Consider the following 113,407-nt stretch of genomic DNA (forward strand, 5'->3'; position numbering starts at 1 on the left):
CCGCAGACACGACGCGCCGCCACTACGCGGCGGAAAAGCAGGCACCGCGCTCCGCGCGGTATCGGGCCTGCGGCCCGGGATGCCGGGCCACTCCGTGGCCCTTGGTTACGGTCGGAGCTCCGCACCGACCGTGTGAGCATCCACTTCGTGGCTGCTCAGAGCCCGCTACGCGGGCGGCTGGCTAGGCGGAGGGGTGGCCTCGGTCGGAACGAAATGTGACGGACCGTGAGGAACGGGCCGGGCACCGGAACTACGCCCACCCAGACAGTGCGTCAAAACCTGACCCCAGATGAGATCTGGAATCAGCACGCACCCCTAAGGCACCTCACGAGCCCTCAAAAACCCCACTCCCCCGAATTAACCCACCATCAAAAATCGCGACCCTTGAGCACCGGAAGGGAACTGGATTCGGGATCCGTGAACCCGTGAATCCCGAATCCGAAAGTGCGTCAAAAACCAACTCCGCTCTTTTCGGGAATCAGCACGGATCCCCTCTCGGTCTCGCCCGATAAACACGAAAGCCCCTCCGCGCGGAGGGTTGGGATGCGGGACGTCGTGCCCCGGCCGCTGCGCCGCGAACTCAGCCGCCTGTCTTGAGCGAGGTTCATTGGCCCCACAGGGACGAAGCCAGTGGCCCCACCCTATCGAACGGTCAGACGACCGAAGCGTTGTGAAGATGATCTCGGCTGGACAGACCCGGAGCCCCGAACGGGGCCGGTTCAGGAGAAGGACGGCGCCAGAGGAGAATGACTCAAGAGGCGGACGGCTCGATCTCCCCCGCGAAGACGATGACCTGGTCGATGAGGCTCCGCCGCAGATGCACGACGTCCGTTCCCGCCAGGCGGGGGCCTCCATCCGGCGTCGTGAAGACCCACTGGTACCGGGCCCACTCGCCCGGCATGTCCACCGCCGAACAGCGCACCATCGTGCCGGTCCCCGCCGGGTGGCGCCGGATGTCCAGCACGAACCGCTCGACCGCCTCGATCCCCTCACTGCGGCCCAACGGCCCCCAGAAGACCACGTCCGAGGTTAGGGCCTGGGAGAGCAGCGCAGTCACATAGCTGTCGTCCGAGGCGTTGAACGCGGAGATGAACGTGTCGATCGCGGACCGCGCGGTCTCTTCCTGCATGCACCATTAATACCAGTTGCCTCGCGGACCGCGCTCGTCCCGTGAGCCGTCTCCCGACCACGGTGAACCATCCCGGTCACAGCACTAGCTACCGTCACAGGCGCTCCGGACGCCGCACAGGGGCGCTTCTACGCGGCCCCACTGCGTCTGACGCCCAGAGCCGCTGTACACCTCCACCGCTTCGGCCCCCACCCCAGAAACGGCCGGGCACCAGGCCCGGCCCGCGCGCGGCCCCGCCGACGCGCGAGAGGGACTTGCCGGCCGCCGATCCCCGAGGCGCTCCGCCCGCCCCGCCTCCACCCCTTTCTCTTTCGGTAGTCGGGCGGCAGGGGGGTGCGCAGAGGGGATGTCAACACCCCGACCACGCCTCTACAGGCATGGTGACCTGCACGAACACCCGACGCATGCGGGACGGATCGGTGCCGATCACCAGCTGAACCGCTGCCCCACATGGCTGCGGCGCCTCCCAGTGGGAGGCGCCGCAGTCGTTCTATCCAGGTGCTCCGGGCAGGTGTTGCGTCACATCACGCTGCGCGCTGTCCCTCCTGGTCGCGCAACAGGGTCACCGATGCGAACTCTTTCTCCTCGGCCCGCCGGGCCATTTCCTGGTGGGCCTTTACCCATTTGCCGATGTCCTTCGACCGGGTCGGGTCGTCGCGCAGGGCCCGGACGGCGGCGGAGAGCCACCGTTCGAGTTCCGTTTCTCCCTGTACGTAGCAGGCCTGCAGGAAGGCGAGGGCCTGCGGGGGATCCACGGGCAGTGCGTCCCCGGCGATGATGCGGCGGGCGGTGGTCTTGGGGAGCATCCCGGTCCCGGCCATCGACTCCATCTCGCCGGGAGTCGGGTAGCCGGCCCACACATGCTGGTGGCGCAGCGCGCGGAGGAAGCCCGCGGTGTCCGAGAGCAGGGTGGGGTCGGGTGCCTTGTGGACGTAGTACGGCGCTCGGGTGGCCCGGCGGGCCCTGACCCACAGCTCGTGGCCGCGCGTCAGGAGCACCTCGGGTCCGAAGACGTCCTTCTCGGTGAGGGTCACGGTGATGAACTGCTCGACGGTGTCCCAGGCGGGCACGGTCGAGCCGGAGGCGGCCCGCTCGAAGGTGGCCTTCGAGAGCCAGCCGCCCTCGGACATCTGGCTGTAGGTCAGGTCGGCTGCACGTCGGCGTTCGCGGAGGTACTCCGCGAGCTCCGCGCGTGCGGGAACGGTCTGGTCCACGTTGTTCTCGGGGCGTCCCACGCGGCCGCCTCAGTTGTCCGAGCTGAAGTACGCGCGGGCGAACCGGCCGATCCGGCTGCCGTTGCGGCCTCCGGTCACGACCACGAGGACGACTCCGGCGCCGATGCCGCCAGCGCCCGCCAGGAGCAGCAGGACGTCCTGGACGGTCATCGCGTCGGGGGCGAGGAACGCGGCGGTGGCGATGGACGCGATGATCACCAGTGCGTGTGGCATGGCGAACCGGCCGCTCATCGTGATGGTGGTGGTGTCGGCCGACGCCGACTCGATGGTCGCGGTGCTCGCCGCGACGATGGGCTTTTTGCCCATGACAGGGTCTCCCTAACTACCGCCCGGCGACCGTGAGATCGCCGGACGGTGCTACTTGGCTCCAACCGGAAAGCCCGTGTTGTGCGGTCTTCGGGAGTTGGCGCTCCCTGCGCACACGTGGACTGCTGGGGCAAGTTTCCCAGGCTCGTAAGGGGTCCTGAGGGGAGGTCAGCCACTTGTCTCACCAACGTGCCAATGCTCATCTCGATGCCGAACTTCTCCATCAAGGACGTGATGTAGCGGGCCGGCGGGGCATCACGAGGCCGTGGCATGGCTCTGCAGCGCAGGTCAGAGCACCGCGCGACGCCTACCACGACAGAATGACAACCCCCCAATGCGAACAAAAGGGATGCCTGGGGAGGGGAGGCGCAGGCCACGGGGCCTGGCTGTGCAGGCTGCGGGCCGTAGCGGGGCGAGCTGTACCGCTTGTGTTCGCCCTACCACGCAGTACAGGACGGACCGGCCTGGCGCCACGGAGCTGACCTGCGTTGATTCAATTTCGCGCCCGCCCATTTCTGCGTGATCGCCACTCTCCAGGCACACTCGTCTCCAGAAAGGCGCGCGTTCCCAGTAGGGGCCGCCCTTGCCCTGATTGCTACTGGCTCCAACCGGCGCACCAGGGATTACGGGTCCGGATGTTGGCGCATCCGCCCGAGTGAAGCCGATGGCCATGCCCTTTCCGGGCAGGCATCGGCTTCACCTGCACCAACGGACATTTCACAGCGACCGCCCCCAACGGCCCTCTCCCCGGACCCCGGGCAGGACGCGAGCACCACGGCGGCCGGCAGACCGCGCGCTGCCGCCAGCTGCTCACCAGTCCCCAACTCAAGCGCCGCAAACACTCCCGATTCGCCGTGCGGCGATCTGACGGCCAAACTCGACCGCCCTGGCCCCCCCCAGAGACACGGGGTAGTTGACAGGCGCTCAAATCGACGTACAGGGGCGTTCTAGGCGGCGAATCCGATGTTGGTGACGTACTCGTACTGGCCCCACTGGGATCCGAGGTCGACGATGACGTCTTCCCAGGAGTCGTCGAGGGCCTGGTGGGCGCCGGCCGACCAGGCTTCGACGATGCGGTCCCATCGGCGGACGTTCATCGCGCGGTACTCCACCAGCCGTTGGAGCGGCCGCGGTACCTGCGACTGGTTCAGCGGGTGGATCTCGACCCGTGTCCCGCCGTTGGCATTCAGGCGTCGCAGGAGGTGCCGGGCGACATTCTGGCGGCGGACCTGGCGGTAGGCGGCCTCGATGCGTTCCAGGTTGGCGTTCGACGGCCGGCGCTTCTCGTCCAGCCACGCCTTCAGCGTGCGGTCGGTCACCGTGAGTCCGGCGTCCCGGGCCGCCTTGCGGCTGTGGTCGGTCCGGGTCAGGTAGTGCAGACGGGCCATAAGGCCGCGCTTCACGGTCACCGGGGTGACGATGCCGTCCGCCAGCTCGTCGAGTTTGCGTGCGACGGCGTCGCTGCCCTTGATGCCCCGGGCGCCGAACTTCCCGAAGTCGATGGTCCGCTCCGGCATGAGTCTCTCCTCCTCGTCGTGCGAACTGGTCACTCGTCAGCGAACGGATCCCCCGTGCGCCCGCCTGTGCCGCGATCGCGGGCCGCTCAGGGCTGGGAGGCCCGGAGCGGCTGACAGTCGCTCAGAGGGGCGCACAGGCGGCCTAGAACGGTGCGTGTGCCTCTGCGGCCTCTGCTGCCGCTGCGGTTGCGGTTGCCTCTGCTACGGCCGCTTGCCACTCAGCTTCCACGCGGTCGCGCTCCTCCTGGGCCCGCATCCGGCACCGGCCGCACAGACCGAGGACGAGCACCGGACGCCCGCACGGGACTCCGGCGTGGCCGGGGCACGTGCCGTCGTCGGTGGGCTCGGCCTCGATCGCCTCGGCGCTGAGCAGCTGCATCTGCTCGACGCATGTAGCGCACATGGCGCCGTCGGGGGTCCGCCGGGTGCAGCCGCCGGGGCAGAGCGGCCACCCCAGGTGCTCGGGACACAGGGTCTCGCCGACCACGGCGAGTACCGAGCACATGTGGTCGTCGCCGTCACACCCGCGCTGCGCGTCCGCGCCGCGCCGCAGCTGGGCATCCTGCTCCTGGCGCTCCGACCACGTCGGGGGCGTCGGCGTGGCCGGAGCGGGCGGCTGGTCCGTCCACGGCAGGTCGGGGGCAGGGGCCTGGTGCGGCACGGTGCCCACGGTCAGGTGCGGGACCGGCATCGAGGCCGCGGCCCGGAGTCGAGCCGAGACCACAGCCCCGACCGTGCGGTGCAGCGGGTCCGGCAGCGGACGCCCGGCAATGACCTGCCGCAGGTGCTCACGGGGCCACCCCGCTTCCAGGAGCCCGGTCACCATCAGCCCCTGGTCCCTCAGCGCCGGACCGGTCAGCAAAAACTCCGGCTTCCAGGCCCCGATGGACAGCAGCAGCTCGACCCCAGGGGCCGGACGCCGCCTGACGGGCGCTCTGCCGCCCTGCGGCCGGGCGGTGGTCCACCGGGGACCCGTCCCGGCCGCAGCGGCGTCATGGGGCGGCGCAGCGCCTGGCGGCGGTCGGTGATCCGGGCGTGCGGCCCGCCGTCCGCGAGATGGTGTGTCAGCACCGCGCGGACGGCGCACTGTCAGGGCATGCACCGGCGCCTAGGCCCGGTCATACCCACACCCTCGGTCAGCGTTACCGCGGTGCAGAGGCTCCCGATCCGTGAGCGGCTACCACGCCAACTCCTTGTCGAGGGTGAAGATCAGGTGGTTGCTCCCCTCGACGAGTTCGAACGACATGTTGGGCGGCCAGCTCTCGGTCTTCCTGTACCCGAGGTGGGGAAGCGGGAGAAGCGGGTGCTCGCTCCAGCTCCAGTTCGTGTAGATGGCACCGTTGGCCACGTACCCGCCGGTCACCCGCTGCACGCTGACCTGGTTCACCACTTCCGAGTCACGCGGCGTCAGTGCGGGGAGGGTCATGGCAGCAGCGGCGGCACCGGACGTCACCTTCACCTCGTGGCACTGGAACGGGATGAGCGTGAGCTCGAAGGCATCCGCGGGCTGGCCTTCGATCTTGTGCTTCAGCTCGAACGTGTAGGTGGGCGATTCAGGTTCGGCGGACACTTCGTCTCCTTCGTACTGCTGGGTATGAAAACACCGGTGACGCTACGTCCGTGCATGGGACAGAAGGATGAGAAGCAACCTTGATCACCCATGCGGGGCAAGGCCGCGCGTACGCGCTCGGCATCAGGCGGCCCGGCTCAGGCACGGGCAGCCGCACACCGCGCCGCCCGGACCCTGATCCCACCTCTGCCACGGCTATCGCGTGAAAGAGGTGTCCGCGTCCGGGACCGGCTTGCCCGCACGGTCTGACCTGCGTAAGCGGGCCGTCCGCAGCTGCTCGGCGTCAGCAGTGCCCAGGAGTGCACCGTGCTCGATCCGCTCGGCGGACAGCAGCCGCGGGCGCGGTGCTGGCTCCGTGCTCCTGGTCGTGCTCGTCGTCGGTCCGGTGCCCGTCGGGCGTTCAGGGGTGCCCCGGGCCGGGCCGTGGTCCTGGCCTGGGTCATGGTCGGGCCTGTGGTCGGGCCGGATGGTCTGGGCCGACCACGGTCCGCTGGTCGGCCCGACCACGGATCAAATAGCCCGGACGGGTGAACCCGGGGGCTCGCGTACGCGGGTGCGGATCTAGGCGAGTGTGCGCAAGTACGCCTGAAATCAGGGTAGTTGACATACTTTCTGCCGGTCTGTCACGGTGCTTCGCATGGGCCGGACCGACTGATGTCCGGGGACCACGAGGAGATCGTCATGGAGACCTTGTGGGAGCTCTCACTTCCCTGACCAGGTAATCCTCACCCAGTGACCAGCCAATCCTCATTGCTTGTCCAGCAACAGCGCCCGGCCACCACTCCTCAACGCCCCATAGAAACACCCGAATCGGCCCGCCCCACAGCGCCCAAGGTCGGACATCGAACTGAGAACCATCCCGGACACGAAAGCGAGAACTCCCAGAAAGGGCGAACAGCTCAGAGGGCGGTGCCATGAAGGGCGCGGCGGTCGGACGTGATCGCGTAACGGCGGGCGGCGAGGCCGTGGTCGAGTTCCTCACCGATCTCCTCGCACAACAGGGCGAGGACGTCGGCCGCGTCGGTGTCGGACAGGTAGGCCGGCGCGACTTCGAGCATCAGCTCGCCGATCGCGTGCGTGCTGGCGGCGAGGTCGTCGACGGCGGCGCGCAGCGCGGCGAGCGCAGGTTCCGCCGGCGGATCGGCGGGCGGCGGAGGCGGGGCGGTGCGGACGTCACGGACGGCCTGGCGGACCACCGCGGTGGAACGTCACACACCGGCGGCCCGCTTGATCGGCCCGAGGTACTTCCGCACCGTGCCCTCCTGGTAGCCGCAGCGCTCCGCCAAGACCGAAGCAAGAGCCTTCGCCGAAAGCTGCTGCTCCTCCGGTGACAACTGTCGGTAGTGGAATTCCACCCGTGCCGGGCCCGTCAGGTGAGAGCCGTCCTGCTGCTCGGCCTCCTGCTCGACCTCGCTCTCACGGATGTCCGGGGCCGACTCCTCGGTGTCGGGCTCGCCCTCATCACGGGGCTTCGGGACTCTCACCTGGACGACGCTGCGGCCGCTACTCTCCCGCCCGGACGCGTGTACGGCATGCCGATCCGTCGGCAGCGTTTGATCCTGCTGGTCGGCGGCGAACCATGGTGGCGTGCCGGGCTGCTCCTCTGGGTCATCGTCGGTGCCGCTCGGGAGGAAGTCCTCGTCGGGGCTCTCGTCGCCCTCGTGGTTGGGGGCCGCCTCGGCGGTCTGGTCCGCTGCCGCCGGTGCCGGATCGGCCTCGGAGTCGACGTCGCCGTTGTACTGAGCCTGGCGTTGCGGAGCAGACTCACTCCCGTCGTCGTCCTGGTCCTGCGCCTGGAACCAGGCGACGTAGTCACGCAATTCGTCTGCGGTGATGGGCTGCCCGGTGGCTCCCAGAATGCCGTCGCGCTGGTACACGTACTCAGCGAGGGCGTCGGCGTCGGGGTACGAGCCTCGTTCCGCCGCGTACGTGAGCCCGGCGTTGTAGAAGTAGTCGGCCCATGTCTCTTCGTCAGCTGCGTCCTGGGGAGCATCCAGGCTGGACGCGCCATCGGATGCGGGCGCGCCGTGCTGTTTGAGCACCTGCAGCAGGGGCTGGACTTGCTCGCGGGACAGCGGGTCGCCGGCTGCGGTGGCGATGCCGTACCGGTCCTGGAGCCAGATAGCGAAATGCTCACTCGTCGGCTCGGAGTTATAGGCGGCGAGCCAGGCCTGGTAGGCGTCGGCAAGACGCCCGTCGGCGCTGGCATCGTCCGGTGCCGGTTCGGGCGGCCGTACGGCAGCCGCTGAACGCACCTGGGATGACGGCTTCGGTTCTCCGGCACGCAGCTGTGCAAATTCCAGCTCTTGCGCGGCAGGGGCCTCAAGGGCGGGACTCTGCCTCTGCTTCGGGACCTGAGCGGCCTGGGCCGGGGCGGGGGCCGGGGGGAGCAGGGCGGGTTCGATGCCCGCGGCGGCGAGGCCGGCCGGGGCGGTCTCGGCCAGCGGGACGCCGTACTTCGCCAGGCGCAGCGGCATCAGGGACTCGACGGGGGCTTTGCGGCGCCAGTTGCGGCCGAAGCGGGCCTGGAGGCGGGCCTGGTAGATCAGCCGGTCCTGTTCGAGCTTGATGACCTGCTCGTAACTGCGGAGCTCCCAGAGCTTCATGCGGCGCCACAGCTTGAACGTGGGGACGGGGGAGAGCAGCCAGCGGGTGAGGCGGACGCCCTCCATGTGCTTGTCGGCCGTGATGTCGGCGATCCGGCCCACCGCGTGGCGGGCGGCCTCGACGGAGACCACGAACAGCACCGGGATGACGGCGTGCATGCCGACGCCGAGCGGGTCGGGCCAGGCCGCGGCGCCGTTGAAGGCGATCGTCGCGGCGGTCAGAAGCCAGGCGGTCTGGCGCAGCAGCGGGAACGGGATGCGCAGCCAGGTCAGCAGCAGGTCCAGGGCGAGCAGGACACAGATGCCCGCGTCGATGCCGATCGGGAAGACCAGCGAGAAGTCCCCGAAGCCCTTCTGGAGGGCGAGCTCGCGCACCGCCGCGTACGAACCCGCGAACCCGATCGCGGCGATGAGCACCGCTCCGGCGACCACAAGACCGATGAGTATCCGGTGGGTGCGTGTCAGCTGAAGCGGTGCGCTCCTATGCATGACCGTCCTCCCCCTCCTGAATCTGCAGCATCCGGCCACACTCTCACGAAGGGTGACCCGAGCCTGTCTGCGGCGTACGTCGGGGGATCGTCGGCGAATAGTGATCGCGAAGCGCGGCGGACCGGAACAAGCCTGTCTTCTACCGGCGCCGCCCCGGGAGCGGCGGCCGACCCGAAGGATCAGCGCGGTGTGCTCCATCCCACCTCCGCGCAGTACCCGTCCGCAACGGCGTCCAGATCGACGAACGGTGACACGAGGGAGCCGGCTGTGGTGTCGGCGTGTGCCACAGGGCCGTTCCAGTCGGTTTCATTGCTCTCCCGACCAGCCGCGATGCCGATGGACATGCGGTGATCCTTCCCGTGTTTCATCCAGCTCAGGGCTCGGGTGGAAGAGGGGGAATAGGGATGTCGTTGCGTGACCTGGTCCGCGACGAGGCGATGGCGCGGATGTCTCCGGCGGAACGGTTGGCTCAACTGCGTGCCGCACGACTGTACTTCCAGCGGCCGGAGAGCCCCGGTTTTTTTTCGTGTCCGAGACGGTGGATGGTCCGGTAGTGCCGGTTTTCACCTCCTGGGAGGGGCTGGCTCTGTTCGCGGGAGCATGCGACTGGGCGTCGACCACGGCCGAGGACCTGGTAGAGCTGTTGCCTGAAGGGGTGCGGGCGCTGGTGGACCTGTTGGGGCCGAACCCGTTCTTGTTGGAGGCCGCGATGCTGGAGGAATTGACAGAGGCGGAGGGGGAGTAGACATGGCAGGGGGCGGAGCGGATGGGCCTGAGCCGGGGGATGGTTACAGGATCGAGATCGCCGAGGTGCGCAAGATCATGAAGCCGATGGAGGAGTCCGTCGTCGCGGCGCACAAGATCAAGCAGGACTGGAAGTCCATGGCCCAGGGCATCCAGAACGCGGCCACCGTCGACATCGAGAAGCCGGCCAAGGACGTGCTGTCCGAGTGGGGTTTCGGCATGGGGCGGCTCGCCGAGCACGCCGACTCCATCGTCGAAGGCCTGCGGCAGGCCATAGCGGCCTACATGATGGCGGACCTGCTGCAACTCGAGAACTTTGCGCCGACTGGTCGTCAAGCTCCGTGTCTATGCGGGCGCGTTCAAGGACGGCTACGACAAGCTGACCGACTTGTCCCTGCTGCCGTGGACCGGTGCCGCGGCCGATAGCTTCCAGGACGCGAGCAAGCGTCTGCCCAGGGAGTTGGAGTCGGCACGCAAGTACTTCACCTCCGCGGCGGGCGCTCTGGACGCCTACGCCGACAAGCTGCGTTCCGTGCAGAAGCGGGTCAAGCCGATCATCGAAGATGCGGACGAGGTAAGGGCTGCGTCGAAGAAGTACTGGGAAAACGTCAGGGCCTACAACGCCGCTGTCGACCGCGGGGACGATACGCTGCCCGTGCGGCCGCCGGACGACGATCCCATCACCGGGCTGGACTCTTGCTATAGCCGGCTCGACAAGCTGGAGAGCGAGCTGCAGGGCGTCGTCGATGACTCCAAGGCCAAGCTCGCCAAGGCGGCCGAGAAGGCCCCCAACGCGCCCGAGGGCTGGAACCGCTTCAAGAAGGGCGTCGGGGACTTCTTCGGCGGCATGGGCGACAGCGCCAAGGGCATGTGGAAGCAGTTCGAGTACATGGCCGAGGACGGCCCCGATGGCGCCAGCCTGCAACTGGCGGGCATGATCGACGGGGCCGCGTACGCCGCGAACCACCCCACGGAGTTCGCCAAGGCCGTCACCAACTGGGATGAGTGGCAGCGGAACCCCAGCCGTGCCGCCGGCCAGCTCACCCCGGATCTACTGCTCGCCCTCGCCACCGGCGGCGGGGGCGCCCTGCGGAAGGGCGCCTCGACCGCCAAGACTGCCGCTCAGCGGCTGGCGAGCCGCGAGCGGGCGCTGCGTCGCGACGGCAGCGCCGCTGAGCGTGCCGACGGCGAGCCGAACAAGCACGACAAGTGCACCAAGGAGAAGTGCGGAGAGGGCGAGCCGGTCGACGTTGCAACCGGCGAGATGTTCATGTCCGCCACGGACGCCAGTCTGCCCGGCGCCCTGCCGCTGGTACTTGAGCGGCACTACGTCTCCGGACACTCGTGCGGCGGTTGGTTCCCCGATCCGGCTGACCGACCCGCTCGGACTGGCTCCCTACGACCTCGAACCCGAGTCGGAGAAGATCGCGGACCACGCCAACGGTGAAGCGCTCCGCCCCGACGGCAACGGAACGCACTACGTGCGAGGAGTCGACCCCAAGGCCCTGAAGTTCTACGTCGACGGAGTGATCAACCAGCGCATACCCAACATCGACCCGAAATACGGACTGCGAAATGATCGAGAGGCCTTCTGGGACCCGGACAAGGAGGCCGTGGTCATCGTGGACGGTGACGGGGGCACCGTGTTCACCCCCAAGGAGGGATACTCCTACTTCGAGGACCTGGAGTAAGAGGAACGGTATGTCCGAGCAAACCAGCCGCAGCGTCAGCCTCTCCCACTCGGAGTTCACGAGGCTTTACTTCCTGACACGCGAACTCAATGAGTTCCCCGCCGAGAAACTGCAGGGCTTCGGATGCGATGCCGAAGAACTGGAAGATCTGTTGTCACGGCTCAGGAGCGCTCGTCGCCAGTCCAAAGAGCATGGGGAAGCTCTCCGTTTGACACTCGTTTTCTCAACGACGCTCCCCGAATCGGACGCCGCACCAGCTCTTGCCCACGACGGAGACAATCACACTCGGGCGGCGCCCGCCCACATGACCGTCACCGTTCCCGCGAGCGTCGCGCAGTGGTGGGCCCCCGCTGCGCACTGGGTCCTCCATGCTCACAGTCCTCGGGAGATTTCCCTACGCACTGGGTACTCAACCGATGAGCTGCGCGAAGCACTGGCAGCCCTGCCGGACTGAGACCGATTCGTGCCTCGCCTCCTCAAGGAGCGGTATTGGCGGCGGGCGAGGCGGTCATAGAGGGTGATCAGCACGGCGGGCGAGGCCGACATCAAGCCCGCCATGGTGGCTGCCACTCTGAAGCAGCTTCGCCAGGACGTGCGGGAAGCCTTCGATGTGGCCTGGGACAAGCGCGGTGCGGTCTTCGCCGAGCGGAGGATCAGGGCCCTCCTGCCCCGGCAGGGTATGAGTCGCCAAGAGGAACAGATCGTCCAGACAGCGATCGCCTATAACCCCGTGGTTCTCTTCGGCAAGCACCCCACGAAGACGGTTATGGAGCGCATCGGAGGCTCCGACGCCGCGATGGCCTCGGTGGTGAGGGGGACCTTCTCAAGAAAGTGATTCCAGAGTGAGGCGGTCGTGGAAGTGGTGGGCGGCCGCGTACCGGTCCAGGCCGTCCAGGAGGAGTTCCGCGCGGACCACGGGCGCGATGGAGTACGGGTCAGGAATGCCCGCGCGGTGCGCGGCGTCCTCGATCAGGTAGCTGATCTTCAGCCGGGCATATCCGTGGCGGGTGCGCAGGTACTCCCCCGCGGTGCTCTTGCCGCTCTCGGACATCCCGCCGAGCGCGAGGATGCGGACTCCGGGCAGGCATCCGGCCGGTACGAGGGCGGTGTGCGGGTGCATGCGTCGGCGCAGGTCGTCCTGCACGGCGGCCACCGGGCGGCCGTCGACGACGATGACGTCGGCGAAGCGGTTCTCGGCGACCAGGCGGTGGATCTGCAGGTGCAGGTGGTGCTGGTAGTCAGCGTAGGTGGGGGTGACGGACTTTTCGTGGGAGAGGGCGCGGGCCGTTCCGGTCGCCGGGTCCTCGTGGTGCAGCAGCAGGATGGCCCGCTCCCGGGTTTCGGCTGTCTTGAGGTCTTCTGCGTACGGTTCCAGCAGGGCCTGGGCCCTGTAGGCGGCCTGCTCCGGTGTCAGTTGCTCGCGCACCGCGATGGTCGCGGCCAGCGAGACTTCCCTACTCGGGTTCTGGCTCAGGTTGTGTGACGCGTGCACTGTGAGTGACCACTGAACTTGCTTTGTTGTTGTTCCCGTCGATCGCGGACGTCGCGGTGCTGTCGGTGGACGTGAACATCGCGATAGTGCGTGTTGATGCGCGGTGCACCGCCGCGGGTGCCTCGTGTCCGGGGTGCGGGGCGTGGTCGGCCCAGGTTCACGGCTCATACCTGCGGTTTCCCGCTGATGTTCCGAGTGCGGGGCGATGCGTTGTACTCCAGCTGCGGGTCCGCCGGTTCACCTGCCAGAACGCGGAGTGTGGACGCCACACGTTCGTCGAACAGATACGTGGCCTGACTCGAAGGCACGGCCAGCGGACCGAGCGCCTGCGCTCGACCCTGGCCGCGATCGGCCTCGCCCTCGCTGGCCGGGCCGGCGCCCGCCTGGCCGACATCATGGGTGCACCGGTCGGCCGCAGCACGGTCCTGCGGCTGGTCGACGCGCTTCCCGAGCCGGAGGTGCCCGCTCCGCGGGTGGTTGGCGTGGACGAGTACGCCACCCGCAAGGGCCGCCACTACGGCACCGTCCTCGTCGACGTCGAAACCCGCCGACCCATCGACCTGCTGCCTGACCGGGAGTCATCTAGCCTGGCCGCGTGGCTGGCTCAGCGGCCCGGAATCGAGGTCGTGCGCCGCGACCGCGCCCCGTTCTTCGCCGAGGGCGCCAGCGTCGGCGCCCCGCAGGCTGTGCAGGTCGCGGACCGGTGGCATCTCTGGCACAACCTCAGCGAGGCAGCCGAGCGGAGCATCGCCCAGCACCGTCGATGCCTGCGAGTCCTGGTACCCGAGACGTCTGAAACGCCGGAGACGGAGGCCGCCCCGGCGGAGGAGTCGTCCGGCTCGCCGTGGCCGACCGGTCACCGGTTCGCCGAACGGACCCGGACCATGCATGCCACGATTCACGCCTTGGTGGAGGCAGGGCACAGCCGTCGCGCGATCCAGCGACAGCTCGGCATGACCAGCCGAACCGTCAAACGGTACGCGGACGCCGCCAGGCCGGAAGACCTCTTCACTGGGCAGTGGCGGACCCGAACCTCCGTCCTCGACGAGTACAAGCCCTAGCTCGACGACCGCTGGAACGAGGGCCGCACCAATGCCTGGAAACTATGGGAAGAGATCGTCCCACTCGGTTATCAGGGCAGCTACCAGCGCGTTCGCGCCTACCTCCGTCAGAAGCGCACCTCGCCGCGGCCCGTGACAGCGCGTCCGCCCTCGCCTCGGACCGTCGCCGGATGGGTCCTCCGCCGCCCGGAAACCCTCTCCGAGACCGAACACCTCCACCTGAAGAACGTACGGGCCAGCTGCCCCGAGATCGACGCTCTCACCAGGCACGTCCGGTCCTTCGCAACCATGCTCACCGAGCGCCAGGGCGAGCGCCTGCCGGACTGGCTCGACGCCGTCAGACAGGACGACCTCTCCAGCCTCCATACTCTCGCTGCGGGCATCGACCGCGACCGCGAAGCAGTCATCGCCGGCCTCACCCTCCCCTGGAATTCAGGTGTCGTCGAAGGGCATGTCAACCGGATCAAGATGCTCAAGCGCCAAATGTTCGGCCGGGCAGGCCTCCAACTACTCAGAAAGAGAGTCCTGTTGTCGTAACAGCGGTGACGGTGTCACGACACTACTGGCAAATAGAGCCAGCCGAACAAAATGCCGCTAACCGCATTTCACGCCCCGGCGACACCGTCGATGCGCTCTCGGATCAGGTCGGCATGGCCGTTGTGACGTGCGTACTCCTCAATCATGTGGACCATGATCCAGCGCAGCGAAACCCCTCCGTCACCTACGTGGCTGGCTTCCTGCTCAGACAGCCGACCGGAGTCGTCCAGCGAGGCGGCAGCGATGAGCTCACGCCCTCGAACGATCTCTGCCTGCCAGACCGCTGTGACCTCGTCGAGTCCTCGGCCACCCTCAAGTGCAAAGCCGTCGACGTTGCTCTCCCCGAAGACTGCGCGCACGTCCTGGCCTGCGAACACACGCTGGAACCAGTTGCGTTCCACCTCGGCCATGTGCTGGACGAGGCCCAGCAGTGTCATCGACGACGGCCCAACCGAGGCCAGCCGTAATTGATCGTCTTTGAGGCCCGAGCATTTCAGGGCGAGAGTGGCACGGTGAAAATCGAGCCACGATTCCAGCATGGCGCGCTCGCCAGCATGTGCGGGTGGGATAGGACGTCCGTCCGGTGTCGAAGTCATGCCAGGAACCCTGGCACACGCCGCCATGAACTTCGCGGGCCTTCGCTGGCGACGAACACGCGCGACCCCTCTCGCCCAGGCAGCTCAGTGGCAACATCTTGCCGAGCAATGCGAGGTAACTCCCGGAAGGGAATCGAAATGACATTCACAGAAGGTGGCACAACCATACGTACCACCTGGACTTCGAACGCGAGGCGGACCACTGAGAGTGGTCGCGTCACAGAAGTGGTCGCGTACGCAGCGTGAGTGCCGATCTTCGTGTGATGGCGGTCGAGGTCGCCCGAAAATCGCCCGGCCGGAAGGCGGTGTGGTCGACAGTGCTGCACTGTGAACGAAGTACAGCCGCAGCTGGATGAGCTGTTCAAACAGACTCTCGGCTGGGCCTGCCCAAAGATCCGCGCCCCGGAAGCGGCCGACCGGTGGACCTGGCTCATCCTCGCCGCCTACACCCAACTCGTCTCGCCCGCCCGTTGGCAGCCGATCTCCGAAGGCCATGGGAGAAACCGAGCGTGAGGCCGGCGCGGGAGCACGCGCCAGGGTGCGCTCGGCGCCGGCCGTGTGTCATCTGAGGAAGTGGGGCGGATTGCGCGCCCGAGCCCTGTTCAGGGCTGGTTGCGGAGTTTCTTCTTGTCGATCTTGCCAAGGGCGGTGAGGGGCAGCGAATCGGCGAGATGGAGCAGTTTCGGGGCCCAGAGTGCGCCCTTGCGGGCGCGGACGTGGTCCGTCAGATCGGCTGGGGTGGCCTGCTGTCCGGGGCGCAGGACCACGGTGGCGGTGACGGCTTCGCCCCAGTGCGGGTCGGGGGTGCCGTAGACGGCGCTGGCGGCGACGGCCGGGTGTGTGGCGAGGGCGTCCTCGACCTCGCGCGGGTAGACGTTGAATCCGCCGGTGATGATGGTGTCCTTGATCCGGTCGATGATTGTGATCAGGCCGGTGTCGTCCTGGCGGGCGACATCGCCGGTGTGCAGCCAGCCTCCGTCGAGCGCGATTGCGGTCTGTTCGGGCTTGTTCCAGTAGCCGTCCATCACGAGCGGTCCTCGGACGCACAGCTCGCCGGGCTCGCCTGCTGGTACGTGCCGGCCGTGCAGGTCGAGCAGGGCGATCTCCACGCCGGGCATCGGCCGGCCGCAGCTGCCCAGGACGTGCGGGTCGTCGCGGTGCTGGGCCGGGTCCAGGACGGTCAGGGCATTGGGGGCCTCGGCCTGGCCGTAGTGCTGGCTGAGCACGGGGCCGAGGAGCCGGTGTGCCTGGGCGAGCCGGGTGGGGTCGGCGGGTGCGGCGCCGTAGAGGACCCAGTTCAGCCCCGACATGTCGGCTGCGAGGAGGCGGGGGTGGTCGAGCAGGGCGTACAGCATCGTGGGAACGACGAACGTGGCGCTCACGCCGTCGCGTTCGATCGCGTCGATGACGTGGTCCGGGTCGAAGGAGGGGTGGAGCTCGAAGCCGGCGCCGTGGAGCAGGCCGGGGGCGACGAGGAGCCCGGCGGCGTGCGACATGGGGGTGGTGATCAGGAAGTGGGTGTCCGGTGGCCAGGCCCAGGTGGAGCAGGCCCAGGCGTTGGCGAGCAGTGAGCGGTCGTGCAGCATCACGCCCTTGGGTTCACCGGTCGTGCCGCCGGTGTAGAAGAGGTAGAGCGCGGGGCCGCGTGGGTCATTCGGACCAGGGGGTGTGTCTGCGGCGATGCGGTCGAGTTCGGCGAGGGAGATCGCCTTGGTGCCGTCGGGGCGGGCGCGGGCGGCGAAGCGGGTGTCGTCCACGACCAGGCAGTCGGACACACTGTCGCGCAGGACGGTCCGGTCCGTGTCCGCGGTGGCCAGCGGATGCAGGGCGGTGTAGCGCAGTCCGGCCAGGCAGGCGGCGGCCATGACGGTGAACGCCTGCGGGTTCGGGCCGCACAGCAGGGCGAGCCCGTTGCCGGGCATGAGGCCCAGTCGTCCGAACGCGGCCGCGGTGCGTTCGATCCGTTCCGCGGTCTCACTGTAGGTCCAGGTGTGCTTCGTCCCGTCGTCGCCGGTGAAGCGGAAGGCGGTGCGCTCGGGCCGCCGGCGCAGCGCCGACAGGATCAGGTCCGCGTAGCCGGGCGTCATCGGGTCCTCCCCAGGATGGTCACGGCGGCCACCGCCTCCTCGATTCCGTAGAGGCCGCCGCCGTTCTCGGCGATGGCGATGCGCGCGTCGGGGACCTGGCGCTCGCCCGCCCGGCCGCGCAGCTGCGTGACCAGTTCGAAGACCTGCGCCAGTCCGGTGGCGGAAACCGGGTGGCCGCGCGATTCGAGTCCTCCGGACGGGTTCACCGGAACGGTGCCACCGAGCGCGCCGGCGCCCGATGCCGACCACGGGCCGCCGTCGCCGATCGGACAGAATCCCAGGTTCTCCACCTGCTGAATCTCGCCGAAGGCAGTGGCGTCATGGACCTCCGCCACGTCGACGTCCTGCGGACCGATGCCGGCCTTCTCGTAGGCAGCGAGCGCGGCCCGGCGGCCGATGTGCCGCCCGGCGTCGTCCGCAGCCCGGTCGGTACCCGACAACAGGACACTACTCAGTACCGCCACGGCCGACTCGTCACGGGTGAAGTCGGCGCGCGTCACGACGACGGCGGCGGCCCCGTCGCTGACCGGTGAGCACATCGGCACCGTCAGCGGCCACGCCACCCGCCGCGCCGCCAGGATCTCCTGCGCGGTGAACGCTCGACGGAAGTGGGCCCGGGGGTTGTGGACGGAGTGGGCGTGGTTCTTCGCCGAGACCGCGGCCAGGTGGGCTTCGGTGGTTCCGAAGCGCTGCATGTGGGCGCGGGCCAGGGAGGCATAGATCTCCGTGAACACCGACCGGTCGCCATCCACGGACAATTCGGGCGGCAGAGGTTCGGTCAGGGCGGCGAGCGCGGCCAGGGTCTCCTCGCGGTGGGCGATGTCCATGGCCCCGTCGAACACCGCCAGCCCCTGGGCGGGATCGGCGCAGACGAGTTTGTCCACGCCGACGGCCAGGGCGACGTCCGACAGGCCCGCCCGTACGTGGGCGATCGCCAGCCACAGGGCCGTGGCGCCGCCCGCGCAGGCGTTCTCCACATTCACTACGGGTACCCCGGCGAACCCGTGCGGGCGCAGGGCGACCTGGCCGGGGATCATGTGCTGGCCGTCGATCGCCTTCTGGCTGACCGTGGCGTGGAAGACTGCGCCGACGTCGGCCGGGGTGAGTCCGGCGTCGCGCAGTGCCTCGTGTGCGGCCTGGCCGACGAGGTCGCCGGCACTGCGGTCGAGGTGGCGGCCGAAGGGGGTGGCGCCGACGCCGAGGATGAGTGCTTCGCGGTTCATGACACCACCCGGTTGCGCAGCACGCCCAGGTCGGAGACTTCGAGTTCCACGGTGTCGCCCGGTTCCAGGTAGCGGCCGTGCTCCAGCCCGCAGCCGGTGGGCACGGTGCCCGAGCACAGGACCTCTCCGGCATGCAGCCGGGTCGACTGGGAGGCGAAGGCGATCATGTCGGCGAAGGTGTGGTGCATGTCGGCGGACGTGCCCCGGCTGACCTCCTCGCCGTTGATGCGGGCGGTCATCGTGAGCCGGTACGGGTCGCCGAGCTCATCGGCGGTGACGATCCACGGGCCCAGGACGTTCGAGTCGGTGAAGTCCTTGCTCTTGCTCAGGCCCAGCCCGGTGGCGATCTCCTCCAGCTGGGTGTCGCGGGCGCTGAAGTCGTTGAAGATCGTGTAGCCGAAGATGTACGACGGAGCGTCCGCTGCGGGGATGTCCGTGCCGTCGCGGCCCAGCACGCAGGCGAATTCCAGCTCGTAGTCCCGCACGGAGGAGTACGCGGGCCAGTGGATGTCGCTGTCGTGGCCGGTCACGGAGAGCCGGTTGGTCACGTAGTACAGAGGGCGTTCGAGCATGATGGCGGGCAGTTCGACCTGGTCGGCCGGGATGCCCTGGATCCGGGAGCGGGCGTTGCGGAAGTGATCCATGAAACTGCCGAAGTCCCGGATCTGTACGGGCCTGGGCAGCGGGGAGAGCCAGCGCAACTCGGATGCGGCGACGACCGCTTCGGGCGGGGCCTGTGCGGCGAGCCGCTCCAGGGTCTGCCGCACGGGTTCGCCGCCGTCGATGATCGTCTGCATGGTGGTCAGCGCTGGGGCGTGCTCGCCGGTCACCAGGCGGTGGGCGCGGTTGAGCAGCAGCAGGCGCTCGCCCTGGTCGAGTACGAGCGCGGTCCGCTCGGCGCGGTCGTGCTCCACGGTTGCGAGTTTCATGGTCGGTTCCTCTCCTCAGCAGGGTGCAGGGGTCGGTCTGCGGGGATCGGGGGTCAGACGAAGGCCACGACGCGGGCGGGGGCGGCGCTCGCGCGGGCGATCTTGATCGGGAAGAACGCCACCCGGAACCCCGACGGGGGCAGTGCGGCGAGGTTCGTCAGCTGCTGGACGATGAAGACCTCCCGCTCGCGGCCGGCCCGGTGGCCATCCCACAGCACGGAGTTGTCGCCGCTGTCGCGGAACTTGCGCGCCATCACGGGGAAGCTCAGGTCCCAGCCCGCGGCGTCGGTGCCCAGGACCTTGGCCCCGAGGTCGGCCAGGAGCAGCGTCGACTCGCGGCTCATGCCCGGGTAGCGGAAGAACTCAGGGTCGGACAGCCCGTAGCGCTCCTGGCCGGTGCGCAGCAGGACCGCTCCGCCGGCCGGGACCGGGGCGCCGTTGTCGGCGAGGGCGGACTCCAGCGCCTCGACTGTGATCGGGGCGTCCGGTTCGCACCGGTCGCGCAGGTCCAGCACGAGCGCCTCGCACCACAGCTCGTCCAGGGCGATGTCGGTGATGGTGCGGGCGGGCCTGCCTTCGCAGGTCGAGCCGTAGTGCAGCGGGGCGTCGACGTGGGTGCCGAGGTGGGAGTTGAAGTCGGTGAGCAGTTCCGCGCCCCAGCCCTCGCCGTCGGGCAGGTCCTCGACGCTGCAGTGCATGGCGGCGGCGAACTGCTCTCGGCCCTCGCCCGTCGGGTGCGCGTAGGCCACGGCCGGCGCGATCACCGGGGCGAGCGGGCGCAGCTGCTCGGGGAGCCGCTCGCGGTCGGCGGGGTCCAGCGTCCTGGTGAGGTCGATCAGTTCCATGACGAACCCTCCTTAGTTGTTGGACGCTCAGCATAAAATTGGACCGATAGCATAGGCAAGAGCTCGCCGGCCCGGCGCTGCTCGGCCGGCGTGACAGAATCGGCCGTGTCAGGCCGCCGCAACGTTGGGAAGGACACCGCGTGGGTGCGACCCGCAAGCAGGAAATCTCCGCCGAGACCCAGCGCCGGCTGGTGGCCGCCGCGTGGGAACTCGCCGCCGAGGGCGGGTCCGCCGCGGCGTCCGTCCAGGCCGTGGCGGAGCGCTCCGGCATCAGCCGGGGCTCCGTGGCCTGGCACTTCGGCTCGAAGGACGGGCTGCTGAAGGCGGTGATCGAGGAAGCGTTCCGATGGGGCACGGACTTCATGCGCGAGCGCCTGGCCGTCGCCGGGCCGGACGCCGGAATCGAGGCGCTGATCGAGGCGAACTTCGCCCTGATGTCCCGGCCCGAGGCGCACATCTTCTCGACACTCCTGATCGAGGCGGTGAGCCGCGAGTCGGCCCTGCGCACGACGTACGCCGAGGAGTACGCCAAGATCCGCGGCCTGTACGCCGACCACCTGCGCTCGACCGGTGCGCACGTCACCGACCCGGAGGCCGTCGCGGCGGCGCTGCTCGGCGGCACCCTGGGAATCAACATCCAGCACCGCCTGGACCCGGCCCTGGACCGCCGACGGGCTGTGACCGCGATGACGGGCATCTACACCGACGCGCTGTCCGGAACCAGACCTGACACTCCGTCCGGTGCCTGACCCACACCTGCCTCCGGGACGCGCCGGGCGAGGTCGGGGACCAGGCCCGCGCGGCGAGCGCCCGAGGCTCCAGGCGCAACCGCGCGGCTGCATGGGCGTCTCGCCCCCGGATACCGGTACGGCCGGGGGCTCGGCCGCCGCCGTGTCAGCCCGGCCCGGCTTCGGCCGGCCCCAGCGGCGACGCCGCCGTAGTGCACACCCCTGGCCGGCCAGGACCTTGCCCGCGGAGCATGGCCGGTGACCACCTGCCAGGGCTGGCAGCACTTCGCCACCACGCCTTCCCCGGTACCCCCCGCACGCGCGCGAACGTCCCGAGCATGTTCACGCCCCCTTGTCCACCGAACTTTGGTGGCGCCTGCAGCGGCGACGAAGCTGCAAACAGGGCCGCAAGAGGCAGCTTGACGCGTTCGCGGTGCGCACTTCCAGATCCCAGGCCGCGCGCGGCCGGTGAAACGGACGCAGGACGATAGGTGGGCCCTCAACCTGGCAGCCGCACGGCAGTTCCACGCTCGTGAGGGGCATCTTCGGGTGCCCCGGAAGCACGTTGAGGAGCTGGAGGCGGTGGAGGTCCCGACAGGCCGTCAGGACGGTGCTGGCGGGCCCGTGGTGGTCAAGCTCGGCACATGGCTGGACAACGTGCGTAAACGGGCGGACAGGCTCAGTGCGGAACGGCGGGCCGAACTCGGCGCCCTCAGCATGCGCTGGTAGCCGTTGTGCCTCACTGTCTGCCAAGGGCCGAACGCCTCGCGGGGCAGATCTCTCCATGGGAGCCCGGTGCGGTACTGGTAGATGATCCCGTCGATGATGCGACGGTGGTCGGCGAACGGGCGCCCTGTCTTCCCGGCGTTGCGGGGAAGACAGGGCGCCAGGCGTGCTCACTGCTCGTCGGTCAGCAGGCGCAGGCGCCCACTCGTGGTCGCCGGGGCTGGTAGGCGGTGGCCAGCACAGAGACAGCGACCTGGTCGGGCAGGAGGCCGTCATCGCTCAGGTCTGCATGGTTCACGTGGCGTGCGCTCGGTGTCATCCCCACCAAGTCCAGGGCCTCCAGTCCGACCAGGGCCATGGGGTACTCCACCTGTTCGGTGACAGTGACTGTGAAGTAGGGGTCCAGCGCCCGGTGCAGGCGCTGTTCCTTGGCAGGGTCGATGGTGACCATTGCAGGCACTCGGCCGCGCAGCTCGACCAGGTGTCGATCGGTAGGACGGACCACGATCAGCCGGCCGGCCGGGCGGAGTACCCGGTGAAACTCGGCTGGATTGCGCGGGGCGAACACGTCCAACACCACGTCGGCCACCTCGTCGGCGAGAGGAAAACATCCCAGGTCGCCGCAGCGGCTCGTTCATGGGCTCGGGCTGCCGAGCGCAGCGCGCGCCGACGTGTCCATGCCCAGACCTCGGGCGCCGGGCAGATGGTCGAGAACGCCGGCCAGGTAGTAGCCCGTGCCGCACCCGACGTCCACCACGGTGCCCCAACGTCGCCGCCGCACTCCGGGCCAACTCCCGCGACCCGAAACGCCCGCTCGCCCTACTCGGCCTCACATGATCACAAACCGGATATCACGCGACTACGCCGAAGCCCTGGGTGTAGCCGTACCCGTAACCCGGCGGGACAAGGGGAAGGTGAGGGCCCGAAGATCGCATGGAGGTATGGGAGTTAACCCTCACGCCGCCTCCACACATACTGAGGTCCAGTGCAATGTCACATTGCAACTGCATCCTGAGTGCATCAGTGATGCCTATGAACGACGCCTCTGAACAGGGAGAACTACCTCATGTCTCGTATCGCTCTGCTCGCCACCGCGGTCGTGGGCCTGGCCTTATTCGGCGCGGCCCCGGCCACCGCCGCACACGCCCCCACCACCACTGCCCCCACCGTGACGTGCGGTCCGTCCGCCCTCCGGGTGGGCTTGTCGACCAAGGTGTGCGCCGAAGTCACCGGCAACAGCGTGCAGCTGTACGGCCAGATAAACCTGGCGGGCCCGCCCAGCCCGGGCTCCACGCTCCCGGTCAAGGACCTGACCATGACCCTCACCGGCAACGCCGTCGGCGGCACCTCCCTCGGCCACCTGGTGCAGCGGGTCCGTTTCCAAGCCGCGACCACCCAGGTCCGTGGCGTCGGCGGCACCGCCCCCTGCGGCTCGACCGTCCACGCCGAGTTCACCTCATCCGCCCTCGGCTATCCCTCCAGCCCGGTGACCCTGAACGTTCCGGTCACCTGCTGACGAACGTCCGACACAATGAGCAGGCTGCGCGGCCGGAACCGGACGCGGAGCCTTCCTGCGGCAGCGAGGGCGGTTACTTCGGGCAGCCCTTGAATTCCCCGGTCTCCCACGCTGTGCGGCAGATGGCCCGCAGGGGGCGGCCCGGAGATGAGGTGACCCCGGCAAGGGGTTTCTCCCTGGCGGGCGGGTGGTCGACGGGCGTGGTCAAGGGGGCCCACGGCGCTGACTACTTCCCTACGACCCCTCCGCAACGCCCGGCCCGAGGAACCGCCGGCCTCTCACGCGGGCGCAGTGTCGACCCCGTGCTCCTGGTCGTGCTCGTCGTCGGTCCGGTGCCCAGCGGGCAGCGCCCTGATTCAGGGCCGGGTCAGGCCGTGGTCCCGGCCCTGCTCATGGTCGGGTCTGTGGTCGGGCCGCCCCGGTCGCGACGGCGCCTTCAAGGTGGGCACCACCGTGCTCGCGACGAAAGGGCTGACCTCGGGCGAGTTCCTGGCCTGGATGGACAAGGCGTTCGCCGGTGACGAGCGCGTGCTCCTCGCGGCGCATCCCGAGCACTACGTGATGGGCACCGATGAGATCGGCGCGCGGGTGGTGGAGAACATCGGCCCGCACGTCGCCGACTTCTACATGGGTGGCTGGGGCACCGACGCGCTGGCCTGGGCCAAGGACGCGGATGAGCTCCTCCCTGAGTCGGAGTTTCCGCGCAAGATGTCCTCGAACCTCTTCCTGGCCGACGGCACCGTCGTCGGGCGGGCTCTGATCCAGTTCGGCGACACAGCCGACGGCTTCACCGCGAACCTGACGGTCTACTTCCCCGTCACGTGCCCGGACGAGGTCCTGGACCACCACCTGCGGCACTACGCCGTCGAGTTCCGGAACTGGATCGTCGCCGCCGCGGCCGCCCGCGCCTGAAACCCCCGGCCGGACGCCGGACCTGGGCGGCGAGCACCGCCATGGAGCGCCGGACGTCGTCCATCGCCTCCCGCAGCCCGGCCGTCACCTCTCAGGTCTGCGTGGTCGTCAGTGGCGGCCGTGCCGGTTGTCGTCCTGGTCCTGGTCGCGGGTGCCCATGGCCCCATCGCACTCCGGGCCGACGGGCGGGACCAGGGCGTACGGGTGTCCTCTGACAGATGATCTTGACCGTTTGCCATGAGATCTTGGCGATACGACGGGGTCGGCGGAGGCGGGTCAGCTGCGAGAGGGTGACCTTGCCCAGCACCGGGGAGTCCGCGCTGTACTCCTCGCCGATGATCTCCAGCTTCACGCCGCCCATACCGGTGCCGAGGTTCGCCTCGACGCGGAACTTGATGCCGCCCTTGAAGCCCAGGTTGACGACGCCGAGCACGGCCACCTGCAGCGGCACGTCGATCGCATAGCCGGAGCAGGGGATCTCCAGCCCGATCGGGGGAAGCTGACCATAAGGGGAAGACACCGAAAGTATCTGCGGGGATGGGCATCCCGCGCCGGGCGACGCGGACATGCTGTCCGAGCAACGATGCGCCGCACGCTACTGACCAGGACGGCCACGGGCGGCCGGCCCACGCTGCCCTCCAAGGGGCGGGAAGAACTCGCCGGGGCAGCTGCGGTTGGCTGCGCGGGGGAGTCGACCGGAAGGGTTCAGGGAGTGTCGCCGGGTCAAGTGAAGCGGACCGGGTGGCCGGGTCGCGGGTTGTACATCGCCTGGCCGCCGGGGCTGATCTGCCCGAGCTCGGTCATCAGCGCGGCGCCGGTCTGGATCTCGTTCCGCCGTCCAGCCGGTGATGTCGAGCAGCAGGCCGTCCAGCGTGCCGCCGACCAGTTCGGTGTAGTCCCGGTCCGGTCGCGTCCCGCGGAAGCGGGAGAGCCAGCTTCCGCCGGCCTCGGGCAGGACCTGACCCTGCTCTTGATGCCGGTTCTCATCCGGCCAGGCTTGGTGTACGTCGGTGACGAACCGCTGGTCGCAGTCCTCGCACGGAGACGGGCGGGGCTCTTGGGGAACACCATGGCCGGCGCGCTCGATCGCCTTCTTGATGCAGACAGGACGTTGGGCCTCGCGCCCGGCTTGGTGCTGCTCTGTCCCACGATGCACCAGCTCACGATCCTGGTACTCGCCGACCCCTTGGCCTTCGGCGACGACCTTCGCTTACCGTCGTTGCACAGGTGCGGGTGGGTGTCCTGCGGGGCTCCCCAGTCCGTCGTGTGAGCCGCCTCCCACCGTTCGTTGGTGAACCTCGCCCCGCAGCCGGTGCAGACGGGACGACGGGCCTCGTGCTCGCTTTCCTTCTTCGAAGCCTGCTCCTGGGCAGCCCGCCGCACTCGTCCTGCCAGACCTTGGCCTCTTCCCGGGCAGCGGCATCGGCCGCCCAACGACGGGGATTGCCGATCGCTGCTGGCGAATAGGGCGGGAGGGCAGACGCGGTGCCTGCCGCCGTGCGAAAGCCGGTGTACTGACTGATAGTCCGATGGTGGAGGGCCCGTCCGTGCGGACGGACCCTCCAGGGGGCCGGGTCAGGTCAGAGCACGGCGACGTAGAACGCGGTGGCTGCGCCGCCGGCGTCGGCGTTGTAGGTGGCCACCTGGACGCCCTTCCCGTTCGCGCAGCCGCCTGCGATGGCGCGGAGGGTGTAGCCGATGCCGTCGCGGGGGGTGGCCGTCACGATGGCGCGGGACAGGTCGACGTCGTCGTTGCTGATCTTCACGCAGAAGACGTGGCCCGACCTGGTGACTTCCGAGACGCCCTTGGAGTGCACGATCGAGCCGTCGGCCTTGACCAGTGCTCCGGCCTGGGCGTACGGGGCCTGGGAGCTTGAGGTGGCGGCGATCGCCATCCCGCCGGCCACGGCCAGGCCCGTCACGCACAGCCCAGCGACCGTGAGCCCGGCCGCCCGCATCTTCTTCGTACGCATGGTTGTGTCCTTCTCCGGAGTTTGCCGTATGGAACGATGCGAACGTAGCAACAGATGCCATATATAACGCTCATGACGCAGAATCAGGGAATAACTCTCATATTGCGTACATCGCACCGGAAGCCCCGGCCGTGGACACTTCCGGGATCCGGGACGGTACGAGGCGGAGCGCCTGGTGTGCCAGTGATCCGAGAGCAGTGGGCGGCTCGTGTTCAGCTGGACCATGTCGATACCCAGGTGGGTGAGCACACCGATCCGCGTCAGCCAACAGCACTTCCTGGGCCAGGATCAGTCGGTCTGTGCGGAACGTCCTGGCTGGGCAAGCCGGAAGGTGGAGGGTCCCGGTGTCTGTGTCTTCGTGACCCTGCGTCCGTCCGCTCGTTCCCTGGATGAAGTCCGCAGGTTTCCGGCGTCCGTTCGGCGGTGGTTTGGACATGAAAGCCGGAAGGACATCGGGCGGCCTCGGGCGGCTCGCTGGCTTCTGAACCCCGCACTCCCGCTCCTTCAGCAGAGGTGAACCGATGTCGGTCGCACTGGGATCCCTTCCGTTACAGGTGACGGTGCACCGGTTGCGTGGCCACCTCGCTGGGCTCGTGGATGCCCAGGGCCGGCTGCACTGCCCATGCCGCAGCCGTGTGCTGGAGTCCTCCCTCACACTGCGCCTGCTCGCCGCCACAGGCGGCCATCACCAAGCCCGCGCCCGCCTGCACGCCTTCCTCGAATCGGCATCGGCCCAGCCCGGCGGGAGCGCTCCGGACCGGACCCTGGCCCGTGCGGCCATGACCCGAACTCCCCTGCCCAGAGCCGAGGACGGTGACGCCCTGGCCGGGTTCCGGCATCACACCGCCGTGCGCAAGCGGATGCTGATGGACACCGTCCTCTACCTGACCGGCGCCCTGGGCACGCTGCCCCGCCGGGCCCCGGAGGCATTCGCCGCCGAAGGGCTGCACAGCTGGAAGCGCCCGGAGATGCTGGCCTGCCGCCTCATCCACGCCCACCACGACACCGCCCCCGTCGCGGTCGCCGATCTGGAGCCGCTGGCCGCCGTACTGCGCGGGGAGCGTATCCACGAACGGAATCATCTGTCCCACCTGCTGTATCTGTTCGCTCTGCGCCCCTACCGAGCTCACCAGCGCCTGGTCGATGCGGGCGTCGAACAACTGCTGGCCACCCAGGGCGCGGACGGCGGGTTCTCCCTCAGCCAGGACATCGACACCTGGGTCACCTCGGTCGCGGGCCTCGCCCTGTCCGAGGCCGGTGCCGACCGTGCCCTCCTGGACCGGATCTGTGCCTGGCTCGCCGCCCGCCAGGCCGACGACGGCGGCTGGTCCTTCACCGAAGGCGTCGCCCAGACCGACACCGACACCGCCTACACCGTCCTCACACTCCTTCACCGTCACTCCCCCGCCCTGCACGCTCACACGCTGGAGCGTGGTCACGCCTATCTGCGACGGATCCAGAACCCCGATGGTGGCTGGCCCGTCTACCTGCGCACCAACCCCTCCGAGGCGGCCATGACCGGTGGCGCGATGACGGCGCTGGCCGACCGGCCCCGCGCCAACGCCTCCGCCATCGCCTCCGGCGCCCGCTGGCTGATCCGCAACCAGCAGAGCGACGGCACCTTCGAGCGCGGCTGGAGTCTGTCGGAAGGCAACGCGCTGTTCCGTGCCGCCCATGGCCTGCATGCCGCCCTCGAGCACCGACTTCTCGACCCCGAGACCGCCGGCCATGCCCGCAAGGCCGTTCACCGGGCCACCAGCTATCTCAGCACCACCCAGAACAGCGACGGCGGATGGGGGCATCGTCACGGCTCACCCAGCGACCCGATTTCCACCGGGTACGCGCTCGCCGCCCTCGGCCCCACCACCCGGCCGACGGTACTGCACGCCGCCGGCGCCTACCTGAGTACCCTCCAGCAGCCCGACGGGGGCTTCGACTCCGTCCCGGACACAGCCTCACCCCGGCCCATTCCGCTCGACCTGCCCGCACTCGCACCGGCGTATGTCCTGCGCGGCCTCACCCATGCCTTTCCCACCCCTGCAAAGGCCCGGCCCGGGCAGCAACAATGAGGCCCTTCCGGTCGCCCGCACACGCCGACGGGCCCACCCCCCGCGCCGGCCGCTACACCGCACGGATCTTCGACTTCGACGGCACCCTCGTCGACACGGGCGAGATCAACCTGCACGCCGTCCACGCCGCACTGGCCACCCACGGTACGAACGTCCCGCTGCAGTGGCTGCGCGGAGTGCCACTCGCCGACCTCGGCGAACTGCGCCGGCACCTGCTCGCCGACCAGGGAATCGCGCCAACATGCACCGACTCCGACATCGTGCGCGCCGCCCGCAGCTACTGGCTGGCCAACGCCCACCAGGTCCGTCCGGTTACAGCGGTAGTCGCAGCCGCCCACGCCGCCGCCGCGAAAGGTCCCGTCGCGGTGGCATCCGCCAACGACGGCCGCATCGTCCGAGCCGGACTCACCGCCGTCGGACTGGCCCACCTCTTCCCCGTCATCGTTGCCCGAGAGGACGTCGCAGGCCTCAAACCCGCCCCGGACGCCTACCTCACCGCAGCATCCCGTCTCGGCCTGGACCCCACCAGCTGCCTGGCCTACGAGAACACCGACGAAGGCACCAGCGCCGCCCACGCCGCCCGGATGGACACCATCGACATCCGCACCACCCCCTGGACCATCCACCGCCCGCCACACCCGTAAGGCGCCCCCCAGCTCCCGCACACCTGCCGCCACCACTCCAGAGCCACCCCTCCGGAACCATTCCGCCACACGCGCCACCACTGACTCGCCCACCACCGACCCCGAGGGACCGCAGACACGGTTGCCCTCCGAACCGTGCCCGCGTGGAAGACCGACGCCCTGTGGCACATCCGCATCGCCCCGAAGCGGGCGCAGGACGGGGACCTCGATGCTGCCGGGCTCGCTGAGCTTCTCCGGGCAGCAGGCGAGGGCTGCCACCCGCTCCAGTCAGCGCCAGCATCCTGGCGCAGCGTGATGCCATCCTCGTAGCACTCCATGGTCTGCCGCGCCCGGTCCACGACGGCCGGCCACCGAATCCGTTCACGGGCCATGTGGGTACATGTGCATGTACCCCTTGCTGTGCTGCTGGCTGCGGGGCCGTGTCGTACGTCGTCACGTCTGGACCAACAAGCGCCAGGCCGGCCGGGCCGGTCCTGCGGGGTGGCGGGCGGCTCCGTTTCGCAGAAACCTCGCATGGCCTGCGTCGTTGGGCAGCGCATGGTGAAGAAACTGATGGTGTGTATGGCAGTGGGCGGATCGCTGCTCACTCCCCTGTCGGCCGCATCGGCCGTTGCCCCTGTGGCGCCCGCCGCCGCGCAGGCCGGCCAGGAGGTTGACGTCCAAGTCGGCATGGACGGCAGGGACCGCTTTTCCCCCGAAATGATCACTGCCAGTCCCGGTGACACGGTCACCTTCCACTTCCACCGCTCGGCCGACGGCGTTGCCGAGAGCACGTCCCGCCTGAGTGACCCGTGCCACTCCCTCGGTGGCTTCGACTCCGGCACCCGCGGCGAAGGAGATAATTTCAGCATCATCGTCTCCACCCATAATGCGGTGTACATCCACAACCCCTCCGCGTGCGGCAAGGGCATGGTGGCCATCATCAATCCGGGGCCCAACGACTCCGTCGAAACCTTCCGCCAGGCTGCCGTCGCTCAAGAGGGCTGATCTCCTTACCCACACCAACCCAGCACCCCGACTGAACAGCTGCTGGCCTACCGCGACGCGGCCTGCCGTCTGAGCGCACGGCGACCCACCGGCGGCGGATCATCGACCCGCAAGGCACCTACTGGCGGCGCGGGATCGAAGCGGCCGGACGGTGCTGCGGGAGCCGCACGCGGCCGTCACACCGGAAGGCTGGGGCGGCGTCGGCGGGTATCCGCTCGGGCAGTGGATCGCCGAGCAGCGCCGCGCCTACGGGGCCGGGAGCCCTTAGCAGAAGGCATCCAGGGGGATGCAGTCGAGCATGAGGCAGATACCGAATCAGAGGCCCGCGACGGTGCTGCCGGGGCGCAGAACGACGGCTTCGCACACCCGTGAGAGCCTAGGACGGTGAAAGCGAAGTGTGCTCCCCTGGGCGATGAGCGGCGCGACCGCGGCCCCGAGCTGCCGCCGACCCGCAGCGTCCTGATCACTGGCGGCCTGGTGCGCGTGTCGGGCGCAGCGGCCGTGGGCTGCGGGGCGCTGTTCGGTCTGCTTCCCGTCCTCGCGCTCATCGGCAGACTCGGTCTCCCCGACGACCCGCCAGGTTTCGTGCCGGTGTTCGGCGGCCCGCTCATCGCTGCGGCGCTGGGCATCGCCGTCTTCCTGATCGTGCTCGGCTATGCCCTGACCTTCCATCAGCTGGCGCTCGCGGGCATGTACGCACCGGCTGAGGACTCGTCGGCGCTGAGGAATGCGGTCGAGGTGCGTGGCCGCGTCACACGCACGCCGTTCTTCCCGGCGGTCGTGACGAGCATCGTCATCGGCTTCCTGCTCCTGGCAACGGCCGGCATCCTGCTCGCCGCGTCCGCCTGGCCGATGGTGGCGATCACCCTGCTCCTCTCAGGCGTGCTCTGCGTCCCGGCCGTACTCGCTCTCATCGCCGCCGACCGACGGTGGAGCCGTACCGCGTCTGAGCGCCTTCCCGCACGGGCCCTGGGCGAACAGGGCTCCGCTCAGCTCCTCCTCGGCGACGCCGACACGGAACTGCGGCAGCAGGTCAAGGCCCGAGAGCGCGCCGAGGCCACCGAACTCGACCATGCGACCACCCCCGTGCTCGTGACCCTCGCCATCGCGAGCCTCGCCATGATGAGCCCCTCACTCTCACCCACGGCTGCCATCTGGAGACAGGTGCAGCTGGTCGGCGTCGGGCTCGGCGTCCTGTGCCTGCTCGTACTTCTCGGCATCAGGGTGCTCCGGATCCGGCAACTGCGACGCACTCTTGTACGGGTGCGCCGCGGGGGCGCGGACGTGTCCGACATCGACCGCGCGCACGCGATCACCGCGACGACGACCCAGGCGTCCGAACTGCACGCGGCGACAACCGTCTGGGCGCTGCTCGGCGCCGCAGCGCTCGGCACTGTGGTCCACCGGACCGCGGATGTCGCGCCGGTACTGATCGTCGCCGGCATCTGGGCGCTCGGCTTCGCCGTGCTCATCGCGCTGTCGATGCGTTCGGACGCTGCCGCCCCAAAGCTCCGGGAGGAGTTCGGCTACCGGCTCCCGACCAAGACCTCCGGAAACGACAACACCTGGCACTGAGATGCCGTCGCCAGCCGACGAACAGCCAGAACAGCCCTCAATTCACGCTCGTGACTCGGCATCGGACCGTGGTCCTGCAGCATCCCGAAGCCACCCTTGTTCAGTGGGGTACGCGGGGCGCAACTCACGGGGCGGGCTTCCCTCGTGGAATGCGGGGCGTTCCCGGCACGGCACACGCGAACCCTTCAGAGAACTGATCGCGGGAGTAGAGGCCGCACTCGATCTCCGGGCACACCGGGCCGGGACGCTTTCCCGTCACGCCGCCTATCTCCACCAGCGGACCGCGGGAAGAATCGGGAGCCTGACCCGACTCATCCGGCAAGCCGCGATCACCGCGATCCTCGACGGCACCGAACGCATCACCAAGGCGTCACTGGACCAGGTCCGCCTGGACCACCTCGCTGAAACCCACCACCACACCACACGCGGCCGCGAACCCAACCCACGCTGACCAGGCAAAACACAGGCACTGCCATTAGACGCAGAAACCATCTGCAACAACACCAGTAATTCTCAATAGAATTGAGATAACACCAGGTCAGAGCGCCTACCACCCCGGCCGAAAGCACCTCGACCAGTTCTCACCCAACCTGCAACACCCCAGCCCAGACCCGTTCCCACACCCCAAACCACACCGGGAATCGATAGCTCAGCTCGGTGAAGGTACTGGGCGAGGGCGTCGATACCGCGAATTGTGATTCCGTCGCATTCTGTGATGCTCGGGGGTCGATGATCGATATCGTGCAAATGGTCGGACGAGCCCTGAGAATCAAGCCGGGGGAAGGGAAGATTGCTTCTCTGATTGTTCCCGTATTTCTCGCTCCGGGTGAAAGTCCGGACGAAATGCTGACCTCGGATGCCTACGGAACCCTCGCGAAGGTCCTCGGGGCGCTGCGGGCGCACGACACCGAAACGATCGAGCACCTCGCCGATCCCCGTATCCGAAGCGGGAGTTGGTTCCGGGATGAAGCCGAGGAAGGCGAGGCGGAAGCTGAGCGGGAAGAGCCGGAGGGCGTGCGGGCGCCGAGTGCGCCCGCGCGGGAGCTGCTGAAGTTCAGCACACCCCGTGACCCGGCGCTGCTGGCCCAGTTCGTGAAGCTGCGGGTCATCGAGCCGGAGAACACGTTCTGGCGGCGCGGTATCCAGGCGTGCGTGCGGTATGTGAAGGAGACCGGGGCGCAGCAGTTGCGGGTGCCGTACGACTACATCACCCCGGACACCTGGGTGCCGGCCGGGTTCCCGCTCGGGACATGGCTCGCCGACCAGCGTAAATCCCACAAGGCCGGGCGTCTGGATGCGGGGCGGGTGGAGCAGTTGGCCGGGTTGGGGATGGTGTGGTCGCACCAGGACGTCGCGTTCGAGGAAGGCCTCGCAGCCGCCCGCGCCTGGGCCACCGTGCACGGACACCTCCTGCCGCCCGCGGCCGCGGTCTGGGACGGGTACCCGGTCGGGACCTGGACCAAGAACCAGCGATACGCCGCCCGAGCTGCGGACACGAACGCGGAACGCCGTGAGGCCGGCCTGGCTGTCGAGACCAGTACGGGCGCGTTGGCCGAGGCGCGGCGGGCGGCGTTGGAGGAGATCGACCCGGGGTGGTGCCCTGTATGGAATACGGGGTGGCAACGGTGCTTCCGGCTCGTCCAGAACCTCCTCCAGGACGGCGGGGTCCTGCCGGTGCTGGCCGGCAAAGTGATCGTGCAGGGCGAAGACCTCGGACGCTGGGTCACGGCGCAGCGGCACGGCTGGGAGCAGTTGCTGCCCGCACAGCAATGGCTCCTGGAGAACGTCCTCGGGATCGAACCCGCTGAGGGAGTAGAGCGCCCGGTGAAGCGGACCCAGGACGACATGTGGGCGGTCAATCTGGCGGCTGCACAGCAGTTCCATGCCCGGGAAGGACACCTGAGGGTGCCTCGGAAGTACGTCGAACACCTGGAAGGAGGTGTCGCAGTAGGCCGCCAGAACGGCGCTGAGGAGCCTGTGAGCGTACGGCTGGGCACCTGGCTCGACAACGTACGGAAGCGTGCTGACAGGCTTACCGGGCAGCGCCGTGCGGACCTGGATGTACTCGGCATGCGCTGGTGAGGTCGCTCCCCTGGCCGGGACAGTGCCTGGGCCTGGTGATCCATTACAGGGGCCTGGTGAGCTTCGGGGAGGGCCGGTAGTGGGCGACTCCTGCGTAGGACATGCCCAAGGAGACAGTGAGGATCTTGGCATCGAGTTCGTCTGCGAGAGCGAGCAGACGTGTGGAGCGCAGGATGCGCGGCAGGAGGCCGACGGGAGCGAGGCTGTCGCGGATGTGGGCGGCGCCAGCCGGTCCGTGGTCTGTTCGGGTGAGCCGGGTGACAAGCAGGTGGGGGTTGTCCGTACCGAGTCGGCTCCGGTGCTCCTGGCAGCGTTGCAGCGCCGTCCAGGTCGCACTGTCCAATGGGAGGTGCACTGATCTGCCGGGGAACCGGACGCTATGGCGGTCGGGGGCGATGTCGGCGTCGGTGAGCTGGCGCAGCTCGGTGATGGTTGCTGCGTGCAGGAGGGCGGCGAGGCCGATGAAGGCTTCGTGCGGGTGGATGTCGTAGTTGGTGGTCCAGCGTTCGTACAGGGTGCGCTGTCTGCCTGCGGTGAGGGTGGGTCCGTGAAATCCCCTCTGCTGTACGGCAGTTATTGGCTCGGTGGGGTTGTGGAGGATGCTCTTGGAGCGGTGGGCGTAGGCGAAGAACTGACGCAGCCCTGCGAGGTGGGAGGCGCGGCGGTCCGGGGCCAGGGTGAGGAAGGATTCCAGGTCGGTGGTGGTGATGCTCGCCCAGCTCGTATGCTCCTTGGGGTGGAGGTGGAGGGCCAGGTCACGGATGGTGTCCAGGCGGATCTCGATGGTCTTCAGTTGATTGGGATGTAGTCCGAGTTGGCGGGCTTGCTCGCGCTGGAGCAGCAGGAAGTCGGCGAAGGCGTCGGCCTGAGGACGCAGTGGGGCGGGGATGGCCTCGATGCGGCAGGCGCGGCGGGTTGCTGCGCGCTGGTCGGCGAGGTCTGGTGGCGGGGCGAGGTGGCCGCGGGTGCGGAAGAAGTCGGTGAGTGCCCCCACGAGTTCGGGGGCGTTGCTGTGGGCGTGGGCGAGCAGCGTGCCGGGATCACCGGTCGTGGTCGCGATGATCAGGCGTGCGGTGGTGGCGACGACGTCTGCCGCGTAGATGGGGTGGCGGTGATCGGCGAGGTGTGCGGCGAAGTCGCTCCACCAGGGTGGTGCGGCGGGCATGCGCTCGGCCCAGCCGGTCGCGCGGGTGATGACGGTGTGTGGTGAGTGCTCGTAGCAGCGTTTGCACAGGCCCTTGGCCCACTGGCCGCTGGTGCCACAGCGTTCGCAGCATGCCGGGGGCGGTGCGGTGATGGGATCGGTACAGGCCCGGCACCGCCGAGTCCCCGCGTCGAGGGTGCGTCGACGCCCGCAGTGCTGGCACGGGCCCCGTGCCGGTCGGCCTGCCGAGCGGTGTCGGCATACCGCGCACAGGTCCTGGGAGGATCGTCGTGGAGCGCCGCACAGGGCGCAGGTTCGTGAGCACCAGGCGCAGCGGCCGGTGTCGAGGCACAGCCGGCGCAGGCGGTGGCAGACCGAGCAGGTGTCCTTGGCCGTCCGGGGCACTGCAGTGGCGGGCGCGGGTGGGATCGCGGTCGTCTTGGGGGCGGTCACAGCGGCGGGAGAGATCGGTGGCGGGGCACGGGCTGTTGCTGCGAAGGCTGCCGGGCCGGATCGGGGGCGGGGCGCGGCGGAGGGGTTGAGGGTGCGGTGGATTCTTGCAGGGTCAGCAGGTCGCCGGGGGTACAGTCGAGGGCGGCGCACAGGGCGGCCAGGGTGGAGAGCTTCACCTGGGAAGGCTGCTTGGTGAACAGCGCGGAGACCGAGGCGGCGGACAGCTCGAGACCGGCCCGCTCGGCCAGGAGGCGGCGCAGCTGCGTGCCTGTCCAGATGCCGCGCTGTGCAGCGGCGATGCGCAGCTTCCATTCCACCTCGGGTGGCGGGGCGGGGGTTTCCACGGCGTGGAGAGGGGGTGTGGTCACGGGGGCTCCCGGGGGGTCAGCCGGCCAGGCCGGTGATGGCGGTGAGCGTGGCGCGGCGCCAGGCTTCCTCGACGAAGGTGAGGCAGGGCCGGACGTAGGCCATGGTGGAGGCGATGTGGTGGTGTCCGAGCAGTTGCTGGACGGTGAGCAGGTCCATGCCCTGTTCGTAGTGATGGGTTGCGCAGGCGCGGCGCAGGTCGTGCGGGGTGAACCGATCGCCCTCGAGCCTTGCTTCGGTGTCCAGGTGGCGGGAGAGGCGGTCGCGTACGGTCTCCGGCTTCAGCGGCTGGCCGTGGGCGTCGCAGAACAGGGCGGTGGTATCGGGGAACAGGGGGCGGATGTCGCTCTGGTACCAGGCAAGGATCTGGTCCAGGCCGTCCAGCATCGGGGCCCATCTCGGGCGTGGTCCCGAGGCGTTGGCCGCCTTGCCGAACCGCACATGGAGCTTGCCGGACGGACCCAGTTCGGGGTGGACGTCGTACAGCTCGAGGTGGAGTGCTTCACTCAGCCGCGGCGCGGAGTGGTACAGGGTGCGCCACAGCGCGTAGTCCCGTGCCGCGGCCGGGTAGTCGGATGTGACGGTCAGGCGGGCTCGTGCGTGAGCGAAGAAGGCCGCCAGGCGCTCGGCCGTGGGCGGCAGCCGGCGGGAAGGCTCGTCCCAGACATGGCGCAGCCGGTTGAAGCGGTCCAGCGGATCACCCACGGTGGTGCCGTACAGGGCGCGGATCTCGGCGGCGTAGCGCAGGCGCACGAACGTGTGAAACGCGCGCAGCATGTCCAGGTAACGGCGTCTGGTTCCCGCAGTCCGGCCCGCGAGCAGCAGAGTGTGGAGCATCGCGTCCACATGGGCCGGCTCGATCTGCCACACCGGGCGGTCGAAGTGGGCCAGCACCCGTGGAAGCAGGGAGGTGTAGGCGCCGATCGTCGTCGGGGCGAACCCCCGCACCACCCACGTCGCGGCGAACGCCTGGACGCAGCCGGCCTGGAACACCCACACGTCCGGTGCCCGATCGGCATCAGGGACGAGGCCTGTCAGCCCGCCCTGAACCAGCCGAAGAAGAGGCTTCTCCCCCACACTCCACCGCCATCACGTCAACGACTCTTCGATTAAGGCAACGCCTGAACAACAGGCGTGCCACCGAAGACATCAACGAGGCGGCTGGAGAAAGGCAACTCCCGCCTTACGAACAACCCCGCGCCCCACATCAGGCGCGGTTGTACTGCTGAGCCTCGTCACACACAATCACGTACGGGCGCCGCGGCAGCGCGGTCATCAGCTGCCGGTACAAGGGGGTGGCAGTTCCCGGCATCTTTCCGGGCAGGCGCAGTTGGTGGAAGAGTTCCTCGCGCAGGTCCTTCGGCCCCGGGCGCGAGCGGGCGAACTGCAGGGACAGCAGCAGATCCGGTGCGATGCGCTTGAGCGCGGCACGGGTCGCGAACGTCTTAGCCTCAATACCGTTCAGTTAGTGGCTTGGATGGTGATGTGGGGGCTGTGTTTGGGCTGGGGCCAGTGTGTGTGGTGGGAGCGTTTCGCGGCCCATTTCAGGACTTTGCGTTTGACGACTCGGGGGTGTGAGCGTTTTCGGCGTGTTGGGTTGAGGTGTTGGGTGAGCCATCGGATGGCGTGATGCCAGATCGCGTCGGCTGCGTCAGCGCCCGGAGGGGGGAAATGCGCTCTGCGCGACTGAACGGCGAGCGATGCGGAGGGCTTTGACGAAGGAAACTCTGTCGGGGTCGTGGCCGGAGAGTGCGGCAGTGTCGGCCATCAGGGTGCGGATGGCGTAGTGGCAGCACAGGTGTCCCCAGATTTCTTGCTGGACAAGGTCGGGGGCTTTCGAGCGCAGTACCGCGCGGGGCCCGCGCTGGTGGGTTTTCAGCTCGTCGAAGGTGGTCTCGATCTCCCACCGTTGGGCGTAGGCGGCTGCGAGGTCCTCGGCGCCGGCCTCGGCAGGGTCGAGGATCGTGGTCAACAGCCGGTACTCCTCGGCGTTGTCCCGGCCGTCATCGACCGTGTAGTCGATCACTCTGACCGTGAGCGGCTCCGTCGTGGCCCGGTTCGTGCCCGACGTCGGGACGATCCGGGCCAGCCAGGACCCATCGGCCAGGGTTTCCAGATACCGGGGCCGCAGGTTCGTCTTCACTCGCCAGAGCAGATCCGCACCCGTGGCCGCGGCCTGCTGCCAGAGGCGGAACCCGTAGAAGCCCCGGTCTGCCAGGACCAGCTGGCCCGGCTCCAGCCGCCCGACGAGCTGCCGGGACAACTCGATCTCCGACACGCTGCACGGGCCGGTGGCAGCGTCGAAGACCACATGGGTGCCGCATTCCGCCAATGCCACCAGGCGGGCCTGCGGAAACGCGGCCCGCTCCCCCCGGCTGGAAGCGGGCCGCCCGAAGAACTCCGCGTTGGCTGCCGTGTCTGCCACATCCAGGCACGTCCCGTCGATCGCCACCAGGCGACGCCCGGCCAGCCACGACCCCGGCGTGCCAGGCCCCGCCAGCGGACGCGCAACCCGAGCGAAGAGATCCCGCACCGGCTCGAACCCCAGACGAGACCTGGCCTGGAAGATCGCCGACTTCGAGGGCGGCGTGAACGACTCCGACCACCCCGACGCCCACGACAGCCCGTCCGCGAGCTGCGCGAACACATCCTCGTAGGAGCCATCCGAATACAGCGCCATCCCGATCGAGAAGTACGCCATCACCCGTGCGGGCAACGACCGGTGACGCCGCTCGGTACGCCCCGCCTCCTCGATCACCGCGTCAACCACATCCGCGGGAAACACCCGCGTCAGCAACCCCACAGACACCAAATCCGACAACCGGACATCAGACGACGGCTTCACCCAACCAGAACGCGGCATCCCCCACGATAACCCAGAAGCACTTAACTGAACGGTATTGGGCTTAGACCGACCGGCAGTAGGTGGTGGAGCACGGTCGCGATGAGGGGTGGCAGCAGAACGGGCACAGGCCCGCGTGATCATGGAGTTCTCTACGCTCTGTGACCGCGAAGGACGACTGTGCCCGCGCTGCCATCATGCCTGCTTGAACCCGCCTGGGACCAGTTCAGGGCCCTGCTGCCCGATCGGGCCGAGTTTGACCCCGACCATCCGCTCGGCTGCCATCGGCGGCGTATACCGGACCGCGTCGTGTTCGACCACGTCGTCCAAGCGCTGGTCCACGGCTCCGGATACGAGCGCATCTCCTCGCCCGGATGCTCCGACCGCACGATCCGACGCCGCGTCAAGCTGTGGGCTCAGATGGGGATCTCACAAGCGCTGCACCGGATCGCCCTGGAGGCGTACGACCGCATGATCGGCCTTGACCTCGATGAAATCTCGGTCGACGGCTGCATCACCAAGGCGCCGTGCGGCGGAGAGAAAGCGGGGCGCTCGCCTGTCGACCGGGGCAAGCAAGGACTGAAGCGCTCGGTCGCCTCCGACGCGTGCGGGGTTCCACTCGGGATCGTATCCGCCGGGGCGAACCGGCACGACTCGCCGCTGCTCGGCCCCACCCTGGCAGCGGCCAAAGAGCAGGCTGGTGCGATGCCGGAGGCTGTCAACGTTAACCTCGACCGCGGGTACGACAGCACCAAGTCACGTGTGTTGATCGGCGAGTTGGGATTCTCGGCCGAGATCGCCCGCAAAGGCGTGCCCGCCCCGATCCAGGCCGGCAAGCGCTGGGTGGTGGAGCGCACACACTCGTGGATGAACGACTACGGCAAGCTGCGGCGCTGCACCGAGAGGAGCGGCGATGTCGTGGACTTCTACCTCTACCTCGCCGCCGCACTCGTCACGCTCCGCATGCTCATTCGACGCTCGACGAGCCGCTACCGCTGGGACGGCCGCCCCACCACCCGACGCCTCAAATGATCCATTTGCCGGTGGGTCTTAGTTCAGAGAAGGCGCTTTCCACCTGGACTCCGCCTGGCACCACGGCTGGGAGACCCTCGCCGCCCTGATCGCCACCACCAAGGCGACGCCCCGGTGACCGGCCGACCCGCACCCGCCTGTACCGGGTGCGGGTTCGGCCGGCATCGCCCAGTTCGCCGTCCAGCAGATCGAGGACGGCCTGACTGCCGACGACGTCGACGCCCGCGAGCTCGCCGCGATTCTGCGCGAGATCCACCGCCAGGACGGAGTTCTCGGCGCCCTCGCGCAGCTGCTCACCGTCGCCGCGCGGGCCGCCGGACGGATCGAGCCGGACCGCGACGGCGAGATGTCGTGCCCGCTGTACGAGGCCGCCGCGCTCATCTCCGAGAACGCCGGCCTGCAGACCTGCTACGCCACCCGTGCTCTTGACCCGCAGGGAGAATTCGCATGAAGCCGTTCCGCCTGGAAAATGCGCTGCCCGTCGACACGACAATCCCCGACCCGTCGCTCGTGGTCCTGATCGGCGCGGCCGGGTCGGGCAAGTCGACGTGGGCCTCCACCTGGCCCGACACGCAGGTCCTGGAACTCGACAGGTTCCGGGCCCTGGTCAGTGACGACGCAGGCTGTCAGGAGGCGACCGGCGACGCCGTGTTCGCGCTCCAGGCCGTTCTGGAAGCCCGCCTCGCCCGCCGGAAGATGACGGTCGTCGACGCGACGAACTGCGAGAAGTCCGTGCGCGCCAACCTGATCGCGACCGCCCGCCGCCATGGCGTGCCCACTTCCCTGATGCTTGAGCGTGTTCAAGCATCAGGAGGGGTGTGGGTTGAGTACGTGGCAAGTAGTGCGGGTGCCGGATCCCGATCGGTGGGGGCCGCTGGTGGGGGCGTTCACGGCGCGGGTCAGGTAGTGAGAGTGGGCCACGGGACGTCGGTTTCGACGGGGGCGGTGTAGTCGATGCCGGGGACGGAGAAGCCGTAGAGGCGGCGGACTTCGTCGCTGAACCAGTCGAGGTCGGCGAGTTCGGTGATGGTGTCGCTGGTGGCGGTGGACCAGCGTTCGGCGACGGCGTTCTGCACGGTGGGGTCGAGTTCCCAGGTGTCGAGGCGGACCCGGCCCTCGTCGTCGAGGTCGAGGGGGCGGGCGCCGGTCAGCTGGTCCCACAGGTCGACCAGTTGGTCGATGGGGGCGACCATGGCGTCGCCGAGGACGCCGCGCAGCAGCCCGACGTACAGGGCGATGCCGGGGATGGCGGTGGAGGACTGGGTGACGGCAGCGGCGTTGACCGAGGTCACGGCCCGGCCGCCCAGGGTCTTGGAAAGGCGCGCGTCCAACATGCGTGCGGTGGCTTCGAGATGGGCCTTCGCGGCGCCGATGGTGCCTTGCCGGTAGATCGCCGCGGTCAGCGGCGATCCGATGTAGGACAGGGCGGCCGTGCTGAAGCCGTCGGCGAGCAGCGACCGGTCGGCCAGGAACGTGATCCACCGTTCCCAGTCGGTGCCGCCCATCACCGCCACGGTCTGCTCGATGTCGTCACCTTCGGCCGGCGCGGTGGTGACCTCCTTCACCTCCGGTGCACCGTACTCGTCGAAGACGAGGGTCTTGGTGGTGTACGGCGAGCCGACCGGCTTGAGGACCGAGGCATACACGTCGCCGGTGTCCGGGTCGGTGCGGCGAGGCGCTGCCACCGAGTAGACCAGGTAGTCGAGTCGCCCCCCGAACCGCTCGGTCAGGAGGTCGGCAACCTGCTCCTTCACCGTGTCGCTGAACGCGTCGCCGTTGAGGAAGACCATGTCCCGCCCGTGCTCCTTGGCGAGCCGGGCGGTGGCGGCGGTGCGATACCAGCCGGCTGTGCCGGTGCGGCGCGCGGGCGCCTTCTCGAAGCACACGCCGATGCCACGGACACCGACACGGGCCAGGCCAGCGATCGTGGCGGCCAGGCCGTACCCAGCGGACGAGCCGATGACCAGCGCCACCGGCCCTTCGCCCCCGGCGGTGGCCGGGGCGGGGACGGCCTGCCACATCACGTCCACCAGCTGTCGGCAACCGCCGGGATGGGAGTCGAGGAACAGGAAGCCCCGGCTCTTGGGCGCAATGACGCGTTCGCTCACGGTGTGGTGCCCCAGGTGTCGTCACAGAAGTGGACGTGGCGGCCGTCTCGGCCACCCGTCCTGCCAGTCTGCGGCCGTGCGAATGAGCACGGCGATCTTGAACCGGCACAACGATGTCCAACCGGGCTTGGAGGGTTTCCCACTATCTCCAGCGGGGGCAGCTGGTGGCAGACCTCTCGCCGGAGCCGACGGGACTGAAAACAGCACTGGCCAACCTGAACACATTGACTTGACAGGGAAGCTCCCCCATCGCGGTCGTGGTCGCCACCCCCGTCAGCGTCTGCATCGAGCGGCAGGGACCGAGGCCGGCGAACCGCACCGTGCCGGAGGACACGGTCATCAAGCAGGGCAAGGACATGGCCGACTCGTGCCGACGCCTGAAGTCCGAGGGCTTCCCCGAGATCGTCTTCTCCGACAGCCTCTGCCGGCTCCTGCCCTACCTGGAGCGCCTGAGCCAGAAGCGCACCGCCGACCTCGGACTGGACGACGGCGACGGCCTGGGCGACCTGAACCTCGTACGCCGGACCTTCGGCGAGGAGATCCTGCCGCTGTGGCGCTGGAGGGACGGCTCCGACCTTGCCGACGGCGACCGCGTCGCTGAGAGCCGCCTCGGGCAGCAGCAGCTCACCCTCGCCCTGCGCACCGACGTGGACGGCGAGGGCGACATCGGGTTCGACGTGCTGGTGCCCTGCCCGCACGACGACCAGTGCACCGCTCACGCCTGGGTGCCCGCCTACAGCGTCACCTGCCTCTTCCGCGGGCTCAACGGCGACCTGGACGACAGCGAGGACATTGTACGCGTGGCCGTCCGCCGGGCAGATCCCGGTTCGGACGCGGCGGGATGAGGCGGGCGTCTCGCCGCAGTGCCGGGTCTGCTGGGCGGCCGTTACTGACTCGGAACGGTGATGCCGGCCGCACGCAGGTTCGCCTCGACCAGCGTGTTCAACCGGGCGATGGACGGTGACTGGTCTTCCCGGTGGTGGTTGACCATTGCGTACCGGGAGGCAGCGTCGGACTGGTCTTGAAACCCGGTCGGCATCGCCAGCAGCGCCCGTTGGGTCAGCAGTTTGTCGGCCAGCGTGGACGCCAACTCCTCGATCCGCGGGTCGTCCGGATCCCAGGCCCTCGCATCCCAACCACGCTTGGTCAGCTCGACGGACTCGGGGTCGTCCAGGGAGTGTTCGAGCCGGGCCAGGAAGCTGTCGAAGATCTCCGGGACCAGTGCCCGGGCCAGCACCAGAGCCTCCCGTTGACCGGCCACGTAGTCGGGACCGAAGCCGAGTTCGGCGAGCCGCTCCAAGACCGCGCAGGCCCGGTCGGGCAGCAGGGCGCGGTCACCATGGTCGAGACGGTGCAGCCTGTCGCGGCGCGCGATCAGGTCTTCGATCCGTTCGGTGAGTTGGTGGTGGACGTCGTCCAGGGTGGCGGCGAACGTCGTGGGATCGGCGTCGAGCAGGTCACCGATCTCGGCCAGCGGCACGCCTGCCGCGGCCAGGGTCCGGACCTGGACCAGCCGGTACAGCTCGTCCGATCGATAACGGCGGTAGCCGGAGCCATCGCGTTCCGGCTCGGCGACCAGGCCGAGCCGGTGATAGTGCCGCACGGTTTTGATCGTGACACCGACGAACGCCGCCGCCTGACCGATCGTGAGCCCGTCTGTCATCGGCTCGGCGCACCTCCGGATCGTGGGCGGCTGCGGTCTCGCGCACCGCGTCGGTGACGGCCGGGAAGTCCGGATGATCACCGGGGTGAGGATAGCGCGCACCAGCTCCAGCCCACCCCCTGCTGCCAAGAGGGACCGGGACGCCTGCGATCGGTGCCGGTCACCCCTTGATCGGTACAGGGGGTTGACCTTGACCTTGGGTCAAGGCTGCAGGCTCTGCACATGGCTGTTCGAAGGGCCAGGCAGCGACCAGGGCCGCCGTGAGAACCACATCGTGAACAGGAGATTCATCATGGGAACAAGCAACAGCGGCTTTTCCGACGCAGGGCTGCGCCGGCTGCGCGAGGTGCTGGCACAGCACGTCGCGTCCAAGCGGATTCCCGGCCTTGTCGCCCTCGTCAGCCGCGGCGGCCGGACGCACGTCGAAGCGATCGGGACGATGCGTCATGACGGTGGCGCCCCGATGCGCCGGGACACGATCTTCCGGATGGCGTCCACGTCCAAGCCGGTCACGATGGCGGCGGCGATGATCCTGCTCGACGAGTGTCGGCTGCGGCTGGACGACCCCGTGGACCAGTGGCTGCCCGAACTCGCCGACCGGCAGGTGCTGAAGCGGCCCGACGGACCCCTGGACGACACCGTGCTGGCACACCGGCCGATCACCGTACGGGACCTGCTGACCTCCACGTTCGGGCTCGGGGTGGACTTCGAGTCGATGGCTTCCCCGATCAGGGCCGCGACCTTCGAGCGTCTCGACTACAGCGTGGCATCCGGGCCGGCCCCGGAGCCGGACGAGTGGATGCGCCGCCTCGGCGAACTGCCGCTGCAGTACCAGCCCGGAGTGCGGTGGCAGTACGACCTCAGCAACGAGGTGGTCGGTGTGCTCGTCTCCAGGGTCACGGGACAGTCGTTGGAGACGTTCCTGCGGACACGCATCCTCGATCCGCTGGGGATGAAGGACACCGCCTTCCACGTGCCCGCCGACAAGATCGACCGACTGCCGCCGCTGTACGGGCCCGACCCGCAGACCGGCGAGTTCCTCGTATGGGACGAGGCGGCAGGGGGAAGGTCCAGCGTGCCTCCCGCGTTCCAGGGCGCCGGCGGCGGGTTGGTCTCCACCGCCGATGACTACCACGCCTACTTCCAGATGCTGCTGAACCACGGGATGCACGGGAGCGAACGGATCTTGTCCCGGGCCGCCGTCGAGTTGATGACCACCAACCGTCTCTCGCCCGAGCAACTAGCCGCCCGGGAGGCCATGTTCAGCAACGTCGCCCACCTGTCGTCCGGCCAGGGGGCGAACGGCGGCTGGGGCCTCGGGATGGCGGTGCGCACCTATCGCGGTGACTACGCGCCCATCGGCCAGTTCGGCTGGTTCGGCGGTACCGGCACCACCGCCTACGCAGACAGGACCAACCAGCTCACCGGAGTCCTGCTCACTCAGGTCGGACTGTCCACCCCGGATTCGCCGCGTGCCATGCACGACTTCTGGACCACGCTCTACCAGGCCATCGACTGACAACGAGCTCGACCGATACTTTGCGGCTGGGGTCAGAGACGAGAGCCCGGGACCGGCGCCGGGCGTCATTCCTCGTCGGTGGCGTCCGGCTCACGCAACGGACGCAGGTCCCCGGGCAGGTCGGGGAGCTGGAAGGAGTACCGGCCGAGCATGTTGATGTGATGGCGGACGAACGGGGAGAGACGGGCCACGTCCTCGTCGCGGACGTCGAACCCTTCCTCGCGGAGCTGCTGTACGGCGGCGTCCATGTAGCGGGTGTTGAACAGCACCAGGGCGTTGAGGACGAGGCCGAGGGCGCCGATCTGGTCCTCCATGCCGTCCTGGTAGCGCTGGTAGAGCTGCCCGGCCTCCCGTGGAAGATCTTCCGGGCGAGCGCATGGCGGCCCTCCTGGAGGTTGGCACCTTGATCTTCCGCCGGTAGGCCGGCTCGTCCGCCAGACGCAGGATGTGCAGGGTCTTGGAGCTGCGCCCGTAGTGTGCGATCGCGTCGCCCAGCGGGGTGGGCCGGCCGTCGCGCGACAGCATGCGGATCACGTCGTAGGCCCGCACGGCCCCGGTGTGGATTGAGCCGATGATCCGCAGGATGTCCTCCCAGTGCCGCTCGATCCGGACCAGGTCGACCCGGCCGCGGGCCGCGTCCTGGAACGCGCCGTAGTTGGCCGTGCGGTCGATGCGCCACATCTTCTGGTCCGGCAGGTCAGCCAACTGCGGTGCGTAGGTGAACCCCGCCAAGGTCAGGAGCCCGAAGACAATGTCGGAGTACGAGACGGTATCCGTAACGATCATGTCGGGGCGTTTGCCGCCGTCGCGGTCGTAGAGGACGTCCAGCACGTACAGCGAGTCACGCAGGGTGCCGGCCACCACCTTCCCGCCGAGTCCGGCCGCCTGGTCATTGATCATGTTGAGCCAGGTGGCACCGCCCCGGCGCCCGAAGTACTTCGGGTTCGGCCGTGCGTAGACCGAGGGCACCGGCACCACGAACCGCATCCCGTCCACGGAGGCGACCAACCCGCCGCCCCACGCACCGGCGAGCGGGATCGCCGCCTGGGCGTCGATCAGTGTGGCGTTCGCGGCCCGGTAGGTCGCCAGCCGCAGATACGTCTGGTCGACGTGGGACAACCGCCCGTACTTCAGCGCGTCAACCCCGCTGATGACGGGGGTGTAGCCAACGTTGCAGCCATGGGCCACCAGCAGCGCCGCGATGGTGACGGGGAGGTCCTTGAGCCGGGCCTCGCCGCCGGTGACCGAGGTGAACCCCTGGTCGGCGCCGGTCCAGGAGAACACCTCCAGCAGCACCTCCGGAAGGTCGACGCGGGGCAGCATCGCGTTCACAGCAGCCCGCAGACCGAGCAGGGAGGCCGGTTCGGGCTCCGGCTCCAGCGCGGCGAAGTGCAGGCGGCCGTCATCGTCGAAAGAGATCTGCGCGTTCTCCGGCAGGCGGCCCGAGACCTCCCGGTAGGTACCGTCCAGCAGCGCGGCCCGCGCCGCCAGGTGTTCGCCCGCGCCCTCGGGCAGGCCCAGGGACGCAAGGACGGTGGACTTGGCCTGCTCCCATGCCTCACCCGCCAGCAGCTTCGCCCTCGGGTCGCCCCACTTGGAGGAGTTCTTCGCGAAGATCTCCCGCCGGCGCAGCATGCGGTGGAACTGCTCCAGCACGCAGAACACGTACGCCTTCCAGTCCACCGTCCCCGGCTCCAGGTTCGGCGCGGCCAGCACCAGTCGCCGCCAGGACCCGGCCAGCAGCTCGGTGTCGATCTCGGCAGGTCCCACCTTCTTGCGGCCCATCAGCTCCGGCAAGGTCTTCAGCGCGGCCAGAATCGGGGCGCCCTCCGGAGTCGCTCCGAAGTCCACGACCTTGACCAGGAGCTTCAGGAACGGCCGCACCGTCCCGAACCGGGTGGCCAGCATCGCCCGCCATGCCTGATCCGCATCGGAGTCCAGCGGCGGGGTCAGCTCGAACAGCGCCGCGATCGCGGCGGCCAGCTCGTTGCGCGGCACCACCGCCTCGATCTGCTCCCACATCGCCGCCAGAGTCTGCACCTTGGGGGCGCTGATCTCCCCGGTGTCGGTATCGACCTGCTCGGCAGTGGTATCGAAGACGACCTGGAACGCGGTCGCCAGCTTCGCCCCGGCCCGCTCGACTTTCGGCAGGGTCTTCATCTTCCCCTTGGCCGTCTCCCGCTCGGCCTTGGCCAGCAGTTTCGTGGCGATCAGCACCTCCAGCAGGTCCAAGGCATCATCGACCGCCCGTGTCGTCAGGTGCACCGCGGTGGCCAGCAGCGTCGCCAGGCGCCGCGCGTCATTGTGCCGCTTGAGCAGCGTCGCCTTGCCGTCCACCCCGTACCGCGACAGCTCCGCGAGCCGGCGCGGCGGTATCTCCGACACGTCCAGCTCACCCATGCCTAGATCAGCGATCCCCTCTGCCCGGGCCAGGGACCACTTCATCTGCGGGCCCGACACCCGCACCGGCCCGCGCCGCAGCCGGTCCAGCTCCGAGACCCGCGCACCGGCCGGCACCCTCAGCAGCGAGTCCAGCACCGCTCGCTGGCCGGTGTTCAGCAGTCCGTAGAGGGTGTCCCACAGCCGCTGGTTCGCCGCTTCCCGGACATTGCCCACCAGCCGTGACAAGCGGCTCGCCCCGGGCAGAAGCACCCTGCGCTCGCGCAGCCATCCCGCCGCTGCATCGAACAACGCCTTCGGACCGTCCCCAGTCGTCCAGGCCCGCGCGTCCAGCCACTCACTCAGCTCGGCCGAGACCTCGGCGAAGTCCCGCCAGCCCCCGGCCTCCTGAATCTCCCCGGCGTGGGTGCGGGCCGTCCCGTCCCGTCCGCCGTACTCCTTCAGGCACGACGGATCCGCAATCTCCAGCTGCTCGGCCAGATACTCGGCCACCTCCGCCGGCACCTGCCGCGGGTCCGGCAGGAACCGGCCCAAGTAGCGCACGCTCGTGAGCTGGACCGCGTACCCGAGCCGGTTGTGCGCACGACGCTTGGCTTGCACCGCCTCCCTGTCCGCATCGTCCAGGAAGAAGTACCGCTCCAACTCGGTACGAGACGGCACCCCGACATACGCCCCGTACCCAGCCTGCTCGCCCGACAGAAACTCGACCGCCACAACAACTCTCCGAAGATCGACAACAGCGACCCACGAAGGCTCTGACAGGCGATCACCCCAGGTCAAAGCGCCAATCAACACCGCGAAGGCTTAGCGCACGATCTGACATGAATGTTCCTCAAGCCCCTTCCCGGCGCGGTAGCGCTCCACTGTCCGACGCGAGACGCCCAGGCGCTCCGCCAGGGCCTTGGTGGAACCCTTCGCCCGCGTGAGAAGGAATTTCACCTGTGCCGTTGCGGATTTCGGCGCGGGACGGGTGAAGACCTTCCGCTCTGCCCGCGCGAGGGCCCCCAGGACCTTGTCGCGGCGCGGGGCCGACTGCTGCTGCTCGTGATCGCTCATACCTCCAGGAACCACGGATCGCCTGTGGACAGTCGGCGGGCTCCCGCGCCCAAGTTGCCTGCCACCGACAGGTGTTAGGAGAGTGCCGGCTGGGGGAGGTTTGCGGTGACAAGGGGAGGAACATCGTGGGGAAGCGGAACGGGGCGCGCAAGGGTGCCCGGCGGTCGGGGAATCCGGCGCGCCGCGAGGCGGAGCGTCTGTACTCGGGGAGCGTGCTGGGTGAGCGCATGTACGCCGCCCCCACCACGGCCGAACGGTCCGGGATTCAGCCGGGAGACATCATCCCGGTGAGCGTCCCGGCGCTGCCGGACGGCATTGTGATCCGGGACGCGACCCGCGCCGACACGGCCCCACTGGAGCCGGTGATCCGGCTGGCCGACCCGGACAACCCCGACGGCTCCTGGCGGGTGCTTCCCACAGTGATCGACCAGAGCCTCGACCCGAAGAAGCCCTCGTACGTACGGGTGGTGGAGGAGACGTCGTCCGCCACCCTGGTCGGCGGCATGACGGCGCTCCCGGCAACGTGGGCCTTCACCCACCCCATGCTCATCGGATCGCCCAACGCGCACATCATCGCCGGTCTGGTCGCCTGCCTGGACTCCCTCGCGGTGGTCGACCAGTGGCGCGGCAAGGGCATCGCGCGCGCCCTGGTCGCCGAAGCGGAGAAGGCGGCGGGCTCAAACCCGGACGGGAAGCTGAGTGCGGCCGTCCTGTACGCCACGCACGAGCCGGAGCTGACGGACTTCTACGCCGGGCTCGGCTTCACCCTCTCCCCCGACGGCATCGGCATTCCCACCCCGGCCGGGTTGATCTGCCACGGCCCGACCAAGGGCTTCCGCTTCTCGGTGAAGCCGCTGCGCACCGGTGTCCAGCTGGAGCCCATGCCCACCCCGTACGGACGGCAGTTGGTCATCCGTGGCGTCCTGCCCGTCCCTGCGCGCTGACTTCAGCAGCGGGTGACGGCGTAGCCCGCGTCGTTGACGGCACGGGTCCACACGTCGCGGTGGTCTCCACCGGGCGGTGCTCGGTGATGTCCGGGAGCGAGCCCCTGGTGGTCACGGGGTGGCTGAGAGGGATCTCTTGGGGCAGCAGCGTGGTGTGCCTGGCCGTGCGGGTGCCCAATGGCACCCGCGGCTGGGGCGTGAGGAGGTAGCGGCGGGGTGTTCTGATGGGCAGGCCGGAGCGGGTGGTGCCTGCTGGGGGGCACGGGGGCTGGGGTCCTTGCAGTACGCCGGGTCCGGCAGGGAGGACGGTCTCCAGGAGGATCTGGCCGCGGAGGAAGTCGAGGTCTGCGGCACTGATGCCGAGTGGGGTGGGTGGTCCGTGGGGTTCTTCGGCCGGCGGGGCGTCCACCACTTTGATCGTGAGCGCCACGGACGGTCTTCGGGGAGTGCTGTCCGCGAGGCGGTCCCACACCTGCTGCCAGCGCCGTACGTTGTTCGGGGAGACGGTCAGCGCTTCCATGAACGCCGTGAGGTGGGCGCGGGAGGGGACGGCCTCACCTCTGAGGATGACGCTGAGGCTGCTCTTGGGCAGACGGTGCCGCTTGCCGTCGGGGGCTCGTCCTGCCGCTGTCTGCAGGTCACTCAGGGAGGGCTGGCCCTCTCTGGCCCGCATTTCCACCATGACGTCGTGCAGCTTGGCGAAGCTGTCGATGAGGTCGGGGTGGGTCATCACCGAACGGAGCGAGACGGCCAGGTCCCGGAACTCCGGGGAGATTCCCGCGCGGCGTCGACGTTCTTCTTCAGCCCTGCGCGCGGCCTTCCATAACCGTATCGCTTCCCTGGTGTCCGCCTCGCACGCGGTCGCGTACGCGAGCACCAGGCGGCGGGATGGCACCTTGCCGCTGGCGCCGCGCGACAGCGCCGACGCGGTGAACTCGTGGTTGGTCAGTTTGGCCATTGCCGCGTAGGTGACGCCTCGGCGCTCGCGCTGGGCACGTAGCCACAGCGCGAGCGCTTCGGACTGCCGGGTGCCGGCGGCAACGGCGTTCTCACGCCGTCCCATGGAACTGCTCAGACGGCCTCGAGCGGCGGCACGTCCGTCGCGCGCATGGCCCTGACGGACCGGACCGCGACGCAGAGGGCCCCGGCGATGAACTCGAGGGCGCCGAACACCGGCATCCCGAAGGCCGCGAGGACCCCCGCCACCACAACGACCACGACCACGACGGGCGCTGTCACGTTGGCGGGTGGCGTGGGAGGATCCTCGGGTTGATCGTGGTGGAGGGGGATCGTCCGTGGGGAGCGTGTCGCCGTCGTACAGGGGGCACCGGTACCCGGTCGAGATCATCGCGCACTGTGTGTGGCTGTACTTCCGGTTCCCGCTCAGTTTCCGTGAAGTCGAGGAGCTGATGCTCGAGCGCGGTGTCATCGTGTCCCACGAGACCGTGCGCCGCTGGTGTCTGAAGTTCGGGCAGGCGTACGCCAACGCGCTGCGCCGCCGACAGCCACGGCCGGGGGACAAGTGGCATCTGGACGAGGTCTTCATCAAGATCAACGGTGAGCAGAAGTATCTGTGGCGGGCTGTCGACCAGGACGGCAATGTCCTGGACATCCTGGTGCAGAACCGGCGGGACACGGCCGCGGCCAGGCGCTTCTTCCGCAGGCTGATGACGACGACGGGCGGGGTGCCGCGAGTGGTCGTCACCGACAGGCTGCGTTCCTACGGCGCCGCCCACCGCGAGGTCATGCCCTCGGTGGAGCACCGCTCCCACAAGGGATTGAACAACCGGGCCGAGAACAGCCACCAGCCGACGAGGCAACGCGAACGGGCCATGAAGGGCTTCCGCAGCGTGGGCGGGGCCCAGCGGTTCCTGTCCGCGTTCAGCGGCATCTCACCCCACTTCCGGCCCCGACGCCACCTGATGACCGCATCCGAACACCGAGCCGAAATGACCATCCGCTTCACCACCTGGGAGCAGATCACCGGCGTCACCGGCCGACCTACCGCGGCCTGAGCCCAGGCCGGCACCCGGCCCCACCACACCTCGACGCACAGTCAGACACCCACACACCCAACAACGTGACAACGCCCCTCTGGCCACTGGGCCCGATCTGCAGCCCCTGCTACCGACGGCACCGGCGGGATGCGGCACCATGCTCCCGATGCCAACAGCCCCAGGTTCTCGTTGGCCGCGACGATGACGGTGCCGGCCTCTGCGGACCCTGCTGCGGCACGGACATCACCTTCGCCTGCAACCGCTGCGGCACCGTCGGCGACGTCTACACCGACGGGGCCTGCGGCCGTTGCATCGCCGACGACCGAGTCCGAGATCTGCTCAGCCAGGAGGACGGGTCCCTCACCCCGCAACTTCAGCCTCTCGCGGACGCACTCATCGCCGCAGACCACCCGATCTCGGTGATCAACTGGTTGAGGAGGCCTAACTCCGGCGCGCGGATCCTCGCCGAGCTCGTGGACCAGAACGCAACGATCACCCACGCCTCTCTGGATGCTCTGCCCCAGGACGGAACGACCCGCTACCTGCGCGGGCTTCTGCGGGCCACCGGCGTCCTGCCGGCGCGGCCGGAGAACCTCGCTCGCCTGGAGGTCTGGTTCGCCCAGACACTGCAGCACCTGCCGCCGCACCAAGCCCGAATCATTCGCCCCTTCGCTGAATGGGGCGTGATCCGCGACGCGCGACGCCGATCAGCTCGAGGCCGCTACACGATCGGCGCCGCAGGAACTGACCGAGCGGACATCCGTGCCGGCATCAAGTTCCTGACCTGGCTCGACGACTACCAACTCGAACTCGACACCATCGACCAGGCGGTGTTCGACCTCTGGCTGACTACTCGACCGACACTCCACAGGCAGATAGGCGCCTTCATCCGCTGGGCCACCGCCCGGCGGCTCATCAGCGGCATGACCCTCGCCACCAGGAAGTTCGCCCCGCCGTCCCAATTCATGGGTGAGCACGAATACCAAGCACAGCTGAAGCGGTGTCTGAACGACGAGACGATCCCGCTCGAAGTTCGGATCACGGGCGTGCTGGTCGGGCTCTACGCCCTCACGATCCCCCGCGCCGCCGAGCTGACATGCGACCGGTTCCACCGCGACGGCGAAAGCTCATACCTCACCATCGACCGCAACCCCGTCCTCCTCCCACCCAAGTTGGCCCGTCTCATCGAGCGGCAGATAGAGGCACGCCCGGTGGGCCGCTTCATGCTCAAGCCCCCGCAGACGAGCGGCCCGACCTACCTGTTCCCCGGGCACTTCCCTGGCAGGCCGATCAGTGAGAGCCATCTCCACGGATTGTTGAGGCAACACGACGTCTCAGTGATCACCGCCCGGAACACCGCCATGTTGGAAGCCGTGGCAGACATGCCGCCCATCGTGATCAGCGACCTCTTCGGCATCCACCCCGGCACCGCCCACAGTTGGGCCCGACTCGCCCAAAACAGCTGGACCGACTATCTGGCCGCCCGCGAGATGACCGAATAGCGCAGCCTTCAAACACTGCCTCTTCACCAGTACCTCTACCCCGGCGACGACCCCTCGGTACTCATCCCCCGCATCCCGCGCGCCGTCCACACCCACGGCGTCTTCTTACGGCACCCGCACCCGGGCCACGGCTGCGGGTGCGAGTGGGACGACACCTGGCGCATGGTCTGGGCGCAAACAGGATGAATTGCATTGGCTGCAACAGTTCATAGAGCCCTACCTCGAACGTTCCTGCTGATCAGAGCCCCTGCCTCGGGCATCAGACATCCGCCCTGCTCAGGCAGCTGAACACCGCCTGCGAGAACGCTTCGAAGAAGCCGTCACGCAAGCTTTCGCAGAGCATCACGATGCCCCGATCATCCGCAGCTTTCCCGGACTCGCCTCACTGACCGGCGCCCGGATTTTGGCAGAGATCGGCGATGACCGGACCCGCTTTGCCAACGCCGGATCACTCAAGGCCTACGCAGGAAGCGCCCCGGTCACCAGGTCCAGCGGCAAGAGCTGCATGGTCATGAGTCGGAAGATCAAGAATCAGAGATTGGCTGCCGTCGGCTATGTCTGGGCCTTCGTCCCCCTTACCCGCTCACCAGGCGCCAGAGCCCACTACGACCGCCGCCGACAGGCCGGCGACCGCCACGTCGCCGCACAGAGGAACCTCTTCAACCGCTTCATGGGAATGCTGTTCTACTGCCTCCAGAACGGTCACATCTACGACGAAGCAATCGCCTTCCCGCAGCCGTCACCCGAACTTGCTGCAGCGGCGGCTTGACGCTTATCGGCGTGGGACGTCTTGTCCGCCAGGACCACGTCCGGTCTGGTGCGGGGCCGTCCTCGTGGGCGAGGAACGCGCAGGCCGGCCATCACGTCGGGGAAGGCCGGGGCGTCGCCGGCCTGTCCGGCGGTGAGCACGAAGACCAGCTGCCTGCACCGGTCGTCGGCGGCGAGGTGAACCTTGGTGGTCAGGCCTCCGCGGGATCGGCCGATGGCATGGTTCTTCTTCCGCCCTCGTCGGAACGGTCGGGCCGTGCTGGTCCTGATCGCCGACGCCACCTGTGCGTTATTGCCTGCGCAGTTCGATGACTGTGATGTCGGGTGGTGCTCCGACTCTGATGGGCGGCAGGGATGCTCCGACTCCGCGGGAGACGTAGAGCTGTGTGTGGTCGACGGTGGCCAGTCCTGCTGTGAGGGGCTGGGTCAGTGGCACGAGCAGGTTGCCGGGGAAGAAGGCTCCGCCGTGTGTGTGCCCGGACAATTGGAGATCGACTTCGTGCCGGGCGGCTTCGTGCACCTGCACGGGTTGATGAGCGAGCAGGACGACGGGGTGGGAGGCGTCGCGATCGCCGAGGGCCCTGTCGTAGTCGGGTGCGTCGCGGTTCTGCTTGCCTGTGACGTCGGTGACGCCCGCGAGGTCGATGGCTCCGCCCCGATGTTCGATCAGTGTCCGGGCGTTGCGCAGCGTGGTGACGCGGAAGTCGGCGAGTGTGGCGATCCAGGCGTCGATGTCGTGGCGGTAGTCGTGGTTGCCCGTGACGAAGAAGGCGCCGTGGGTCGAGGACAGCCGGGTGAGCGGCGCGGCGTGGGTGGCCAGGTCTTCGGCGCTGCCGTCGGAGAGGTCTCCCACGATGGCGACGATGTCGGGCGAGGTGTCGTTGATCATGCGGACCATGCGTGCGGTGTGGGAGCGGCCGAAGAACGGCCCGAGGTGGAGGTCGCTGGCCATGGTGATGCGCATGCCGTCGAGTGAGGGGTGCAGTCGGCGCAGGGCCACGGGTACGACTTTCACGTCGGGTGCTCCCAGGCCGCGGTGGAAGCCGTAGCCGGTGGTGGCTACGGCGGTACCGGTGGCGAGCAGCGCGACCGAGCGGGCCAGGACGAGACGGCGGTCCATCATCTGCGATGCGTCCTGGGCCGGTTGGGGATCCGGGTCGCCCGTGACCGGAGCCGCGACGGATTGGCCTTGCTGGGCGACCGGTACTCGGGGGGCCTGCGCGGGAACTACGGGGCCGGATTCTGTGCGACGCCGCAGTGCACGCGCGGTGAGGCGTACGGGGATCTCCAGGACGACGAGCGTCATCAGCAGGTAGGCGGCCAGGGCGACCCAGACGAAGGCCGGCCATGCCAGCCAGGCGATGCGTGTGGGGTTCGCGTACTGGGCGGCGAGGACACCGGTGGGGACCAGGATCGTGAGGGCGACCGCCGTGGCCCTGCCCGCGCGGCGCAACCGGGCGGACGCTGTGACGTCTTTGACGAGCCTCAGGTAGAGGTAGCGGTGTGCGGCGGCCGAGGTGACGATGCTCGCTGCGGCGACGGTGGCTTCCTGCAGGAGGGTGCTCACGCCGCTGCCTGAGCCGGTGGGAACGGACTGGAGACGGATCGCCCGTCGTGGGTGCTGGGGTCGAGGTGTCGGTGCATGGCGGCGGGGTGCTCCGGGAGGGTTGTCGAACGGTCGGGGGCGGCGGCGCCGGGGCGGCGGGACGGCCGCGTTGGACGACGGCATCTGGGGTCCAGGTGCCTGCTCGTGCGGGTTCAGTGGGGGTGGGCCAGGCCCACGTCGTAGGCGAAGATGACGGCCTGTACGCGGTCGCGGACATCGATCTTTGCCAGGATGCGGCTGACGTGAGATTTGACCGTCGACTCGGCCAGGTGGAGGTGGGCGGCTATCTCGGTGTTGGACCATCCCGTGGCGATGGCGCCGAGGACTTCGCGTTCGCGTTCGGTCAGGGCGGCCAGTTGTCGTCGCTGTTCGGGGCTGAGGACAGGAGCGCCGGGCGTCCGCTGTGGGTGCGAGGTGGTGAAGGCGTCGATGAGTCTGCGTGTCAGGCTCGGGGAGATGACGCTGTCGCCGGCCGCCACGGTTCGGATGCCGACGACGAGTTCCTCGGGGCGTGCGTCTTTGAGGAAGAAGCCGGCCGCGCCGGCCCGCAGGGCCTCGTAGGCATACTCGTCGAGGTCGAAGGTGGTCAGGACCAGGACCCGCGAACGGCCGCCGGATTCGACGATGCGCCGGGTGGCTTCGATGCCGTTGACGCCGGGCATCCGGACGTCCATCAGGACCACGTCCGGGCGGAGTTCCGCGGTCAGGCGCACGGCCTCCTGGCCCTGGGAGGCTTCGCCGACGACCGAGATGTCCGGCTGTGCTTCAAGGAGCATGCGAAAGCCCAGTCGTTGCAGGGTCTGATCGTCGACGATGAGGACGGTGGTCATATGCGGGGCTTCTCCGTGACGGCGCTGGGCATGGTGCGGGAGGTGCTGAGGACGGTGTGGACGCGCCAGCCGCCGGCGCGGGTCGGGCCTGCGCTGATGCGGCCCTGGTACAGGGCGGCGCGGTGGCGCATACCGACCAGGCCCTGCCCGCTGTGCCTGCCGTGCCGTTCGCTGTCCGCCGCCCTCGACGGGCCTATGTCCTCCACCGTGACGTGTATGGACTCCTCGTTCCTGTGCAGGTCGACGGACACGGTGGTGTCGGCCGCGGCATGTTTGAGGGTGTTGGTGAGGGCTTCCTGCACGATGCGGTAGACGGTGAGCTGGAGGCCGGGACTGAGCGGTGTCAGGTCCCCGTCGGTGTGCAGGTCGGCGGTGGGGCCGGCTGCGCGGACGCGGTGGAGCAGCGCGGGCAGGTCCTGAAGGGTCGGCTGCGGGGCGAGCGAGGCGGTGTCCCGCTGTGTCGCGGGGTTGTCGACCACGATGAGCAGGCGGCGTAGTTCCGCGAGGGCCTCGCGGCCGCTGTCACCGATGAGGTCGAGGGTGTCGGCGGATCTCTCCGAGCGGGACCTGGCCAGGGCGGCGGCTCCGTCGGCGAGGCCGATGATCACGGCCAGGGTGTGGCCGAGGATGTCGTGCATCTCGTGGGAGACGCGGGTGCGTTCCCAGGCCGCGGCCAGTCGGGTCTGCTGGTCCCTCTCGGTCTCCAGAGCCACGATGTAGGCCTTCGCCAGACGTCCGGTGAGGGCCAGTCCGGCGCAGGCGGTCACGGCGAGCATGGCCAGCAGCGTGACGATTTCCGGGCGCTTGGCGTGTTGCAGCTGGCCGCTTCCCCAGAACGCCGCGACCCAGACGATGAGTTGGGCGGCGGTGACCATGCAGGCGATGACCAGCTGACGGTGCCTGCCGTAGCGGCCGACGTTGTAGAGCGCCACGATCCGGGCCGCGTCGGCGCCGTTGAGAACGTTCAGCGGCAGCGCGAGGACGGAGGCGGCTGTGGTGATCGCGAACACCAGGCCGGGACGGCGTTCTCGCCACAGCAGCGGAACCGTGTAGGCGAGGGTGAGGACGATCTCGCTGGGCAGGTGGGCGCGGTTGGCCGGGTTGAGCAGGGAGGGCAGGCCGAGGGCGGCGCAGAAGACGGGCACGGCCCACAGCCGCAGCCGGGGGTGGTCGCGGTCGAGGATCCGCCATGCTGCCAGCCCGCTGATGATCGACACCGTGACGCGGTGGTCGGGGTCGCTGGTCAGTGACCGCGGAAGCCGGGAGGCATGGGGCGAGGTGGCGCGTAGGGGTTCTCGGCTGGTCGGCTCGCTCATGACAGGTGGGGCCTTTCGCTGTCCGGGCAGGCCGCCCGCCGTTCCTCGGGGAGCGTGAACCGGCGGGCGGGGGCAAAGGGGCCCGGACAGCCGATGTGCGGTGCACGGTGTGCTGTCCGGGCCCCCGGGGACCGCCTGCCGCCCCTCGGGGGATGGGGGCCGGCGGGCGGGATCGGGGCGTGCCGTGGTCGTGCCTACCCGAGGGGGGCGGGTGCCGTCGGCTCCTGGTCGCTCTGCGCGGGGACGTGTGCGTGGCGGTCGCGTTCGGCCAGGACCTGGCGGAGCTTCTCGCCCTCCACGTCGACGTTGGGCAGGAGGCGGTCGAGCCAGCGGGAAAGTGCCCAGGCCTGTGCGCCGAGCAGGGTCATCACCGCGGGGACGAGAGTCATGCGGATGACGAAGGCGTCGAAGAGGACCGCGGTGGCCAGGCCCATGCCGATGGATTTCACCAGGGCGATGTCGTCGAGGAGGAAGCCGGCGAACACGGAGATCATGATGATGGCGGCGGCGGTGACCACGCGGGCGCCGTGGCGGAACCCGGTGACGATCGCTTCGGTGGGGCCGGCGCCGTGGACGTACGCCTCGCGCATCCCGGAGACGAGGAACACCTCGTAGTCCATGGCCAGGCCGAAGACCACGCCGATCAGCAGGATGGGCAGCAGGCTGACGATGGGAGCGGTCTCGTCGACGCCGAAGACGTCCTTGAGCCAGCCCCACTGGAACACGGCGACCAGCACGCCGAGGGTGGCGACGACGCTGAGCAGGAAGCCGGCCGCGGCCTTGATCGGGATCAGGACCGAGCGGAACACGAGGAGCAGCAGGACCAGTGCGAGTCCGACGACGATGGCCAGGTACGGCACCATCGCCTCGCCGAGCTTGGCGGAGACGTCGATGTTGAGCGCGGTCGTGCCGGTCACCATCACCTGCGTGCCGCTGTCCTTCTCCACCGCGTTGCTGCGGTCGCGGATGTCGGCGACCAGGTCGACGGTCTCCTGGCTGGTGGGCGGGCTGCTCGGCACCGCGGTGATCAAGGCGACGTCACCGGCCTCGTTGAAGACCGGGGGCCGTACGGTGGCGACGTCGTCGAGGCCGTCCAGCATGGCGGAGGTGTCCGTGGCCGCGGTCTTCGCGTCGTCGCTGTCCCGTGCGTCGACGACGATGGTGAGCGGGCCGCTGAAGCCCGGCCCGAAGCCCTTGCTGAGCGTGTCGTAGGCCACACGCTGGGTGCTGCCGGGGGCGGCCATGCTGTCGTCGGGCAGGGTCAGCCGCAGCGACAGTGCCGGGATGGCCAGTACGCCCAGGCCGACGACCGAGGCCAGCACCATCTTCCAGGGGTGGCGGGTGACGAATCGGCCCCAGCGAACGCCCATCGTGACGCGCCGGCCGTGCTGCTCGGCCCGCACGCGACGCGTGGTGAGGCGGCCGTTAGCCACGCGGGTACCGGTGAAGCCCAGCGTGGCCGGCAGGAGGGTGAGCGCGACCAGGACGGCGACGGTGATGGCGAAGGCCGCGGCCAGGCCCATGGTGGTGAGCATCGCGATGCCGATGACACTCAGACCGGCCAGCGCGATGACGACGGTCAGACCGGCGAAGACCACCGCCGAGCCCGCGGTCCCCAGGGCGCGCCCGGCGGCTTCCTCGGGTGCGTGCCCCTCACGCAGCTCTGTCCGGTAGCGGGAGACGATGAACAGGGCGTAGTCGATGGCCACCGCCAGACCCAGCATGAGCGCCAGGGTCTGCGCGTTGGAGGCCATGTCGACGAACGACGAGGCGACGGTGATGGCGCACAGGGCGATGCCGACGCCGACGATCGCGGTCAGCAGGGGCAGCCCGGCCGCGACCAGCGAACCGAAGGTGATGACCAGGACGAAGGCGGCGACCAGCAGACCGATCAGTTCGGCCGCGTTGCTCTCTTCCCCCTCCAGCACCGCGTTGCCGCCGAGGCTGACGTTCAGGTCTGCCTTCTTGCCCTTGTCCGCCACCTCGTGCAGGGCGTCCGACGCGGCGGGAGTGATGTCGGCCTGCGGGACGGCGTAGGTCACCTGGGCGTAGGCAATGCTGCCCGAGGAGCTGACCAGGCTGGCGGTGAAGGGGTCGGTGACGCTCGCCACCTGCGGTGCCTTGCGCAGATCGGCGACCAGGGACTCCACCTCCTGCTTGTGCGCGGCGGACGTCAGCTTCTGCCCGTCCGGAGCCTCGATGACCACGCGGGCCGTGGCGCCGGCGGCCGAGGCCTGCGGGAACTCCTTCTCCAGCAGGTCGATGGCCTGCTGCGACTGGGTTCCGGGAAGCGTGAAGTCGTCCGTCGTACTGCCCGACACGCTGCTGACGCCGATGACCGCGGCGACGAGCACCGCGATCCATGCCAGCAGCACCAGTCGGCGCCGCCGGAAGGCGAGCCGGCCGAGCCGGTAGAGAAAGGTGGCCACGAAAATTACTCCCACCAGGAGAAAAACGGATGTGTGAGGGCGAGCCCGACAGGCTCCGCCCATGAACGTAGGAGTCGGGTGCGGCCGAAAAGAGCTACTGGAGGACGAATCCGCGCCCGGGGCGGTACCCCGGTACCGCCCCGGTGTCCTCCTTGAGGCGGGTGTGCCGGGTCTCAGCCAGCCGGGTGGGCGGCGAGAAGTGCCGCGGTCGCGTCCCACAGCTCCCGCTGCACGCGCGCGTCCCGGCCGGGCTCGGGGCACTGCAGGGGGCGGGCGTCGCGGGCGGAGAAGTAGCCGCCGGTGGTGCCCGCGAGCGCCGGGTCGGTGGCGAGCCGCACGATGATGCCGGCGCCCTTGCGGGGATCGCCGATCCTCAGGGTGTTCAGCACCCGCTGCAGGACGGCGGAGCCGGGCAGGTCCCGGCCCAGGCCGGTGGCGTTGAAGCCGGGGTCGCAGCAGTTCACGGTGACCTTGTCCGCATCCAGGCGGCGGGCCAGCTCCTGCGTCCACATGATGGTCATCAGCTTGGTGCGCCCGTACAGGGGCATCGACTCCCGGCGGGTGTAGGGCTCGGTGCGCCGCAGGTCCTCGGCCGGGGCGATCGTTTTGGCCTGCTGGGCCGCTTCGGAGGCGACGTTGACGATCCGGGCCGGTGCCGAGGCGCCGAGCTTCGACGTCAGCGCCTCGGTCAGGACGAACGGACCGAGGTAGTTCACCGCCGTCATGTCCGCGAGGCCCTCGGTGGTGACGCGTTGCGCGAAGGCGTGGAGGCCGGCGTTGTTGACCAGGACGTCCAGGCGCGAGTAGTGCGCGGCGATCTCCTCGCCTGCGCGGCGGGCGTCGGAGAGCAGGCCGAGGTCGGCGTGGAAGACGTCGACGGGCTCGTCGGTCACCGCCCTCAGGTCGGCGACGAGGGCTTGCGCCTTGCTGCGGGAGCGGGCCACGGTGCCGATGCGGTAGCCCTGGCGGGCCAGCTCGAAGGCGGCGATGCGGCCCAGTCCGGAGGTGGCTCCGGTGATCACGGCGACGGGACGATCCATCTCACAACTCCTTTCGTGAGGTACCTCACGATACTGTTGTGCGAGGATACCCGAACCATGGAGCAGCACGAATCAACGACGACGGGCAGCGCCCCGGAGCAGGTGGGACTGACCTTCCTCACCCTCGCGTACAGCCTGCGCGAACAGGTCGACCAGCGCACGACGGCGACCGCCGGCCTGTCCCTGTCCCGCACCAAGGTCCTTCAGGTACTGGACGGCCGCGGCGCGCTCCACCAGGCGGAGCTGGCCGCATCCCTCGGCCAGGCACCGCGCTCCGTCACCCAGATCGTGGAGGGTCTTGAGCGCCTCGGCATGGTCGCCCGGACCGGCGACCCCGAGGACCGCCGCCGCAAGACCGTCTCCATCACCGACACCGGCCGCACGGCACTGAGGGCCGCGGAAGAAGCGGGCACGCACGTACTTCGCCAGTACTTCGGCCGGCTCGAACCGCACCAGCTGGCCACACTCGACACGCTCCTCGCGCACCTGGACATCGCCCTCACCGGCGACAAGACCGGCTGACACACGCACGGAAGAAATCGCCTGGGGGAGGCCTTGTGGTGCGGAAGCGCCGCTGCTGCCCTAGGTGGCTTTGTTCACGACTCGCGGGTTCTGGCACAGATCTTGGGGAGCGGTCGCTGAGCGTCACCTTGGTGTTCGATTGTGAGGGGCTGGGTCGCGTGAGACCGCGTACGCCTGGTCGTCCGGTAGCCAAAAATGACGCTCCGTCAAGTCTTTGGTCGTCTCTGCCGTGGTCGGCCGTGAACGGTGATCGTGCTGGTCATGCAAACCGATGCATCATTCTGGGACTCGCTCGTGTTCGACGGTATCGACGAGGTGGACGTCGAAGCGGTGACCGCTGTCTTCGGCACAGTCGAGGTGGTGGCGAGAGGCCGGGTGGCCGGGGCGGAGTGTCCCGACTGCGGCCGCTTCTCAAACCGGGTGCACGACCGCTATCACCGCAGGTTGAAGGATCTTCCGCTCGCTGAGCAGGGCTTCGTGATCCGGTTGATGGTCCGGCGTTTCATCTGTAGGGCGGCGGACTGTCCGCGCCGGACGTTCGCCGAGCCGTTCTCACGGTTGGCCGCCCCGTACGCACGGTTCACCACTCGGCTCAACCACGCCCTGGAGCGAGTAGGGCTCGCCCTGGCCGGGCGAGCCGGCGCCCGGCTGGCCGCCCAGCTGGGCTTCGGCGCGGGAAGGATGACCTTGCTGCGCAGGGTCATGGCATTGCCCGATCCGCAGTTCAGCACGCCGCGTGTGCTGGGCGTGGACGACTTCGCGATCCGCCGCGGGCAGACCTACTCCACCGTCTTGACCTGCGTGGAAGCCCATCGCGTGGTCGATGTGCTCCCGACGCGTGAAGCCGGGCCGCTGGCCGCGTGGCTGATCCGTCACCCCGGCGTGGAGATCATCTGCCGGGACCGATCCGGCGCCTACGCCGAAGGTGCCCGGCGCGGTGCCCCCGATGCCCTGCAGGTCGCTGACCGGTTCCATCTGTGGCAGGGCCTCGGCCGGGCCGTGGAGACCTGCGTCGCCGCCCACCGCGACTGCCTGCGCAGCCCGTCGCCCAGCGGCACACTGCTGGAGGCGATCAGCCCAGAGTCCAGTCGGCCGCAGGACGACTGCGAACCCATCGGCCGGCGGGCCGAGCGCAAGAAGGCCGCACACGCCCTGGTCCACCAGATGCTCACCCAAGGCCACTCACGCCGGGCGATCGCCCGGCACCTGGGCTGGGGCCTCAACACCGTGCTCCGGTACGCGACCGCCGCACGCTGGCAGGACACCATCCGCGAGAACCGGCCCCGGTCCAGCAGGCTGGACCCCTACAAGCCCTACCTGGAACGGCGATTTGCCGAGGGATGCACCAGCGTCACCCACCTCCACCGTGAACTCCTCGCCGACAACGCGCCCGTCACCTACCAGATGGTTCGCGCCCACATCGCCACTTTGCGCACGGCTCCGGCCAGCGCGCCGCCGCGGCCTCCGACAGTGCGGCAGGTAACCGGCTGGCTCACCCGTCACCCCACGGCCCTGACCGAGGAGGAACGTACCGCCCTGAAGAATGTCCTGGCTCGCTGTCCCGAACTGGACGTGGCCGCCGGGCATGTCCGTGGCTTCGGAGAGTTACTCACGGGCCGCCTCGGCGCCATGCTCCCTGCCTGGATCGACGCGGTCGAGGCCAGCCAACTACCCGGCCTCACCGGCTTCGCACTTCACCTGCTCCGTGACCGCGACGCCGTGACAGCCGGCCTCACCTTGGACTGGAGTTCCGGCAGCATCGAAGGCGCCGTGAACCGCATCAAGAAGATCAAGAGGCAGCTCTACGGGCGAGCCGGATTCGAACTCCTACGCAAGATGATCCTGCTTCAGTGACCCTCAGCCACGACTCCCCAGGATCTGTACCAACGTCGGGTCAGGCCAGCTCGACAAATCGGTGGACACGAAAGGACGTCAGGTGATCGGGTTCGACGCTTGCCGAGTCCACCCGGTAGCGGCCAGCACCGAGTTCGAGAGCGGTGCTGGCCGTGAGTGTCCCTACTTCGGTGCCGAAGTAGGCGGCGTCGAACATGACGAGCTCGCCAGTAGTGCTCAGTTCAGGCCCTTCCTCCCACTCTGCGGTGAGAAGTCCAACCCGGATGATGTCAGCGACACCTTCCTCGCTCTCCGCGTAGCACCAGCGGACGAGGACTCGGTACTCAGGAAGGTAGGCGGTGGACAGAGGTTCGTCCCCGAGGACGAGCGCCTCGGCTCCGTCGGCCAGTGCGAGGACTCCAACGAGATCCATCACCTCGCAAGCCCGGTCGTAGTCGCCCTCCGTTCCCGACCAGTGCACCAGCGCGGAGCGTGGAACCACGATGAACGGGCCGCCCTCCGTCTCCAGCCACGTCAAAGACACGCCGCCTCCAGCTTCAGGATCTCAGTTTCGTGGCGACAGCGTATGTGCCGGGTCGGACAGGGCGGCCTCATGCCTGTGGTGGTCGGGGTGCGCGGTGACGGGCCCGAGGTCCGCGACTATCCCTTGCAATCGAACGATGCCGTCACCCTCCGCGATCGCTCCCCAAGATCTGTGCCAGAACCGACTCGCGTCAGCAGTTGTTCACCGTTGCGGGAGGCACCTGCGCGGCGGCGATACCGATGTTCACGGCTTTGGGTTCTGGCTCACATTCCGTGGAGCATGCACGCTGAGTGACGACTGTCAGGCGAGTGAGTCCTGGGGAAGTTGCCTGAAATTGACCCGTAGCGGATGCGGTGTGGCTGACGGTTCAGCTCGTGGAAGAAGTGGTGCTCCGGCTGGAGGAGTTGCTGTTCCCGTCGATCTCGGACGTGGTGGTGCTGTCGGTCGATGTGGACGATGAGGCGGTACGTATTGAGGCCCGGAGCACGGTGGCCGGGTCTGTCTGCCCTGGCTGCGGGAGCTGGTCACGGCGGATTCACTGCTCCTATCTGCGGTTTCCCGCTGATGTACCCAGCGGGGGCAGACGGGTCATCCTCTGTTTGCGCGTCCGCAGGTTCCTCTGCTCGGTTATCTCGTGTGGGCGGCGAACCTTCGCCGAGCAGATGCCGGGGTTGACCCGTCGGTACGGCCGGCGGACCGAGCGTCTGCGGTCGACGCTGGCCGGGGTCGGCCTCGCCCTCGCCGGTCGGGCCGGTGCCCGCCTGGCGAGCGTGTTCGGCGTGTCCGTGAGCCGCAGTACGGTGCTGAGGCTGGTCGAGGCGTTGCCCGACCCGGAAGTTCCGGCCCCGCGGGTGGTTGGCGTCGATGAGTACGCGACCCGCAAAGGGCGTCATTACGGGACTGTCCTGGTCGACGTCGAAAGCCGTAGGCCGGTGGACCTGCTGCCCGACAGGGAGGCGTCCAGCCTGGCCGCTTGGCTCACGAAACGGCCCGGGGTGGAGGTGGTCTGCCGCGATCGGGCACCGTTCTTCGCCGAAGGTGCCACGGCCGGGGCACCACAGGCGGTGCAAGTTGCGGACCGGTGGCACCTTTGGCACGTGCGCCGTGAAGCGCCGTTTGATCGAGTGGAGGTGGGAGACCTTCGCCGCTGTCCTGTCGCAGCAGGGCGGTGAAGCTGGGGGCAGCCTGATCCGGGAGATGCCGGGGAGGGTGGCAAGGGGCCCCTACAAAGCCGGGACGTATCAGCACTGCCAGATGGTGCGGGTCCGGCGAGCGAGATGGAGAGGTATACGCGAGGAACCGGTGTGTGAAGCCTCCTAAGGTGCCACCAGCTCGAACCTGGCGGATCTGGGCTGGTAGCGGCGCGCACCCGCACCGGGGTTGTTGGTGCCGGGGAACTTCCGGGTGGTTTGTGCTAGACGGCCCGGGAGGCCACAGCGAAGTGCTGCGGGTTAGTTGTGGCGATGCCGCGGGGGTATAGCCGGGTGCCTACTCCGTCGATCGATCGATCGGTGAACACGGGAACCTTCCCGGTCTCGCCCTTCGTCCGCGCTGCCAGCGCGGCCGGGACGGGCTGGGCACATCGTCTGCCGAACAGGCTGGGCAAGGGGCGGAGCCGTCGTAGTAGTCCGAGGCCGGGAGAGCCGGCCACATGGCGAAGGGCGGCAGCGAGATTGCATGGGAGGTACTGCAATGTCCGAAGTCACCAGGGTGGATGCCCCGGTCACGTGGCCGGTGGCTGAGTACGCCGAGCTACGGGTACGGAAGATGCAGATCAAGCTGCACCGTTGGGCGGTAGCCGATCACGGCTTCCGGTTCGACGATGTATTCAACTTCGTGTGTGACCCGGCCACTTTGGTAGTGGCATTCGAACGGGTCGCAGGCAACACCGGAGGCCGAACGCCGGGCGTGGACGGCCTTCGCGCCGACCACGTGCAGGCATTCGGGGCGGAAGCGTACTTGGAGCAGATCCGTTCTCAGCTGAGGGCAGGGGTCTTTCGGCCAATGCCGGTGCGCGAACGGATGATCCCCAAGGCGGGTGGGAAACTGCGCCGTCTGGGAATCCCGACCATCGCGGATCGGGTGGTCCAGGCCGCGTTGAAGCTGGTTATGGAGCCCATCTTCGAGGCGGACTTTCGTCCGTGCTCATACGGGTTCCGCCCCAACCGACGCGCGCACGACGCGATTGCCGAGATCCATCTGTTCGGCACCCGGGCCTTGACCCCTGATGTTGGACACACGAGACACTGGATCCTGAGGATCTGAGAAACGGACATCTCGTGGTCATGAAAAACTACCCGCCGGAGTTCAAGGCGGATGCGGTCGCGCTGTACGAGTCGCGGCCGGAGGCGACGATCAGGTCGGTCGCCGCCGATCTGGGGATCAACCCTGAAACACTGCGGAACTGGGTGAGGGCGGCCGGGGTGAGTCGGCCCCGGGGACGCCGGACGCAGGAACCGGCCCAGCCTCCGACCCCGCTGGAGGCGGAGAACGCAGCCCTGCGCAAGAAGGTCCGCGAGTTGGAGGAGGAACGCGAGATCCTGCGGAAGGCGGCGAAGTATTTCGCCGGGGAGACGCGCTGGTGAACCGCTTCCAGTGTGTCGCCGACCTCCAGCGCCGCTATGGCGTGAAGCGGCTGTGCAGCATCCTCGGCGTTGCCCGCTCGAGTTTCTACTACTGGCGCCGGACGGCTGTGGACCGGGCTGCCCGGCAGGCGGCCGAGGCGAGGCTGGCCGCCCGGATACGGGCGGTGCACCAGGAATCGGACGGCACCTACGGAGCCCCGAGGATCACCGCCGAGCTCCGCGAGACGAGCGGTGAGGCGGTCAATCACAAGCGGGTCGCGAGGATCATGCGGACGTTCGGGATCGAAGGGGTCCGGTTGCGCCGCCGGCACCGCACCACCGTTCCCGACCCGGCCGCGGCCAGGGCGCCCGACCTGATCGGCCGCGACTTCACCGCCGCCGCTACGAACACGAAATACGTCGGCGACATCACCTACCTGCCCATCGACGGCGGGAAGTTCTGCTACCTGGCCACCGTCATCGACCTCGCATCGCGACGTCTGGCTGGCTGGGCGATCGCCGACCACATGCGTGCGGACCTCGTCACCGACGCCCTGGCCGCAGCCGTCCGCACCCGAGGCAGCCTCGCCGGATCGATCATGCACACCGACCACGGAGCCCAATACACGAGCAGGTCCTTCGCCGAAGCCTGCAGGTCAGCAGGGGTTCGGCAGAGCATGAGCGCGGTCGGCTCCAGCGCGGACAACGCACTCGCCGAGTCCTTCAACGCGACCTTCAAACGCGAAACTCTCCAAGGGCGAAAGAGCTGGCCAGACGAGAGCGAAGCCCGACTCGACGCCTTCAGATGGCTCCACCGCTACAACACCCGGCGCCGACACTCCCGCCTCGGACAACAATCACCGATCGCCTTCGAGAACACCCTCCACCACACACCAACTACGCTGGCACCAGCCGCCTAAACCGTGTTCAGGATTCGGGGTCAAGGCCCCCCAGGGTTACCGATGGGTGCTGGACGCTGACATCGAGGCGTGCTTCGACCGCATCGACCACACGGCCCTGATGGGCCGCGTCCGGATGCGGCTGAAGGACAAGCGGGTGCTTGCGCTGGTGAAGGCGTTCCTCAAGGCCGGGATCATGACTGAGCTCGGCGAACGGAACGAAACCACCTCCGGGACGCCCCAGGGAGGGATCCTCTCACCCCTGCTGGCCAACATCGCTCTATCCACTGCTCGACGACTTCGCCGCCGAGCAGTGGACAAACACGATGGCAACCCGACGGGACCGCGAACGTCGACGGAAACATGGCCTGGGCACCTGGCGACTCGTCCGCTACGCGGACGACTTCGTCGTCATGGTTCACGGGACCAGGGGACACGTCGAAGAACTTCGCGCGCAGGTGAGTGGGGTCTTGGCGACGATGGGGCTGTCCCTGTCGCCGTCGAAGACCCGGATCGTTCACCTGGCAGACGGGTTCGACTTCCTCGGATTCCGCATCGTGTGGAACCGCAAGCGGGGAACGGACAAGTGGTACGTCTACACCTTCATCGCCGACAAGCCGGTCGAGGCGCTGAAACGGAAGATCAAGTCACTGACCCTCAGGTTGTCGCATCTCGATTACAGGGTCGCGCTGATCAGGATCAACCAGATCCAGCGCGGCTGGGCCAACTACTTCAAGCACGCGGTCGCCAAGCACACCCTTTCGCGCCTTGCCACCTTCGTTTGGTGGCGAGTCGTGCACTGGGTGATGCACCGCAACCGCATGACGTGGAGGGCCATTCGGCGATGGCTCCACACTCCGCAAGGATGGGGAGCGATCCGCATGGAAGGGATCGAACTGTTCAACCTCGCCACGGTGCCGGTCACCCGCTACCGCTACCGAGGAAACAGCATCCCAACACCCTGGCCGGAGCTCTGACCGAACCGATTCTGACGGCATGATCTCGTGGAGAGCCCGGTGCGGTGAAAGTCGCACGCCGGGTTCGGCGGGCGGGTCCGGGAAACGGTCCTGGAGTGATCCAGGAACCGCGCCCGGACCCGACCCGACAACCTGAGCGAGGCTGCAGAACGGTGCGTCGCAGACCACCGCGGATGTCTGCAGGTCCTGGCGCCAGATCCAGCCCAGCCTGCCCCCGAACCGGAGAAGTTCGAAGACCCTTCCGGCTCGCCCTGGCCAAGGGGGCACCGCTTCGCTGACCGCACCCGCGTCAAGCACGCGACCGTCCACGAATTACTGGCAGCCGGGCTCAGCCGGAGGGCGATTGGCCGCCAACTCCGCATGACCTTCCGCACCGTCAAGCTCTTCGCCGACGCAGCCACCCCGGAGGACCTGTTCCACGGGCAGTGGCAGGGCCGGCCATCCAAACTCGACGCCTTCAAACCCTACCTGGATGACCGCTGGAACCAAGGCTGCACGAACGCCTGGACGGTGTGGGAGGAGATCGTGCCGCTTGGCTATCAGGGCAGCTACCAGCGGGTTCGCGCCTATTTCCGGGAGAAGCGGCTCTCGCCGGGCCGCGTCACGGCTCGGCCACCGTCACCCCGGGTCGTCGCCGGATGGATCCTCCGTCGGCCGGAGACCCTCACCGAAACGGAGCACCTTCGGCTCAAGGCAGTTCTGGTCCACTGCCCTGAGCTGGACGCACTCACAGGCCACGTCCGCTCCTTCGGTCAGATGCTCACCGAGCGCCAGGGCGAACGGCTGCCGGAGTGGCTCGATGCCGTCCGGCGAGACAACCTTCCCGGCCTCCACACACTCGCCGCAGGCATCGACCGTGACCGTGATGCAGTCATCGCCGGCCTCACCCTGCCGTGGAGCTCTGGGGTCGTCGAAGGCCACGTCAACCGGATCAAGATGCTCAAACGCCAGATGTTCGGCCGGGCCGGCTTCGCCCTCCTGCGCAAACGCGTCCTGCTCTACTCGTGAAGCACAGGTCAGACCGCATCATCAAGGAGCCCAAAGCCCTCCGGGAACCCTTCCAGGAACTCCCGCCGCGCGGGGTCGGACTCGGCTTCGGCCATCGTCCTGAGCAGGTCGATCAACTCGTTCCGCTGGTCGCTCGACAGCTTGCTGACCAGGTGAGCGACGCCCTCCAGGACCTTGACGGCGTCGTCCGGATCCATCTGCTCGTCTTCACTGCCCTCGATGAACCACAGGACGTCGACCAAGGCCTCGGCCAGGGCGTGGGTCAGAGACGAGTACACGGGCATCGAGACGGGCTCCCAGCAGGTCACGGCAGCAGAGTCCGGCCATCCCATCACACACCACTGACATCACGCTCAGTCAGCCCTCCACGGAAAGTGAGCCAGAACCCGGCTTTGAGCAGCAACACGGATCACGGGTCTGGCACCCGGCAACGGTGCCGCCACGACGGACCACCTGCCCCCGTAGCCAGCGTTTTTGCCCAGCCCCTCTGGAAGCGGCAGACGGCCGACCTCGCCCACGGCCCCCGAGCTGCTGCTCAAAGCCGTGAACATTCGACGCGGGCCAGCCTCCGCAGCGCCTCCCGAACTGACTCTGCTGCGCAATTCGTTCAGGCGGAGAGTTGGTAGCTGAGTCGTTCGAGCCTGCTGGTGCGGGGGCGGTTGAGGGGGCCTGTGGTCCAGTGGGCGTCGAGCCTGATCACGTTGAGTGCGCTGGCGGAAAAGGCGTGTTGGAGGCGGACTTTCGGTAGGCCGCGGTAGCGGGCCCGGCGGATGCCGGTGATGTCGAGGGCCTGGTTGATGGTGCCCTCGACTCCGGCGCGCAGGGCGTACTTGTTCTTCCAGGTGCTGGTCTTCTGCTCGGCGCGGGCCCGGGCGAGGTTCTCGTGGAGTTCCTCGGGCCGCAGGGTGAGCGTGCGGCGCCCGGTCCTTGAGGTGGTGCACTGCTTCTGGAGAGGGCAGTCCCGGCAGGTCAGGACGCTGAAGGTGATGACGATCGCGTCTTTACCGTGCTGCTTCACCGGGTTCCAGTGGGAGCTGGTCCTGCCGGCGGGGCAGCGGACCTGGCGGGTCTTCCAGTTGATGGCGAAGGCGTTCTTGTCGAAGCCTTCGGCGGCCTTGGCCTGGGCAGAGTGGTCCAGGAGGACCGGGGTGACCATGCGGATGCCCTGTTCCATGGCCTTGGTGATCAGGTTGGCCGACGGGTAGCCGGAGTCGAGGTAGTGCTCGCCGGGCTTCACCCCGTGCTCGGCGAGCTTGCGCTGGATCGGGGCGGTCGCCTTCACATCCGGCACGGTCGCGTCGGTGGTGTGCACGTCGGTGATCAGATTCGGCATCACCTCTGTCCCCGCATCGGCGTCGGCGTCGGCGTCGGGCAGGGTGGTGCAGGTTTCCGTGAGATGGATCTTGTATCCCATCCAGAACAGGTCGTCGCCCTTGGCCGCCCAGCGTGCGTCAGAGTCGTAGGGGGAGGTCAGGCGGAGTTGACCGGGCGGGACGCCGTCGTCGGCGTCCCGCTTCTTGATCACCTGCCGTCCCCGGGCATCGATCCGGACGATGTAGGTCTGCACGAGGACCTGCCGCAACAAACCGACGGCCTCGATCTCGCGAATCCAGGCCGGAGTGTCATCGGCCCAAGCCGCCCGGCACAAGGCGAGGGCATCCTGCCCGAAGACCCGGGCGAGACGGTCACGTTTCGCCTGCGAGGGCGGCATGCGCCAGCCGTCGACCCGCGGCCCGTACCGCTCGGCGAACTCCGTCACGTTGATGGGCCCGGCCAGCCAGGCCGGTGCCGCGACCGCGAGGGCCTCCAGGGCCGCCCGCACACTCTCCCCGGCCAGCTCCAGACGGTTCAAGTCCCGCACCGCACTGATCACATGGGTGGAATCCGTGCGCTGCTTGCCCCCGGCCGCCACCAGGCCGGCCTCCTTGCAGTGCTCCAGGAGCCGGTCGAAGACCACCCGCTCCAGACCGTTGTCCGCGAGCCGGGCCCGGAACCTGCACAGCACGCTGGCATCGAAACCGGTATCCGTCAGCTCCGCCCCCAGCGCGTACTTCCAGTCGATCGCCCGCACCGCCATCGCCGCGGCCTGCCGGTCCGTCAGGCCTTCCGCGAACTGCAACACCGTCACCAGCGACAACGCCCCGGGCGACAGGCCCGGAGCACCCCGCACCCCGAACGCCTCCGTGAACGGCTCATCAACGAAGACCTCCGCGAGGCGATCCCGCACCCGTATCGGCAAACTCCCCTTCGGGAACGCCGCCCGGGCCACCACCACCGTCTGTTCCGGGATCTCCGGCAACCCCACCGGCCGCATCGACATTTGTACCGCCTCCACGGCCGCACGACAGGAAGGCGACCCCGCCAACGATCATCGCCGACCCGGCCTTACCCCGCAGCGAATTGCGCAGCAGAGTCCGAACTGCTGTCAAAACGCTGCTCACTGTCGTGTACGAAGCCATCATGCCGACCACGGTAGACAGACGCGGCCCTTGTGACTTTGCGAGGCAAGTGGCCAGCTCTCCACCGAACGTGTCAGGACACAGTGCTTCGTTGATTCCAATGTGGGCAGAGCGTTGACCGATAGTTGGCCCTCAGTCGCTGGATCGAGACACTGCCCTCCTTCAGTCGCGACAGGACCTGATCTCGTACCTTCAAATCAATTTGGTAACACCGGCTTTGGGTGGAGAACGCGTCCGCTAATACGGAAGGAGGACAGCAGAAGGGGAATCTTGTGGCAACTGCGATCATCGCCGTGCTGGGCACTCTGCTCGGTGCTCTTGCGGCGGGCGCTATGCAGCACCTCATCACTCTCTCCGCCCGCCGTGATCGTGATCGGCAAGCGCTGGCTGCTGCAGTAGCCAGCCTGCTCGGTGCCGCGACAGACTATCGCCGCCACCAGTACCTGAAACATGTCGTCCGCGGGACGGGCGAGGCGGAAAGTCTGGAGCTACAGACGGGCCGGTTCGAGGCACAGTGCGGAGTGACCAAGGCCGTGACCGCGCTCACCCTCGCGACCGACAACGCAACGCTCCTACGCTTGGCGACTGCTCTGGTTGACGCGTCTAGTGAGATCAAAAACCACGCACACGACGATCGTCCAGCCATCGACGGCTCGGAAGACCGAGCCCGCCGGGCACACGACGCCTTCCAATCAGCAGCCGCCCAGCACTTGAGGCAGTTCCGGCGTTGAGTCCTCCTCCCTGGGCAAGGGCAACCCGCAGGGTGCGAGAAACACAGGTATCTCCGCCGTTCTGCCGAATCTCGACACTTCGCGGGGGCCTCCCCTTCGAGACCGCCTTTTCGTAGTGCCCGATACGGTCGAAATCCGAGCTGGCCAACAAGAAATCAACGTGGCCAAGTACCGATTGTGACCGCTCGCGATAGTTGGCGGAAGCGTCGATTGATCTGCGCTGGTCATCGGCAGGGCTGCTCAACGTAGTTGGCGAATTTTGCTCACGCTAGTTGGCGACCACTGGGACACACTTGATCACGGAGAGTCGCTGCCGGTGTCCAAGCCTCGACGTGAGCGTCTCCTCGGCTGCACAACGGGCCCGCCGTCCACAGGCGATCACCGATCTTGTTCGTAACTCAACGTGACCTGATCAGTCCCGCAGCCAGTCTCGCCAACAAGCACGAGCATTCGCAAACAAGCATGAGCAGTCACACCGATCTGTGACTACGCAGCCTTGTTGGCAAATGGCGGTGCAGCTTGTCGCTGGCCAGACGGATGTGTCGCTGCGTAGTTGGCAAAGGTGCAGCGCGCTAGTTGGCAAGCCGCTGTCACGGTAGGTGATCGGCTTGTTCTCGATGCTGGCTTGAGCGAGGGCGACGGGGCCGTCCGGAGGTTCCGGGCGGCCCCGTCTGTGAGTGTTGGTCAGGCCGGGATGGGGGCGGTCGTCGGCTTGGACTCGACCGCTCTGAGGGCGGCGAGGTAGCGCTCGGCCTCCAAGGCTGCGGCCACGCCGTGATCCGCCCGCCGCCTACCGATCACCAGTGGAACTCGACGCACAGGAGTTGCGCCGCCATCCCTTTTCCCTGCCCGACCGAGGCGAGATCGCCCGGCCGGGGCGATCACGGCCGACCGCACGATCGTCCTGGCCGAGCGAGGGCTTCTCGAGTGCAGGAAACCGTCAGGATTCTGAAGCCCGTACCTGTGGGCCGGGCAACAGGGCCGAGGTGTGGCCGTGTCAGGAGATGGAGAAGACCGACGCCCACTTCTGGCTGGCCGAGCCGGCGGATGCGGTGTTGGCGGTGACCGCCTGGCCCGCGGTCGCGTTGCCGTCGAGGACGAACCCGGTGGCCGGGTTGGTCAGGGTGTAGGTGCCTGCGGAGTTCTGTGTCACCTGCCAGCGCTGGTTGGCGGCGCCGAGGTTGACGGCCTGGAGGGCGATCTGGCCGCCGGCGGTGGTCGGTGCGGTCAGGTAGAGCGGGACCGTGCAGCTGTCGTAGATCCGCACGGTGCCGTCGCCGTTGGCGACGAACTTCCAGCGCTGGGATGCCCGGGAGGTGTCCAGGGCGGCGAACTGGGCCACCGCGGAGATGGCGACGCTGCAGCCCGTGCCCCGCTGGAGGGCGACGCCACCGCCGTTGCTGAGCGCGTGGTAGGCGTTGTCACCGACGACCGTGGGGCCGTAGTTGATGGCATACGTGTCCAGCGCGGTCAGCGCCGAGCCGGTGGTGGACAGCGGCGGCACGGCCGTCGGGCGGACGTTCTTGAACCAGTCGGCGAAGGTCGCGGGCGTGTGCGAGGCCAGAGTGGTGATGGTGCGGTCCCAGCTGCCGTCCACCTGGTTCCACAGCTGGAGCAGCGCGCCGTCCACGTTGCCCTGCACCTGGTCGCCGGTCTGCCAGCCTGCGGCAGGGGTGAACGGGTAGGACGAGCCGTCCGGCCACACGTAGCGCTGGTCGCCCAGGAGGTAGGCGGCCGCCGAGTCGGCGAAGCCCTCGGTCCAGGCACAGGTCGCGGACGACACCAGCTGGATGTAGTGCGGGTTGCAGTTGGTGATGGTGGGCCAGGTGCCGTTGTAGAGCCGCTGATGGAAGAAGTGGCCCGCTTCGTGGAGCACGGTGTGCTCCGAGTCCGGGTCGGCGTCGGCCAGGTGGACGGTGTTCGACAGGTCGTAGTAGGGACCGTCGTTGGAACCGGTCTGCCAGCGCACCGTCAGTGTGGTGCAGGTCGCGGCGTTGGTCTCGGCGGTCGTCCAGCACGGTGTGGTCGAGTTGGCCCGGCGCGACCACAGCGAGTTGACGGTGTCGAAAGCGTGCCAGGCCCGGGTCGCGGTGGTCGGTTTGACGGTGCCGAGAGCGACGCTCGCCGATATGTTCGATAGTGTCGGCGTGTCGTGGGTGTAGACCGTGCCGGTGGAGTTGGCGACCCGCCACACTTGGTTGCTGCGGGTGGCGAACCGCACGAACAGGTGGTCCATGGCGGTGGTGTTGACCGGGGTGTAGCAGAGGTTGAACGAGCCGTTGGCCGCACCGGTCAGCTGGGTGTCGGTGTTCAGCTTGTGGTCGGTGTCGGTTGCCTGCTCCCGGCCCCAGAGCTCGACCGAGGCGTTGCGGGCGGCCCGGGTCAGAGTCGGCTTGGGGATGCCCCCCTCGGCGGACTGGTAGTCGAACTGCAGGGTGCCGCTCACGCATATCGGCTGCGCGGCGGAAGCTGTGCCGGCCGTGAGCGGCACGAGGGCGCCGGCGGCGAGCACCGCGGGCACCAGCAGGCGGAGCAGGACTGTGGGTCTGCCTAACATGGACGTCCTTCCGGAGGGCGCCCAAGCCCACCGACGGCAGACCTGGCGCGAGGGGAGGCCGAGGGCTCCCGGCCCGGCCCATGAGACGCCGCCAGGTACCGGCGGCCTGAACCGTGAGCGCATCGTCGCTTCAACGCCGCGTCGCCACCAGGGCGCACAGAATCACAGCCAGCAGTTGTGAGGCTCGTGTGAACACCTGGCAGGGATTTTGTGTGCACACCCGGCGTCTGCTCTGACTGGCCGCGTGCCCCTCAATCGCCGCAGCACCCTCGTCCAGATTCGCCGCTGAGCTGCGAGTGTCCGGCGGAGCATGGAAGGCGAAGCCGAGCTGGCGAGCCGGCTGTTGAGTGCACGGAAGCCCGTGCGCCCCCCCATGACCGTACGGATCGAGGCGGGCGCATCGGTGGGGGTTTTTGCGGTGGAGAATCCTGACAGCTCCAGTCCGGCCTTCACCACCTTCTGCAGCGCGATATTGATCAGGTCCGCCGCGATTCTTCGCCGCGCCCTCCCCGCGCACCGACTGCTCGATGATCTGCCGGGCCTTGGCATGGCCGTACGTCACGTCGGCCTGCTCGTGGACCAGGCCGCGATGGTGCCTGGCGGTCCGCTCCGCCCGGTACACCGGCAGCGTGCCCTCCGCCAGCTCCGCCGCCCGCCGGACGAAGTCCACCACCGTGTCCGGGACGTCCTCGGCGCCAGGCCCCCGTGCGCCGGTACGACTTCAGCATCAGCAACAGCGCCAGTAGATGCTCATCGCAGTTCGTGGCACCGGTCGCCCACTCCAGCTCATCGCGGCTCGGAGAGAAGAGATGCAGCTCGTGCGCGGTGATAGCCGCTCGAACCGCCGCCTCCCGGGACGCGGTGGACTTCATCGCGTGGTAGTCCCGCATCACCAGCCTGGCAATCACAATGTCCCGTCGAAGTGCATCTGTCAGATGGCGAGCCGCTGACCTGGTGGGCTGTCACGTCGATTGAGAACGCTGACTCTCAGCGTTCTCAACGGACATGGCTTTCACGGAATCGTTCTGACGGATGGGACGGTTGACTCAGCCGTCTTGCTCTTCAGCGAAGCTGCCCATGGTCTCCCTCAGGCGGCGCCGTGCTGCATCCAGACGCTCCGCGTAGTCAGCAGCGAAGATCCCGGGAAGTGCCTTGTCCAGCGTCCCCGCGAGCTTGTGGATCAGGGCCCACGCGGCCGGGGCGTCGACCAGACGCCTGAGGTCGGTCATCTGAACTCGCTCCAGTGTCAGCGGCCAGTCCGGATTCCCCACGTACGGCCAGTTGCGATGTCACTCTCCGTCTCCCCGCAGCCAACGCCTGATGCGGCCGGTCGTGTACAGGCGAAGGGGCGGCTGACTGGTCCGTCCGTGCCTGCCGTAGGCGATCAGCTGTCGTCCGGGCGCTGTCACGTTGGCGGGTGGCGTGGGAGGATCCTCGGGTTGATCGTGGTGGAGGGGGATCGTCCGTGGGGAGCGTGTCGCCGTCGTACAGGGGGCACCGGTACCCGGTCGAGATCATCGCGCACTGTGTGTGGCTGTACTTCCGGTTCCCGCTCAGTTTCCGTGAAGTCGAGGAGCTGATGCTCGAGCGCGGTGTCATCGTGTCCCACGAGACCGTGCGCCGCTGGTGTCTGAAGTTCGGGCAGGCGTACGCCAACGCGCTGCGCCGCCGACAGCCACGGCCGGGGGACAAGTGGCATCTGGACGAGGTCTTCATCAAGATCAACGGTGAGCAGAAGTATCTGTGGCGGGCTGTCGACCAGGACGGCAATGTCCTGGACATCCTGGTGCAGAACCGGCGGGACACGGCCGCGGCCAGGCGCTTCTTCCGCAGGCTGATGACGACGACGGGCGGGGTGCCGCGAGTGGTCGTCACCGACAGGCTGCGTTCCTACGGCGCCGCCCACCGCGAGGTCATGCCCTCGGTGGAGCACCGCTCCCACAAGGGATTGAACAACCGGGCCGAGAACAGCCACCAGCCGACGAGGCAACGCGAACGGGCCATGAAGGGCTTCCGCAGCGTGGGCGGGGCCCAGCGGTTCCTGTCCGCGTTCAGCGGCATCTCACCCCACTTCCGGCCCCGACGCCACCTGATGACCGCATCCGAACACCGAGCCGAAATGACCATCCGCTTCACCACCTGGGAGCAGATCACCGGCGTCACCGGCCGACCTACCGCGGCCTGAGCCCAGGCCGGCACCCGGCCCCACCACACCTCGACGCACAGTCAGACACCCACACACCCAACAACGTGACAACGCCCTGCAGCCGTCTACGAGGTGCTGTCACGTTGTTGAGGGAGTGAGTGCCTGATGGTGTGTCGGGTGTGGAGGGGGCGGGTTCCGGCTCCGTGCTCAGGCCGCGGCAGGCAGGCCGGCGACGCCGGTGATCTGGTCCCAGATGGCGAAGCGGGTGGTCATCTCGGCGCGGTAGTGGGTGGCGGTCATCAGGTGGCGGCGGGGCCGGAAGTGGGGTGAGATGCCGCTGAACGCGGCCAGGAACCGCTGGGCTCCGCCGACGCTGCGGAAGCCTTTCATGGCGCGTTCGCGCTGCCGGGTTGGCTGATGGCTGTTCTCGGCCCGGTTGTTGAGGCCCTTGTGGGAGCGGTGCTCGACCGAGGGCATCACCTCGCGGTGGGCCGCGCCGTAGGAGCGGAGTTTGTCGGTGACGATCACCCTCGGCACCGAGTAGGTCGTCTTCAGCAGGCGGCGGAAGAAGCGCCGGGCTGCGGCTTTGTCCCGCCGGTTCTGGACCAGGATGTCGAGCACGGTGCCGTCAGCGTCGACGGCCGCCACAGGTACTTCCGCTCTCCGTTAATTTTGATGAAGACCTCGTCCAGGTGCCACTTGTCGCCCAGCTGCACACGCCGGCGGCGCAGCGCGTTGGCATAGGACTGCCCGAACTTCGCACACCAGCGGCGGACGGTCTCATGGGACACGATGACACCGCGCTCGAGCATCAGCTCCTCGACCTCACGGAAGCTGAGCGGGAAGCGGAAGTACAGCCACACGCAGTGCGCGATGATCTCCACCGGGTACCGGTGCCCCTTGTACGACGGCGGCGTATTGCCCACGGACAACCCCCTCCACCATGATCAACCCGAAGATCATTTCACCCGATCAGCCAACGTGACAGTGCCCCCAGTCGCTGTAGCTCATGCCGCGGAGGAGGCGTTCGGTGGTGTGGGTGGTGGCCCCGGCGTTGGGCAGGGGCTGCCAGTCCCCGGGGACGGGGGCGGTGGGCGGCTGCAGGCCAAGCGGACTGATGCGCCGCACCGCATGACTGCGCCCCGGACCGTACTGGTCTGGGGCGCAGTCATATCCCCGGCTGCTGGTCAACACAGACGCCCGAGCCCGCCGGTTGGCCCGGTGAACTCGGTGGCACCGAGGCGCCCATCACGCCCATGTACGACCCCGAACACGCCAGCTGGCAGAAGGCCATCGCCTATACGATGACCAGCAAGAACGTCCCGATCCTTCTGTGCCGCCTTCGCTCGATTTCCAGACCCGACCGAGGGCAACGAATACGAGGGCGACGTCTGACAGTGCCCCTGCGATATGTGTCGGGCCGTGCTTGCCGCCGGCAAGCACGGCCCGACTAACTATCGGTGCACTTCTCTCAGCTGCACTCCGGTTCCGCCGCGAGAGCGAATCCCGCAAGGTCGATTACGGCCCGCTAGTGGCCTAGTAGTAACCCTTGCCGGTCTTGCTGGCCACGATCCAGCCATGGCGGTCGTAAATGTCGTCCTTGCCGTAATACCACGTGTTCCCTGCGGAGCTCTTGGCCGTGCACACGGCCCAGAAGTGGCCACCGAAATCGAGGCCGTAGCGCTTGGTGTACGTCTGACCGGGCCCGCTGCGGACTGCGGCGCCCGCCAGGTCTTCCACGGTTCGCCACTGATTCGTGATGTTCGTGGTGCAGTGACTGCTGTCCAGGGCCGAGGCCGTGGGCGCGGTGGCGAGAGTAGTGCCGAGTACGGCAGTGGCAACCGCCGCCGAGATGGCGGCAGTACGGCCGAGGCGACGCGTTGAACCGCGCAGCTTGAGGTAAATGGACAAAAAAGCCCCCAAAGGATAGTGCGAGGTAACCCCCGGAGTTTGAACACAGGGGATCGTGCTGCGAGTTAGAGCTTAGCCGTCCTGCACTGGCGCCATTCGCCCCCCATTTGAGGCCGCTGAGCACCGTCATTGAGCCCGCGCGCCGGCACTGTCACGTTGGCTGATCGGGTGAAATGATCTTCGGGTTGATCATGGTGGAGGGGGTTGTCCGTGGGCAATACGCCGCCGTCGTACAAGGGGCACCGGTACCCGGTGGAGATCATCGCGCACTGCGTGTGGCTGTACTTCCGCTTCCCGCTCAGCTTCCGTGAGGTCGAGGAGCTGATGCTCGAGCGCGGTGTCATCGTGTCCCATGAGACCGTCCGCCGCTGGTGTGCGAAGTTCGGGCAGTCCTATGCCAACGCGCTGCGCCGCCGGCGTGTGCAGCTGGGCGACAAGTGGCACCTGGACGAGGTCTTCATCAAAATTAACGGAGAGCGGAAGTACCTGTGGCGGCCGTCGACGCTGACGGCACCGTGCTCGACATCCTGGTCCAGAACCGGCGGGACAAAGCCGCAGCCCGGCGCTTCTTCCGCCGCCTGCTGAAGACGACCTACTCGGTGCCGAGGGTGATCGTCACCGACAAACTCCGCTCCTACGGCGCGGCCCACCGCGAGGTGATGCCCTCGGTCGAGCACCGCTCCCACAAGGGCCTCAACAACCGGGCCGAGAACAGCCATCAGCCAACCCGGCAGCGCGAACGCGCCATGAAAGGCTTCCGCAGCGTCGGCGGAGCCCAGCGGTTCCTGGCCGCGTTCAGCGGCATCTCACCCCACTTCCGGCCCCGCCGCCACCTGATGACCGCCACCCACTACCGCGCCGAGATGACCACCCGCTTCGCCATCTGGGACCAGATCACCGGCGTCGCCGGCCTGCCTGCCGCGGCCTGAGCACGGAGCCGGAACCCGCCCCCTCCACACCCGACACACCATCAGGCACTCACTCCCTCAACAACGTGACAGCACCCCGGCGGCAGCTCCCCAGCAGCCACTGCTGGCCTGCAGCCAAGGCAGCCGTTGAGGGCGCGCTCTGCAAACCAGGGCGGGCAGCCACGCTGGCTGTACGGGGTGGCGAGAGTCCCCCGGAGGGGAGCGCCATGGACGGGGTGATGGGCGATCGCCCTTGACCGCACGTCCCGTGCTGATGGCCTCTGCGGGCACCAGCCGCCGCATACGGTGGCCCGGCTTTTTGCCGCCTGCCGATCCAGCCGCCAGCAGACACCGACTACACCGACCGCCTTCTTGGGCCCTCAATCACCCGCTGCCTGGCCGATTCCGTGACAGTTGGACGTCACGCTTGAACGGCTACAGCGGGCGCACCCAGGCGTAGCCGGTGGTGCGCTCGTCATCGTCGCCGGGCCTGCCTCGGCGGATCTCCTCGATCAGGTCGAGCACGCAGGTGTCCGCCTCGTCCCGCGCGCGGTCCCAGAGGGCGGCGGCCTGCACGGTTTCCATACCTGCGGGGCAGGTGAGGCCAGGAGGTCCAAGGTGCTGCGCCCCAGCTGTCGAAGAGGACGGTCAGGGCATGGCGCTGTTGTTCCTCGCGGGCGATCTGCTGGACGAGAGCGCAAGGTCGGTGTACGGGTCGGCGACGGGGACCAGATGCTGGGGCTCAGCAGGCTCCAGCGACACCAGCACCGTCGTGGAACGTCGCTGTGCTCCTGGCTCCTCGTGGCAGTGGGCCCGGACAGATCAGTGTGGGCCCTCAGTCGGCGTTCCACTCGTGGGCGTGGCCGCCGCGCCATTCGATGAAGCGGGGGTCGTCGAGCACGGTGTCGGCGTCGTGAATGCCTGCCGCTTCGAGGAAGACGACGAGGTCGTGGTCGGAGTAGGCGGTTCCGAGGAATTCGTCGTGGCCGTGGGTGTGCGCGGTGACGCGTCGGCCGCCCGTGCCGGCGGGCTGGTGCACGGTGATCGGCGCGCTGGTCATGCCTCCAGCGTGCTCCCGGCGCTCCGGGCCTGCCATCGCGGCGGCCTCGTACTCGGTCAAGAAGAGGCACCGAACGTGCACTTTCGTTCATGGCGGAGGGTGGCCGTGCCCCGGCGCTTAGAGTGCGATCGCGCGGTGTCCCTCTTCGCTCGATTCTCTCCGGACCAGCTGGCCGGAGGGAGGAAGTGCCTCTCCCGGCCTTGCCAAGGAGGCAGATCATGAAGTGGGACGATGCGCCGGACTACGCGGCGTGGAGCTTCTACCTGAGTGCAGTCGAGTTACTGCTCGACTTAGACCCACCGGCAAATGGATCATTTGAGGCGTCGGGTGGTGGGGCGGCCGTCCCAGCGGTAGCGGCTCGTCGAGCGTCGAATGAGCATGCGGAGCGTGACGAGTGCGGCGGCGAGGTAGAGGTAGAAGTCCACGACATCGCCGCTCCTCTCGGTGCAGCGCCGCAGCTTGCCGTAGTCGTTCATCCACGAGTGTGTGCGCTCCACCACCCAGCGCTTGCCGGCCTGGATCGGGGCGGGCACGCCTTTGCGGGCGATCTCGGCCGAGAATCCCAACTCGCCGATCAACACACGTGACTTGGTGCTGTCGTACCCGCGGTCGAGGTTAACATTGACAGCCTCCGGCATCGCACCAGCCTGCTCTTTGGCCGCTGCCAGGGTGGGGCCGAGCAGCGGCGAGTCGTGCCGGTTCGCCCCGGCGGATACGATCCCGAGTGGAACCCCGCACGCGTCGGAGGCGACCGAGCGCTTCAGTCCTTGCTTGCCCCGGTCGACAGGCGAGCGCCCCGCTTTCTCTCCGCCGCACGGCGCCTTGGTGATGCAGCCGTCGACCGAGATTTCATCGAGGTCAAGGCCGATCATGCGGTCGTACGCCTCCAGGGCGATCCGGTGCAGCGCTTGTGAGATCCCCATCTGAGCCCACAGCTTGACGCGGCGTCGGATCGTGCGGTCGGAGCATCCGGGCGAGGAGATGCGCTCGTATCCGGAGCCGTGGACCAGCGCTTGGACGACGTGGTCGAACACGACGCGGTCCGGTATACGCCACCGATGGCAGCCGAGCGGATGGTCGGGGTCAAACTCGGCCCGATCGGGCAGCAGGGCCCTGAACTGGTCCCAGGCGGGTTCAAGCAGGCATGATGGCAGCGCGGGCACAGTCGTCCTTCGCGGTCACAGAGCGTAGAGAACTCCATGATCACGCGGGCCTGTGCCCGTTCTGCTGCCACCCCTCATCGCGACCGTGCTCCACCACCTACTGCCGGTCGGTCTTACTCAGTCGGCTCCCGCTGTAGCCCGGCGACCGCTCCGCGGGGCCGTTCCTTCAGGGACGGCCCCGTTCCTGCGTCTCACGACGACACCGCCGATGCTACGCACGCGGGCACTGCACAGCTACCAACTTCCAGCGAACGGAGTATGCCAGCGGCATACTCCGTTCATTGCCTGGGCTGCGGCGAAATACGAAACAGGAAACATCCGTAAGCCGCGCCCGCGGCCACGAGCGTGCCATGCAGGCTGAACACATGCCCGCGGCCGCGGAGTCGCGGCCTGAGGGCACCACGGCGACCAGGGAGAAATTCATGCGGATCAGTGCGGGAGACAGTGAGTTCTACCGGTGGCTGCTTCACCACGCCCGGCTGATGGGCTGGGACCTCGACGCGGTCGACGAGCTGGACGGTGTCACCGTCCCGCGGCGCCGCTTCTTCCTCGTGTGGGCGTCGATCGCGCTGACCGGCGGGCTCACCCCCGCGCAGACCGGGCAGCTCGCCCGCGGGCTCGGCGTCACCCCGGACGAGGTGACCGCCGCGTACACGCCGGAACTGCGGGCCGCCACCATCGACGAACTCAACCAGGCACTCCGGTACTGAGGAGCGGAGCGGCGCTGCACGGACGGGAGTCGACGGACGGGAGTCGTTAGTTGCCTGGCCGTGGAGGTTCCCAGCGGGGAAGGGGCGGATGCCCAAGCGGTGGCGCGCTTCCGGCGCGGACGGGCGCCAGCGCCGAACCTCGTGAATCGCCCTGTCAATACTGCTCGGTCTCGACGAACCCGGCGTCGGCGTCGTCGCCGGCGCCGAACGCGGCGGCCGTCGGGTCGAATCCGGGCGGGCTGTCCTTGAAAGTCAGGCCCATGCCGGCCAGTTTCGCCTTGACCTCGTCGATCGACTTCGCACCGAAGTTGCGGATGTCGAGCAGGTCGGCCTCCGAGCGGCCCACGAGCTCACCCACGGAGTGGATGCCCTCGCGCTTGAGGCAGTTGTACGAACGGACCGTGAGCTCCAGCTCCTCGATCGGCAGCGCGAGGTCAGAGGCGAGGGCGGCGTCTGTCGGGGACGGGCCCATGTCGATGCCCTCGGCGTCGATGTTGAGTTCGCGGGCAAGCCCGAACAGCTCGACCAGGGTCTTGCCGGCCGAAGCCATGGCGTCACGCGGGCGCATGGCCTGCTTGGTCTCGACGTCGACGATCAGCTTGTCGAAGTCGGTGCGCTGCTCGACACGGGTCGCCTCGACCTTGTACGTGACCTTGAGCACCGGCGAGTAGATGGAGTCGACCGGGATACGGCCGATCTCCTGGCCCGCCTGCTTGTTCTGGACGGCGGAGACGTAGCCGCGACCGCGCTCGACGGTCAGCTCCATCTCCAGCTTGCCCTTGCCGTTCAGCGTGGCCAGGACCAGGTCCGGGTTGTGGACCTCGACACCGGCCGGCGGGGCGATGTCAGCAGCGGTGACCAGGCCGGGACCCTGCTTGCGCAGGTACATCACGACCGGCTCGTCGTGCTCCGAGGAGACGACCAGCTGCTTGATGTTGAGGATGAGGTCGGTGACGTCCTCCTTGACGCCCGGCACGGTGGTGAACTCGTGCAGGACACCGTCGATCCGGATGCTGGTGACAGCAGCGCCGGGGATCGAGGAGAGGAGCGTACGGCGCAGAGAGTTGCCGAGGGTGTAACCGAAGCCCGGCTCCAGCGGCTCGATCACGAACCGCGAGCGGAACGCATCGACAACCTCTTCGGTCAACGCGGGACGCTGAGCAATCAGCATAGGGTGCTGCCTCCATATTTCGGCGCCCGCTATTTGACGCCGTAGACACCGCACGTTATCGGCAATACGACCTCACAAGAGGCCGCACCACCCGGCTCGGGGCAAAGCACAGATTTCCGCAGGATGGAACGGCGCACAGGAGTGAGTGCGGACCTGGATGCCCTCGGGATGGGGTCTGTCAATCGAACGGTGTATCAGGGGTGTTTGGGGTTACTGACGGGGTGCGGAGAGCGGCGGTCGAAGGTGATGTCGAAGGCGTTCAGCGCGGTCTTCCAGCGCAGGGTCCAGCGGGTTTGCCCCTTGCCGGTGGGGTCGAGGGACATGATCGCCATGTAGACGCATTTCAGGGCGGCCTGCTCGTTGGGGAAGTGGCCGCGGGCCTTGACCGCCCGCCGGATCCGGGCATTCACCGATTCGATCGCGTTGGTCGTGCAGACGATGCGGCGGATCTCGGTGTCGAATCGGAGGAACGGGGTGAACTCCTCCCAGGCGTTCTCCCAGAGTCTGACGATCGCCGGATACTTCCTGCCCCACGTGTCGGCGAGCTCGGCGAATCGTTCGAGCGCGGCCTCCTCGGTCGGCGCCGTACAGACCGGCTTGAGAGCCCTGGCGATCTTGTCCCAGTCCTGGCGGGCGGCATATCGGAAGGAGTTCCGCAGCAGGTGGACCACGCAGGTCTGCACGATCGTCCTCGGCCAGACGGTCTCGACCGCGTCGGGCAGGCCCTTCAGCCCGTCGCAGACGAGCATGAGGACGTCGTTGACGCCGCGGTTCTTGATCTCGGTGAGGATGTGCATCCAGTGCTTGGCGCCCTCGCCGCCGTCCCCGGCCCACAAGCCGAGGATCTCGCGCCGGCCCTCGACGGTGACGGCCAGGGCCACGTAGATCGGCCTGTTGGCGACGGCGCCGTCGCGGATCTTCACGTGGATGGCGTCGATGAACACGACCGGACAGACCGGGTCGAGCGGGCGGTTCTGCCATTCGGCCATGCCCTCGAGGACCTTGTCGGTGATCGTGGAGATCGTCTGGCGGGAGACGTCGGCGCCATAGACCTCCGCGAGGTGGGCCTGGACCTCGCCCGTGGTCAGGCCCTTCGCCGACAGGGAGATGACCATCTCGTCCACCCCGGACAGGCGCTTCTGCCGCTTCTTGACGATCTTCGGCTCGAACGCCCCGTCCCGGTCGCGAGGGACGGATATCTCCACCGGACCGACGTCCGTCAGCACGGTCTTCGTCCGGGTGCCGTTGCGGGAGGTTCCCGCCGTTCTTCCCGGCCGGATCGTGCTTGTCATAGCCGAGATGGTCGGTGATCTCGCCCTCCAGGGCGGACTCCAGCAGCCGCTTCGTCAGCTGCTGGAGCAGTCCGCCCTCGCCGGTCAGCTGCAGTCCCTCGGCCTGAGCTCGGGAGACCAGCTCGTCGATCAGCCGGTCATCCACCACCCTCGCCGGCTGCGGCTCTACCGCCTCGCTTATCTGGGCCTCGGCCACGTTCTCACTGGTCATCGATGCATCCTCCATGATCGGGAGTTACACCGAACGATTTACAGTCCCACTACGCGACTCCTCGGCAACGAACACCCCGATACGCGTGCTGCTCATGATTTGCTGTCCCGGTGGCGGTCGGCGGGAGGTGGCTCCGGGGAGCCTCCGTTGTAAACGGAGGCGTTCGGTTCGTACCGGCTGGTGGCGCCAGGCGGGAGGGTCCGTGCGATCCACCGGCGACCAGCCTGCTCCGCAGGCCGGTGACCGGCATCGCGGCGCTCACCGACTTTGCCGATACGGTGTCGTATCACCTGCTGTTCACGTTGCCGCGGGGGGTCACACGGGCGCACCGAGGGGATCAATATGGCGACGATCACGGTGGACGTGGCAGTTCCCGACGCGCTGCGGCCGGTCGTGGATGTGGCAGCGTTGCCAGCGGCCCTCGGTGACGCGGGGCCGGCGTGGCTGGTGCTGTCCGAGGACGGACGGCTGGCGCGGTGGACGCCGACGACCGGCGAGGTGCAGGACGTGGCCCGGTATCGGGAGGAGAGGCTGGCGTCCGAATACGGTGGCGGCGTTGGACTGCGGCTTCATGTGTCTCGATGTGGCCGTTGGGCGGCGGTGGTTCAAGACCGCGGTCGGTACGGCACCGTCGTCGATCTCACCACCGGTTCGCCAGCGTTGAAGTTGGACGGCGGGGATTACTGCTGTGAAACCGTCCCGTTCGCGTTGGCGTTCGCCGAACACGGTGGCCGGCCGGTTGTCGTCCATCGCACTGACTGGAACCGGTTGGATGTCACCGATCTCGCGTCCGGCGAGGTGCTTACGGCGCGGGACAGCCCGGATAGAGATGAGGAAGATGCGGAGTACGACCTCGATTACTTCCACGGCGCGCTGTCGCTGAGTCCTGACGGGACTCGTGTCTACGACGGCGGTTGGGTGTGGCAGCCGTGGGGGATGCCGGCGGTGTGGAGCCTGACCGCCTGGCTGCACGACAACCCGTATGAGTCCGAGGACGGGCCCAGCTATGCGGTGTATCCCGAGGTCTCGGAGTGGAACTGGCCGGTGGTGTGGATCGACGACGGGCGGATCGCGGTGTATGACCGGGATGATGCCGGCAGCGGTACCGTCCACGTTCTCGACCCCACCTCGATCGAACTGCGCTCGCCGGGCGTCCGATGGATCAAGGCGGTCGCGACGTTCCCCTGGCCGGTCGGCGATTTCGGCTTTTTCACCGACGGAGAGCATCTGCTGATCGCCGACGAGGCCGGTCTGCAGGGCGTCGACATCACCAGCGGACAGCAGGTGTTCGCGATCGACGGGTTCCGCCCGGCGCGTCAGGATCGACATACCGGAATGCTGATCCAGGTCGGCAGCGCCAATGCCCGGTTGTGGACGCCGCCGGAGTGGACTGCGCGCGCTGGCTGAGCTGCCATGTCCCGCAGGGTGCCGAGCGGGAGAACATCCGCGAGTCCACACTGGAAGGGCTCGACACCGCCCCTCGCAAGGGCAAGCATGGCGGCCGACCGCCGGTCATCACCGACGACATGCTGCACACCGTGCTGCGGCGCCGCGCGAACGGCGAGTCCGTCGAGCAGATCCAGCCCGACCTGATCATCCCCACCGGCAAGCGCAAGGGGCGCAACCCCTCGGTGGCCAGCATCTACCGGGCACCGGCCGAGCACGCCAAACGCGAGGCGTACCCCGAAGCTGCCGAGAAGGCCCCCGCCGACTTCGCCGCCCTCCAAGCCGGCGAAGTCCCCGGCCCTCGCCTGCTACTTGTCACTTCGCCGTAGCTTCGGGAGAACAGGGCCATCACCACCGGAAGGCCGTCAGCGGAACCGCTGATGTCGCCGCCGGAGCAGCCCAAGCCCGCCCCGTTCGAATCCTGACCTGGGCAAACATTCGGCCAAGGTTCAGACACAGGTACTGAGCTTGTCCTTTATCTACCAAGATCTTCCGGGCTTGCCGATGGCCTTGAGGGTCTCGGGGCGTTTGACGGTTTTGCCAACGTCGAAGCGGGGTGCCCGGTGTTTGTTCTTGGCGCCGGGTGGCCGTCCGGGGCCGGCGCCTCAGGGTTTGGGAACACGGGTCGGGCAGGTGAGGTGAGCGCGGATGTCCCTGAACCCCCGGCGGACCCGGGCCGGGGTGAGCCGGTCGGAGGTAGCGGGTTTCTCCCAGGGCCGGCGGAGGTCCGCGGCGAGCGGCCGGACGAGCCGGAGCTGGGTGTGAGCGACGATCAGGATCCAGGTCCAGCGGTCCGCCGCCTCGGGAGTACGGAGTTTCGGAGTGGTCCAGCCCAGGGCTGCTTCGCGAAGCGAATGGTGTGCTCCAGATCGAAGCGGCGGAGAAATGCCTGCCAGAAGCGGTCCACGTCGTCCGGGGTGGCGCCGGTCTTGGAGCACCATAACCACACCGGCGGGGCATCCCGGTCCTTCGACAGATGCTCGACCTTCAGCCGGATCAACGTCCCCTCGACCAATGGCAGTTCGTCGTCGTGGTCGAGCCATGAGGAGCGGTGGGTGAGCCTTGGGTGGACCCGGTCCCATGCCTGGGTCTCGGCCTTGCCGTAGTTGGTGGTGTCGGTGACCGTAGTGACCGCGGGCTTGGGCCAGGTCTCCGGCTTGGTGAAGCGGAATTCCGGGCCGTGCTTGGGCGGCCGGCCGCCCTTCGGGTCGTAGACCCGCGGCGGTTTCGGCAGACGCATCACGCGGTCGGAGCGGACCTGGCCGACCAGCTCGACCGGCAGGTCGCGCAGGACCCAGGCCAGGCGGGTGACGTCGTAGCCGGCATCGCTGACGATCACGATATGCGGATCCCCGGCCTGCCACTGGCCCGCGGCAATGAGCCGCTCGACGACACCCCTCAACTGGGCGGCGGTGATCGCGGTCGTGTCGTCCGCCGGGCCGAGCCGCACCGCGTCCAGGATCGCAGTCCAGGACGTGGCGCCCGGCTCCAGCACGGCCACGAAGGAATACGGCCAGCCCGGAATGAACTGCGATGCCGTCTTCGCCCGGCCGTAGACGTGGCAGAACAGGCGCTCCGCCGAGCACGGCGCGTCCGAGCGAAGCCACGGCGACACATCGACCGCCAGGACCAGGCGCCCGCCATCGAAACGCGGCAGCGACAGCCCGGCCAGCGCCGCCCGCAGCCGACCGACGTCGAGCTGGCCGTAGTTCAGCCCGCCGTACATCGCTCCGTGACCACGACGATGCTCGGGCAGCAGCGTCAAGTCCACCGGGGACTTCACAGCACCGTCCGCACACAGCACCGCGTCCGCCAGCTCGAACAACTCGTCACGCCGAGCGGTCAGACACTCGTAGAACTCTCCCCGGAAGTGTGACGCTTCCGCGAACGCCTCCCCCCGGACAGCATCAGACAGCAGACTCACCCTCACGGCCTTCGTCTTGGTCACGTGCACCTTGGTCGGAGCACAGGATCAGACGAAGGCCGCCCCCACGTCCGACGAACCCCCAGGTGAGCGACCCAGTTCGAGACACCGTTCGAGGCCGGAAGATAAAGGACAAGCTTAGGGTAGGTGGGAGCCGCGCGGCGCGGCACGGGCTGGATGATGCCGAGCGAATAGCCCCGCGCGACGGCCTCTGGCTGGCCGACCCGTGGTCGGGCTTCGGCGGCGGTCTCCGCTGTGTTCGATGACCGAACTCGCCGGTCTCCTGGGAGTACGTCGACGAGGGCTGAACCCTGAGAGGACACCGCCACCGCGGGCATCAGCGTGCAGTCCACCGGTGGCGGCGACGCCGCCCGTGGAACCGCCCGGGGAACGTCGACGACCAAGTAGTGGGGCTGCGCGAGCCCCAGGAACATCAAGCCGCCGCTGGCGGACCAAGGAGCCACGATTTTGCGGTGCCCGGCCCAGGAGCAGGGGTGAGACATGCGTTGCGTTAACTGTGGACAAGAGACTGAGTATGAACACGCGCCCCCCATGGGGGGCTCACCGGAGATAGGGTTGGTACACGTCAGCAGCGGTATGATGGCCTGTTTCCCGGAGCGTGGTCCGGCAAGCCCGATTGTCAAAGCTCCGGTGCCACCGCACCTCCGCCGCCTTCTGGAGCAGGGACCGCGGTTGCCTCCGCCGCCACCACCCGGATTCCTGATCGAGGAGGACGAGCCCGGTTCGGGGGCGTGCAGTCCAACGGCACTGTGACGTCCGTGTCACGCGGGCTGCCCCAGCCGTCGGAGCCCTGTCCGACCCGGACCGTAGCCTGACCGCTGTCCGCACGACACAGGTGGTACCCCCCGTGGATCCCACGACCGCCCGCCACATCAGGTCCGCCACGGCCCTGCCGGCGGACGCGCTCGCTATATTGAACCAGGCTTCCTCCGCCGGTGACACCAGGGCGGCCCGGGTGCCCGCCTCGGAGCATTCCGCGAGGGCCTTCTCACACAGAGCAAGTCCGCCTGCGCCATCGCCGCACGGGCCGTGCACAAGCGCGGAAAACTGACTGAGGATCAGCATCGCGCGGTCCTTGACCCGTTTACCGCCGCCGGCGTCGCCGAGCTCGTGGAGTGCCCCCTCCTCGGGGTACATCGGGATGATCCGCGACGGCGCACTGTGCATGCTGGATCCTGAGCTGCCGACTGCCCGTAGCCTTCCTCCATGCAGGCAACTTTGATGATCTACGACGGCACGGCCGCGCCCGATGCAGACGTGCCACGTACCGGGGGTGTGCCGCTGGCCCCCGAGGGGTTCACCTGGCCGGTGTGCGGCGACTACTGCGGAGGGCCGATGCAGTTCTTCGCGCATCTGCCGGTCGAGTACGGCGTCCTGTCGGTGTTCGTGTGCCAGAACGATCCGGGCGCCTGCGACCTGTGGGACGCGACCTCCGGGGCGAATCGGGTCCTTCTTTTCCCGCCCGCGGGACTGGTACCGGTGGCCGTACCCGAGAGGGGCGTGACACTGGTGTCCGCAGTGTCGGCGATCACGACCCGGGTCGTGACGCTCGAACCCGAGGAGGATGACGGCGACGATCTCCCGCCCGACGCATACGACCTCGCCCGTTCAGGGTGGAAGCGGGAGCCCGGCGAGCGGTTCGGGAAGCAACGCGAGGTGCTCGGATCGCTCGGCGGCAGCCCCTCCTACCTGGACGACGACCGGTTGCCCGGGTGCCCCTCCTGCTCCGGCACGACGGAATTCGCGGCACACTTGGAGGAGGGGATCGACCGGCAGACCGCGATGAACCTCGGCGGCCAGTTGGGCTACGTCTTCGTCTGCCGCCCCTGCTCCGAGGGCGCCTTCCTCACGGGCTGAGCGCGCCTGTGGCGGCAGGCCCCGCCGCCTACGCGGACGGGCCGCCCCCGCTCTCCTCCTCCGCCACAGTCTCCTCCGGGGTGGCTGTGAGTGTTCGGTGCAATCCCTGATCCAGGAAGATTCATCGGTGTCCAGTGAGCACGTGACGGAGGCCGAGACCGCCGAGACGCCTGAGCCGAAGCAGTCGGCGACGGTTGACGGTCAGTTGATCCACGAGTTGGTGGTGCGGGCTGCAGGCCGAGAACCTTCGGCTGACAGATGAGGGGGCATCCTTCAGCGGCTGACGAAGTGGCTGCCGCTGTCCGATCGGTGGTCGGGATCACCGACCACCTCGGCTCCGACAAGCACAATCCGTGTTTAGCGTCAAGGGGGCGGAGCGCGGGCAAGGGCGGCGGCGTCACCCTTGTGTGCCGCTGCCGTTGTTGTCGAACTTCTCGAGCGGCGTGCGGGCGCCGTCGCGGAACGCGTCGAGGCCCGTCTCGAAGTCGACCGCTGACCCCGCGAACAGCGCCGATTCGTCGGGGGCAACGTAGATCTTGCCTCCGCCGCGTACGGCGTGCACGAGGCAGACGCCGAGCCCGTCGGGCAGCTCGATGACGTTCAGCACCGGGTCGGTCCTGAGCTGAGCGAAGTGCGCTCTGCCCACCACTATGAGCCGGTCGACGCCCTCGGATGCCGCGTCGCTGCCGCCTGCGGCAGGTGGCAATGGTGCCGTGCGGTCCTCGACCGCCTCGACCGCGTAGCCGGAACGCTCGGCAGCGTCGAGGAATGCATGGAGATCGGATGCCTCGCGCAGGAGCGCTCCGAGCTCGCCCTCGCATTCGGCCACGTGGAACGTCGCGGTGGCGAACGGATGCGTGACCGGTGCAGCCCCTGGTAGCGGCGGCGGGGTTGAGGTGCTTACGAGCACCCCCGGTTCGCCCCTGAGTCCCATCGCGAGCCGCTTGCCGTGCAAGAGGCGGTATGTGCGCACCGACCCGGTTGCATCACTCACGACGTCTGCTCCGTTTCCTATAATTGCCCGTAGGGCTCCGCGTATGCACCGCCGGGCAGTAGAACGGCCCGCTGCCCGCAACCGCGAACGGCCTTGGCTCCGGCGGCGACCCCATCGACCAGGGCGTCGCTGCGCGGGTCGGCCGCATGGAGCGTAGCCCGAGTCCAGGCCGTTTCTTTCGGTTCAGGCCGTTTCCAGGCTTGATCCGAGACGGACGGCCGGGAGTCGGAGTGCGCAGGGAACCTCTCCGGGGGGGGGTCGGGCGTCTGATCGGATGAGAAAGTGATCACAGAGCATACGGGGGTAGCGGGTATGGCGATCACACTGGCTGAGGAGATCATGCTGCTGTCCCTGGACGACGAGTCCGGATCGGCAAAACAGCGGCAAGCGGCCGGCTGGGCAGTGTCGGGGGGAATCCTGCTCGAACTGGTCCTGGCCGGGCGGGTTTCAGTTGCAGGTAAATACCTCGAACTGACAGATACGACTCCGACCGGGGATCAGCTACTCGACAGCCGGACGGCACTGATCGAGATCTGGCTGCGGGGTCGCAGCAAGCGCCGAGTGACGGAGTGGCTGACGAAGGAGCAGCCCAAGGCCGTCGCAGCGGCTCTCGAAAGCCTGTGCAAGCGCGGGGTGGTCGTAGAGGAGAAGCGCAAGGCATTCGGCGTGTTCCCCATACGCCGCTACCCCGAGGCCGACGGCGCGATCGAGGGCGAACTGCGTGACCGGCTCCGGGCCGTCGTGCTTGACGGCGCCGAGCCTGACACACGGACAGCGGGCCTCATCGCGCTGATCCACTCCGCCAAGCTGCACGCTCTGGCCTTCCCTGACAGCCAGCGCAAGCTGGTTGCCGCGCGGATGGCGGAGGTCGCCACAGGGCAATGGGCAGCCAAGAGCGTCCGCGCCGCCATCCGCGACATGCAGGTGGCGATGGTCGCGGTCACCATGGTCACATTCGCTGCGGTCGGCAGCTAGTGCCGCATCAGGCAACGTTCGCCCGCTCTGTGCGTGTGGGGGCAAATGATGTGCTGGGTAAGGCCGTTGCTGGGTAACCTGCCTGGCTGTGGATATGGGACGCGCTGATCAACAGCTCCACGTGATCGCTGAGGCCGTGGAGGTTGCCAGAGCTCTTGGGATCCCGCTGTGGCTCCGAGGTGGATGGGCCATGGACTTCTTCCTCGGCGAGATCACGCGAGACCATGAGGACATCGACTGGTTCGCCTGGGCGGACGATGCCGGTGATCTGGCAGGAGGATTACTGAAACGCTGCTACGAACCGGTCCCGGGGTCGCCGCCTGACCTGCAGTTCGATTTCGTCAAGGACGGTCTGGAGAGCAGCTTTACGCTCCTGGACAGGGATACGGCCGGCCGTGTGGTGGTTGCCGGGGGCCCCTGGGCCGGTGCGCCCTGGCCCGAAGGAATGCTCGATGCCGGGCCGGGCCGTATCGGTGGTCTGCAGTGCGCGATCGTCAGTCCGCAGGCCCAGATCGAGATCAAACGAATGACGCCCGTCTGGGATCCTTCCCGGCCTCGGCGGGTCAAGGACACCAAAGACATCGCCCGTCTGGAGGCGGCCCTCCGCGCACAGGGCAAAGCGGTCTGAGTGAGGTTCTTGGGCATCGGCCGTCCGTTACCGTCCGACCGTGGCAGAACAAGTACGCGTCCGTGAGATCAACGACGACAAGGGGCGGCGGCTACTGCGGATCATCCGCAGGGGCACCGGGTCGGTGGTGACCTGGCGGCGGGCCCAGATGGTGCTGCTCTCCGCGCAGGGCATGCCGGTGGCGAAGATCGCCGAGGTGTCGTTCACCAGCGACGACCGGGTCCGGGATGTGATCCACAACTTCAACGCCGACGGCTTCGAGTCGCTGTATCCGAAGTACAAGGGCGGCCGCCCCAGGACGTTCACGCTGCCTGAGCGCCGCGAGATCAAGAAGATCGCCACGTCCAAGCCGACCGAACACGACCTGCCGTTCTCCACCTGGAGCCTGACCAAGTTGGCGGACTTCCTGGTCGCCGAGGGGGTGGTCGACGACATCAGCCACGAGGGCCTGCGCATCCTGCTCCGCGAGGAAGGCGTCTCGTTTCAACGCCTGAAGACCTGGAAGACCTCCCGCGATCCGGACTACGCGGCCAAGAAGGCCCGCGTCGAACACCTCTACGCGATCGCCGACGGCGAGGTGACACCCGAGGACGGCGAGCCGGAAGTCATCTTCTGCATGGACGAGTTCGGACCGCTCAATCTGATGCCCCACCCGGGCCGGCAATGGAGCGAGCGCGGCGGCAAGCACAAAGACCCCGACCGCGAGCCACGCCGACGACGGCGGGCGACCTACAACCGCTACGGCGGAGTGCGGCACCTGTTCGCCGCCCTGGACCTGGCCAAGGACAAGCTCTACGGCCACATCAAACCGGTCAAGAAGCGGACGCAGTTCCTGGAGTTCTGCCGCTACCTGCGCCGCCTCCACCCGGACAACGTCCGCATCGCGATCGTCTGCGACAACTTCTCCCCGCACCTGACCACGAAAAGGTGCCAGCGGGTCGGCACCTGGGCGGCCGCGAACAACGTCGAGATCGCCTACACCCCGACCAATAGCTCCTGGCTGAACCGCATCGAGGCCCAGTTCACCGCCCTGCGCTACTTCACCCTCGACGGCACCGACCATACCAACCACAAGGAACAGGGCAGCATGATCCGCCGCTACATCATCTGGCGAAACCGCCATGCCGACGACCGGCGCCTACGCGCCGTCGTCGACAGGGCAAACGTTGCCTGATGCGGCACTAGTAGTACTTCGTTAGGTTGATTTGATCTTGGTGGTCGTGGCGGTGCATGCTATGGCTCGTGGATCTTGGTGAGGTGGAGAAGCTCCGGCGGACACGCCCACCCGCCAAGGCCCTCCTGCTCTGGCCTTGTGCAGGGTAGGTGCTTCCTATTCGGGGCGGCCGTCGGCGAGCCACTGGGCGAGGCCACGCAGTCCGACCGCCCACCGCCCGAGGTCGGTGACCTCGGCGTGCCCGGTGACGACGGTGAGCAACTCGGCCACCGCCTCGTCTGGCCGCTGGGCGTCGTTGAGGGTCAGCTTGTCGTTTAACGTCGCAGGCCAGTTACGGTGCGGTCCCGGGGCCTGTCGCTGGCCAGCTTCCCAGCGCGGAAGCTAGCCGGTCCTGGAGTGCCGGATCTTGCACTTCGCTGGCGAGGCGATACGCAATGGGCCCGATTTGCCAGCCGGCGTGATGGTCGAAGTGCGGATAGGGCCCTGCAACGTTGTGTGCGAGCTTGCCAACCAGCTCAGCGAGTCGGAAGAACAGATGTTCCGCGAGTCGGTCTTCGCTGCCCAGACTGCTCCGGCGAACGCGATCGAACAATTCGCGGCCACGACTCCACTGCGTTTGGTCAGCGGCCATCTCCAGGGCTGCTTCGATCTCAGGAGTCCTTCCCAGACTCAGTGAAGCTGCCTCAAGGACGTGGCCGGCCCATGTCACTGGGTGCTGCTGTCGCTCGAACAGAGATCGCCCCCATTGGTGGATGTCGTTCGTTCTGTCGCTGCTCATTTCACGATCATGACAACGTTGAAGGTCAGGAACAACAGTGTTTGGGGATGTGCGGCTCTCCGTTCAGGCCGACTCGAACGGGGCCTCGAACTTGATCGATGTTTCGCAGTCCAGCGGACACGTAGGCGGCCTTCGTCTGATCCTGTGCTCCGTCACAGAGGCAGAGGAACAGCGCGAAGGCCGTGGTTGTGAGCTTGGTACATCAGAGTGTCTTGCGGGACGCGTTCGCGGAAGTGTCACACTTCCGGTCGGAGTTGTACGCGTGCATGACCGCGCGAGGCGACGCGTTGTTCGAGTTATGCGACGCACTGTTGTGCGCGGACGGGCCGGTGCGGACGCTGGTCGACCTCGCGCTCGCGCCTGAACACCGCCGCGGACACGGAGCCCTCTACGGCGGGCTCAACCAGGGGCGGATCGATGTGGGCCGGCTGCGTCGGGCGCTGGCCGGGCTGCCGTTGCCGAGGGCGGCGGATGGCCGACTGGTGCTGGCTGTGGATGTCTCGCCGTGGCTGCGGCCGGACGCCAACACCTGTGCTGACAGGGCCTTTTGCCACACATTCGGCCGGGGCGAGGGCAAACACCAGATGGTGCCGGGCTGGCCGTACTCCATCGTGGCCGCGTTGGAGACCGGCCGGACCTCGTGGACGGCGGTGCTGGACGCGGTCCGTCTGGAGCCCGGCGCCGACGTCGCCGCGGTGACCACGGTGCAGATCCGCGAGGTCGTCGAGCGGCTCGTCGCCGCGGGCCAGTGGAAACCAGGTGATCCGGAGGTCCTGGTCGTACTGGACGCCGGTTACGACGCCCCGCGCATCGCCCACCTGCTGGACGGACTGCCCGTCGAAATCCTCGGCCGGCTCCGTTCCGACCGCGTGATGCGTCGGGCGACACCGCCGCGGGTCTACGACCCCAAGGGCGGCCGACCGCCCAAGCACGGCGGCGAGTTCGTCTTCGGCGATCCCAGCACATGGGGAGCCGAGCAGGCTGTGACGACCACGGACACCCGGCTCTATGGGAAAGCGACCGCGCAAGCGTGGGATCGGCTGCACCCGCGACTCACCCGCCGGGCGGCCTGGATCGACTACGACGGCCCGCTGCCCATCATCGAGGGCACCGTCATCCGCCTGGTCGTGGAGAAGCTGCCCAGCGGTGGGGTGAACAAGCCGGTCTGGTTGTGGTGGTCGGGCACCGGCGCCACCGGGGCAGATGTCGACCGCTGCTGGCAGTCGTTCCTGCGTCGCTTCGACATCGAGCACACGTTCCGCCTGTTCAAGCAGACGCTCGGGTGGACGAAGCCCCGGCTTCGCAGCTCGGAAGCGGCCGACCGGTGGACATGGCTGGTGATCGCCGCCTATGCCCAGCTCCGGCTGGCCCGCCCGCTGGCCACCGATCTGCGGCGGCCCTGGGAGAAGCCGGCCGAGCCGAACAAACTGACACCAGCCCGCGTCCGCAGGGGGTTCAGAAACCTGCGCACGAGGACCGGTTCCCCAGCCGGTGCACCGAAACCGTCCCGGCCCGGGCCAGGTCGGCCACCGGGTTCGAAGAACCGCCGCCCAACCACCCGTCATGACGTGGGCAGAATGCTCGCCACCGGTGAAGCGTTCAGCCGTCCCGCCCACCACAAGGTCGGCACAAAACCGCGTCGAACTGGATAAACGACAAGCTGACGGCGCCGCCCTGTGGTTCGTCGAGATCGCAGCGGGCCAGATCGGCAAGATCTCAGTGGATGGCGGGATCACGGAGTTTCCGCTCCCCGACCGCACGGCCAAACCCCACGCCATTGCCGCGGCCTCCACCGGGGACTGCTGGTTCACCGAATGGGGAGCCAACCGCATTGGCCACATCACCGATAGCGGCGAGATCGCCGAGTACAGCCTGCCGTCACCGTCATCCGAGCCGCACGGCATCACCCTGGGTCCCGACGGCGCTCTCTGGGTGGCCCTTGAGGCGGGAAAGGTCGCGCGGGTGGAACCGTAGCCCCGGGATGACCACGTGTCTGGTGACTTCGAGTTGACCATGGACGAGCTGCGAGTTGTGGCGCGCTACGTGGCAGAGAGCGCTCAGGAAGTCCTTCCCGTGTTCGAGGAAGCCGTTCCCGCTGATCCTCGTCCGCGCGCACTGCCGAGCTGAGCGCAGGCGACGACCCCGCAGTCGGAAGCATGCTGATCGAACAAGCTCGGCAACGTGCCACGCCGGTATTGATCGCTGTTCTTTCCCGGTACCCTCTCGCGCCAACCGCTGGGAACCGCGTTGCGCAACTCATGAGTACCTTGGACGCTTCCCTACGCGCCACCGGCTGAGAGACCGCCACACACGCCCCCGCTCCGCCCCAAGGGCGGAGCGCATAGGCGCGGGCCGCGCCCTCGCGTCCTGCGGCCAGCTCGACATCGAGTGGCTACCGCGGCCGATCGGGAACCATGACGGCACAGTGGTCACACAGACCCCACGGCCGTCCCTTGCGCACCGGGGTGGCGCCCTCCCGCCGCAAGCGGGCCGCGCCCGTAGGCTCGCAGCCCGCACCGGCATCGAGCAGTGGGTCGGCCGGTACAACACCGAGCGCTCGCACTCAGCACTCGGCTACCTCCCGCCCGAGGAATTCGAAGCCCAGCACTACCGATCCCAGGCGACCACGGACGCCGCCTGAAACCACACAAACCAGCCGCTACGAAACCCGGAACAGCTCAACCGCGGGGCCGGAGGGGATACCGTCGACACGCGATCCGCGAGGTGACGGAATGTACGTCGCGGTCAACGGACCGGCGGCCGAGGCGGGTTGGGGCGACACTCTCCCCGCGGCGCGTGCGGTCAGGGTAAAGCGGTTGCTCGCAGGCGGACTGGTGACGATCATCATCACCGATGACTAGTGAACTTTCTTCTGTGAGGGGTCTGCGGTGACGATCGTGACGAGGGCTGACGGATTCGATCTGGCTTGCCTGGAGGAGGCCGTCTCCACAGTGGCGCAGGAAAGGGGGTTCTCCGGCACGGTCCGGGTCACGCGTCACGGGGAGCCGGTATTCACCCGCGCGTTCGGGATGGCGTCACGGCGGTGGTCCATACCGAACACGTGCGACACGCGATTCCGGGTGGCGTCGGTGTCCAAGATGTTCACAGCGGTGGCCGTCCTGCAGCTCGTCGAGCGGAAGCAGGTCTGCCTCGACGACGCGCTGGTGGGCTTCGTGAAAGAGCACATGCCCCAGCTCGATCCGCGTGTCACGGTCCACCACGCCCTGACGATGACGGCGGGCATCGGCGACTGGTTCGAGGAGGGCAGCGACGACTGGGAGGCCGAATGGGCCGCCCTGACCTCCTCCCACCCGCTCTACCTGCTGCGGAGCAACAAGGACTACCTGTCGCTGTTCGCCGGCAAGCAGCCCCACTCCCCTCCCGGGGAGCGTCATCTGTACAACGGCGCCGGCTACATCCTGCTCGGCCTGCTCATCGAATCGGTGACCGGCCGCTCCTTCGAGGAGGTCATCGCCGACGATGTATTCGCCCGTGCCGGAATGAGCGCGGCAGGATTCCCGGCCCTGGACGACCTGGGGCCGGACATTGCCGAGGGATACCTCACCACCGCCGGCAGCCCCACCCCGTACCGGACCAATCACTACGCGACCACCCCCGGGGCCGCCGCCGACGGAGGGGCTACCTGTAGCGCCGCCGATCTGACGGCCTTCGCCCACGCACTGCGCCACGGGCGGCTGCTGAACGAGGAGACCACGCGCCTGGCTCTGACCCCGCAGGTCGACGAGCGTGAGGAGAAGGTCCGCGGCTACCGGTGGATGTACGGCTTCGGCCTCACCCACATCCTCGACGACGAAGGAACCATCGTCCGCTGGGGCCACACGGGCGAGGAGGACGGAGCCAGCGCCCGCCTCTATCACTACCCGCAGCAGGGCCTGGACGTCGCAGTCCTCGGCAACATCAGCTGGTGCGCCGGCGACATGGGGTGGGCCATCCACGACGCCCTGGTCGGCAACTGAGCAGCCGCGTGCCGCGTTCGCGACGCCGGGCGCTCAGCAGACCGGACAGGCATCGAAGGGTGGAACTGGAAGGATCGAGCCCTGATGGGTAGACAAGCACACGATGCTCCGGGCAGATAGTTTGCTGGGTCGACAACCCACCTAGCAGGAGCTTCGCCTCTTCCCACACTCGGCTCGGCGCCAACTCGGCCCGCCCGGCAATCAGGTCGGAAACAGCTCACTGTACCGACCCCTTGAGAAAGGGCTCCGATGAAGGTCGCGCGGTCGTGTCGGTCACCACGCCGCGCGGTCCGAACCCGGCACGAACGGCCTTCGCTCCGGTGCCGACGGCCTTCGGGGAGAACGCTAGCCTCACGCCCGGCGGGAGCAGGACGCGGCCTGGGCGGACGGAGTCGCCGTCGCCCGCGAGTATGCCGCCGCCCACGGGCACTTCCTCCCGCCGACCACCGCGACGTGGGAGGGGCATCCGACCGGGGTGTGGGCGAAGAACGCGAGGGCGGCGGCGCGTAGGGCGCGGGAGAACGAGGAGCTGCGCGCGGCCGGCCGGCCTGTGCGGTCGGCGGCCGGGGCGATGACCGAGGCGCGGCGGGATGAGCTGGACGCGATCGATCCGGGGTGGTGCCCGGTATGGGACACCGGGTGGCAACGCTGCCACCGCCTCGTCCAGAACCACGTCCAGGCCGGCGGCACCCTCCCGGAGGCCGCGGGCGACGTCGTCGTCCAGGGCGAAGACCTCGGACGCTGGGTCACGGCGCAGCGGTTCGGATGGGAACAGCTTCTGCCCGCACAGCAATGGATCCTGGAGAACACCCTCGGACTCCAGGCGGCCGGGGAGGACGAGCGGCCAGTGAAGCAGACGCAGGATACGAAGTGGGCGGCCAACCTCGCGGCGGCCCGGCTGTTCCACGCCCGTGAGGGACACCTGCGTGTGCCCCGGAAGCACGTTGAGCAGCTGGGCGGGGAGGCGGTCACGGCAGGCCGTCAGGACGGCGCTGGCGGGGGCGTGGTGGTCAAACTCGGCACGTGGCTCGACAACGTCCGCAAACGCGCCGCGAAACTCCCCCAACACCGCCGGGCGGATCTCGATGAACTCGGGATGCGCTGGTAGACGGGGAGCGCGTGAGGGGCGGGCAGTGTGCTCGGCCCTTTTGCGTGCGGTGCTTCGCGCCCGGCCGTCCGAGCCCGACGGCGCCCCGCCCTGCCGCCGCAGTCTGCCGGCTCATGCCGTGCTGGTCGGGGATCGGGCTCAGCTTTTGATGAGCTGGCCAAGGGCGATCAGCGCGCTGACAATCCCGGCGATTTCTCCGAATACGGTCAATGCTGGACGTTTTGCCTCATCTGCTGACGCCTCATCCATCCAGTCATAGATGTGCGAACCGGCGATCAGGCCGATAGCGAGAGCGCCGAACCTGAACCCCTCCGACCACAGGAATGCGATAAACGCCCCGAGGAGGAAGCACAACACCAAACCTAACGCCTGGCGGTCGGTCATGCCGTCGCCCCTCTCCCTACGTGCCCGGCAGCCGCTGACAATTCTGCCGAAAACTCAACAACGGCGGGCCTCTTCCCGCTTGGTTGGTATCGCGGACCAGTGAAACTGCGCGGTACCAACCAACCTGCGCAACCGGACCCGGAGCTAGGAACTCTGCAGGTCAGACCGCTGGCCCACTCCGTGCTCTGCGCAGATTCAGTGAGCCAGCACAGCCACTAACCCGCTCAGCCAACCTGCACAACCCCAGGTCACAAGCGTGACCACTGTGCAGATTCACTGACCCGTGACAAGAAAGGGCGAACAGCTCAGAGGACGGTGCCATGAAGGGCGCGGCGGTCGGACGTGATCGCGTAGCGGCGGGCGGCGAGGCCGTGGTCGAGTTCCTCGCCGATCTCCTCGCACAACAGGGCGAGGACGTCGGCCGCGTCGGTGTCGGACAGGTAGGCCGGCGCGACTTCGAGCATCAGCTCGCCGATCGCGTGCGTGCTGGCGGCGAGGTCGTCGACGGCGGCGCGCAGCGCGGCGAGCGCAGGTTCCGCCGGCGGATCGGCGGGCGGCGGAGGCGGGGCGGTGCGGACGTCACGGACGGCCTGGCGGACCACCGCGCGCACTGTCGGCTCATCGAGGGCCTTCAGGCCGCTGTGGGCGAGCGCGGCAAGGCGGCGGGTGATCAGCTCCGCGACGTCGCCGGAACGGGCGGAGGCGGCGATCAGGGCGCGCTGGGACAGGCCGTAGTCGAGCCCGGCCGCGGCCGGGCCGGTGTCTCGCGTGCGAGACAGGCCGGGGCCCGCGGCGACGGCCCCATGGATCGCGGCCAGGGCGCGGGCGACATCCAGGAGCCGGTACGCCTACGCGCGGCTGATGCCGAACTCCGCGTCGCAGTACGACTCCCAGCTGCTGTGCCCGAGCGGGAGCCGGACGCGGGCAGCATGCGCGTCGCGGCCCCGGGCGGCGAGCACCGCCACGGAGCGCCGAACGTCGTCCATCGCCTCGCGCAGCCCGGCCGTCATCTGCCGGGCGCGGGCCGCGCTCAACGGCGGCCGCGCCGGTCCGGCGACATCGTCCTGGTCGTGGTCGTGCTCGCCCATGTCTCCATCGTCCTGCGCGTCGGCGGGCTGGTCCAGTGCGTTCGGAAGGACCGGCGCGGGCCCCACCTCACAAACCTCACAGCGCGGAGCCGCAACGGGTCGTAGCGGGGTGATAGCGATCAGCAGCAAACCGACCAACCACACCCCGCAAAAAACGACAGTCACTCATCGGCATCCACTGTCAGAACCCAGCAACCCTCACCACCAGCCAGGAAACACCACCAACCCACTGACAAAACAACGACGAACACCCACCGATAAAACGACACCGATCACCAGTACGGCGGGCGCGAGAGGGGTCCGCCATCCGCTTGGATGGCGGGCCCGACGGTTATCGCTGGCTCCACCAGGCGAGCCCGGTCACGATGGCACCGCCCGTGTCTCGGCGCGTCTGCCGCTTCATCCGGTCCGGGCCGGGTATTCGCTGACTCATGTCTACTGCGAGCAGCAGCCCCTCCCTTCCCTTCTCCGCCTCCCTTGCCGTCCCCGCCCGGTTGCGCGGCCTGCTGCACAGCCGCGACCTCGCCCTGTTCCGCAGCGTCGCCGGCCGGCGCTGGCCGGGCGCCGATCAGGTGCTGCCCCGGCTGAGCCGCAGCGCCGATCACGGACTTCTCTGGTTCGGCGCCGCGGCTGGTATGGCGGCACTGGGCAGCAGCGCGCGGGCACGCCGGGCGGCGTTGCGCGGGGTCGCGTCGCTGGCCGTCGCCTCGGCCGCTATCAACACCGTCGGCAAGCGGGCGGTGCGCCGGGAGCGGCCGATACTGGACCTGGTTCCGGTGGTGCGGCAGCTCAAGCGGCGGCCGTTCACGACGTCGTTTCCGTCCGGGCACGCGGCGTCCGCGGCCGCCTTCGCCACGGGTGTCGCCCTTGAGTCGAAGGGCTGGGGCGCGGTCGTCGCCCCGGTCGCGGTGGCCGTGGCCGCCTCCCGCGTCTACACGGGTGTGCACTATCCGGGCGATGTGCTGGCCGGTGTGGCGCTCGGCATAGGGGCGGCGTTCGCGTTGCGCGGGGTCGTACCGACGCGGGGTCAGCTACCCGCACCGGGCCGTCCGCCGGCGGCGGCTCCGCCGTTGCCCGCTGGCAAGGACCTGGTCGTCGTGGTGAACCAGGAGTCCGGGACCGCCACCGCGACCGCTTCGCTGGTGCGCGAGGCGCTGCCGCTGGCCGAGGTCGTGGAGTGCGCGCCCGACGAGCTGTCAGGGGCGCTGGCCGAGGCGGCGGGCCGGGGCCGGGCGCTGGGGGTCTGCGGGGGTGACGGCACGGTAAATCTGGCGGCGCCCGTCGCGGCGACGCACGGGATGCCGCTCGCCGTCTTTCCTGGCGGAACGCTCAATCACTTCGCGTACGATCTGGGCATCGAGACGGTGCACGACACGGCGGCCGCCCTCACCTCGGGGGGTGCGGTCCGGGTGGACCTGGGCCGGTTCCGGCCCGGTCCCGAGGGGCCGGGCGGGGCGGACGGCTACTTCCTCAACGCGTTCAGCCTGGGGGTCTATCCGGAGCTCGTGCGGACCCGGGAGCGCTGGGCGCCCCGCATCGGCGGCTGGCCCGCCGGGGTCCTCGCAGCCTTCGAAGTACTGCGTGGTCGACGCCCGCTGGCTGCCGAACTGCAGGGAAAGCGGCGGCCGTTGTGGCTCCTGTTCGTGGGCAACGGGCTCTTCCAGCGGGTGGGGCCCGCTCCCGGACGGCGGCACAACCTGGCGGACGGCCTGCTGGACATCAGAGCGGTCCACGGCGGCCGGACTCCAGGGCTGCGACTGCTAGCAGCAGCGGTGGCCGGTCCGCTGACCCGCTCCCCCGTCCATGCGGCGGTGCGTCGGCATCGAGTACGGATCGCCGGCCTGGCACCGGGAACCCCGTATGCGTACGACGGTGAAGTGGCCTACTCAGGAACGGATTTGACGATCGACAAGCTGACAGAAGCGCTCACGGCCTACTGCCCCATGCCCCTGTGACAAAGAGACCGGGGCGGCGGACCAGGAATCCTCGTCGCGGCGTTCGCCGCAGAGGTCAAACGCCTCGGTATAGAGGTCGGCGGCGCAGGGAACCTGACCGCTGTCCTGGGCGGCGACCGCCAGATAGCGCAGCAGCGGCCAGCGAGACGGAGCGACGGCGAGGCCGCGCTCCCACCTGCGGACGGCCTGGGCGCGGTCGTCGTGCCACTGGGCGATCCCGAGGTGGCATTCGGTGAGCGGGTCGGCGGGTGCGGTCTGCCTGCTGATGTCCTGGCCGAGGTACTCGCGGATGGCAACGAGCGGCTCGTGATCCCGGCGCCGACCGGGCCGATGCCATCTCCCGTAGCTGCTTCTCGACCACAACCATCGAATCCCGGACCAAGAGCGATGGGAGCCCAGTCACTGACGCCGACCGGGAGATCGAAGACCGACGCCGTCGACGGCGCGGGCGCCGGTCCGTCGCCAGGCCTAGTGACGGCCTGGCGACCGATGTCGATCCGGTCGGCGTCCAGGCTGATCAGCCGTTCCAGCGCCGGCAGTCCGGCGCGGGCGAGGACTACCGGGACGCCCCACCCGTGGGCGGGTCGGCGACCAGGCGGAAGAGGTCGCGCGTCGGGTGCACGTCGACCGGGATGCCCGTCCCGACTTCGATGATCTCCTCCCCGGCGACGAGGTGGCTCGTGGTGAACGGCGGCCGGCCCGGCACGGTGACCAGCATCCGGACCCTGGTGCAGCGGTCGTCCTCGCCACACCACACGCGCTGTGCGGACGTGACCTTGCCCGTGACGCGCACGCCAGCCGTGTCCAGGTCTCGCCACACGCGCTGGTCCCGCACGGTGCCGACGATGGCCAGGACCATGACGACCACGGTGAGAGGGGTCCAGACGAGGCCGGTCACAACGACGCCCAGCCTGTCGTCGTCGGGGACGTACCCGCCGATACCGGCCAGCAGGATCAGGGGACCGGCGCACACGACCAGGAGCCCGAGCCCGGTCCAGATCGGCTGCTCGAAAAAGCCCGGCGGACGATTCACCGGACCTTCGGCCTCGGTTATTCCACCGCTCGTCACAGTGTGGCCCGCCCGCCGCCGGGAAGGGCGTCCGAAGTATTTCGCAAGCGTCCTGACACAGGCGGATTCTAACGGACCTGGTCCAGTCGCCGCGGGGGAACCGGGCATAGTGTGGGCTGTCAATCCCCACCGAAAAGAGCTCACCCAGGCACTGGCCTTCCCTGTCAAGTCTGAGGTGTTGCGTCACCGCCTGAACCCCGCCCACCACCCTGCCGATGCAGGCTACGGCCATCTGAACCGCCGACTCATATGGGGAAAGCGGGACGCGGTCGGGTTGGCCGCTCGTAGCGTGCCGTAGGACGCCGGTCCGGGTGACACGTGAACCGTCTGCCGCTCTTCGGGGCTGGCTCTCCCGGGGTATGTCGCCGGTCCGGTGTCCGTCCGCGGTCTGACTCAACAGAGGCGTGTCCCGGCCAGGTTGGTTCCGGAAGTCGGCGTGTCGACCGTGGCTGTCCCCGTCGTGCGACTGTGAGGAATCAGGTCCCGTGATACTGCTCGGTGTCGACCCACACAAGTCCACCCACACCGCCACCGCCGTCGAGCCGGTCTCGAACCAGCAGGTCGGGTCGATGCGGATCGAGGCCAGTCTGGCGGACTACCGGCGGCTGCTGGCCTGGGCCAAGCGGTGGCCACAGCGGAAGTGGGCTGTGGAGAACGCCAACGGCCTGGGCCGGCATCTCGCCCAGTGGCTCATCGCCCGCGGTGAGAGCGTCGTCGACGTGCCTGCCGCGGCGACCAGCCGGGTGCGCGAACTTTCCCGCGGTGGACGGCGTAAGAACGACCAGATAGACGCAGCGGCCGCAGCCACCGTTGCTTATCTGCAGGGAGAAGGGCGGGATCTCGCGCCCGAGGATCACACCATGGCGCTGGCCCTCCTGGACGAACGGCGTGTGAACCTGGCCCAGGCCCGGGTGCGCACGGTCAACCAGCTCCACGCGCCGCTGCGTGACCTGCTGCCCGGCGGCGCCCCGACCCAGCTGTCCGCGGACCTGGCCGCCAAACTGCTGCGATCCGTCCGCCCCGCCGGCGATATCGAGACCGTCCGGAAGGACATCGCCTGGGACCTGGTCGCCGAGATCCGGAAACTGGACAAGCAGCTCACGGACAACGCTGCCCGGATGCAGAGCCTGGTAGAGGCATCGAGCAGCACGCTGATGGACACCCCGGGCATCGGGCCGGTCATGGCCGCTCGGCTGACCGGCCGCACCGGACGGGCTCACCGCTTCTCCACCTCGGCGGCATTCGCGAACTATGCCGGTGCCGCCCCGGTGGAGATCGCCAGCGCGGACAAAGCCCGCCACCGGCTCTCCCGCTCCGGCGACCGCCAGCTCAACTCCGTCCTCCACACCATCGCGGTCGTGCAAATACGGATGCCGAAATCACCCGGACACGCCTACTACCAGCGCAAACTCTCCGAGGGTAAGACGCCGAAGGAAGCGAAGCGGTGCCTGAAACGCCGCCTGGCCGACCACGTGTGGCGCGTCATGATCGCCGATGAGCGAAAAGCCAAGTCGCTCCCTAACCACGGGACTTGACAAGACACAGAGGCACCCCGGGTTTGATGGAGACATCGAAGACCCGGAAGGATGCCGATCATGGCTGCTCCCCGTAAGCACTCCGACGAACTGCGTGAGCGCGCGACCCGGATGGTGGTTGAGGCCCGTAAGGACCCTGCCGTGCGGACCGGTGCGGTGAAGCGGATCGCTGACCAGCTCGATGTGCATCCCGAGGCCCTGCGGACCTGGGTCAAGCGGGCCGAGACCGACGAGGCCGGCCCCTACAAGATGACGACCACCCGCAACGGCACGGTCATCCACGGCGCCAACTGAGCCCAGCCCGTTCACGCCCCGCGACGGCTGTCTCGCCGCGGGGCGTACGCGGCCCAAACTGCTGCGGTCTGGGTGGCCAGGTCCAGGTCAAAGCGAGCCGAACGGATTGACGTGGGTCCAGAACACCGCAGGGCCCGCCGGTCGGCGTCGGTGCGGGTGTCGGCCTACTTCTCATCGGCAGGGGCCTGCTGCAGCAGTAGCGTGTTGACAGGTACACCCGCGCGGACTGAGGGTTAGCCGAGGGGACTGTGCTGGGTATCGGGCACCGGCGGCATCCAGTGCACCGCGTTCTCGCGGAAGGAAGCGTTGACCGGCATGAGGTCCGCGCCGCTGGTGTCGTCGAGGGCCGGGACGTTGATGCCGGTCTCCGGGATGTCGCAGTCGACCGCCGCGACTCGGGTGCCGCAGGTGGGACAGAAGCCGCGCTTGGCCTTGCCCGGGAACGTCTCGAACCAGGTCGGCTCACCTCCCTCGCCCGTCCACGTAACCCGCTCGAAGCCGGCCCACCACATTACCGGGGACCCACCGAGCTTCAGACAATGGTCACAGTGGCATGTGTGCGGGTATGCCGCTGGGCCCGTGGCGGTGAAGCGGATCCGACCACACAGGCATCCACCAGTGCGCTCTTCGACTCCCTCGGGGGTGGCGTTCATCAGGTGATCTCCGCAGCAACGTAGTCGAGTTGAGCCCATCAGTCTGACAGTCCCTGCTCCTCACGGCGGGCAGCAACAGGCCGCGATCGCCGCTGCCCGTTTCGGATGGCAATCGGGCCCCGGGCCCTGGCCGTGCTGTGTCCTACGCGAATGAAGATCTCTCTCAATGGCTCTGTCACGTTGTTGGGTGTGTGAGTGTCTGATGGGGCGTCGGGGTGTGGTGGGCTTGCGTTTCGGGCCTGGGGTCAGGCCGTGGTGGGCCGGCTTGCAGCGCCGGTGATCTGGTCCCAGATGGCGAAGCGGGTGGTCATCTCGGCGCGGTAGTGGGCGGCGGTCATCAGGTGGCGGCGGGGCCGGAAGTGGGGTGAGATGCCGCTGAACGCGGACAGGAACCGCTGTGCTCCACCGATGCTGCGGAATCCCTTCATCCGCGTTCGCGCTGGCGGGTGGGCTGGTGGCTGTTCTCGGCCCGGTTGTTCAGGCCCTTGTGGGAGCGGTGCTCGACCGAGGGCATCACCTCGCGGTGGGCCGCCCCGTAGGAGCGCAGCTTGTCCGTGACGACTACCCTCGGCACCGAGCAGGTCGTCTTCAGCAGGCGGCGGAAGACGCGCCTGGCCGCAGCGGTGTCCCGCCGGTTCTGGACCAGGATGTCGAGCACGTTGCCGTCGGCGTCGACGGCTCGCCACAGGTACTTCTGCTCTCCGTTGATTTTGATGAAGACCTCGTCCAGGTGCCACTTGTCGCCGGGCCGGGGTCGCCGGCGGCGCAGGCCGTTGGCGTAGGCCTGGCCGAACTTCGCGCACCAGCGGCGGACGGTCTCGTGGGAGACGATCACGCCGCGCTCGAGCATCAGTTCCTCGACCTCGCGGAAACTGAGCGGGAAGCGGAAGTACAGCCACACGCAGTGGGAGATGATCTCCACCGGGTACCGGTGCCCCTTGTACGACGGCGACGCGCTCCCCACGGACGATCCCCCTCCACCATGATCAACTCGAAGATCCTCCCACGCCATTCGCCAACGTGACAGTGCCCTGCCGAGCCCTCGACCACGAGCTGCTGCCGAAGAACATCGAAGGCACCCGGGCCAAGCTGAAACGCCTGGTCAAACTCGGCATCCTCACCGAGGCCGACACCGGCAGCTTCACCGCGAAGCAGTGACCCGACCGAACACCGCGACCAGAAGCTCTGTCTCACCTTCACCCGGAAACAGACATAAAATCGCGAATGTCTTCGAGCTGCGACCACCGGTACTCAGCAGCTCCGCGTAGTTCCGGATAAGCGACGGCCATGCCTCGTTCCGGTGTCATCGACCACAAGCGGTAATCCGGGGACGACGCTTGCTGTTCCCAGAGTTCACTCCAGCCGTCGACATAGCGGAGGTACAGGGATCGCACTCGCCCGATATCTGCTGGTTCCAGCTGGGCAGGACCAGTGGCACGCAGCTGGCGCACGTCGTCGGGTGGAGCGAAGCTGGCCACCATGACAGAGATATCGCCGCCCTGACCTGCGGCGACGAGGAATGGGCTCTCTATCGGTTTCCTCGACGTGGTATGAAACCAGAACTTCTCCTCCCAGAAGGCGTACCACATCGTCGCGAGTGCCGGCCGACCTCCGCGGGTCACCGCAGCGACACTGGCGGGCCTGCCCCGTTCGGCGAGGAAGCCAGCGATATCAAATCCGGGAATCGCCATGGCGGAAGGATCTCAGACCCGGAACTGGCGCAACACCCCTATTAGCTTAGTAACAACTACTTTAGGGAGATCTCAGAGGGCAGTTCGAAACATCGAATGCACCCGCGCCAAGCTGAAACGCCTGGTCAAACTCGACGACCTCACCGAGGCCGACACCGGCAGCTTCACCGCGAAGCAGCAACCCGACCGAGCACCGCGACCAGTAGCCCTGTCTCACCCTCACCCGGAAACGGACATCAACTCGCGAACCGCCCTCTGACTCCGGCGGCCCGGGGCAATGGCTCACACGTCCCAGCCCCCGGGCCTCGGCCATTGCAGGAACCCGAAGGCACCTTGCCCACCTGCAGCACGAATTACACTGACGTCAGATCACCGTCGGGCTGGGGACCAGCGGTACAGCCGTTGGCGCTAGGCATTTGATCAAGGTCTTCTAGCGCAGGTGATCGGCCTGCTGCGGGGTGCTGGGCCGCTACAGCTTCACCGCCTTCACCCCGGCCGGCGGCCTACGGCCGCTGCGCAACCCAGACGCCGCGGCGCTCGACGATGACGACGGTGCAGCGGAGTGAGCGTCCCGGTCAGTCTCCGCAGCCGCAGCCGGTCGCAGACTTTGCTTCGGCGGCAGCCGCCGAAGGGTCGGCGGCCTACTCGTGGTCAGTGCAGAGGTGGGCAATCAGGGCCGCGCAGGCCCACTCCTCCCAGGCGTCGGGGGACCAGCCCCGGTTGCGGACAAAGACCAGGTACAGCTCCGGGCTGAGAAGCCCGTACAGCAGGTCGGCGGCGCGGGCGGTGTCGACGTCGGGGCGGGCGTCAGGCTTGGAGGTCAGGGCCTTCGCTGCGGCGTGCTGAACGGTATAGCGCGGGTCGGGGCCGGCGGGCCACTGCGCGGCGATCTCCGGGTCCGTGGCTGCGGCAGCCGCGATCAACGGCATGATCGGGGCGACACGGCCGAGGATGTCGCGTACACCCCGTACGTGGGCGCGCAGTTGCCCGGCCGCGGTGGGCTCGGCGCACGCGGCGCGGAACCAGTCGCGGTCCATCGTGGCGACCGGTTCGACATCGCCCGCGATGGACGTGTCGACGACGTCCTTGAACAGCGCGCGCTTGTTGCGGAACACGAAGTACACGGTTTGGACGGCCACACCCGCGCGATCCGCAATCTCCTGAAGGCTTGTCGCGCCGTACCCCTGTGCGACGAACAGCTCCCGCGCCGCCGCAACGATCTTCTCGCGGGTACGCCGCGAGCGCTCGGCCCGCTTGTCGGGGCGCTTGACGTTCTGTCCGTCGGATCCCTTGACTGCATCCATGCCGGGAGTCTATCTCTAGAGTCAGACATTAGAGATGAACTCTAATTTCTTGGAGGGGTAGCGATGAGTGAAACTCGGACGGCTGCGGAGCTCGACCAAGAGGCGTCTGTGCGCCGCGTGTTGGAGGACTTCTACCGGGACGGCAAGCCGCCGTGGGACAGCGGCATCACGCCGCCCGAGCTGGTGGCCCTAATAGAGGGGCCCGGCGCGCTGATGGCGGGCCGGGTGCTCGAACTCGGCTGCGGCACCGGGACCAACGCGGTGTACCTGGCCCGGCACGGCTGGCGGGTGACGGCCGTCGACCTGGTCGACCGCGCGGTCCGGCGTGCGAGGGAGAAGGCCGACGCGGCCGGAGCGGACGTCACGGTGCTGTGCGGGGACGCCACCCGACTCGACGAGGTGGGTGTGCCCGGCCCGTACGACCTGTTCTTCGACCTGAGCTGCTACTGCGGGATTCCACCGCACCGCCGCGACGCCTACGCCGCCGGCCTCACCAAGCGTGCCGCCCCCGGTGCACGATTGCTGATGTTCGGGTACGGGCCCGGGGCGTTTGACGACTCGTGGTCCGGCGTCACTGCAGACGAACTCAGCGCCAGGTTCGCTGGGTGGCAGCTGGCCGACGTGACGCCCGGCACGAACCCGGTCCCGACTTTCTGGTTCACGCTGCGCCGCGCCGCCGCCGCGGCATGAGCTCAGTCGCACCGGGCAGCTTCGGGCCGCGGGAGGTGGGCCCCCGAGCAGTTCGCCCAGGTCAGCTCTCGCAGAACCTCTCTCACAACCGTTAAGTTTTGCGAGGCAGTTCTGAGGACCGCCGCCAGAACCCCGTGACCTGCGGAGGTAGGGCTTAACACCATCCGCTGCGCGATTGGTCCCCAAGGCCGGGCAGGCAGCGCCCTCCGCTGGCAATCCTGCGAGCCCCTTGCCCACGGGCGGGCGCCAACAAGGCGCCCGCCCGTCCGCATTCCTGTCAGGGGAAGCAGCCTGGCGGGCTCCGTGGAGCACACGCTACCGGCCGCCGCGGACCCCCATCTGCACCTGACCGCCTCCGTCCCAGGACACCCACGAAACGTCACCCGATCGAGGGTGGGGCCAGAACAATCCGTTCCTCTTGGAACCCTCCCGAACCCATCACCCACATAGGTCAAAAGTGGGGCCAAAGCAACTCGTTCTAGTGGGGCCAAAACTGCCCGGCGAAAACAACTGAGGGCCGTCCCGTCGCCGAAGGGGTGTCAGGCGGGGTGGTGTGGCAGTTCCTCGGCGGCGCGGCCAATTCCGAGGGTCCGCCGCGGGGACGGGGACTCGGCCGGGCGGGTGCCGAGTATGCCTCGGGCTCGGAGTTCGTCGAGGTCGGACAGGCGCTCTCCGGGGAGAGCGTCGAGCAGGTCGGCCTGGGCGGCGCGGATGCTGTGCGCGGGAGCCTGGGGGCTGGCACCAAGGGCACGGCGAACGGTCACTGGTAGTCAGGGGCGCGGTGCCCAACGGGCCCGTTTCCCCATCCCCCTTTCAATCCGTACGTGCGGTTTTCCCGCATACGGCTTACCGATGATCTTCTTGACAGGCACTGTCACGTTGGCGAATGGCGTGGGAGGATCTTCGAGTTGATCATGGTGGAGGGGGATCGTCCGTGGGGAGCGCGTCGCCGTCGTACAAGGGGCACCGGTACCCGGTGGAGATCATCTCCCACTGCGTGTGGCTGTACTTCCGCTTCCCGCTCAGTTTCCGCGAGGTCGAGGAACTGATGCTCGAGCGCGGCGTGATCGTCTCCCACGAGACCGTCCGCCGCTGGTGCGCGAAGTTCGGCCAGGCCTACGCCAACGGCCTGCGCCGCCGGCGACCCCGGCCCGGCGACAAGTGGCACCTGGACGAGGTCTTCATCAAAATCAACGGAGAGCAGAAGTACCTGTGGCGAGCCGTCGACGCCGACGGCAACGTGCTCGACATCCTGGTCCAGAACCGGCGGGACACCGCTGCGGCCAGGCGCGTCTTCCGCCGCCTGCTGAAGACGACCTGCTCGGTGCCGAGGGTAGTCGTCACGGACAAGCTGCGCTCCTACGGGGCGGCCCACCGCGAGGTGATGCCCTCGGTCGAGCACCGCTCCCACAAGGGCCTGAACAACCGGGCCGAGAACAGCCACCAGCCCACCCGCCAGCGCGAACGCGGATGAAGGGATTCCGCAGCATCGGTGGAGCACAGCGGTTCCTGTCCGCGTTCAGCGGCATCTCACCCCACTTCCGGCCCCGCCGCCACCTGATGACCGCCGCCCACTACCGCGCCGAGATGACCACCCGCTTCGCCATCTGGGACCAGATCACCGGCGCTGCAAGCCGGCCCACCACGGCCTGACCCCAGGCCCGAAACGCAAGCCCACCACACCCCGACGCCCCATCAGACACTCACACACCCAACAACGTGACAGAGCCCGCCTGACGCATACCGCCACGCAGCCGACACCGTCCGACGTCTTGATCAACACGTACCGCCGCCGCGCTGAAGGTTAAGACCGTGTCCTACATGGCCGGTTGGCAGTTGTGCTGGTCACGGGGAGTGGACGGTGGGGATGGATGACCGGCCGGGCCAGGGGTTGACCAGCAGCCGGTCGGCAGTCAGGGGGCCTTGACCCCGAATCCTGAACACGGTTTAGGCGGCTGGTGCCAGCGTAGTTGGTGTGTGGTGGAGGGTGTTCTCGAAGGCGATCGGTGATTGTTGTCCGAGGCGGGAGTGTCGGCGCCGGGTGTTGTAGCGGTGGAGCCATCTGAAGGCGTCGAGTCGGGCTTCGCTCTCGTCTGGCCAGCTCTTTCGCCCTTGGAGAGTTTCGCGTTTGAAGGTCGCGTTGAAGGACTCGGCGAGTGCGTTGTCCGCGCTGGAGCCGACCGCGCTCATGCTCTGCCGAACCCCTGCTGACCTGCAGGCTTCGGCGAAGGACCTGCTCGTGTATTGGGCTCCGTGGTCGGTGTGCATGATCGATCCGGCGAGGCTGCCTCGGGTGCGGACGGCTGCGGCCAGGGCGTCGGTGACGAGGTCCGCACGCATGTGGTCGGCGATCGCCCAGCCAGCCAGACGTCGCGATGCGAGGTCGATGACGGTGGCCAGGTAGCAGAACTTCCCGCCGTCGATGGGCAGGTAGGTGATGTCGCCGACGTATTTCGTGTTCGTAGCGGCGGCGGTGAAGTCGCGGCCGATCAGGTCGGGCGCCCTGGCCGCGGCCGGGTCGGGAACGGTGGTGCGGTGCCGGCGGCGCAACCGGACCCCTTCGATCCCGAACGTCCGCATGATCCTCGCGACCCGCTTGTGATTGACCGCCTCACCGCTCGTCTCGCGGAGCTCGGCGGTGATCCTCGGGGCTCCGTAGGTGCCGTCCGATTCCTGGTGCACCGCCCGTATCCGGGCGGCCAGCCTCGCCTCGGCCGCCTGCCGGGCAGCCCGGTCCACAGCCGTCCGGCGCCAGTAGTAGAAACTCGAGCGGGCAACGCCGAGGATGCTGCACAGCCGCTTCACGCCATAGCGGCGCTGGAGGTCGGCGACACACTGGAAGCGGTTCACCAGCGCGTCTCCCCGGCGAAATACTTCGCCGCCTTCCGCAGGATCTCGCGTTCCTCCTCCAA

At 68.3% G+C, this 113,407-nt stretch carries 101 protein-coding genes and 23 pseudogenes (1 of these 124 cut by a window edge); 62 read left to right on the top strand and 62 right to left on the bottom strand.

From position 1 onward, the window contains the following. Positions 1–751 precede the first annotated feature (751 nt). The 9 genes and pseudogenes from OHA19_RS38860 to OHA19_RS38900 form a co-directional block, all read right to left on the bottom strand. Entirely contained in the window at positions 752–1,129 is a 378-nt protein-coding gene (locus OHA19_RS38860) for a nuclear transport factor 2 family protein (RefSeq protein ID WP_018088611.1), read from the bottom strand. 524 nt (positions 1,130–1,653) lie between these two features. Next, positions 1,654–2,364, bottom strand: coding sequence for a hypothetical protein (locus OHA19_RS38865; RefSeq protein ID WP_331753973.1), 711 nt, complete (start codon positions 2,362–2,364; stop codon positions 1,654–1,656). 9 nt (positions 2,365–2,373) lie between these two features. Then, the gene (locus OHA19_RS38870; RefSeq protein WP_331753975.1) at positions 2,374–2,670 is read right to left on the bottom strand and encodes a hypothetical protein; all 297 of its coding nucleotides are present in this window, start codon (positions 2,668–2,670) and stop codon (positions 2,374–2,376) included. Between the two features lie 947 nt (positions 2,671–3,617). Continuing rightward, the gene (locus tag OHA19_RS38875; protein WP_331754687.1) at positions 3,618–4,187 is read right to left on the bottom strand and encodes a transcriptional regulator; all 570 of its coding nucleotides are present in this window, start codon (positions 4,185–4,187) and stop codon (positions 3,618–3,620) included. 142 nt (positions 4,188–4,329) lie between these two features. Then, a complete protein-coding gene (locus OHA19_RS38880; protein WP_405753408.1) occupies positions 4,330–5,013 on the bottom strand; it encodes a hypothetical protein in 684 nt (227 codons plus the stop codon). 351 nt (positions 5,014–5,364) lie between these two features. Next, complete coding sequence (locus tag OHA19_RS38885; protein WP_331753981.1) at positions 5,365–5,757, bottom strand: hypothetical protein; 393 nt, start codon at positions 5,755–5,757, stop codon at positions 5,365–5,367. An 899-nt stretch (positions 5,758–6,656) separates the two neighbouring features. Then, positions 6,657–6,953, bottom strand: coding sequence for a hypothetical protein (locus OHA19_RS38890; RefSeq protein ID WP_331753984.1), 297 nt, complete (start codon positions 6,951–6,953; stop codon positions 6,657–6,659). A gap of 1,167 nt (positions 6,954–8,120) precedes the next feature. Next, positions 8,121–8,852 (bottom strand): annotated as a pseudogene (locus OHA19_RS38895) (DUF2637 domain-containing protein); the annotation flags it as partial. A 179-nt stretch (positions 8,853–9,031) separates the two neighbouring features. Continuing rightward, positions 9,032–9,196: a hypothetical protein gene (locus OHA19_RS38900; RefSeq protein ID WP_331748705.1), complete on the bottom strand. Its 165-nt coding sequence runs from the start codon at positions 9,194–9,196 to the stop codon at positions 9,032–9,034. Between the two features lie 182 nt (positions 9,197–9,378). Here OHA19_RS38900 and OHA19_RS38905 point away from each other — a divergent pair, with 182 nt between their 5' ends. The 6 genes from OHA19_RS38905 (at position 9,379) to OHA19_RS38930 (ending at position 12,122) form a co-directional block, all read left to right on the top strand. Next, complete coding sequence (locus OHA19_RS38905) at positions 9,379–9,597, top strand: hypothetical protein (RefSeq protein ID WP_331748708.1); 219 nt, start codon at positions 9,379–9,381, stop codon at positions 9,595–9,597. Between the two features lie 2 nt (positions 9,598–9,599). Next, a complete protein-coding gene (locus tag OHA19_RS38910; RefSeq protein WP_331753990.1) occupies positions 9,600–10,022 on the top strand; it encodes a hypothetical protein in 423 nt (140 codons plus the stop codon). Next, on the top strand, positions 9,913–11,043 hold the full coding sequence (locus OHA19_RS38915; protein ID WP_331753992.1) for a putative T7SS-secreted protein: 1,131 nt from the start codon (positions 9,913–9,915) through the stop codon (positions 11,041–11,043). Before OHA19_RS38910 ends, OHA19_RS38915 begins: the two co-directional genes overlap by 110 nt. 34 nt (positions 11,044–11,077) lie before the next feature. Beyond that, positions 11,078–11,287 (top strand): hypothetical protein, encoded by a 210-nt coding sequence (locus tag OHA19_RS38920; protein WP_331748717.1) that lies wholly within the window; start codon positions 11,078–11,080, stop codon positions 11,285–11,287. 10 nt (positions 11,288–11,297) lie between these two features. Continuing rightward, complete coding sequence (locus OHA19_RS38925) at positions 11,298–11,741, top strand: hypothetical protein (protein ID WP_331748720.1); 444 nt, start codon at positions 11,298–11,300, stop codon at positions 11,739–11,741. A gap of 63 nt (positions 11,742–11,804) precedes the next feature. Continuing rightward, positions 11,805–12,122: a hypothetical protein gene (locus tag OHA19_RS38930; RefSeq protein WP_331748723.1), complete on the top strand. Its 318-nt coding sequence runs from the start codon at positions 11,805–11,807 to the stop codon at positions 12,120–12,122. Here the strand turns inward: OHA19_RS38930 and OHA19_RS38935 are convergent. After that, positions 12,111–12,779, bottom strand: a complete 669-nt coding sequence (locus OHA19_RS38935; RefSeq protein WP_331748727.1) for a hypothetical protein — start codon at positions 12,777–12,779, stop codon at positions 12,111–12,113. The two genes, OHA19_RS38930 and OHA19_RS38935, sit on opposite strands and share 12 nt — an antisense overlap. Positions 12,780–12,865: 86 nt before the next feature. On the opposite strand from OHA19_RS38935, the gene OHA19_RS38940 reads away from it, so the two are divergent. Both OHA19_RS38940 and OHA19_RS38945 read left to right on the top strand, forming a co-directional pair. After that, a complete protein-coding gene (locus OHA19_RS38940; RefSeq protein WP_405722898.1) occupies positions 12,866–13,840 on the top strand; it encodes an ISL3 family transposase in 975 nt (324 codons plus the stop codon). 132 nt (positions 13,841–13,972) lie between these two features. Further along, on the top strand, positions 13,973–14,377 hold the full coding sequence (locus tag OHA19_RS38945; protein ID WP_331748733.1) for a transposase: 405 nt from the start codon (positions 13,973–13,975) through the stop codon (positions 14,375–14,377). Between the two features lie 68 nt (positions 14,378–14,445). Here OHA19_RS38945 and OHA19_RS38950 read toward each other — a convergent pair whose 3' ends face one another. Then, entirely contained in the window at positions 14,446–14,973 is a 528-nt protein-coding gene (locus tag OHA19_RS38950; protein WP_331748736.1) for a DinB family protein, read from the bottom strand. Positions 14,974–15,330: 357 nt separating this feature from the next. Between OHA19_RS38950 and OHA19_RS38955 the strand changes: the two are divergent. Beyond that, positions 15,331–15,524: pseudogene (locus OHA19_RS38955) on the top strand (transposase); the annotation flags it as partial. Positions 15,525–15,575: 51 nt separating this feature from the next. On the opposite strand, the gene OHA19_RS38960 reads toward OHA19_RS38955, so the two are convergent. From OHA19_RS38960 to OHA19_RS38975, 4 genes are read right to left on the bottom strand one after another with little or no spacing between them, the layout of a single operon-like run. Next, complete coding sequence (locus OHA19_RS38960; protein ID WP_331748739.1) at positions 15,576–17,060, bottom strand: AMP-binding protein; 1,485 nt, start codon at positions 17,058–17,060, stop codon at positions 15,576–15,578. After that, positions 17,057–18,283 carry a thiolase family protein gene (locus OHA19_RS38965; RefSeq protein WP_331748742.1) on the bottom strand — a complete coding sequence of 409 codons (1,227 nt, stop codon included), beginning with the start codon at positions 18,281–18,283 and terminating at the stop codon, positions 17,057–17,059. Before OHA19_RS38965 ends, OHA19_RS38960 begins: the two co-directional genes overlap by 4 nt. Next, the gene (locus OHA19_RS38970) at positions 18,280–19,212 is read right to left on the bottom strand and encodes a fumarylacetoacetate hydrolase family protein (protein ID WP_331748746.1); all 933 of its coding nucleotides are present in this window, start codon (positions 19,210–19,212) and stop codon (positions 18,280–18,282) included. Before OHA19_RS38970 ends, OHA19_RS38965 begins: the two co-directional genes overlap by 4 nt. A gap of 53 nt (positions 19,213–19,265) precedes the next feature. Next, positions 19,266–20,057 carry a cyclase family protein gene (locus OHA19_RS38975; protein WP_329865608.1) on the bottom strand — a complete coding sequence of 264 codons (792 nt, stop codon included), beginning with the start codon at positions 20,055–20,057 and terminating at the stop codon, positions 19,266–19,268. A 140-nt stretch (positions 20,058–20,197) separates the two neighbouring features. On the opposite strand from OHA19_RS38975, the gene OHA19_RS38980 reads away from it, so the two are divergent. Both OHA19_RS38980 and OHA19_RS38985 read left to right on the top strand, forming a co-directional pair. Next, positions 20,198–20,806 carry a TetR/AcrR family transcriptional regulator gene (locus tag OHA19_RS38980; RefSeq protein ID WP_331748753.1) on the top strand — a complete coding sequence of 203 codons (609 nt, stop codon included), beginning with the start codon at positions 20,198–20,200 and terminating at the stop codon, positions 20,804–20,806. 447 nt (positions 20,807–21,253) lie between these two features. Next, positions 21,254–21,514 (top strand): helicase associated domain-containing protein, encoded by a 261-nt coding sequence (locus OHA19_RS38985; protein ID WP_331748756.1) that lies wholly within the window; start codon positions 21,254–21,256, stop codon positions 21,512–21,514. A 2-nt stretch (positions 21,515–21,516) separates the two neighbouring features. Here OHA19_RS38985 and OHA19_RS38990 read toward each other — a convergent pair. Both OHA19_RS38990 and OHA19_RS38995 read right to left on the bottom strand, forming a co-directional pair. Next, a pseudogene (locus OHA19_RS38990) lies at positions 21,517–21,675 on the bottom strand (transposase); the annotation flags it as partial. Positions 21,676–21,695: 20 nt separating this feature from the next. Next, positions 21,696–22,271 (bottom strand): annotated as a pseudogene (locus OHA19_RS38995) (class I SAM-dependent methyltransferase); the annotation flags it as partial. Between the two features lie 306 nt (positions 22,272–22,577). Between OHA19_RS38995 and OHA19_RS39000 the strand changes: the two are divergent. After that, positions 22,578–23,027, top strand: coding sequence for a hypothetical protein (locus OHA19_RS39000; RefSeq protein WP_331748759.1), 450 nt, complete (start codon positions 22,578–22,580; stop codon positions 23,025–23,027). 453 nt (positions 23,028–23,480) lie between these two features. Then, positions 23,481–23,939 carry a hypothetical protein gene (locus OHA19_RS39005; RefSeq protein WP_331748762.1) on the top strand — a complete coding sequence of 153 codons (459 nt, stop codon included), beginning with the start codon at positions 23,481–23,483 and terminating at the stop codon, positions 23,937–23,939. 91 nt (positions 23,940–24,030) lie between these two features. Here OHA19_RS39005 and OHA19_RS39010 read toward each other — a convergent pair whose 3' ends face one another. Both OHA19_RS39010 and OHA19_RS39015 read right to left on the bottom strand, forming a co-directional pair. Next, a complete protein-coding gene (locus OHA19_RS39010; protein WP_405753411.1) occupies positions 24,031–24,459 on the bottom strand; it encodes a hypothetical protein in 429 nt (142 codons plus the stop codon). Positions 24,460–24,662: 203 nt separating this feature from the next. Next, positions 24,663–24,894 (bottom strand): annotated as a pseudogene (locus OHA19_RS39015) (hypothetical protein). An 18-nt stretch (positions 24,895–24,912) separates the two neighbouring features. On the opposite strand from OHA19_RS39015, the gene OHA19_RS39020 reads away from it, so the two are divergent. Further along, positions 24,913–25,209 (top strand): hypothetical protein, encoded by a 297-nt coding sequence (locus OHA19_RS39020; RefSeq protein WP_405753541.1) that lies wholly within the window; start codon positions 24,913–24,915, stop codon positions 25,207–25,209. Positions 25,210–25,519: 310 nt separating this feature from the next. Here the strand turns inward: OHA19_RS39020 and OHA19_RS39025 are convergent, their stop codons facing one another. Next, positions 25,520–25,912, bottom strand: a complete 393-nt coding sequence (locus tag OHA19_RS39025; RefSeq protein ID WP_331748768.1) for a hypothetical protein — start codon at positions 25,910–25,912, stop codon at positions 25,520–25,522. A gap of 593 nt (positions 25,913–26,505) precedes the next feature. Between OHA19_RS39025 and OHA19_RS39030 the strand changes: the two genes are divergently transcribed. From OHA19_RS39030 to OHA19_RS39060, 7 genes and pseudogenes are all read left to right on the top strand, one after another. Then, a complete protein-coding gene (locus OHA19_RS39030) occupies positions 26,506–27,981 on the top strand; it encodes a prenyltransferase/squalene oxidase repeat-containing protein (protein WP_405753413.1) in 1,476 nt (491 codons plus the stop codon). Then, a complete protein-coding gene (locus OHA19_RS39035; RefSeq protein WP_331754008.1) occupies positions 27,978–28,625 on the top strand; it encodes an HAD family phosphatase in 648 nt (215 codons plus the stop codon). The genes OHA19_RS39030 and OHA19_RS39035 overlap by 4 nt, the downstream gene beginning before the upstream one ends. Positions 28,626–29,138: 513 nt before the next feature. Then, positions 29,139–29,612: a hypothetical protein gene (locus OHA19_RS39040; protein WP_331748777.1), complete on the top strand. Its 474-nt coding sequence runs from the start codon at positions 29,139–29,141 to the stop codon at positions 29,610–29,612. A gap of 384 nt (positions 29,613–29,996) precedes the next feature. Next, positions 29,997–31,187 (top strand): hypothetical protein, encoded by a 1,191-nt coding sequence (locus OHA19_RS39045; RefSeq protein ID WP_331754012.1) that lies wholly within the window; start codon positions 29,997–29,999, stop codon positions 31,185–31,187. Between the two features lie 93 nt (positions 31,188–31,280). After that, positions 31,281–31,638: pseudogene (locus tag OHA19_RS39050) on the top strand (ATP/GTP-binding protein); the annotation flags it as partial. 206 nt (positions 31,639–31,844) lie between these two features. Next, positions 31,845–31,949: pseudogene (locus OHA19_RS39055) on the top strand (helicase-related protein); the annotation flags it as partial. A gap of 81 nt (positions 31,950–32,030) precedes the next feature. Next, positions 32,031–33,269 (top strand): helicase associated domain-containing protein, encoded by a 1,239-nt coding sequence (locus OHA19_RS39060; protein WP_331750801.1) that lies wholly within the window; start codon positions 32,031–32,033, stop codon positions 33,267–33,269. A gap of 43 nt (positions 33,270–33,312) precedes the next feature. Here OHA19_RS39060 and OHA19_RS39065 read toward each other — a convergent pair whose 3' ends face one another. The 4 genes from OHA19_RS39065 to OHA19_RS39080 all read right to left on the bottom strand — a co-directional run bounded on the left by OHA19_RS39065 (position 33,313) and on the right by OHA19_RS39080 (position 38,095). Next, positions 33,313–34,434 (bottom strand): hypothetical protein, encoded by a 1,122-nt coding sequence (locus tag OHA19_RS39065; RefSeq protein ID WP_331754015.1) that lies wholly within the window; start codon positions 34,432–34,434, stop codon positions 33,313–33,315. 428 nt (positions 34,435–34,862) lie between these two features. Next, the gene (locus tag OHA19_RS39070; RefSeq protein WP_331750635.1) at positions 34,863–35,234 is read right to left on the bottom strand and encodes a helix-turn-helix transcriptional regulator; all 372 of its coding nucleotides are present in this window, start codon (positions 35,232–35,234) and stop codon (positions 34,863–34,865) included. 16 nt (positions 35,235–35,250) lie between these two features. Further along, entirely contained in the window at positions 35,251–36,225 is a 975-nt protein-coding gene (locus OHA19_RS39075) for a tyrosine-type recombinase/integrase (protein ID WP_405722894.1), read from the bottom strand. Between the two features lie 658 nt (positions 36,226–36,883). Beyond that, the gene (locus tag OHA19_RS39080) at positions 36,884–38,095 is read right to left on the bottom strand and encodes an IS4 family transposase (protein WP_331754021.1); all 1,212 of its coding nucleotides are present in this window, start codon (positions 38,093–38,095) and stop codon (positions 36,884–36,886) included. A 159-nt stretch (positions 38,096–38,254) separates the two neighbouring features. On the opposite strand from OHA19_RS39080, the gene OHA19_RS39085 reads away from it, so the two are divergent. Beyond that, entirely contained in the window at positions 38,255–39,106 is an 852-nt protein-coding gene (locus OHA19_RS39085) for an IS5 family transposase (protein WP_266424814.1), read from the top strand. Here the strand turns inward: OHA19_RS39085 and OHA19_RS39090 are convergent. Beyond that, entirely contained in the window at positions 39,099–39,362 is a 264-nt protein-coding gene (locus OHA19_RS39090; RefSeq protein WP_331750592.1) for a hypothetical protein, read from the bottom strand. The genes OHA19_RS39085 and OHA19_RS39090 overlap by 8 nt on opposite strands. A gap of 191 nt (positions 39,363–39,553) precedes the next feature. On the opposite strand from OHA19_RS39090, the gene OHA19_RS39095 reads away from it, so the two are divergent. Continuing rightward, positions 39,554–40,057: an ATP-binding protein gene (locus OHA19_RS39095; protein ID WP_331750594.1), complete on the top strand. Its 504-nt coding sequence runs from the start codon at positions 39,554–39,556 to the stop codon at positions 40,055–40,057. On the opposite strand, the gene fabV is transcribed toward OHA19_RS39095, so the two are convergent. After that, complete coding sequence (fabV, locus tag OHA19_RS39100; protein WP_331750596.1) at positions 40,006–41,214, bottom strand: enoyl-[acyl-carrier-protein] reductase FabV; 1,209 nt, start codon at positions 41,212–41,214, stop codon at positions 40,006–40,008. The two genes, OHA19_RS39095 and fabV, sit on opposite strands and share 52 nt — an antisense overlap. Positions 41,215–41,471: 257 nt before the next feature. On the opposite strand from fabV, the gene OHA19_RS39105 reads away from it, so the two are divergent. Continuing rightward, positions 41,472–42,059: a hypothetical protein gene (locus OHA19_RS39105; RefSeq protein WP_331750597.1), complete on the top strand. Its 588-nt coding sequence runs from the start codon at positions 41,472–41,474 to the stop codon at positions 42,057–42,059. 41 nt (positions 42,060–42,100) lie between these two features. Here OHA19_RS39105 and OHA19_RS39110 read toward each other — a convergent pair whose 3' ends face one another. Continuing rightward, positions 42,101–42,877, bottom strand: coding sequence for a MerR family transcriptional regulator (locus OHA19_RS39110; RefSeq protein ID WP_266921513.1), 777 nt, complete (start codon positions 42,875–42,877; stop codon positions 42,101–42,103). Between the two features lie 292 nt (positions 42,878–43,169). Here OHA19_RS39110 and OHA19_RS39115 point away from each other — a divergent pair, with 292 nt between their 5' ends. Next, positions 43,170–44,396: a serine hydrolase domain-containing protein gene (locus tag OHA19_RS39115; protein WP_331750598.1), complete on the top strand. Its 1,227-nt coding sequence runs from the start codon at positions 43,170–43,172 to the stop codon at positions 44,394–44,396. A 65-nt stretch (positions 44,397–44,461) separates the two neighbouring features. Here the strand turns inward: OHA19_RS39115 and OHA19_RS39120 are convergent. Then, positions 44,462–47,510: pseudogene (locus OHA19_RS39120) on the bottom strand (Tn3 family transposase). A 126-nt stretch (positions 47,511–47,636) separates the two neighbouring features. Next, positions 47,637–47,852: pseudogene (locus OHA19_RS39125) on the bottom strand (terminal protein); the annotation flags it as partial. A 125-nt stretch (positions 47,853–47,977) separates the two neighbouring features. On the opposite strand from OHA19_RS39125, the gene OHA19_RS39130 reads away from it, so the two are divergent. Next, entirely contained in the window at positions 47,978–48,796 is an 819-nt protein-coding gene (locus OHA19_RS39130; RefSeq protein ID WP_331754026.1) for a GNAT family N-acetyltransferase, read from the top strand. Here the strand turns inward: OHA19_RS39130 and OHA19_RS39135 are convergent. Both OHA19_RS39135 and OHA19_RS39140 read right to left on the bottom strand, forming a co-directional pair. After that, positions 48,762–49,859 (bottom strand): helix-turn-helix transcriptional regulator, encoded by a 1,098-nt coding sequence (locus OHA19_RS39135; protein ID WP_331750600.1) that lies wholly within the window; start codon positions 49,857–49,859, stop codon positions 48,762–48,764. The genes OHA19_RS39130 and OHA19_RS39135 overlap by 35 nt on opposite strands. A gap of 8 nt (positions 49,860–49,867) precedes the next feature. After that, positions 49,868–50,035 (bottom strand): hypothetical protein, encoded by a 168-nt coding sequence (locus OHA19_RS39140; RefSeq protein WP_331750601.1) that lies wholly within the window; start codon positions 50,033–50,035, stop codon positions 49,868–49,870. A gap of 56 nt (positions 50,036–50,091) precedes the next feature. Here OHA19_RS39140 and OHA19_RS39145 point away from each other — a divergent pair, with 56 nt between their 5' ends. The 3 genes from OHA19_RS39145 (at position 50,092) to OHA19_RS39155 (ending at position 53,064) form a co-directional block, all read left to right on the top strand. Beyond that, complete coding sequence (locus OHA19_RS39145) at positions 50,092–50,811, top strand: IS6 family transposase (protein ID WP_331750603.1); 720 nt, start codon at positions 50,092–50,094, stop codon at positions 50,809–50,811. A gap of 65 nt (positions 50,812–50,876) precedes the next feature. Beyond that, complete coding sequence (locus OHA19_RS39150; protein WP_405722874.1) at positions 50,877–52,295, top strand: hypothetical protein; 1,419 nt, start codon at positions 50,877–50,879, stop codon at positions 52,293–52,295. A gap of 403 nt (positions 52,296–52,698) precedes the next feature. After that, complete coding sequence (locus tag OHA19_RS39155) at positions 52,699–53,064, top strand: transposase (RefSeq protein WP_331754033.1); 366 nt, start codon at positions 52,699–52,701, stop codon at positions 53,062–53,064. A gap of 20 nt (positions 53,065–53,084) precedes the next feature. Here the strand turns inward: OHA19_RS39155 and OHA19_RS39160 are convergent. The 6 genes and pseudogenes from OHA19_RS39160 to OHA19_RS39185 all read right to left on the bottom strand — a co-directional run. After that, positions 53,085–53,282, bottom strand: a pseudogene (locus OHA19_RS39160) (IS5/IS1182 family transposase); the annotation flags it as partial. Between the two features lie 70 nt (positions 53,283–53,352). Further along, positions 53,353–54,630, bottom strand: a complete 1,278-nt coding sequence (locus OHA19_RS39165; RefSeq protein WP_331750606.1) for a metallophosphoesterase — start codon at positions 54,628–54,630, stop codon at positions 53,353–53,355. Between the two features lie 191 nt (positions 54,631–54,821). Further along, positions 54,822–55,499 (bottom strand): response regulator transcription factor, encoded by a 678-nt coding sequence (locus OHA19_RS39170; RefSeq protein ID WP_331750607.1) that lies wholly within the window; start codon positions 55,497–55,499, stop codon positions 54,822–54,824. Next, entirely contained in the window at positions 55,496–56,815 is a 1,320-nt protein-coding gene (locus tag OHA19_RS39175; protein WP_331750608.1) for a histidine kinase, read from the bottom strand. The genes OHA19_RS39170 and OHA19_RS39175 overlap by 4 nt, the downstream gene beginning before the upstream one ends. A 194-nt stretch (positions 56,816–57,009) precedes the next feature. Further along, a complete protein-coding gene (locus tag OHA19_RS39180) occupies positions 57,010–59,244 on the bottom strand; it encodes an MMPL family transporter (RefSeq protein ID WP_331754037.1) in 2,235 nt (744 codons plus the stop codon). A gap of 173 nt (positions 59,245–59,417) precedes the next feature. Then, a complete protein-coding gene (locus tag OHA19_RS39185; protein ID WP_331754039.1) occupies positions 59,418–60,284 on the bottom strand; it encodes an SDR family NAD(P)-dependent oxidoreductase in 867 nt (288 codons plus the stop codon). Between the two features lie 57 nt (positions 60,285–60,341). Between OHA19_RS39185 and OHA19_RS39190 the strand changes: the two genes are divergently transcribed. Continuing rightward, positions 60,342–60,806, top strand: coding sequence for a MarR family winged helix-turn-helix transcriptional regulator (locus OHA19_RS39190; protein WP_331750611.1), 465 nt, complete (start codon positions 60,342–60,344; stop codon positions 60,804–60,806). Positions 60,807–61,067: 261 nt separating this feature from the next. Then, complete coding sequence (locus OHA19_RS39195) at positions 61,068–62,660, top strand: ISL3 family transposase (RefSeq protein WP_331754044.1); 1,593 nt, start codon at positions 61,068–61,070, stop codon at positions 62,658–62,660. A gap of 40 nt (positions 62,661–62,700) precedes the next feature. Here the strand turns inward: OHA19_RS39195 and OHA19_RS39200 are convergent, their stop codons facing one another. Continuing rightward, positions 62,701–63,183: an Imm21 family immunity protein gene (locus OHA19_RS39200; protein ID WP_331734568.1), complete on the bottom strand. Its 483-nt coding sequence runs from the start codon at positions 63,181–63,183 to the stop codon at positions 62,701–62,703. A 374-nt stretch (positions 63,184–63,557) separates the two neighbouring features. On the opposite strand from OHA19_RS39200, the gene OHA19_RS39205 reads away from it, so the two are divergent. The 6 genes and pseudogenes from OHA19_RS39205 (at position 63,558) to OHA19_RS39230 (ending at position 68,631) form a co-directional block, all read left to right on the top strand. Next, positions 63,558–64,355 carry an ISL3 family transposase gene (locus OHA19_RS39205; protein ID WP_331754047.1) on the top strand — a complete coding sequence of 266 codons (798 nt, stop codon included), beginning with the start codon at positions 63,558–63,560 and terminating at the stop codon, positions 64,353–64,355. 595 nt (positions 64,356–64,950) lie between these two features. After that, a pseudogene (locus OHA19_RS39210) lies at positions 64,951–65,397 on the top strand (group II intron reverse transcriptase/maturase); the annotation flags it as partial. A 65-nt stretch (positions 65,398–65,462) separates the two neighbouring features. Next, a protein-coding gene (locus OHA19_RS39215) for an IS3 family transposase (protein WP_331734386.1) occupies positions 65,463–66,667 on the top strand; the annotation gives its coding sequence in 2 pieces (ribosomal slippage) (positions 65,463–65,754 and positions 65,754–66,667; 1,206 coding nt in all). Positions 66,668–66,713: 46 nt separating this feature from the next. Continuing rightward, positions 66,714–66,884, top strand: a pseudogene (locus OHA19_RS39220) (group II intron reverse transcriptase/maturase); the annotation flags it as partial. An 88-nt stretch (positions 66,885–66,972) separates the two neighbouring features. After that, entirely contained in the window at positions 66,973–67,623 is a 651-nt protein-coding gene (locus OHA19_RS39225) for a group II intron maturase-specific domain-containing protein (RefSeq protein ID WP_331754052.1), read from the top strand. 360 nt (positions 67,624–67,983) lie between these two features. Next, a complete protein-coding gene (locus OHA19_RS39230; protein WP_331750615.1) occupies positions 67,984–68,631 on the top strand; it encodes a transposase in 648 nt (215 codons plus the stop codon). Between the two features lie 8 nt (positions 68,632–68,639). On the opposite strand, the gene OHA19_RS39235 is transcribed toward OHA19_RS39230, so the two are convergent. Next, positions 68,640–68,939, bottom strand: coding sequence for a hypothetical protein (locus tag OHA19_RS39235; RefSeq protein ID WP_405722882.1), 300 nt, complete (start codon positions 68,937–68,939; stop codon positions 68,640–68,642). Positions 68,940–69,238: 299 nt separating this feature from the next. After that, positions 69,239–70,951 carry an IS1182 family transposase gene (locus OHA19_RS39240; protein WP_331750616.1) on the bottom strand — a complete coding sequence of 571 codons (1,713 nt, stop codon included), beginning with the start codon at positions 70,949–70,951 and terminating at the stop codon, positions 69,239–69,241. 411 nt (positions 70,952–71,362) lie between these two features. Between OHA19_RS39240 and OHA19_RS39245 the strand changes: the two genes are divergently transcribed. After that, a complete protein-coding gene (locus tag OHA19_RS39245) occupies positions 71,363–71,821 on the top strand; it encodes a hypothetical protein (protein WP_331750617.1) in 459 nt (152 codons plus the stop codon). Between the two features lie 997 nt (positions 71,822–72,818). On the opposite strand, the gene OHA19_RS39250 is transcribed toward OHA19_RS39245, so the two are convergent. From OHA19_RS39250 to OHA19_RS39260, 3 genes are all read right to left on the bottom strand, one after another. Continuing rightward, positions 72,819–74,378 (bottom strand): RICIN domain-containing protein, encoded by a 1,560-nt coding sequence (locus OHA19_RS39250; protein WP_331750618.1) that lies wholly within the window; start codon positions 74,376–74,378, stop codon positions 72,819–72,821. Between the two features lie 130 nt (positions 74,379–74,508). Continuing rightward, positions 74,509–75,051 (bottom strand): hypothetical protein, encoded by a 543-nt coding sequence (locus OHA19_RS39255; RefSeq protein ID WP_331754056.1) that lies wholly within the window; start codon positions 75,049–75,051, stop codon positions 74,509–74,511. 373 nt (positions 75,052–75,424) lie between these two features. Then, positions 75,425–75,607 (bottom strand): hypothetical protein, encoded by a 183-nt coding sequence (locus OHA19_RS39260; RefSeq protein WP_331750619.1) that lies wholly within the window; start codon positions 75,605–75,607, stop codon positions 75,425–75,427. Positions 75,608–75,843: 236 nt separating this feature from the next. On the opposite strand from OHA19_RS39260, the gene OHA19_RS39265 reads away from it, so the two are divergent. After that, positions 75,844–76,563, top strand: a complete 720-nt coding sequence (locus OHA19_RS39265; RefSeq protein WP_331750603.1) for an IS6 family transposase — start codon at positions 75,844–75,846, stop codon at positions 76,561–76,563. Between the two features lie 168 nt (positions 76,564–76,731). Here OHA19_RS39265 and OHA19_RS39270 read toward each other — a convergent pair. Together OHA19_RS39270 and OHA19_RS39275 are read right to left on the bottom strand one after the other, a co-directional pair. Further along, positions 76,732–77,450, bottom strand: a pseudogene (locus OHA19_RS39270) (IS6 family transposase). A gap of 610 nt (positions 77,451–78,060) precedes the next feature. Next, complete coding sequence (locus OHA19_RS39275) at positions 78,061–78,435, bottom strand: hypothetical protein (RefSeq protein ID WP_331750631.1); 375 nt, start codon at positions 78,433–78,435, stop codon at positions 78,061–78,063. A 210-nt stretch (positions 78,436–78,645) separates the two neighbouring features. On the opposite strand from OHA19_RS39275, the pseudogene OHA19_RS39280 reads away from it, so the two are divergent. Continuing rightward, positions 78,646–79,364, top strand: a pseudogene (locus tag OHA19_RS39280) (IS6 family transposase). A 414-nt stretch (positions 79,365–79,778) separates the two neighbouring features. Here the strand turns inward: OHA19_RS39280 and OHA19_RS39285 are convergent. The 3 genes from OHA19_RS39285 to OHA19_RS39295 all read right to left on the bottom strand — a co-directional run bounded on the left by OHA19_RS39285 (position 79,779) and on the right by OHA19_RS39295 (position 81,566). After that, entirely contained in the window at positions 79,779–79,928 is a 150-nt protein-coding gene (locus tag OHA19_RS39285; RefSeq protein WP_331750632.1) for a hypothetical protein, read from the bottom strand. A 250-nt stretch (positions 79,929–80,178) separates the two neighbouring features. Next, positions 80,179–80,403, bottom strand: coding sequence for a hypothetical protein (locus OHA19_RS39290; protein ID WP_331750799.1), 225 nt, complete (start codon positions 80,401–80,403; stop codon positions 80,179–80,181). A gap of 311 nt (positions 80,404–80,714) precedes the next feature. Beyond that, complete coding sequence (locus OHA19_RS39295) at positions 80,715–81,566, bottom strand: IS5 family transposase (protein ID WP_331754059.1); 852 nt, start codon at positions 81,564–81,566, stop codon at positions 80,715–80,717. 422 nt (positions 81,567–81,988) lie between these two features. On the opposite strand from OHA19_RS39295, the gene OHA19_RS39300 reads away from it, so the two are divergent. Continuing rightward, on the top strand, positions 81,989–82,276 hold the full coding sequence (locus tag OHA19_RS39300; protein ID WP_331750590.1) for a hypothetical protein: 288 nt from the start codon (positions 81,989–81,991) through the stop codon (positions 82,274–82,276). A 154-nt stretch (positions 82,277–82,430) separates the two neighbouring features. On the opposite strand, the gene OHA19_RS39305 is transcribed toward OHA19_RS39300, so the two are convergent. Both OHA19_RS39305 and OHA19_RS39310 read right to left on the bottom strand, forming a co-directional pair. Then, complete coding sequence (locus OHA19_RS39305) at positions 82,431–83,447, bottom strand: DNA-directed RNA polymerase subunit alpha (RefSeq protein ID WP_331750589.1); 1,017 nt, start codon at positions 83,445–83,447, stop codon at positions 82,431–82,433. 194 nt (positions 83,448–83,641) lie between these two features. Continuing rightward, positions 83,642–84,950, bottom strand: a pseudogene (locus tag OHA19_RS39310) (IS256 family transposase). Positions 84,951–85,292: 342 nt separating this feature from the next. On the opposite strand from OHA19_RS39310, the gene OHA19_RS39315 reads away from it, so the two are divergent. Both OHA19_RS39315 and OHA19_RS39320 read left to right on the top strand, forming a co-directional pair. Beyond that, entirely contained in the window at positions 85,293–86,357 is a 1,065-nt protein-coding gene (locus OHA19_RS39315; RefSeq protein WP_331750587.1) for a hypothetical protein, read from the top strand. A 23-nt stretch (positions 86,358–86,380) separates the two neighbouring features. After that, positions 86,381–86,725: pseudogene (locus OHA19_RS39320) on the top strand (recombinase family protein); the annotation flags it as partial. A gap of 150 nt (positions 86,726–86,875) precedes the next feature. Here OHA19_RS39320 and OHA19_RS39325 read toward each other — a convergent pair. Next, positions 86,876–88,311: pseudogene (locus tag OHA19_RS39325) on the bottom strand (NF041680 family putative transposase). A 1,236-nt stretch (positions 88,312–89,547) separates the two neighbouring features. Here OHA19_RS39325 and OHA19_RS39330 point away from each other — a divergent pair. Next, positions 89,548–90,198: a hypothetical protein gene (locus OHA19_RS39330; protein ID WP_331754063.1), complete on the top strand. Its 651-nt coding sequence runs from the start codon at positions 89,548–89,550 to the stop codon at positions 90,196–90,198. A gap of 397 nt (positions 90,199–90,595) precedes the next feature. Here the strand turns inward: OHA19_RS39330 and OHA19_RS39335 are convergent, their stop codons facing one another. Continuing rightward, on the bottom strand, positions 90,596–91,192 hold the full coding sequence (locus OHA19_RS39335) for a hypothetical protein (RefSeq protein WP_331750585.1): 597 nt from the start codon (positions 91,190–91,192) through the stop codon (positions 90,596–90,598). Positions 91,193–91,504: 312 nt separating this feature from the next. On the opposite strand from OHA19_RS39335, the gene OHA19_RS39340 reads away from it, so the two are divergent. The 11 genes and pseudogenes from OHA19_RS39340 to OHA19_RS39390 all read left to right on the top strand — a co-directional run bounded on the left by OHA19_RS39340 (position 91,505) and on the right by OHA19_RS39390 (position 99,832). Beyond that, positions 91,505–92,167, top strand: a complete 663-nt coding sequence (locus tag OHA19_RS39340) for a GPP34 family phosphoprotein (protein ID WP_331750583.1) — start codon at positions 91,505–91,507, stop codon at positions 92,165–92,167. 94 nt (positions 92,168–92,261) lie between these two features. Beyond that, a complete protein-coding gene (locus OHA19_RS39345) occupies positions 92,262–92,795 on the top strand; it encodes a nucleotidyltransferase domain-containing protein (RefSeq protein ID WP_331750582.1) in 534 nt (177 codons plus the stop codon). A 40-nt stretch (positions 92,796–92,835) separates the two neighbouring features. Then, on the top strand, positions 92,836–93,969 hold the full coding sequence (locus OHA19_RS39350; RefSeq protein ID WP_331754066.1) for an IS630 family transposase: 1,134 nt from the start codon (positions 92,836–92,838) through the stop codon (positions 93,967–93,969). 966 nt (positions 93,970–94,935) lie between these two features. After that, positions 94,936–96,399 (top strand): NF041680 family putative transposase, encoded by a 1,464-nt coding sequence (locus OHA19_RS39355; protein WP_405722860.1) that lies wholly within the window; start codon positions 94,936–94,938, stop codon positions 96,397–96,399. Positions 96,400–96,406: 7 nt separating this feature from the next. After that, positions 96,407–96,721: pseudogene (locus tag OHA19_RS39360) on the top strand (virginiamycin B lyase); the annotation flags it as partial. A 39-nt stretch (positions 96,722–96,760) separates the two neighbouring features. Then, a pseudogene (locus tag OHA19_RS39365) lies at positions 96,761–97,044 on the top strand (putative immunity protein). 128 nt (positions 97,045–97,172) lie between these two features. Next, positions 97,173–97,388, top strand: coding sequence for an integrase core domain-containing protein (locus OHA19_RS39370; protein ID WP_331750578.1), 216 nt, complete (start codon positions 97,173–97,175; stop codon positions 97,386–97,388). A 91-nt stretch (positions 97,389–97,479) separates the two neighbouring features. Then, positions 97,480–97,608 (top strand): hypothetical protein, encoded by a 129-nt coding sequence (locus OHA19_RS39375; protein WP_405722857.1) that lies wholly within the window; start codon positions 97,480–97,482, stop codon positions 97,606–97,608. Positions 97,609–97,698: 90 nt separating this feature from the next. After that, positions 97,699–98,724 carry a serine hydrolase gene (locus OHA19_RS39380; protein ID WP_256260440.1) on the top strand — a complete coding sequence of 342 codons (1,026 nt, stop codon included), beginning with the start codon at positions 97,699–97,701 and terminating at the stop codon, positions 98,722–98,724. Positions 98,725–99,103: 379 nt separating this feature from the next. Then, positions 99,104–99,322 (top strand): annotated as a pseudogene (locus OHA19_RS39385) (helicase associated domain-containing protein); the annotation flags it as partial. Next, entirely contained in the window at positions 99,296–99,832 is a 537-nt protein-coding gene (locus OHA19_RS39390; protein ID WP_331754688.1) for a helicase associated domain-containing protein, read from the top strand. The pseudogene OHA19_RS39385 and the gene OHA19_RS39390, both read left to right, overlap by 27 nt. A gap of 138 nt (positions 99,833–99,970) precedes the next feature. On the opposite strand, the gene OHA19_RS39395 is transcribed toward OHA19_RS39390, so the two are convergent. The 3 genes from OHA19_RS39395 to OHA19_RS39405 form a co-directional block, all read right to left on the bottom strand. Further along, positions 99,971–100,216 (bottom strand): hypothetical protein, encoded by a 246-nt coding sequence (locus tag OHA19_RS39395; RefSeq protein WP_266624218.1) that lies wholly within the window; start codon positions 100,214–100,216, stop codon positions 99,971–99,973. A 305-nt stretch (positions 100,217–100,521) separates the two neighbouring features. Next, positions 100,522–100,818, bottom strand: a complete 297-nt coding sequence (locus tag OHA19_RS39400) for a hypothetical protein (protein WP_405722854.1) — start codon at positions 100,816–100,818, stop codon at positions 100,522–100,524. Between the two features lie 246 nt (positions 100,819–101,064). Continuing rightward, entirely contained in the window at positions 101,065–101,370 is a 306-nt protein-coding gene (locus tag OHA19_RS39405; RefSeq protein WP_331750572.1) for a hypothetical protein, read from the bottom strand. A gap of 365 nt (positions 101,371–101,735) precedes the next feature. Between OHA19_RS39405 and OHA19_RS39410 the strand changes: the two genes are divergently transcribed. After that, positions 101,736–103,259 carry a phosphatase PAP2 family protein gene (locus OHA19_RS39410; RefSeq protein WP_331750569.1) on the top strand — a complete coding sequence of 508 codons (1,524 nt, stop codon included), beginning with the start codon at positions 101,736–101,738 and terminating at the stop codon, positions 103,257–103,259. On the opposite strand, the pseudogene OHA19_RS39415 reads toward OHA19_RS39410, so the two are convergent. Together OHA19_RS39415 and OHA19_RS39420 are read right to left on the bottom strand one after the other, a co-directional pair. Beyond that, positions 103,254–103,517, bottom strand: a pseudogene (locus OHA19_RS39415) (DUF5107 domain-containing protein); the annotation flags it as partial. The gene OHA19_RS39410 and the pseudogene OHA19_RS39415 overlap by 6 nt on opposite strands. A 298-nt stretch (positions 103,518–103,815) precedes the next feature. Then, the gene (locus tag OHA19_RS39420) at positions 103,816–104,292 is read right to left on the bottom strand and encodes a hypothetical protein (protein WP_331750567.1); all 477 of its coding nucleotides are present in this window, start codon (positions 104,290–104,292) and stop codon (positions 103,816–103,818) included. Positions 104,293–104,813: 521 nt separating this feature from the next. Here OHA19_RS39420 and OHA19_RS39425 point away from each other — a divergent pair. Together OHA19_RS39425 and OHA19_RS39430 are read left to right on the top strand one after the other, a co-directional pair. Continuing rightward, entirely contained in the window at positions 104,814–105,863 is a 1,050-nt protein-coding gene (locus OHA19_RS39425) for an IS110 family transposase (RefSeq protein ID WP_331750565.1), read from the top strand. Positions 105,864–105,923: 60 nt separating this feature from the next. Beyond that, positions 105,924–106,157, top strand: a complete 234-nt coding sequence (locus OHA19_RS39430; RefSeq protein ID WP_331750562.1) for a transposase — start codon at positions 105,924–105,926, stop codon at positions 106,155–106,157. Positions 106,158–106,390: 233 nt separating this feature from the next. Here OHA19_RS39430 and OHA19_RS39435 read toward each other — a convergent pair whose 3' ends face one another. Then, complete coding sequence (locus tag OHA19_RS39435) at positions 106,391–106,849, bottom strand: GFA family protein (protein ID WP_405753416.1); 459 nt, start codon at positions 106,847–106,849, stop codon at positions 106,391–106,393. Positions 106,850–107,055: 206 nt separating this feature from the next. Beyond that, positions 107,056–107,822: pseudogene (locus tag OHA19_RS39440) on the bottom strand (IS6 family transposase). Between the two features lie 8 nt (positions 107,823–107,830). Between OHA19_RS39440 and OHA19_RS39445 the strand changes: the two are divergent. After that, positions 107,831–107,968 carry a hypothetical protein gene (locus OHA19_RS39445; protein WP_331750812.1) on the top strand — a complete coding sequence of 46 codons (138 nt, stop codon included), beginning with the start codon at positions 107,831–107,833 and terminating at the stop codon, positions 107,966–107,968. A gap of 38 nt (positions 107,969–108,006) precedes the next feature. On the opposite strand, the gene OHA19_RS39450 is transcribed toward OHA19_RS39445, so the two are convergent. After that, complete coding sequence (locus OHA19_RS39450; RefSeq protein ID WP_331750557.1) at positions 108,007–108,501, bottom strand: hypothetical protein; 495 nt, start codon at positions 108,499–108,501, stop codon at positions 108,007–108,009. A gap of 641 nt (positions 108,502–109,142) precedes the next feature. After that, a complete protein-coding gene (locus OHA19_RS39455; protein ID WP_331750555.1) occupies positions 109,143–109,805 on the bottom strand; it encodes a helix-turn-helix domain-containing protein in 663 nt (220 codons plus the stop codon). Positions 109,806–109,868: 63 nt separating this feature from the next. Between OHA19_RS39455 and OHA19_RS39460 the strand changes: the two genes are divergently transcribed. The 3 genes and pseudogenes from OHA19_RS39460 to OHA19_RS39470 all read left to right on the top strand — a co-directional run bounded on the left by OHA19_RS39460 (position 109,869) and on the right by OHA19_RS39470 (position 112,148). After that, the gene (locus OHA19_RS39460) at positions 109,869–110,495 is read left to right on the top strand and encodes a class I SAM-dependent methyltransferase (protein ID WP_331750553.1); all 627 of its coding nucleotides are present in this window, start codon (positions 109,869–109,871) and stop codon (positions 110,493–110,495) included. Positions 110,496–111,043: 548 nt separating this feature from the next. Beyond that, entirely contained in the window at positions 111,044–111,265 is a 222-nt protein-coding gene (locus OHA19_RS39465) for a hypothetical protein (protein ID WP_331754076.1), read from the top strand. A gap of 116 nt (positions 111,266–111,381) precedes the next feature. Then, positions 111,382–112,148 (top strand): annotated as a pseudogene (locus OHA19_RS39470) (IS6 family transposase). A gap of 294 nt (positions 112,149–112,442) precedes the next feature. Here the strand turns inward: OHA19_RS39470 and OHA19_RS39475 are convergent. Continuing rightward, positions 112,443–113,407, bottom strand: a protein-coding gene (locus OHA19_RS39475) for an IS3 family transposase (RefSeq protein ID WP_331734386.1) whose coding sequence is annotated in 2 segments (ribosomal slippage) — positions 112,443–113,356 and positions 113,356–113,407 — 1,206 coding nt in all; it runs 240 nt beyond the window's last position. Because the reading frame shifts where the segments join, the coding sequence is not laid out codon by codon here.

The organism is Streptomyces sp. NBC_00012 (assembly GCF_045040875.1).
GTDB lineage: Bacteria > Actinomycetota > Actinomycetes > Streptomycetales > Streptomycetaceae > Streptomyces.

Coding starts and splice junctions, on each gene's coding strand:
- OHA19_RS38910 (WP_331753990.1), top strand. CDS start 9,600: ATGGCAGGGGGCGGAGCGGATGGGCCTGAGCCGGGGGATGGTTACAGG.
- OHA19_RS39395 (WP_266624218.1), bottom strand. CDS start 100,216: ATGACCGACCGCCAGGCGTTAGGTTTGGTGTTGTGCTTCCTCCTCGGG.
- OHA19_RS39315 (WP_331750587.1), top strand. CDS start 85,293: ATGGCGACGATCACGGTGGACGTGGCAGTTCCCGACGCGCTGCGGCCG.
- OHA19_RS39345 (WP_331750582.1), top strand. CDS start 92,262: ATGGGACGCGCTGATCAACAGCTCCACGTGATCGCTGAGGCCGTGGAG.
- OHA19_RS38950 (WP_331748736.1), bottom strand. CDS start 14,973: ATGACTTCGACACCGGACGGACGTCCTATCCCACCCGCACATGCTGGC.
- OHA19_RS39065 (WP_331754015.1), bottom strand. CDS start 34,434: ATGCCCGCCGCACCACCCTGGTGGAGCGACTTCGCCGCACACCTCGCC.
- OHA19_RS39195 (WP_331754044.1), top strand. CDS start 61,068: ATGCAAACCGATGCATCATTCTGGGACTCGCTCGTGTTCGACGGTATC.
- OHA19_RS39060 (WP_331750801.1), top strand. CDS start 32,031: ATGCTGACCTCGGATGCCTACGGAACCCTCGCGAAGGTCCTCGGGGCG.
- OHA19_RS38970 (WP_331748746.1), bottom strand. CDS start 19,212: ATGAAACTCGCAACCGTGGAGCACGACCGCGCCGAGCGGACCGCGCTC.
- OHA19_RS39080 (WP_331754021.1), bottom strand. CDS start 38,095: ATGCCGCGTTCTGGTTGGGTGAAGCCGTCGTCTGATGTCCGGTTGTCG.
- OHA19_RS39375 (WP_405722857.1), top strand. CDS start 97,480: ATGTACGTCGCGGTCAACGGACCGGCGGCCGAGGCGGGTTGGGGCGAC.
- OHA19_RS38925 (WP_331748720.1), top strand. CDS start 11,298: ATGTCCGAGCAAACCAGCCGCAGCGTCAGCCTCTCCCACTCGGAGTTC.
- OHA19_RS39035 (WP_331754008.1), top strand. CDS start 27,978: ATGAGGCCCTTCCGGTCGCCCGCACACGCCGACGGGCCCACCCCCCGC.
- OHA19_RS39135 (WP_331750600.1), bottom strand. CDS start 49,859: ATGGGACGGCGTGAGAACGCCGTTGCCGCCGGCACCCGGCAGTCCGAA.
- OHA19_RS39225 (WP_331754052.1), top strand. CDS start 66,973: ATGGCAACCCGACGGGACCGCGAACGTCGACGGAAACATGGCCTGGGC.
- OHA19_RS39020 (WP_405753541.1), top strand. CDS start 24,913: ATGCCGGTTCTCATCCGGCCAGGCTTGGTGTACGTCGGTGACGAACCG.
- OHA19_RS39240 (WP_331750616.1), bottom strand. CDS start 70,951: ATGTCGATGCGGCCGGTGGGGTTGCCGGAGATCCCGGAACAGACGGTG.
- OHA19_RS39115 (WP_331750598.1), top strand. CDS start 43,170: ATGGGAACAAGCAACAGCGGCTTTTCCGACGCAGGGCTGCGCCGGCTG.
- OHA19_RS39040 (WP_331748777.1), top strand. CDS start 29,139: ATGGCCTGCGTCGTTGGGCAGCGCATGGTGAAGAAACTGATGGTGTGT.
- OHA19_RS39450 (WP_331750557.1), bottom strand. CDS start 108,501: ATGGCGATTCCCGGATTTGATATCGCTGGCTTCCTCGCCGAACGGGGC.
- OHA19_RS39185 (WP_331754039.1), bottom strand. CDS start 60,284: ATGGATCGTCCCGTCGCCGTGATCACCGGAGCCACCTCCGGACTGGGC.
- OHA19_RS38900 (WP_331748705.1), bottom strand. CDS start 9,196: ATGTCCATCGGCATCGCGGCTGGTCGGGAGAGCAATGAAACCGACTGG.
- OHA19_RS39230 (WP_331750615.1), top strand. CDS start 67,984: ATGACCTTCCGCACCGTCAAGCTCTTCGCCGACGCAGCCACCCCGGAG.
- OHA19_RS39170 (WP_331750607.1), bottom strand. CDS start 55,499: ATGACCACCGTCCTCATCGTCGACGATCAGACCCTGCAACGACTGGGC.
- OHA19_RS39460 (WP_331750553.1), top strand. CDS start 109,869: ATGAGTGAAACTCGGACGGCTGCGGAGCTCGACCAAGAGGCGTCTGTG.
- OHA19_RS39430 (WP_331750562.1), top strand. CDS start 105,924: ATGGCTGCTCCCCGTAAGCACTCCGACGAACTGCGTGAGCGCGCGACC.
- OHA19_RS38965 (WP_331748742.1), bottom strand. CDS start 18,283: ATGAACCGCGAAGCACTCATCCTCGGCGTCGGCGCCACCCCCTTCGGC.
- OHA19_RS39175 (WP_331750608.1), bottom strand. CDS start 56,815: ATGAGCGAGCCGACCAGCCGAGAACCCCTACGCGCCACCTCGCCCCAT.
- OHA19_RS39260 (WP_331750619.1), bottom strand. CDS start 75,607: ATGACCGACCTCAGGCGTCTGGTCGACGCCCCGGCCGCGTGGGCCCTG.
- OHA19_RS39000 (WP_331748759.1), top strand. CDS start 22,578: ATGTCTCGTATCGCTCTGCTCGCCACCGCGGTCGTGGGCCTGGCCTTA.
- OHA19_RS39455 (WP_331750555.1), bottom strand. CDS start 109,805: ATGGATGCAGTCAAGGGATCCGACGGACAGAACGTCAAGCGCCCCGAC.
- OHA19_RS39290 (WP_331750799.1), bottom strand. CDS start 80,403: ATGACCAGCGCGCCGATCACCGTGCACCAGCCCGCCGGCACGGGCGGC.
- OHA19_RS38960 (WP_331748739.1), bottom strand. CDS start 17,060: ATGACGCCCGGCTACGCGGACCTGATCCTGTCGGCGCTGCGCCGGCGG.
- OHA19_RS38975 (WP_329865608.1), bottom strand. CDS start 20,057: ATGGAACTGATCGACCTCACCAGGACGCTGGACCCCGCCGACCGCGAG.
- OHA19_RS39305 (WP_331750589.1), bottom strand. CDS start 83,447: ATGCTGATTGCTCAGCGTCCCGCGTTGACCGAAGAGGTTGTCGATGCG.
- OHA19_RS38860 (WP_018088611.1), bottom strand. CDS start 1,129: ATGCAGGAAGAGACCGCGCGGTCCGCGATCGACACGTTCATCTCCGCG.
- OHA19_RS39330 (WP_331754063.1), top strand. CDS start 89,548: ATGCAGGCAACTTTGATGATCTACGACGGCACGGCCGCGCCCGATGCA.
- OHA19_RS39285 (WP_331750632.1), bottom strand. CDS start 79,928: ATGGAAACCGTGCAGGCCGCCGCCCTCTGGGACCGCGCGCGGGACGAG.
- OHA19_RS39410 (WP_331750569.1), top strand. CDS start 101,736: ATGTCTACTGCGAGCAGCAGCCCCTCCCTTCCCTTCTCCGCCTCCCTT.
- OHA19_RS39435 (WP_405753416.1), bottom strand. CDS start 106,849: ATGGGCTCAACTCGACTACGTTGCTGCGGAGATCACCTGATGAACGCC.
- OHA19_RS39025 (WP_331748768.1), bottom strand. CDS start 25,912: ATGCGTACGAAGAAGATGCGGGCGGCCGGGCTCACGGTCGCTGGGCTG.
- OHA19_RS39095 (WP_331750594.1), top strand. CDS start 39,554: ATGAAGCCGTTCCGCCTGGAAAATGCGCTGCCCGTCGACACGACAATC.
- OHA19_RS39340 (WP_331750583.1), top strand. CDS start 91,505: ATGGCGATCACACTGGCTGAGGAGATCATGCTGCTGTCCCTGGACGAC.
- OHA19_RS39390 (WP_331754688.1), top strand. CDS start 99,296: ATGACCGAGGCGCGGCGGGATGAGCTGGACGCGATCGATCCGGGGTGG.
- OHA19_RS39190 (WP_331750611.1), top strand. CDS start 60,342: ATGGAGCAGCACGAATCAACGACGACGGGCAGCGCCCCGGAGCAGGTG.
- OHA19_RS38880 (WP_405753408.1), bottom strand. CDS start 5,013: ATGGTGACCGGGCTCCTGGAAGCGGGGTGGCCCCGTGAGCACCTGCGG.
- OHA19_RS39250 (WP_331750618.1), bottom strand. CDS start 74,378: ATGTTAGGCAGACCCACAGTCCTGCTCCGCCTGCTGGTGCCCGCGGTG.
- OHA19_RS39300 (WP_331750590.1), top strand. CDS start 81,989: ATGCGGATCAGTGCGGGAGACAGTGAGTTCTACCGGTGGCTGCTTCAC.
- OHA19_RS38870 (WP_331753975.1), bottom strand. CDS start 2,670: ATGGGCAAAAAGCCCATCGTCGCGGCGAGCACCGCGACCATCGAGTCG.
- OHA19_RS38875 (WP_331754687.1), bottom strand. CDS start 4,187: ATGCCGGAGCGGACCATCGACTTCGGGAAGTTCGGCGCCCGGGGCATC.
- OHA19_RS39110 (WP_266921513.1), bottom strand. CDS start 42,877: ATGACAGACGGGCTCACGATCGGTCAGGCGGCGGCGTTCGTCGGTGTC.